The sequence below is a fragment of the Sodalis sp. RH24 genome (assembly GCF_047324145.1).
Classification (GTDB): domain Bacteria; phylum Pseudomonadota; class Gammaproteobacteria; order Enterobacterales; family Enterobacteriaceae; genus Acerihabitans.
Genome location: NZ_CP178729.1, coordinates 1,723,965 through 1,838,058, shown reverse-complemented (window position 1 = coordinate 1,838,058; position 114,094 = coordinate 1,723,965). Strand labels below are relative to the sequence as shown.

Sequence of the window (114,094 nt, the reverse complement as noted above, 5' to 3'; positions counted from 1 at the left end):
TCGCCATATATTGCCGCGTCATCCAGCGCCGCCAATACATTTGCAGGCCCTGGGTGAGGTAAATTTTATAGATGGAGATCAGGATAAATAACAATGCCAGCCAGGTGAACCTGATCAGCTGGCTTTTGAACACCGCAAAATTTTTATTTTGCAACGCGTCATAAAATACCCGGTTCCATTCATTGAACAGTACGCTGATATACACCGTGGACAATGAGAGGATAATAATCACCGCCAGCATACCCCAGGCGCGCCATTTTTCCTCGGAACGCCAAAACGGCTTAATCAACTGCCAGATTTCCCGCCAGCCCGCAGCTTTAATGGGTGAAGCTTTCATAGTTAACGTATCGTTTTCAATTGTTCAAAAAGGCAATAATACGGCATAGGCTCCCAGTTCTCTAAAAATAATGAGCCTGTTTAGCACCTAAAGGTGTAACAACTCCTGTCGTGAAAAAAGAAGACCTTACACAGCCCGGTTATACCAGGCGTCTTATGCGGGATATCACCGGCGCCGCGAAACGGCGTGGCCCGGAGCGATACCGGAGCAAGAGGGGCGGGGGCGGGATTTGGGATGAATGACCGGGTATCATCCCGGCCGGCCGTGAATGCGTGGTCGATCATATCCCCCGGGGGCAATGGGGGACATCATGATCAGTACATCACTTTATGGCCATAGCCGGCCAGGATATTCTTCACGCGTTCCATGATTTCCGTAGAGGGCGGCTTAACGCCGTCGAGCTTGTACTCTTCACCCATGGCAATCCATTTATGCTTACCCAGCTCATGGTAGGGCAGCAGCTCGATTTTTTCGATATTGGCCATGTCCTTGGTGAACTCGCCCAGCATATGCACGGATTTATCGTCGTCCGACCATCCCGGCACCACCACATAACGGAGCCAGGTACGCTTGTTGATTTTTTGCAGGTAGCGCGCAAAATCCAGCGTGCGGTGGTTGGACACGCCCACCAGGTTTTGATGGATATCGTCGTTCATTTCCTTGATATCCAGCATGACCAGGTCGGTGACGTCCAGCAGTTCGTCAATGACCGGATCGTAGCGCCGGACATAGCCATTGGTATCCAGGCAGGTGGTAATGCCCTCGGCATGGCAGGCGCGAAACCAGTCGCGCACAAATTCCGCCTGCAGTATGGCTTCACCGCCGGACGCGGTAACGCCGCCGCCGGACGCGTTCATGAAATGACGGTAGGTCACCGTTTCCTTCATGATTTCTTCAACCGTGATTTCCTTGCCGGCATGGGTATCCCAGGTGTCGCGGTTATGACAGTAAAGACAGCGCATCAGGCAGCCCTGGAAAAAAATGATGAAACGGATGCCGGGGCCGTCGACGGTACCACAGGATTCAAACGAATGGATGCGACCAAGTACTGACATTGCGGGGTTTTCTCCATTTGATTAAAAAAGGCCCCACTTTCGTGGAGCCTTTATTTTACGCCTTTTCAGACGGTGAGGGAAATTACATTGACGCGGTGAAGGTACGGGTAATGACGTCCTTCTGCTGTTCTTTGGTCAATGAATTGAAGCGTACCGCATAGCCGGACACACGGATGGTCAGGTTAGGGTAGTCTTCCGGATGTTCCATGGCTTGCACCAGCATTTCACGGTTCATCACGTTCACGTTCAGATGCTGACCGCCTTCAACGCCGGCTTCATGATGGAAATAACCGTCCATCAGGCCCGCCAGGTTGGCCCTGCGCACATCTTCATCTTTACCCAATGCTTTAGGCACGATGGAGAAGGTGTAGGAAATACCGTCTTTCGCATAGGCAAACGGCAGTTTGGCAACCGAGGTCAACGAGGCGACGGCGCCTTTCTGGTCACGGCCGTGCATCGGGTTGGCGCCCGGTCCGAACGGCGCGCCTGAACGACGTCCATCAGGGGTATTACCGGTCTTCTTACCATAAACCACGTTCGAGGTGATGGTCAGGATGGACTGGGTCGGTACCGCGTTACGGTAGGTCGGCAGTTTCTGAATTTTCTTCATGAAACGTTCCACCAGGTCGCAGGCGATATCATCGACGCGTGAGTCATTGTTACCGAACTGCGGATATTCGCCTTCGATATCAAAGTCAACGGCCATGCCTTCGGCATCACGGATAGGCTTAACCTTGGCGTACTTGATGGCGGACAGTGAGTCGGCGGCAACGGACAAGCCGGCGATACCACAGGCCATGGTACGGTATACGTCGCGGTCATGCAGCGCCATCAGCGCGGCTTCGTAGCTGTACTTGTCATGCATATAGTGAATGACGTTCAGCGCGGTGACGTACTGTTTAGCCAGCCAGTCCATGAAGTGGTCCATGCTGCTCAGCACGGTATCATAGTCCAGTACGGCATCCATGATTGGCGCGGTTTTAGGGCCAACCTGGATTTTGGCTTTTTCGTCCATGCCGCCGTTGATTGCGTACAGCACCATTTTGGCCAGGTTGGCGCGGGCGCCGAAGAACTGCATTTGTTTACCGACAACCATCGGGCTGACGCAACAGGCGATAGCGTAATCGTCGTTGTTGAAATCGGGACGCATCAGGTCATCGTTTTCATACTGTACGGAAGACGTATCGATAGACACCTTGGCGGTGAATTTCTTCCAGCTGATCGGCAGTTTTTCCGACCACAGGATGGTCATGTTCGGTTCAGGAGCCGGTCCCATGGTGTACAGGGTATTCAAGAAACGGAAGCTGGTCTTGGAAACCAGGGTACGGCCGTCAACGCCCATGCCGCCCAGGGATTCGGTGGCCCAAATCGGGTCGCCGGAGAACAGTTCGTCATATTCCGGGGTACGCAGGAAACGGACCATACGCAGTTTCATGACCAGGTGGTCAATCAGTTCCTGTGCTTGTTCTTCAGTGATTTTGCCGGCTTTCAGGTCGCGTTCGATAAAGATATCAAGGAACGTCGAGGTACGGCCGAAGGACATGGCGGCGCCGTTCTGGGATTTCACCGCGGCCAGATAGCCGAAGTAGGTCCACTGCACGGCTTCCTGCGCGGTGGTTGCCGGAACGGAGATGTCGCAACCGTATTTGGCGGCCATTTCCTTGATTTGCGCCAGGGCGCGATGTTGTTCGGCGATTTCTTCACGCAGACGGATAGTCGCTTCCAGATCTTCGCCGTTTTCCATTTTGCTTTGCAAAGAGGTGAACTGGGCGAATTTATCTTTCATCAGGAAGTCGATGCCGTACAGGGCGATACGACGGTAGTCGCCGATGATGCGGCCACGGCCGTAGGCATCGGGCAGACCTGTCAGGGCCCCGGTTTTACGGCATTTCAGGATGTCCGGAGTATAGACATCGAACACACCCTGGTTATGGGTCTTGCGGTATTCGGTAAAGATTTTCTTGATTTCCGGATCCAGCTCGCGGTCATACGCTTTGCAGGAGCTTTCAACCATCTTGATGCCGCCGAACGGAATCAGGCCGCGTTTCAACGGCGCGTCGGTTTGCAGGCCGACGATTTTTTCCAGGCCCTTGGCGATATAACCGGCGTCATGGGAGGTAATGGTAGAGGCAACATCCGTATCAAAATCAACCGGCGCATGGGTGCGGTTTTCGGTTTTGATGCCTTCCATAACCTTGCCCCACAGTTCCGTGGTGGCGGGAGTAGCACCTGCCAGGAAGGCTTCGTTGCCTTCATAGGGGGTATAGTTTTTCTGGATAAAGTCACGAACATTGACTTCATTCTGCCAGTCGCCTTTGCTAAAACCTTCCCAAGCAGTGGCTAGTTTTGTGTTCAGATCGGTCATTGTATACCTACCTTCTAATGTGGATTTCTTGAAACCCGGCTTTACGATGCGAGACAAACAGGTTAATGCTTGTTCCCACCGCGCAGATAAATCATCCAGTACGTCAACCCTACCAGTAACCCCCCGCCGATAATGTTGCCGATGGTAACCGGTATCAGATTATCGATGATAAAGTTGCTAATGGTCAGGTGTGAAAACTGTTCTGGTGCCATCCCAACGGCCTGCCAGAATTCCGGCGCTGCGAAATTCTTGATAACGATGCCCAGCGGGATCATAAACATATTGGCGATGCTATGCTCAAAACCGCTGGCAACGAACATCGCGACCGGGAAAATCATGGCGAACATTTTATCCGTCAGGCTGCGGCCGGAATAACTCATCCACACCGCCAGGCAGACCATCAGATTAGCCAGGATCCCCAGACATACCGCTTCGATAAAAGTATGGTGCATTTTATGATCGGCGGTTTGCAAAACGTTAAGGCCCCACGCGCCGTTTGCCACCATATGCTCACCGGAGAACCAAATCAGGGCGACGAAAAACAACGCGCCGAACAGGTTGCCGATGTAGACGTTGATCCAGTTGCGAACCAGCTGTCCCCAGGTGATGCGTCCGCTGGCTTTCGCCACCATGATGAGCACCGTGGAGGTGAACAGGTCGGCGCCGCAAACCACCACCAACATTAATCCCAACGAAAAGCATATACCGCCGATAAGCTTGGAGATGCCGTAAGGCATGGTGCCGGCACCGGTGGTAGCTGTAATATAGAACGCGAAGGCTATGGAAATAAAAACGCCGGCGGTAATGGCCAGAAAAAACGTTTTTGACGGTTGCTTGGTTGCTTTATAGACGCCCGCCTCTTCAGCAACTTTCGCCATGGCATCGGGTAATTTCAGGTCAAAAGGGTTGTCAGACTTCACACAAACTCTCTCGTTGGATTAATTAACGACCTAATTCTAACAAACGAGTATAGAGCAAAAATTGATATAGATCATAATGGCCCAAACTTAATCCCCCTTGACAGGCAAGATAAGACGTCTCATTTATTTCAAATATTTGATAAATATAGAAAAAATAAATTTTAATTATTACATAAAGATTTGAAGACCACATTTTTTGTACATTTTGACGCGTTATGAAATAGCCATTAATGTGGGTAATTTGTTTCATCCGGACCTATTATTTTGCCGGATTTTACTTTCCTGAAACAATGACGCTAAAAAGGAAACGTCAATAATCGCGCGGTTATCTTCATCGCGGCTTCCTATTTATGGCTCTACTATACGCGCAAGGCACAAAAAATGCAGGGTTATCTTGTGGCCCACGGGCACGGCGGGCCGTCGTCATGGCCGCCGGGCGCGGTGCCCGACGGTCGTGCATGTGATGCCGGGATGTTCACCGTCCCGGCGCGGCGGATCGGCGGTTTGCAGCGGCGCGCCGGCGTAACCTTATGCCGGGCGCCAATAGCGGCGTTTGGCCGCCTGCAGCTTTTCATAGGCGGCAAGCAGGGCGCGGTGGGTGGGCAGGGCGTGCAGGTCGCTGTCGATATCGAATAAGCCGTAAAAACAGTTTTCGCCCTTAAGCGCCGCCTGCGCGCGCTCAAGCGTGGCCTGGCCGTACATGCGCGCAAAGGCAGCAACATACTGCTCCAGCTCGCGGTCCGGTTCCTGGGTCAGCAACAGCAGGCTATGCAGGCAGCGGTAAAAATTTTCGCGTTCCGGCGTAAAAACCGATGCATTGAAGTCCCTGGTCCATTCGGTCCACATCAGCGCCTGCTCCAGGTCGCCGCCCGCCAGCGCCAGCATCACCTTCAGCTCGCCCACGCGCAGGGTAAACCAGCCGTTATCCCTGCCGGTCGCCAGCCCCAGCAGTTCCCGGACGCGGGTGAAGTCGTCCAGCCCTTCGTCGTCCAGTTGCTCTATCAGCGCCAGGTAGCGCTGCTTCGGCCAGCGGCTGCCGGGCAGGCTGGTCAGGGTGGCGCGCAGATGGGCGGCCATGGTGTTATTGGCCAACAGCAAGTCTTCAACCGGATAGATATCCGACATCCCGGGCACCAGGATGCGGCAGGCATACACATCCAGATGCTCGTAATCGGCGATATAGACTTCGGCGTGCAGGCGCTGGAAAATGGCCATCAGAGTGGTGAATTCGTCGCCGGTGCTGCCGCTGAAGTCCCAGTCGGCAAAGTCGTAATCAGCATCCTGCTTAAACAGATCCCAAGAAATCAGGCCGCTGGAGTCGATAAAATGGGTTTCCAGATTGGTCTGCTCCGCCACTTCCTCGTCGTCAAAGGTCGGCGGCGTGAACACATCCAGGTCTTTCAGGCTGCGGCCCTGCAACAATTCGGTTACCGTGCGCTCCAGCGCCACGCCGAAGTCCGGATGCGCGCCAAACGAGGCGAAGCAGGTGCCGTTGGCGGGATTAAACAATACCACGCACATCACCGGATACAGCCCGCCCAGCGACGCGTCATAGGCGAAAATCGGGAAGCCCTCCTCTTCCAGGCGGGCGATGGCCTCGATCACGCCGGGATAGCGGGCCATTACCGCCGGCGGGATAGCCGGCAGGCTTATGGACTCGGCGATAATCCGGTTCTTTATATGGCGCTCGAACACTTCCGACAATGCCTGCACCCGAGCTTCATTGGCGGTATTGCCCGCCGACATGCCGTTGGAGACATACAGGTTGCCGATGATGTTCACCGGGATATACACCGTCTGCCGGTCAGACTGACGCTCAAACGGCAGGGCGCAGATGCCGCGCGCGGCATTGCCTGATTGCAGGTCGACCAGCGCGGGCGCGGTCAGTTCCTGCTGCGGATCGTAAAATGCCCGCAGGCCATCGTCGAGGATACCCGACGGCAAACGGCCATCGGCGGGCAGCGCGAACCATTTCTCGTTGGGATAATGCACGAACCCGTCATTGGCGATACTGGCGCCAAGATAAAAATCGGCAAAAAAATAGTTGGTGGACAACCGCTCGAAATACTCGCCCAGCGCCGACGCCAGGGCGGCTTTTTTACTGGCGCCCTTACCGTTGGTAAAACACAGCGGACAGTCGCGATCGCGGATATGCACCGACCACACGTGCGGCACGGGATTGAGCCAGGAAGCCTCTTCGATATTAAATCCCAGCGCGCCGAGCTGCTGGTAAAAGCGGGCGATGGAGTCTTCTAGGGCGGCGTCTTTACCGGGAATAAATGTTTGTGACATGCAGGTTCTCTTTTTATTGTCTTGAAAGGCGCATAATACGGTGTTTTCTGCCGTGCCTCCATGTATTCCCCCGATCGTGAGCGCGGCAGCGGCCGGTTTTATCCGCCCTGGCGCCGTTAAGACCGGGTGCGGGTGGCGGCGCTGAAATTACGCCCGATAAGCAATAACCGTTGCGACGCCCCGATGCGAGTGATAAAAACGATAGAATGAGTATTAACGAATTTTTTGGCCAACGTGGTGGATGGAAATGAATCAGGTGTTCAATTTTAGCGCCGGTCCGGCAATGATACCGGTGGAAGTCTTGCGGCGCGCGGAGCAGGAACTGTGCAACTGGCACGGTCTGGGTACGTCGGTGATGGAGATCAGCCATCGCAGTAAGGAATTTATCGAGGTGGCCCGGGAGTCCGAACAGGATCTACGCGAGCTGCTGAGTATTCCGGACCATTATAAGGTGCTGTTCTGCCACGGCGGCGCGCGGGCGCAGTTTGCCGCGGTGCCGCTCAATCTGTTGGGCGACAGCGCCAGCGCCGACTATATCGACGGCGGCTACTGGGCGCACAGCGCCATAAGCGAAGCGCAAAAATATTGTGACCCGAAGGTTATCGACGTCAAAACACGGATTGACGGCCTGCGCGCGATTAAGCCCATGCGCGAATGGAACTTATCCGCCGACGGCGCCTACGTGCATTACTGTCCGAACGAAACCATCGACGGCCTGGCGATTGATGAATTGCCTGATTTCGGCGATAAAGTGGTCGTCGCCGATTATTCCTCCACTATTTTGTCCCGTCCCCTGGATGTCAGCCGTTTTGGCGTGATCTATGCCGGCGCGCAGAAGAATATCGGCCCGGCGGGCCTGACGCTGGTGATTGTGCGTGACGACCTGCTGGGCAAGGCGCGGCGCGAGCTGCCGTCGGTGCTGGATTATAAGGTGCTGGCGGAGAATGACTCCATGTTCAATACGCCGCCCACCTTTGCCTGGTACCTGTCCGGCCTGGTATTTAAATGGCTGAAGGCGCAGGGCGGACTGGTGGAAATGGACAAACGCAACCAGGCCAAGGCGGATACATTGTATCATTACATCGACCAAAGCGATTTCTACCGCAACGATGTCGCCCCGGCCAACCGTTCGCGCATGAACGTGCCCTTTTTACTGGCGGATGCGGCGCTGGATAAACTGTTCCTGGATGAATCCTTCGCGGCGGGGCTGCACGCGCTGAAAGGCCATCGCGTCGTGGGCGGGATGCGCGCTTCCCTGTATAATGCCATGCCCCTGGCGGGCGTCGAGGCGCTGGTGTCCTTTATGGATGGATTCGCCCGGCGCCATGGCTAACTCCGTACTGACGGGCAGGATGGGCCGGGTCGTTAAGCCGCGGTAAATACCGCCTTGGAAACTCCGGCGCGCCGTTGCGGCTCTCATCCGTGAGAGCCGCCCTGCGGGTCAACGCCTGTGCGTTATTTTAAGGCGTTCCCGGCGCGCCGCGCTTTGCCCTCCTTGCCTATTACCCCCGCTTCACGCTGTTGTGCGGGTTTATAATCGCCTGAGTTTTTGTTTTTGCTGGAGAACGCGCTTCACATGCTGGAATCCCTGACCCTACAACCGGTGGCACTTGTCGATGGCACCATTAATCTTCCCGGCTCGAAAAGCGTTTCGAACCGGGCGCTGTTGCTGGCGGCGCTGGCCGACGGCACCACCCGCCTGACCAATCTGCTCGACAGCGACGATGTGCGCCATATGCTCGATGCCCTGGCCGCGCTCGGGGTCGTCTGCCGGTTAAGCGACGATCGCAGGACATGCGAGATCGATGGCCGGGGGCAGGCCCTGACCGCGCCGGCGCCGCTGTCGCTGTTTCTCGGCAACGCCGGCACCGCCATGCGGCCCCTGGCAGCCGTGCTGTGCCTGGGCCGGCATGACATTACCCTGACCGGCGAGCCGCGCATGAAAGAGCGTCCCATCGGCCATCTGGTGGATGCCCTGCGCCAGGGCGGCGCGGAGGTGGATTACCTGGAGCAGGAAAATTACCCGCCGTTGCGTTTGCGCGGCGGTTTTCGCGGCGGCGATATTACCGTCGACGGCAGCGTGTCCAGCCAGTTTCTCACCGCCCTGCTGATGACGGCGCCGCTGGCCGCCGGGGATACCACCATCCGCATCAAAGGCGAGCTGGTTTCCAAGCCGTATATTGATATCACCCTGGCGTTGATGAAAACCTTTGGCATACAGGCGCGCCATGACGACTACCGGGTGTTTTACCTGCAAGGCGGCCAGAAGTATCGCTCGCCGGGCGAGTATCTGGTGGAGGGCGATGCCTCGTCCGCGTCTTATTTCCTGGCGGCGGCGGCCATCCGCGGCGGCACGGTGCGGGTTACCGGTATCGGCAAAAACAGCGTGCAGGGCGATATCCGCTTCGCCGATGTGCTGGAGCGCATGGGCGCCACCATCCGCTGGGGCGATGATTTTATCGAATGCCGCCGGGGCGGGCTGCACGCCATCGATATGGACATGAACCATATTCCCGACGCCGCCATGACCATCGCCACCACCGCCCTGTTCGCCGACGGCGGCACCACCACCCTGCGCAATATCTACAACTGGCGCGTCAAGGAAACCGACCGGCTGGCGGCCATGGCCACCGAGCTGCGCAAAGTGGGCGCCGGCGTGGTGGAGGGCGAGGACTATATCGCCATCACGCCGCCGGCCAGGCTGATATCCGCCGCGATCGACACCTATAACGATCACCGTATGGCGATGTGCTTCTCCCTGGTGGCGTTGTCCGATACCCCGGTGACTATCCGCGATCCGAAGTGCACCAATAAAACCTTCCCCGATTATTTCCGCCAACTGGCCGCCATCAGCACCCTGGCGTAACCCGCTTTTCCCGTTTATTCACCGGCCGTGCGGCGCGCCGGTGAATGAAAACGCGCGCGCGGTGTCTTAATTTCACGATCCTGACGCCGAAGGGTAACCGTTATTCCTTATGATGCGTATAATGCATCATAGTAAATTCATTATTTATGGAACCAGAATCAAACCGCTGAGAGGAGAAAACAATGACAGCAGTAGTCCCGGTGATCACCATCGACGGACCGAGCGGTGCAGGGAAAGGCACGCTGTGTAAAGCATTGGCGGAAGCATTAGGGTGGCATCTGCTGGATTCGGGGGCCATTTACCGCGTCCTGGCCCTGGCGGCGTTGCACCACCAGGTCGATATCAACGCGGAGGAAGCGCTGGTGCCGCTGGCGGCGCATCTCGACGTACGCTTCAAGGTACAGGCGGGCGAGCTGGAAATCATCCTCGAGGGCGAGGATGTCAGCGGTGAAATCCGTAACGAGGAGGTGGGCAATACCGCCTCCAAGATTGCCGCGTTTCCCCGGGTGCGCGAGGCCCTGCTGCGTCGGCAGCGGGCATTCCGCGAGGCGCCGGGCCTGATTGCCGACGGCCGGGATATGGGCACCGTGGTGTTTGCCGAGGCGCCGGTGAAGATTTTTCTCGACGCGTCCTCGGAAGAAAGAGCGCACCGCCGCATGCGGCAGTTGCAGGAAAAGGGCTTTAGTGTTAACTTTGAACGCCTTTTATCCGAGATAAAGGAAAGGGACGAACGCGACAGGAACCGCCCGGTGGCGCCGCTGGTTCCGGCATCAGATGCTCTGGTACTGGATTCCACCCGCATGACTATCGATGAAGTGATAGCTCAGGCATTGGCGCATTCACGGCGTATACTGGCGTTGTCGTAGCCTTGGAAACAACTACCCCGTTGCAGGGACTGGCAATAGGGCGTGTAAAACAACCCCATCGAGCAGGATGCCGGATGGACGTTAATCAAAAACACCTGAAGATTATCAAATATGACAGAATCTTTTGCTCAACTCTTTGAAGAATCCCTGAAAGAAATCGAAACCCGTCCCGGTTCCATCGTGCGCGGTACCGTTGTTTCCATCGATAAAGATGTCGTACTGGTTGACGCCGGTCTGAAATCCGAATCCGCTATTCCTATTGAGCAGTTTAAAAATGCTCAGGGCGAGCTGGAAATCAAGGTTGGCGATCAGGTCGACGTCGCGCTTGACGCGGTGGAAGACGGTTTCGGTGAGACCCTGCTGTCTCGCGAAAAAGCCAAGCGCCATGAAGCCTGGCTGATGCTGGAAAAAGCCTACGAAGAAGCCGCGACCGTTACCGGCATCATCAACGGCAAAGTGAAGGGCGGTTTCACCGTCGAACTGAACGGCATCCGTGCGTTCCTGCCGGGTTCGTTGGTTGACGTGCGTCCGGTACGCGATACCCTGCATCTGGAAGGCAAAGAGCTTGAGTTTAAAGTTATCAAGCTGGACCAGAAACGTAACAACGTGGTGGTTTCCCGTCGCGCGGTGATCGAGTCCGAAAACAGTGCGGAACGCGATCAGCTGCTGGAAAACCTGCAGGAAGGCATGGAAGTTAAGGGTATCGTCAAGAACCTTACCGACTATGGCGCGTTTGTCGATCTGGGCGGCGTCGATGGCTTGCTGCATATTACCGATATGGCCTGGAAGCGTGTTAAGCATCCGAGCGAAATCGTCAATGTCGGCGATGAAATCACCGTTAAGGTCCTGAAATTCGACCGTGAACGTACCCGTGTTTCCCTGGGCCTGAAACAGCTCGGCGAAGATCCGTGGGTGGCTATCGCCAAACGTTACCCGGAAGGCACCCGCCTCACCGGCCGCGTGACCAACCTGACCGATTACGGCTGCTTCGTTGAAATCGAAGAAGGCGTCGAAGGCCTGGTTCACGTTTCCGAAATGGATTGGACCAACAAAAACATCCATCCGTCCAAGGTTGTTAACGTGGGCGACGTGGTTGAAGTCATGGTTCTGGATATCGACGAAGAACGTCGCCGTATCTCCCTGGGCCTCAAGCAGTGCAAAGCCAACCCATGGCAGCAGTTCGCCGAAACCCATAATAAGGGTGACCGCGTCGAAGGCAAGATCAAGTCAATCACTGACTTTGGTATCTTCATCGGCCTGGACGGCGGCATCGACGGCCTGGTTCATCTGTCCGACATCTCCTGGAATGTTGCCGGCGAAGAAGCCGTGCGCGAATACAAGAAAGGCGACGAAATCGCGGCCGTGGTCCTGCAGGTTGACGCAGAACGCGAACGTATTTCACTGGGCGTGAAGCAACTGGCTGAAGATCCGTTTAATAACTACCTGTCTTTGAACAAGAAAGGTACCATTGTTACCGGTAAAGTCACTGCAGTTGACGCTAAAGGTGCTACAGTTGAATTAGCTGGCGGCGTTGAAGGTTACCTGCGTGCTTCCGAAGCATCGCGTGACCGCATTGAAGACGCTACCCTGGTCCTGAACGTGGGCGACGACGTTGAAGCTAAATTCACCGGCGTTGATCGTAAAAACCGCGTTGTCAGCCTGTCCGTTCGTGCTAAGGATGAAGCTGATGAGAAAGATGCTATCGCCACTGTGAACAGCACCAACAAGCAGGAAGATACCAGCAATTTCTCCAGTGCAATGGCTGAAGCGTTCAAGGCAGCTAAAGGCGAATAATAATGGGGGAGCGGCGAGACGGCCGCTCCTGGACGGTAGCTAAGTTGGGTCGTGTTCCTGCTTTATCCGCTGGAATGCGCACTTGGAGGAACTATGACCAAGTCTGAACTTATTGAAAGACTTGCTGGACAGCACGCTCATATCCCGGCAAAAATCGTCGAGGATGCTGTGAAAGAGATGCTCGAACATATGGCGACCACCCTCGCCGGCGGTGAGCGCATTGAAATCCGTGGTTTCGGCAGTTTTTCACTTCACTACCGTGCACCGCGTGTCGGACGCAACCCTAAAACCGGGGATAAGGTTGAACTGGAAGGCAAATATGTCCCCCATTTCAAGCCCGGCAAAGAGCTGCGCGACCGCGCCAATATTTATGGCTCATAATGCCTGCGGGCGTTGACCCACCGGCGTTGTAAGCCAGCCGCAAACAAGACACCTTCGGGTGTCTTTTTTTATGCCTGGACGTCAGCGGCGGTGAAAAAAGCGCCGCCGGTTGCGCCAGGGCAAATGCGCGCTTGCGCGCAGCCTGGCGCGCCCGGCTGTTAAGGCTATCTTATTGTCCTGAAGCGGCATCGCCTTATCACATACCCCTGATGGCGGCGACCGATGGCATGGACAATACTCGGCGTCACTGTCATGTCGCCAGGATGGCACGCCGATGATTGCCGGACCCTATTACTGATGCCGTTATCCGTTAACCATATGGCGTTTTGCGCCATAGCCGGCATAGTGCCCTTGGGCTTTTTACCCGTATTGCCGGCCCCCACCGCGCTGCATGGCGTTGCGCTGGCCGCCTGGGCCTTGCTCTTATTTCCCGCTCCAGGGTGCCGTTTAGCGGCGGTATTTCTGGCCGCGTTCGCCTGGAGCGGTTTTTGCGCCATACAATTACTGGAGCAGACGGCGCTATTATCCCAACCCAGGGCTATCGTGCGCGCCCATATCGTCAGTATCCATCATGGGCATAACCCGCGCGCGGGCGCGGTGATTAAAATAACCCAGGCCGGGGGCAAACGGGTGTTTCCTCCGGTCCATGCCGCCATCAGCTGGGCGTCGCTGCCGGAGCGCTGGTGCGCCGGGCAGCAGTGGAAAATGATGCTGAAGCTGCGCCCCCAGCATAGCCGGCTCAATCAGGGCGGTTTTGACAGCCAGCGCTGGGCCGTCGCCAATCATCAACCGCTGGTGGGCCGGGTCGTCAAAGCCAAAGTGGAAGACGCCCGCTGCGGCTTGCGGCAAAGGCTTATCGACAACGCCGCCGCCCGGTTCGCCGATCTGCGCTGGCCGTCCATTTTACTGGCGCTGGGGTTTGGCGAAAGCTGGGGCATGCCGGAGGATCTACGCCTGCTGTTACAGCAAACCGGCACCGCACATCTGATGGCCATATCCGGCCTGCATATTTCACTGGCGGCCCTGTTTGGCTGGCTGCTGGCGCGCGGCGGCCAGTTTGTCCTGCCCGGGCGCTGGGTCGGCCCGGTGATGCCGCTGGCGATCGGCTGGCTGGCCGCGGCGGGGTATGTATGGATTTCTGGCGTGAATTTTCCGGCCATCCGCGCGCTGCTGGCGCTGACGCTATGGCTCCTGCTGCGTATGCGCGGCGTGTGCTGCGGGGCCTGGCAGGTTTGGCTGTGGTGCGTGGCGCTGATAGTGGTTACCGACCCGCTTAGCGTGCTGTCAAGCAGCCTGTGGCTGTCATGCCTGGCGGTGGCGGCGCTGATTTTCTGGTTTCAGTGGGCGCCGCTGCCGGCGCGTTTCCAGTCCGGGCTGCGCTGGGCCTGGCTGCGCTGGATACATTTGCAGGCCGGCATGACCCTGTTGCTGCTGCCGCTGCAATGGGGATTATTCCACGGCGTTAATCCGCTGTCGCTGCCTGCCAACCTGTGGGCGGTGCCGCTGGTGTCGTTTATCACCACGCCCCTGATCCTGGCGGCAATCTGCCTGGGCATGCTGCCGCCGCTGAGCCGTCTGCTGTGGTATCTGGCCGACCAATCGCTGACGCTGGTCTTTATGCCGCTGGCGCCGCTACAGCGTGGGTGGCGGGATTTGCCGGAAACCGGCATCCTGTGGAGCATCGGCGGCTGGCTGGCGGTGATTATCTGGCGTTTCGGCTGGTGGCGCACCTATCGACTCAATATGCTGGTGCTCGGCGCGCTGCTGCTGGCACCGCGCGACAGGGCGGATCGGCCTCGCTGGCGGTTGGATATGCTGGACGTCGGCCACGGGCTGGCGGTGGTGGTGGAGCGCCATGGTAAAGCGCTGATATATGATACCGGCGCCGGCTGGCGCGGCGGCGATATCGGCAAAGCGGAAATCCTGCCTTATCTGGCCTGGCGCGGTCTGTCGCCGGAAGGTATTTACCTCAGCCACAGCCATCAGGATCATATCGGCGGGCTCGGCACCCTCAAACGGGCGTTCCCGGGGGTGCCGGTCGCCAGCTCTTACCGCGGCAATGGCCATCTTCCCTGCGTCGTGGGACAGCGCTGGCAATGGCAGGGACTGACGTTCAGCGTCCTGTGGCCGCCGGCGCAGGTTAAAAAAGCCGGCAATGATGATTCCTGCGTGATCAAAATAGAGGACGGCGCGTTCAGCGTGCTGTTAACCGGCGATATCGAGGCGCCGGCCGAGCGGGCCTTGCTCAGGACCGCCCGCGGCCGGCTGCGCGCCGATATTCTCCAGATCCCCCACCACGGCAGCAAAACCTCGTCCACCCGGGCCTTTTTACGCGCGGTGCGTCCAGCGGCGGCGCTGGCGTCGGCGGCGCGCTTTAATCCCTGGCGCCTGCCCGCGCCGCTCATCAGGGAGCGTTACCGGCAGGAAGGCATCGCCTGGCATGATACCGCCCGCTCAGGTCAGGTCAGTATTCATTTTTATGACAATAATTGGGTGATAAAAGGATATCGGGAGCAAATTATGCCACGTTGGTATCACCAGTGGTTTGGCGTCCACGCCGATAATGAGTAGAATGGTCGGCTATTTAGACTCAGCGCTGGTTAAATGCATGCTTAATGATAAAGATCTCTCCACCTGGCAGACGTTCCGTCGCCTATGGCCGATGATCTCCCCTTTTAAGGCGGGCCTGATAGTCTCTGCCATCGCCCTGATACTGAATGCCGCCAGCGATACCCTGATGCTGTCATTACTCAAGCCGTTGCTGGACGACGGGTTCGGCAAAAGCGACAACAGCATCCTGGTGTGGATGCCGCTGGCCGTTATCGGCCTGATGGTGGTGCGCGGTTCAACCGGTTTTGTTTCCAGTTATTGTGTATCCTGGGTATCCGGCAAAGTCGTGATGCAAATGCGCCGCCGGCTGTTCAGCCATATGATGGGCATGCCCGTGTCCTTTTTCGATCAGCAATCCACCGGTACCCTGCTGTCGCGCATTACCTATGATTCGGAACAGGTGGCCTCCTCGTCATCCAGCGCGCTGATTACCGTTATCCGCGAAACCGCCTCGATTATCGGCCTGTTTATCATGATGTTCTATTACAGCTGGCAACTGTCGCTGATCCTGGTGGTTATCGCCCCCATTGTTTCCATTGCCATCCGCCAGGTGTCGAAACGCTTTCGCAATATCAGCAAAAATATGCAGAACACCATGGGGCAGGTCACCACCAGCGCCGAGCAGATGCTGAAAGGCCATAAGGAAGTATTGATTTTCGGCGGCCAAAAGGTCGAGAACGAACGTTTCAACCATGTCAGCAACCGCATGCGCCAGCAGGGCATGAAAATGGTTTCCGCCTCGTCGGTCTCCGACCCGGTGATCCAGTTTATCGCCTCACTGGCACTGGCGTTTGTCCTGTATGCCGCCAGTTTCCCGAGCGTGATGCAAAACCTGACCGCCGGCACCATTACCGTGGTGTTCTCATCCATGATTGCACTGATGCGCCCGCTGAAATCGCTCACTAACGTTAATTCCCAGTTCCAACGGGGCATGGCCGCCTGCCAGACCCTGTTTGCCATCCTGGATATGGAGCAGGAGAAGGATGAGGGTACGCTGGAAATCGAACGCGCCGAAGGCCATGTTGAATTCCGCGACGTCACTTTTTATTACCCCGGCAAAGAAACACCCTCCCTTGAACATATCAGCCTGACCATCCCCGCGGGCAAAACGGTGGCGCTGGTCGGGCGTTCCGGATCCGGCAAATCCACCATCGCCAACCTCCTGACGCGGTTTTACGATGTCCAGGAGGGCGCGGTGTTGCTGGACGGACATGACCTGCGGGAATACAAGCTGTCATCGCTGCGCGATCAGGTGGCGCTGGTCTCGCAAAATGTGCATTTATTTAACGATACCATCGCCAACAATATTGCCTATGCCCGCAAGGACCGGTTTTCGCGCGAGGAAATCGAGAATGCGGCCCGCATGGCGTACGCCATGGATTTTATCGCCAAAATGGATAAGGGCCTGGATACGGTCATCGGTGAAAACGGCGTGCTGCTGTCCGGCGGACAGCGGCAGCGCATCGCCATTGCCCGCGCGTTGCTGCGTGATTGCCCGATCCTGATCCTTGACGAGGCCACCTCGGCGCTGGACACCGAATCGGAGCGCGCCATCCAGAAGGCGCTGGACGCGCTGCAAAAAAACCGCACCTCGCTGGTGATTGCCCATCGTCTGTCGACCATCGAAAAAGCCGATGAGATCCTGGTGGTGGAAAACGGCCGTATCGTGGAGCGCGGTTCGCATCAGGACCTGCTGGCGCAGAAGGGCGCGTATGCCCAACTGCACCGGATGCAGTTCGGCAATGATTGATCGCATCTGGTTCGGCGGGTCGAAACTGTATTGGCTGCTGCTGCCGTTATCCTGGCTATACGGCCTGGTCAGCGCGCTGATAAAGCTGGGCTATCGCCTGGGATGGCGTAAAACCTACCGCTTCCCGGTGCCGGTGGTGGTGGTGGGCAACCTGACCGCCGGCGGCAACGGCAAAACACCCGTGGTGTTGTGGCTGGTGGAGCATTTGCAGCGGCGCGGCTGGCGGGTCGGCGTGGTATCCCGCGGCTACGGCGGGCGGGCCGACGGCTACCCGCTGCTGCTGGACGACAATACCACCAGCCGACAGGCGGGGGATGAGCCGGTGTTGATTTTCCAGCGCACCGGCGCCGCGGTGGCGGTGGCGCCTAAGCGCGCGGACGCGGTGGCGGCCTTGTTGGCCGGACGGCCGCTGGATGTGATTATCACCGATGACGGCCTGCAGCATTATGCGCTGGCGCGGGACATCGAATGGGTCGTGGTGGATGGCGTCAGGCGTTTTGGCAACGGCTGGTGGCTGCCGGCGGGCCCCATGCGCGAGCGGGCCGGCCGGTTGAAACGCGTCGACGCCGTGATTGTCAACGGGGGCGAGGCATTACCGGGTGAGATTCCCATGCGCCTGGTGCCGGGCGACGCGGTCAATTTGGCCAGCGGTGAAACCCGGCCTGCCGGGCAACTGCGCTCGGTCGTGGCGATGGCGGGCATCGGGCATCCGCCGCGGTTTTTCGCCACCCTGCGCGCCCTTGGCGTGGTCACCGAAGGTGAAATTGCCTTCGGCGATCATCAGGCTTATCGCCTGGAGCAATTGGCGCCGCTGGCCTTGCCGCACCAGACGCTGTTGATGACGGAAAAAGACGCGGTGAAATGCCGCGCTTTCGCCCAGGCCAACTGGTGGTATCTGCCGGTAAGCGCCCAGTTGCCGGAGCGGGACGCGCAGGCGCTGCTGGCGCCTATCGAGCGGGCGATTATCGCCTCGCGGCAAAAGCGCTAGCGTCAATCACGCCGGAACCGGGCGGGCTGATAAGGGGGCGTTTTTTTTGCGGCGAAAAAACAATCGGCCCGGTCATCAGGGATGATCGGGCCGAGAGAGCGATGTTATTTTTTGCTTAGCGGCTAAAATTAGCAAACAAAGCAATTATTTTATTTAATTTTTTCATGGCAGGTTTGTCTCTTAAATGTCTAAAGTGTGATGTAGCTCACAAAAAATATTACGCCGTTCCTGTGCATGGATCAACCCTATTTTGCAAAAATGTTAATAGCCTGCGTCAATCGTTGTGACGTCAATTGCAGCTAATCGCCGTAAGCATTCCCGCCCGCCGCCGCATTATGCTATTCTCTGGGCCATCGACGCATCGCAGGGTGTGTATGCTGGAGGAAACATGGATCACCGTTTATTGGAAATCGTGGCGTGCCCGGTATGTAACGGCAAGCTGTATTTTAATAAAGAAAAACAGGAACTCATCTGTAAATCGGATGCCCTGGCCTATCCGGTCCGGGACGGTATACCGGTATTATTGGAGAGCGAGGCCCGCGCCCTGACATTGGACGAGACAAATCAATGAGTTTCGTGGCTATCATTCCCGCGCGGTTCGCCTCCAGCCGCCTGCCGGGCAAACCCCTGGCGGATATTAACGGCAAGCCGATGGTGGTGCATGTCATGGAGCGCGCGCAGGAATCCGGCGCGGACCGGGTTATCGTGGCGACCGATCACGCCGGCGTGGTGGATGCCGTCCGCCAGGCGGGCGGCGAGGTTTGCATGACCCGCCCCGATCATCACTCCGGTACCGAACGCCTGGCGGAAGTGATCGACCGCTATCAATTTCCCGATGACCAGATCGTCGTCAATGTGCAAGGCGACGAGCCGCTCATCCCGCCGGTCATTATCCGCCAGGTGGCTGATAATCTGGCCCATTGCCAGGCGGGCATGGCCACGCTTGCGGTGCCCATCACCACCGCCGAGGAAGCCTTTAATCCGAACGCGGTCAAAGTGGTGATGGATGCCCAGGGTTTCGCGCTGTATTTTTCCCGCGCCGCCATCCCCTGGGAACGTGAACGTTTCACCGTTTCCCGGGCGACCATCGGCGACACCTTTTTGCGCCATATCGGCATCTATGGCTATCGCGCCGGTTTTATCCGCCGTTATGTGGGCTGGCAACCAAGCCAGCTGGAGCAGATTGAGATGCTCGAGCAACTGCGGGTACTGTGGTATGGCGAAAAGATTCATGTCGCGGTGGCGAAAGAGGTGCCGGGCATCGGCGTCGATACGCCGGAAGAGCTGCTGCGCGTGCGCGAACTGATGCGCCATAACCGCTGATATTCCGCTAAATCTTGATCTGAAACGAAGAAGTTTGCCGGTGAAGCCAGCATGATGGCCCGTGTTTGTTATTCACACGTTTGTCCATTATATAAAGGTTGAGTCTGTCATGGAACAGTTGAAAGCTGAGTTAAGCGCAGTATTGGGGGAATCCCTGAGCCGTCTGGAGCGGATCAGCGAACAACCTTATGCGCATCTTTATGCTATGTATGATAAGGAAGGACATCCGCTTTCATTGCTGGCAAAAAGCTATATCTGCCAAGGCATCGCACAGCAGGAGGCGTACAAGCTTTCCATGCTGGCCCGCGAGGGCGAAGTGCGGTTGCCCACGGTCTACGGGCTGGTGGTAACCCAGCAGGCGCCGTATAAGGAACTGCTGCTGATGGAACGCCTGCGCGGGGTCTCGGTGGAAGCCCCAACCCGTACGCCGCAGCGCTGGGAGCTGCTGAAAGATCAGATTGTCGAAAGCATGCTGGCCTGGCACCGTATCGACAGCCATGGCTACGTCGGCACGGTGGACAGCACGCAGGAAAATACCTGGCCCAACTGGTATGCGCAACGCATCGAAGTGATTTGGTCGACGCTGCTGAAAGTCTCCGCGCCGCTGCTGACCTATGAAGACCGCAACCTGTTGTTCCGCACCCGCCAGAGCCGTGAAAAACTGTTTGCCGATTATCAGGAAAACAGCGTGCTGGTGCACGGCAACCTCACGCTGCGCAGCATGCTCAAGGACCAGCGCACCGATCAACTGCTCGCCATGCTCAATCCCGGCACCATGCTGTGGGCGCCGCGCGAGTACGATTTGTTCCGCCTGTGCGAGGACGGCATGGCGAACGAGCTGCTCTACCATTACCTGAGCAAGGCGCCGGTGTCGGAGGCGTTCCTCTACCGGCGCTGGCTATACGGTATCTGGGAAGCGGCGGCGCGCTATATCCACACCGGGTTGCTCGACCGCGCGGTATTCGACCTGGCCGGTCGCGAACTCGTCCCCTGGCTTGATTAAACGGACGTGCGCCGGCGATAGCGCCCGCCTTGCGCGGCGCTATCGCCCCGGTACGGCGGCATCAATCAGGATGCCGGCGCGTCGCTGTCGCCGGTTATTTTTTGCCAGGCGCGTCCCAGGGTTTCATACCAGGCGCGGTCGGCATGCCCCAGCCATAGGGGCGACGGCAGCACCTTTTCCCACGGGTTTAACGGACTGTCGATCGCCAACTGGTTGGCCGGGGCAGGGATGGGGGTCAGCCCCCGGGCCCGGAAAAACCCCATGGCGCGTGGCATATGGTTGGCAGACGTGACCAGCAAAAACGGCGCCTTGCCCACCAGGGCGGCTACGCTTGCCGCTTCCTGGCGGGTGTCGCGCGGCGCCTCCAGCACGATAATATCTCCCGCCGGCACCCCAAGGCTTTGCGCCACCCTTGACGCCGTTTCGGCGCTGCTGACGGGATTGCCCGGCGCCGCCGCGCCGGTAAATACCATTTTGGCGCCGGGATGGTCATGATAAAGACGAATTCCTTCGGCCACCCGCGGCAGGCTGTTGTTAATCAGGTTGGAACTGGGCGCCCATAAGGGATTAAAGGTGTATCCGCCGCCCAGCACCACCACGTAGGCGATACCCGGCTGGCGCCCGTGATAGGTGGGGTATGCCGCCTCCAGCGGCGCCAGCATGCTGTCGGCCACCGGTTGCAGGCTCAGCAGCAATAAAACCGACCAGCCCAGGGTCACCAGACCCTTACCGGTCCGCTGCCAGCGCGTGAACCACAGCAGTAATAGCCCGGCGCCCATGAGCAAAATCAGCAGCGGCAGCGGCAACAATAACCCGCCGACGATTTTTTTAAGGTCAAAAAGCATCGGAAAACGCTCCAATTGGATGAAATGTAGTCAACCAGGCGCAATCCGGCGCCATAAAGATTCATTCTAAGTCAGCCTGTGACAAAATAGTCAATTCACGGCGGGTTTATGGTAAAAACGCCTTTCCCGTCCGTCGTGCCCGGAGCATTGATTATGCAGGACCGCAATTTTGACGATATTGCTGAAAAATTTGCGCGCAATATTTACGGCACCACCAAAGGGCATATCCGCCAGGCGGTGGTCTGGCAGGATTTAGAAGGATTGCTGACGCGGCTGCCCGCCCGCCCGCTGTATATCCTCGATGCCGGCGGCGGCGAGGGCCGTATGGCCTGCCAGCTGGCGGCCCTGGGGCACCGGGTGCTGCTGTGCGATCTGTCGTCCGGCATGATTGAGCGGGCGCGGCAAGCGGCGCAGGAGCGGTCTGTGATGGATCACATGCAATTTGTGCAAAGCGCCGCGCAGGATATCGCGCCCCATTTGGAAAGGCCGGCCGATCTGATATTGTTGCATGCGGTATTGGAATGGGTAAGCGAGCCGCGCGCGTTATTGCAAGGGCTGTATGATTGCCTGGCGCCAGGTGGCGCTCTGTCATTAATGTTTTACAATAAGCACGGTCTGGTCATGCGTAATATGATCCTGGGCAATATTGAATTTGTCGCCGCCGGGATGCCGAAACGAAAAAAACGCTCCCTGATGCCGGACCATCCCTGCGATCCTGAACAGGTGTTCGGCTGGCTGACCGCCATGGGCATGACGCTCAGCGGCAAAAGCGGTGTGCGGGTGTTTCATGACTATCTGCAAAACAAGCAGCAGCAACAAGATGATTTTCCGGCCTTATTGGCGATGGAACAACGGTATTGCCGGCAGGAACCCTTTATCAGCATGGGGCGCTACATCCACGTCATGGCGCATAAACCCTCCCTGAAGGATGAATTATGAGTGAATTTTCCCAGACTGTACCGGAACTGGTCGCCTGGGCCCGGAAAAATGACTTCTCGCTCTCGCTGCCCATTGAGCGGCTGGCGTTTGTGCTGGCCATCGCTACGCTTAACAGCGAACGCATGGACGGTGAAATGAGCGAAGTCGATCTGGTGGACGCCTTTCGTCACGTCAGCCAGGGGTTTGCGCAGACCAACGAAACGGTGGCGGTGCGCGCCAACAACGCCATCAACGATTTGGTGCGCCAACGCCTGCTCAACCGCTTTGTCAGCGAGCTGGCGGACGGCAACGCCATCTATCGCCTCACGCCGCTGGGTATCGGCATCAGCGACTACTATATTCGCCAGCGTGAATTTTCCACGCTGCGGTTATCGGTGCAGCTCTCCATTGTCGCCCAGGAATTGCAGCGTGCGGCCGAGGCGGCGGAAGAGGACGGTGATGAGTTCCACTGGCACCGCAACGTATTTGCCCCGCTGAAGTATTCGGTGGCGGAAATTTTCGACAGCATCGACATGACCCAGCGCATCATGGACGAACAGCAGCAGTCGGTGAAGGACGACATCGCGGCGCTGCTCAACCAGGACTGGCGCGCCGCCATCGCCAGCTGCGAGCAGCTGCTGTCGGAAACCTCCGGTACCCTGCGGGAACTCCAGGATACCCTTGAGGCGGCGGGGGATAAGCTACAGGCCAACCTGCTGCGTATCCAGGACTCGATCCTCGGCCATCAGCATCTGGCCTTTCTCGACAAGCTGGTCTTTGATCTGCAAAACAAGCTGGACCGGATTACCAGTTGGGGACAGCAGGCGATAGATCTGTGGATCGGCTACGATCGCCACGTGCACCGTTTTATCCGCACCGCCATCGATATGGATAAAAACCGGGTCTTCGCCCAGCGGCTGCGCCAGTCGGTACAGAACTATTTCGACCATCCCTGGGCGCTGACCTATGCCAACGCCGACCGTCTGCTGGACATGCGCGACGAGGAACTGGCGCTGCGCAGCGAAGAGGTGACCGGCGAACTGCCGCCGGACATGGAATATGAAGAATTCAACGAGATCCGCGAGCAGCTGACCGCCATGATCGACCAGGCGCTGGCGCAGTACCCGCAGCAGCATCTGCCGCTGGATCTCGGCCAGGTTATGCGTGATTACCTGGCCCGTTTCCCGCGCGCGCGCCATTTCGACGTCGCGCGTATTTTAGTTGATCAGGCAGTACGTCTGGGTGTCGCCGGATCAGACTTTTCCGGATTACCGCCGCAGTGGCAGGCAATCAACGATTACGGTGCTAAGGTACAGGCCCATGTCATCGATAAGTATTGAAGAAACCATGCCGGTCAAGCTGGCAAAAGCCCTGTCGAATCCCCTGTTTCCGGCTCTCGACAGTCTGTTGCGCTCCGGCCGCCATATCGGCGTCGAGGAGTTGGACAACCACGCGTTCCTGATGGATTTCCAGGAGGAGCTCGAGAGCTTTTACCGCCGCTACAATGTGGAACTGGTGCGCGCGCCGGAAGGCTTTTTTTACCTGCGCCCGCGGTCCACCACGCTGATTCCGCGCTCGGTTCTGTCCGAGCTGGATATGATGGTGGGTAAAATCCTGTGTTATCTCTATCTCAGCCCCGAGCGCCTGGCCCATGAAGGGATTTTTACCCAGCAGGAGCTTTACGACGAACTGCTTGGTCTGGCGGACGAAAACAAACTGCTTAAGCTTGTTAACCAGCGTTCCACCGGCTCCGATCTCGACCGGCAGAAGCTGCAGGAAAAGGTGCGCACGTCGCTTAACCGCCTGCGCCGTCTGGGCATGGTGTGGTTTATGGGCAACGACGCCTCGAAATTTCGCATTACCGAGTCGGTGTTTCGCTTCGGCGCCGATGTACGCAGCGGCGATGACGCGCGCGAGGCGCAGCTGCGCATGATCCGCGACGGGGAGGCGATGCCCATTGAACAGGCCTTATCGCTAAATGACGAGCAGGACGACGACAATGGCAATCTTAATGACGGATCGTCGGAAAGCGCCGAGGATGAACTGGCATGATTGAACGTGGTAAATTTCGCTCATTGACATTGGTTAACTGGAACGGTTTTTTCGCCCGTACCTTTGATTTGGACGGGTTGGTGACCACCCTGTCCGGCGGCAACGGCGCGGGCAAGTCCACCACCATGGCGGCTTTTATCACCGCCCTGATCCCGGACCTGACGCTGCTCCATTTCCGTAATACCACCGAAGCCGGCGCCACCAGCGGTTCCCGCGACAAGGGGCTGCACGGCAAGCTGCGCGCCGGCGTCTGCTACGCCGCGCTGGATGTGATCAACTCCCGCCATCAGCGGGTGCTGGTGGGCGTACGGTTGCAGCAAATCGCCGGGCGCGATCGCAAAGTCGATATCAAACCCTTTATGATCCAGGGGCTGCCGGTCGCGGTTATGCCTACGGAAATCCTGACCCAGGCGGTAGGGGATCGCCAGGCGCGGGTCTTGAGCCTGCAGGAACTCAAGGAGCGGGTGGAGGAAACCGAAGGCGTACAGTTCAAGGTGTTCAATTCCATTACCGACTATCACGCCCAAATGTTTGATTTAGGCGTTATTCCGCGCCGTCTGCGCTCGGCCGCCGATCGCAGCAAATATTACCGCCTGATTGAAGCCTCGCTGTACGGCGGTATCTCCAGCGCCATCACCCGCTCGCTGCGCGACTATCTGTTGCCGGAGAACGGCGGGGTGCGCAAAGCGTTCCAGGATATGGAAGCGGCGCTGCGCGAAAACCGCATGACGCTTGAAGCGATACGCGTTACCCAGTCCGATCGCGACCTGTTTAAGCACCTGATTTCGCAAGCCACATCCTACGTGGCGGCCGACTACATGCGTCATGCCAACGAGCGGCGCATCCATCTTGACCAGGCGCTGAGCCTGCGGCGCGATCTGCTCGGCAGCCGCAAATCGCTGGCAGTGGAACAATACCGCCATGTGGACATGGCGCGCGAACTGGAAGAAACCACCGGCAGCGAATCGGATCTGGAAACCGACTACCAGGCGGCCAGCGACCATTTAAACCTGGTGCAGACCGCCATGCGCCAGCAGGATAAAATCAGCCGCTATCGTGATGATATCGACGAGCTGACCTTCCGGCTGGAAGAGCAAAACGAGGTGGTGGCCGAGGCCCAGGACCTGCATCAGGACCATGAGGCGCGCGCTGAGGCCGCCGAACTGGAAGTCGATGAGCTGAAAAGCCAGCTGGCGGATTACCAGCAGGCGCTGGACGTGCAGCAAACGCGCGCCATCCAGTATCAACAGGCGTTGCAGGCGCTGGACCGCGCCCGCGAACTTTGCGGCCTGCCCGGACTTGGCGCCGTGGACGCCGAGCGGGAGCTTGACGTCTTCCAGGCGCGGGAGCAGGAAGCCACCGACGTTCTGCTCGGGCTGGAACAAAAACTGAGCGTGGCCCAGGCGGCGCACGGCCAGTTCGAACATGCCTTTAAACTGGTGACACAAATCGCCGGGCAGGTGGCGAGGAGCGAAGCCTGGCAAACCGCCCGCGAGCTGCTGCGCGATGCGGCGTCGCTCACGCATCAGGCCGAGCGGCTGCAGCCGTTGCGCAGCCAGCTTGATGAACTGGAGCAGCGTCTGCGCGAGCAGCAGGAAGCCCAGCGCCTGCTGACGGAATTCGGTAAACGTATCGGCGCCGATTACCAGCCGGACGAGCTGGAAGCTGCGCAGCAGGAGCTGGAAGCGCGGGTGGAAACCCTGTCGCTCAGCGTATCCGAGGCGGGGGAGCGGCGTATGGCATTACGCCAGGAGCTCGATCAGATCCTGCAGCGGCTGCAGTTGCTGACGCAACGCGCGCCGGCCTGGCTGGCGGCGCAGGATGCGTTGACCGCGCTTGAGGAACAAAGCGGCGAGCGGCTTGAGAACGGCTCGCACGTCACCGAATATATGCAGCAACTGCTGGAGCGCGAGCGCGAAACCACCGTGGAGCGCGACGAGGTGGCGGGGCGCAAACGCGCGCTTGAAGACCAGATCGAGCGGCTAAGCCATCCGGGGGGCGGCGAGGATCCGCGTCTGGCCACCCTGGCGGAACGTTTTGGCGGCGTGCTGTTATCGGAAATCTATGATGATGTCACCTTTGACGACGCGCCTTATTTCTCCGCGCTGTATGGACCCTCGCGCCACGCTATCGTGGTTCCCGACCTGTCGCGCATCCGCGATCAGCTTGACGGCCTGGACGAATGTCCCGACGATCTCTACCTGATCGAGGGTGACCCGCAGTCGTTCGACGATAGCGTATTCGGTATCGAGGAGCTGGAAAGGGCGGTCCTGGTGAAGGTGGCCGATCGCCAGTGGCGGTATTCCCGTTTTCCGGCGGTGCCGCTGTTCGGCCGGGCGGCGCGCGAGAAACGCCTGGAAATCCTTAACGAAGAGCGCGACGCGCTGGCGGAACGGTACGCCACCCTGTCGTTTGACGTGCAGAAAATCCAGCGTTTGCACCAGGCGTTCGGTCGTTTTGTCGGCACCCATCTGGCGGTGGCGTTTGAAGACGATCCCGAGGCCGAGATCCGCCGCCTGGGTGGCCGGCGCGGCGAGCTGGAACGCCTGCTCAGCGATCATGAGGGCCAGAACCAGCAGCAGCGCCAGCAATATGAACAGGCGCGCGAGGGGCTTGGCCTGTTGAACCGACTGATCCCGCGCATCAGCCTGCTGGGCGACGAGACGCTGGCCGATCGTCTCGACACCGTGCGCGAAGAGTGGGAAGACGCCCAGGACGCGGTGCGTTATTTGCAGCGCCACCGCGATGCGCTGGATCAGCTGGAGCCGCTGCTTGCGGTATTGCAAAGCGACCCCGAGCAGCACGAGCAGCTGCAGGCGGATTACCAGCAGGCGCAGCAGGCGCAGCGCCAGGCTAAGCAGCAGGCGTTCGCCCTGACCGAGGTGGTGCAGCGCCGCGCCCATTTCAGCTATTCCGATTCCGCCGGCATGCTGACGGAAAACTCGGATCTGAACGACAAGCTGCGCCAGCGCCTGGAGCAGGCGGAGGCCGAGCGCAGCCGGGCGCGCGACGCCTTGCGCCAGCATCAGGCGCAGTTGACCCAGCTAAACCAGGTGCTGGCCTCGCTGAAAAGCGCCTACGACGCCAAACGGGATATGTTTGCCGAGCTGACGCAGGAACTGCAGGATATCGGCGTACAGGCCGATGCCAGCGCCGAAGCCCGCGCCAAGGAGCGCCGCGATCAATTGCACGCCGCCCTGAGCCAGAACCGCAGCCGGCGCAACCAGTTGGAGAAACAGCTGACCTTCTGCGAAACGGAGATGGACGCCCTGCGCAAAAAACTGACCAAGCTGGAGCGCGATTATCATCAGATGCGCGAACAGGTGGTGACCGCCAAGGCCGGTTGGTGCGCGGTTATGCGCCTGGTGCGGGATAACGGCGTCGAACGCCGGCTGCACCGGCGCGAACTGGCCTACCTGGAGGCGGAAGAACTGCGCTCCATGTCCGACAAGGCGTTGGGCGCCCTGCGCCTGGCGGTGGCGGATAACGAGCATCTGCGCGATGTGCTGCGGCTGTCGGAAGATCCCAAACGGCCGGAGCGGAAAATCCAGTTCTTTATCGCGGTTTACCAGCATCTGCGCGAACGTATCCGCCAGGATATCATCCGTACCGACGATCCGGTCGACGCCATTGAACAAATGGAAATTGAACTGAGCCGGTTGACCGAGGAATTGACGGCCCGCGAACAGAAACTGGCCATCAGTTCCAAGAGCGTATCGAACATTATTCGCAAAACCATCCAGCGCGAGCAGAACCGCATCCGCATGCTCAACCAGGGATTGCAGGCGGTCAGCTTCGGCCAGGTGAAGAGCGTGCGGCTGAATGTGAACGTGCGCGAAGCCCACGCCACGCTGCTTGATGTGCTGAGCGAGCAGCAGGAGCAGCATCAGGATTTGTTCAGCAGCAACCGGCTGACTTTCTCCGAGGCGCTGGCGAAGTTGTATCAGCGTTTGAATCCGCATATCGATATGGGGCAGCGCACGCCGCAGACCATCGGCGAGGAATTGCTGGACTACCGCAACTATCTGGAAATGGAAGTGGAGGTCAACCGCGGCGCCGACGGCTGGCTGCGCGCGGAGAGCGGGGCGCTGTCCACCGGCGAGGCCATCGGTACCGGTATGTCGATCCTGGTGATGGTGGTGCAGAGTTGGGAAGAAGAGTCCAGCCGCCTGCGCGGTAAGGATATTTCCCCCTGCCGCCTGTTATTCCTTGATGAGGCGGCGCGTCTTGACGCCAAATCCATCGCCACGCTGTTTGAGCTGTGCGACCGGTTGCAGATGCAGCTGATTATCGCCGCGCCGGAAAATATCAGCCCGGAAAAAGGCACCACGTATAAACTGGTACGTAAGGTATTCAATAATCAGGAACATGTGCATGTGGTGGGCTTGCGTGGGTTTGGCGGGGATATTCCGCCGGTGCCGGCGGTCGTTGCGGCGCAGGAAACCTCCTGAGGTGCTGGCCAGCTCTCCCTGTAACACGCCTGCTTTAAGTTCAGCGTTAGCGGGCCTACCGTGCCATGGGGCGCTCGGTCGGGCGGGAAAAGCACGCCCGATTCGACCCCATTGGCACGCTCTCCCTGTAACACGCCTGCTTTAAGTTCAGCGTTAGCGGGCCTACCGTGCCATGGGGCGCTCGGTCGGGCGGGAAAAGCACGCCCGATTCGACCCCAACGGCATGCCCTCCCGTGACCATGCCGGGTTTAGGGCGGTTTTTTTATGCCGCGCCGGGGTAAACAGGCGCACCGGAGAAACGATTACACATTAAGCCGCATACAGACAGCGCAGAGTTGGCTTTCTGCTTATATACTAAGGTAAAGTTGAGTGTAAATAATAAGACGATAATAATTAACAATTCTGCATACAGGGGACATGGGATGTTACTCACCAATTATGTGTTATGGCGACGTGGGCTTCTCGCTTGCCTGCTGGCATCAAGCCTGATCCCGCTGGCCGTCCGCGCTCAGGTGGCCACCGCCCCCATCATGCCGGATACCAAGACGCTGGGCCACAGTCCGTCCGCATTGGCGGCGGTGCTGCCCGCCGGCGTCAAGCCCTATTATTCCGCTGAGCTTAACGCGCTTTATGCCGCCCGGCATAACCAGCCCATGTGGCAGGATCGCGATGCCATCCAGCAATTCCAGCAGCAACTGGCCGAACTGGCGCTATCCGGCGTCCAGCCGCAATTTATCTCCTGGGCGCAATGGCTGACCAATCCCGATATCAGTCCTATGGCGCGCGACGTCATCTTGTCCGACGCCATGCTCGGCTACCTGCAATTTGTCACCGGGGTGGAGCAAAACGGCGAGGTCTGGCTTTACAACAACAAGCCGTATCGCCTGGCGCCGCCGCCGGTACTGGCGGTCGAGCACTGGCAGCACGCGATTAAAGACGGCGGCATCACGCGCTTTATAGCCGGCCTGGCGCCGCAGCACCCGCAATATCCCAAGATGCACCAGGCGTTGAAAACCATGCTGACGGATAATCATCCCTGGCCCCAGCTCAATGGCAATGAAAGCCTGCGCCCCGGGCAGCTAAGCGATGATATCCCGGCGCTGCGCGAAATCCTGCACCGTAGCGGCATGATATTGCCGGCGTCGGCCACCCCGCTGCCCACCGCCGATAATATGCCGGCGGATGTGCGCACCACCCCTCCGGTGACGGATGGGCAGCAGTCGGTGGTGGTCAGCCCGGCGGCCGATTCCCTGGCGCCGTCCGCTTCGACGTCCGATCCGGCCGTGGTGGCGACGGTCGACCCGCAGGATAAGGCCTATACTTCCGATCTGGTGGAGGCGGTAAAACGCTTCCAGAGCTGGCAAGGGCTGACGGCCGACGGCGTTATCGGCCGCCAGACACGGGATTGGCTGAACGTGTCGCCGCAAACGCGGGTGACGCTGCTGGCATTGAACATACAGCGCCTGCGGCTGTTGAATAACCGTATCAATACCGGTATCCAGGTTAATATCCCCAATTTTTCGCTGGTGTATTATCAGCAGGGCGCCCAGGTGCTTTCATCGCGGGTGATTGTCGGCCGGCCAAGCCGCAAAACCCCGCTGATGCGCAGCGCGCTCAGCAGCGTGGTGCTGAACCCGCCCTGGAATGTCCCCACCTCGCTGGTGCGGCAGGATATCGTCCCCAAGGCGATGCGCGATCCCGGTTACCTGCAGCGCAACGGTTTTACCGTTCTGTCGGGCTGGAGCAGCGACGCCGAGGCCATCGATCCCGGCACCCTGGACTGGGGCATGATTTCCCCTGCCCATTTCCCGTTCCGGCTGCGCCAGAATCCGGGCGCCAACAACGCGCTGGGGCGGTATAAGTTTAATATGCCCAGTTCGGACGCCATCTATCTGCACGATACGCCCAACCATAATCTGTTCCTTAGCGATATGCGCGCGCTCAGCTCGGGCTGCGTGCGGGTCAACAAGGCGTCCGACCTGGCCAATATGCTGCTGCAGGACGCCGGCTGGGGCGATACGCGGGTTAGCGCCACGCTCAAGGAAGGCAATACCACCTATGTGCCGATACGCCACCAAATTCCGGTGAATCTGTTTTATCTTACCGCCTGGGTGGCTGATGACGGCAAACCACAATTTCGTACAGATATTTACAATTATGATTCCGCGATAAAAGTAGGGGCCAAAAGCCTGGCCAATGCGCAGCGGCTGCTGCAATAACCTGCTGAACGAATGAGAATTATTTACGGCCGGAGCGATAACGCGCCGGCCGCCTATTCTGTGAACCTTTGCAAACCTTGACAAAGCGTTGGTTGACTGCACCAATAACTGCGGTTATGGTTCCCGACGGTGCGCTTATGTGCAATACGTTCGTTTCCTTATGCCGATTGGTTATTTCGCTCATGGATCATATAAATCATCACCGCCGCAAACTCTTGACGTTAAGCTGTGCCGCAATGGGTGTCGCCTTGCTGCCCAGTACCTCCTTTGCCATGCTTTCTACGCCCAGGCCCCGTATTCTCTCGCTGAATAACCTGAACACCGGAGAAACATTAAAAACCGAATTCTTTAACGGTAAAGGGTATAATGCCTCGGAATTGTCGCGCCTTAATCATTTTTTCCGTGATTACCGCGCCAATAAAGTGACGAGTATCGATCCGCGCTTGTTTGATCATATCTACCGCCTGCAAATGATGCTCGATACCAACAAACCGGTACAATTGATTTCAGGTTACCGTTCGGTGGACACCAACAACGAACTGCGCGCGCACAGTTCCGGGGTGGCCAAGCACAGCTACCATACGCTGGGTAAAGCGATGGATTTCCATATCCAGGGCGTGCAGCTGAGCAACATCCGCAAGGCGGCCATGAAAATGCGCATGGGCGGGGTAGGCTATTATCCCAGCAGTAACTTCGTCCATATCGATACCGGTCCGGTTAGAGCCTGGTGAGCCTGTTATCGCCGGGCCCCGGGTAGCGGCGGCAGGCGAAAACAGAGAGTAATGAAGTATGATGAAATACCATATTGTCCCGGTTACCGCCTTCAGCCAGAATTGTTCGCTGATATGGTGTGACAAAACCGGCGAAGCGGCGCTGGTCGATCCCGGCGGCGACGCGGCCAGGCTTATCGCGGCGGTGGCGGAAAAACCGGTTGCGATAAAACAAATTCTGCTGACCCATGGCCATCTGGACCATGTCGGCGCCGCCGCCGGGCTTGCGGCCCATTATGGCGTGCCCATTGTCGGCCCGCAGCGCGAAGATCTTTTTTTACTGGCGGGGCTGCCGGAGCAAAGCCGCATGTTCGGCCTGGATGACTGCCGGCCCCTGACGCCGGATCGCTGGCTGGAAGAGGGCGACGAGGTCCTGGTCGGCGAAGAGCGTTTCGCCATCCTGCACTGCCCGGGCCACACTCCCGGACATATCGTATTTTATAACGCCGCCGCGCATTTTATCCTGATGGGCGATGTGCTGTTTTACGGCGGGGTTGGCCGCAGCGATTTTCCGCGCGGCAATCATCAGGATTTAATCAATTCTATTCGCACCAAACTCCTGCCCCTGGGCGACGATATCGATTTTCTGCCCGGCCATGGACCTATGTCCACCCTTGGCCATGAACGCCTGACCAATCCTTTCCTGCGATAAAAAAACCGCCGGTTAAGGCGGTTCTGACTGTTGACGGACCCGCCTCCTGCTTATTCTTAATCAATGAGCAGGAGGCCGGTGCTTTCGCTGCCACCGGGACAATCCGGCGCCCAGGCGACGCGACATCCGCCACCCCGGTCGCCAAAACCGCGCCCGGTCAACAGACATCACCCCGCCGGCAAACCTTGCCGATGCCCGTAAACGCGCACGTTATGCGGTTACACGCCGTTAAAGCACCGCCACGATGGCTTCGCATAATTGCGCCATATTCCCGGTGGTCATGCCCGCCACATTCACCCGGCCAGAGTTCACCGCATACACGCCGAACTCGCTGCGCAGCCGCAATACCTGATCTTTGGTCAGGCCGCTGAACGAGAACATGCCGTTTTGCGCATTGATAAACTCGAAATCCTGCTGCGCGCCTTTCTCCCGCAGGGTATTGACGAACAGCTGGCGCATGCGCCGTATACGCTGGCGCATTTCGGTCAGTTCCTGCTCCCACAGCGCCTTCAGCGCCTCGTTGCCTAAAATGGTGGCGACAATCGCGGCGCCGTGGGCCGGCGGATTGGAATAATTGGCGCGAATACAGGATTTTAGCTGGCTGAAGATCTTATCGGCGGTGTTGGCATCGGCGCCGACCAGGGTGCAGGCGCCAACGCGCTCATTATACAGACCGAAATTTTTGGAATACGAACTGGCGATAATCATTTCCGCATGGTTCTCGGCAAAGATACGCAGGCCCTGCGCATCTTCTTCCAGCCCATGGGCAAACCCCTGGTAGGCGAAATCAAATAACGGCAGCCAGCCTTTGCTCCGCGACAGCTCGGCCAGTGTCCGCCATTGCGCCTCTGTCGGGTCGATACCGGTGGGGTTATGGCAGCAGCCGTGGAATAACACGACGTCGCCGGCCTGGGCCTGCTCAAGGCTTGCCAGCATGCCGGCGAAGTTAAGCTGGTGGCTGACGGCGTCGTAATAATCGTAGTCGGCGGTTTCAATACCGGCGGCGGCGAAGATATTTTTATGGTTCGGCCAGGTGGGGGTGCTGATCCAGACGCGCCGGGTCGTGGTGTTGCTGGCCAGGAAATCCGCGGCGACGCGAAGCCCGCCGGTGCCGCCGGGCGTTTGCGCCGTGCGGGCGCGGTTGGCGCTGATAATCGCGCTGCCGGTGCCGAACAGCAGCGTTTGGGTACAGCGGGCGAACGCCGGCAAGCCGTCGATGCCGAGATAATTTTTGGTGACTTCGTTTTCCAGCAGCAATTGTTCGGCTTTTTTGACGCTGGTGAGCACCGGTGTCTGGCCGGTTTCATCTTTATACACGCCGATGCCCAGGTTGATTTTATTGGGCCGATCGTCGGCACGGAAAACGTCCAGCAAACCAAGGATAGGATCGGCGGCGGCCAGGGGGATAGTTTCAAACATTATGAAGGGTTCCAGAAGGTAACTAAAGGTGAGCGTAGAGTGTTATCAGGTTACCGCCAGAAACGTGCTTTGCCAACAGGCTGGGGAAAAAAACGCTGTGACGGCGCAAGGGAATTTACCGGAAAAGGGCAAATGGACGGCATTGGCGGAAAAAAGCAAAAAAAAAGCGGGGCAGCCACCCCGCTTCTTTATCTTGACCTGCAGTTATGATGCGCTGCAAGGACGTCCGTGTCGGCTTAGAACTGGTAAACCAAGCCCAGTGCCACGGTGTCGTCGGTACCCATGCCCAGCTTGTTGTTGTCATCAACTTTATTGATGATGTAGTCAACATAGGTGGACATGTTTTTGTTGAAGTAGTAGGTAGCGCCAACTTCGTAGTATTTCAGGATATCAGTGTCGCCGATGCCTTCAACATCTTTCGCTTTGGACTGGCCGTAAGCGATGGACGGACGCAGACCGAAGTCAAACTGATACTGGGCAACCAGCAGGATGTCCTGGGTTTTATTGGCAAAGCCATCAACACCGGTAGTCACGCCGCCAGTGGTAACCGGCGCGGTGATACGGGTTGCGTTACGGGTTTCGCCGTAGGTGGCAGCCAGGTAAATATTGTTAGCGTCATATTTAACCGACGTTGCCCATTGTTCGGCACGGTCGCCCTGGCCAATCGGCGAGGCGTTCTGCGTTTCGGTACGATCGGAGGAAGCATAAGCGCCTACGATGCCTAAGCCGATAGGAGAAACGTATGATACGGAACCGCCGTAGCCGTCGCCGTTAGCGCGGCCGAAATCAGAGCCGGTACGGTCGTTTTTGCCCTGGTACTGCAAGGCAAAATCCAGGCCGTCGGCCAGGCCGAAGAAATTGGTGTTGCGGTAAGTGGCAACGCCGGTGGTACGGCCAACAAAGAAGTTATCGGAGTAGGCGGTATCACCGCCGAACTCCGGCAGCATATCGGTCCAGCCCAGGGCGTCGTACACTACGCCGTAGTTACGGCCGTAATCGAATGAACCGTAGTCACCGAATTTCAAGCCGGCAAAGCCCAGACGGGTTTTATTGCCGTCTTGCGCGTCGGAGCCGCCTTCAGTGTGGTTGGCGTTAAACTGGTATTCCCACTGGCCGTAACCGGTCAGTTGGTCGTTAATCTGGGTTTCGCCTTTAAAGCCGAGACGCGCATAGGTCTGATCGCCGTCGCCCGCAAAGCTATTGTCGTTGGAATTAGAGAAGTAATGCAGGCCGACAGCTTTACCGTACAAATCCAGTTTGTTACCGTCTTTATTATAAACTTCGGCCGCATTAGCCGCGCCAGCAGCCAACAAGGCCGGAATTACCACTGCAAGAAGATTGCGCTTCATCATTATTACTACCCTCATTGGTGTTATTCGGACACCTGCCACTGCCGCTAACATTTCTAGATGAAACATTATTGAGAGTTTGGTGTCTTCCTGTGTCTGCACGCAGTGTTCCATTCGTGGACCTGTTAATCCACATGGAAAATGCTACAAAGGTCGCAATGATGTTTCAGCGGGAAACCGTGTGTTACAAGATGTAAATTTCACGGAACTTTGTGAGAGAACTCAAACTTTGAAAAGATAAAGGCCAGCATCGCTGGCCTCCAGAAGTTATATATATGTTTTTCTTATATTTTAAGAAGAAAATTAGAAGTTCGCATTGCGCGGGCTGCGTGGGAAGGGGATTACGTCACGAATATTTTGCATTCCTGTGACATAAACGATCAAACGTTCAAACCCGAGTCCGAAACCCGAATGCGGCACGGTGCCGTAACGACGCAGATCGCGGTACCACCAATAATCTTCTTTATTCAGCCCCATTTCCGCCAAACGATCGTCAAGCCGGTCCAGACGTTCTTCACGCTGTGAACCGCCGATGATTTCGCCGATTCCCGGCGCCAGCACATCCATGGCGGCCACCGTTTTGCCGTCGTCGTTCTGACGCATATAAAACGCCTTGATGTCTTTGGGGTAATTTTTTACCACCACCGGCGCTTTAAAATGTTTCTCCGCCAGGTAGCGTTCATGCTCGGAGGACAAATCGACGCCCCAGGAGACCGGGTTTTCGAAGGGCTGGCCGGAGGCGATTAAAATCTCCACCGCCTCGGTATAATCAACCTGGGCAAAATCGGATGCCACAAAATGTTCCAGGCGGGTAATGGCGTCCTTATCCACGCGTTCGGCAAAAAATTTCATATCGTCGGCGCGCTCGGTGAGCACCGCCTGGAAGACATATTTCAGCAGCGCTTCCGCCAGGCCGGCGATATCATCCAGATTGGCGAAAGCGACTTCCGGCTCCATCATCCAGAACTCGGCCAGATGGCGGGTGGTATTGGAGTTCTCGGCGCGGAACGTCGGGCCGAAGGTATAGACCTTGGATAGCGCGCAGGCATAGGTTTCGGCATTCAGCTGGCCGGAGACGGTCAGAAACGCTTCCTTGCCGAAAAAGTCTTCATCAAAGTTAACCTTGCCCTGGGCGGTGCGCGGCAGGTTTTCAAAATCCAGCGTGGAGACGCGGAACATCTCACCGGCGCCCTCGGCGTCGGATGCGGTGATAAGCGGCGTGGAGACCCAGAAGAAGCCGCGCTCATCCATAAAGCGGTGGATGGCCTGCGCCAGGGTATGGCGCACCCGGGCGACGGCGCCGATCATATTCGTGCGCGGGCGCAGGTGCGCCACCTCGCGCAGATATTCCACGCTGTGCCGTTTCGCCGCCATCGGATACGTGTCGGGATCGTCCACCCAGCCCAGCACGTCCACTTTGTCCGCCTGGATCTCGAAGCGCTGGCCGCCGCCCAGCGATTCGGTCACCCGGCCGGTGATCGCCACCGAACAGCCGGTGGTCAGGCGCAGGATGTCCGACTTGTAATTCGGCAGATTATTATTTATGACGGCCTGTAAAGGATCAAAGCAGGAACCGTCATAGACGGCGAGAAAGGAGATACCGGCTTTAGAATCTCTCCGGGTACGCACCCAACCATATACAGTGACTTCACTGTCAGCAGGTATGCGCCCTTGCAGTACATCGACTACAGGCACTACGCTCATAAATGACTCTCTTAACTCATTGTGATGGGGGATTAAACATTATCGCCGCGGCGAAAGCTGTAATATGTTACTTGGCGGGCAGAAGGACACAAGCGAAAATCATCATTTAATGACAGATTTTGCCTGCGGGCGCAAACAATCGCCGGGTAAGGGGAACAATGAGGCGCGATGCGCGCGCCGGAAGAGGAGCCGGCGCGGGGTAGGGCAAGCATCAGCTGGCTTTTTTCACCAGCGGTAAATCAAAGGCCTTGCGCAGCGCGCGGACGAACTCTTTATCCTGGCACATGCTTTTACCGGGGCTGTCGGACAGTTTCGCCACCGGTTTGCCGTTGCACTCCACAAGCTTTATCACGATATTCAGCGGCTTAACCGCCGGGATATCGCACGTTAGCCGGGTGCCGATACCGAACACCAGGTTAATCCGCTGCCAGAAGTGGCGATACAGCGCCAGCGCCTTGTCGAAGTCAAGGCTGTCGGAAAAGACCAGGGTCTTGGTCAGCGGGTCGATCCCCAGCTTCTGGTAATGGGCAATCGCCTTCTCTCCCCATTCCACCGGGTCGCCGGAATCATGGCGCAATCCCTGGTAGCGCGTGGCAAAACCGGCGCCGAAATCACGCAGGAACGCATCCATGGTAATGCAATCGGTCAGGGCGATGCCCAACTGATCGGGGTATTCGTCCAACCAGGCCTGAAGCGCGGCGCGCTGGCTATTGGCCAGTACCGGACTTATCTGCTGGTGGGCCTGAAACCATTCATGGGCCTGGGTGCCCACCGGCGTTAACGACAGCCGCCGGGCCAGATCGTAGTTGCTGGTGCCGATGAGATAAGGGAAGTCCCGCTGCAGCTCGCGGACCACATCGAATTGGACCTGGCGCGAAAACCGCCTGCGGGTGCCGAAATCCATCAGTTTGAAACGGGAGATGTCGATATCGCGGCTGCGGTCGCGGAAATGCTGCAGTTTTTGCCGCAGCTGCGTCAGCGCCATGTCGCGCACATCGAAAGGCGTGCGCCGGCGATGGACCACTTCGCTGATGACCGCCAGCAATGGCACTTCCCACAGGATCACCTCACGCCACGGGCCGGTAATGCGGATATCGAGCTTGCCGTTATGATCGCGCACCCGCACCTGGCGCGGGTCGAACCGGAACGCGCGCAGCCACGCCAGATAATCCTGGTGGAAAAAAGGCAGCGCCGAGAGAAAGGCGAATTCCTCGTCGCTCAGCGCCAGGTTACGCATCAGCTCGATTTGCGCGCCGATCTCGGCGGCGTATTCGCCCAGCATATCGTCGCCGCGGCAGCGGAACTCGGCGGTACCCGTAACATCATGGTAACGATGATAAACCGCCTGCTGCATATGCAACTTGTAGGCATCAGTGTCAAGTATCGACGTTAAAATCGGCTCAATGGCTAAAGTCATGGCGCGCTACAGCATCCTCTTGCGACACATAAATACAGTCGGATAAATGGCAAATCGACTGAAGTGTACCCGGCTTGTTCTGTAAGTGTAGTCACATCAAATCATAAATGGCGCTGCAACGTCGAGGCTTAAACGTGCCGTCCGGGCTGAAACGACATGATAAAACCCGTGGTGCAGCGTCACGATCTTTTTCAACCCCCTGCGCGGGCATTTTAACGGGCCATGCCGCTTAACAATGGCAACATGGTCTTAACAGGAATAGACTTATCACAGAGAAATCAATGACGATGCCAAAAGGTTAATTATGACTCAACAGCCGCTAGCAAAATACCGCCATGATTATCGTGCGCCGGATTATACCATCACCGATATCAGCCTGGAGTTTGATCTTAACGCCGAAACCACTACGGTAACGGCGGTCAGTAACGTTGTCAGGAAAGGACCGGCGGGAGCGCCGCTGGTATTAAACGGCGAGGACCTGCAGCTGCTTAACGTCAGCATCGATGGGCAGCCTTGGGCGCACTACCGTCAGGAAGGGCCGCTGCTGGTGATTGAACAGCTGCCCGGGGCGTTTACCCTTACCATCGTGAATGTGATTCATCCGGCGCAGAACTCGGCGCTGGAAGGGCTGTACCTGTCCGGCGACGCCCTGTGCACGCAATGCGAGGCGGAGGGTTTCCGCCATATTACTTATTATCTGGACCGCCCGGACGTGCTGGCGCGCTTTACCACCCGCATTATCGCCGACAAAACACGCTATCCCTTCCTGCTGTCCAACGGCAACCGCATTGACGGCGGCGAAATGGCCGACGGCCGCCATTGGGTGGTCTGGCAGGACCCGTTCCCTAAACCCTGCTATCTCTTTGCCCTGGTGGCCGGTGATTTCGACGTGCTGCGCGATAGTTTCACCACCCGTTCCGGACGCGAGGTGGCGCTGGAGCTGTTTGTCGATCGCGGCAACCTGGATCGCGCCGATTGGGCGATGACCTCGCTTAAGCAGGCGATGCGCTGGGATGAAGCCCGCTTCGGCCTGGAATACGATCTCGACATCTTTATGATTGTCGCCGTGGATTTCTTTAATATGGGCGCCATGGAAAACAAGGGATTGAATGTGTTCAATTCCAAATATGTGCTGGCGCGCGCTGAGACCGCCACCGATAGTGATTATCTGAATATCGAGCGGGTTATCGGCCATGAGTATTTCCATAACTGGACCGGCAACCGTATCACCTGCCGGGACTGGTTCCAACTGAGCCTGAAGGAAGGGTTGACGGTCTTTCGCGATCAGGAATTCAGCGCCGATCTCGGCTCGCGCCCGGTGAACCGCATCGGCAACGTGCGCGTGATGCGCGGCTCGCAGTTTGCCGAGGACGCCAGCCCGATGGCCCACCCGATTCGTCCCGAGAAGGTTATCGAGATGAATAACTTCTATACCCTGACGGTCTATGAAAAGGGCGCGGAAGTGATCCGCATGCTGCATACGCTTTTGGGCGAAGAAAAGTTCCAGGCCGGGATGCGGCTGTATGTTGAGCGCCACGACGGATCCGCCGCCACCTGCGATGATTTTGTCAACGCCATGGAACAGGCTTCCGGTATCGACCTGACCCAGTTCCGCCGGTGGTATAGCCAGTCCGGTACGCCGGTATTGTCGGTGCGCGATGACTATAACCCCGAGTTGCGGCAATATCAGCTGCACGTCAGCCAGATGACCCCGCCGACCGCCGATCAGGCAGAGAAACTGCCGTTGCATATTCCGCTGGATATCGAGCTTTATGATATCCAGGGCCAGGTGATTCCTTTGCGGCGCGACGGCCGGCCGGTGAACAATGTGCTGAATATCACCGACGCGGTGCAGACGTTTATTTTTGACGATGTGCCGTCGTTGCCGGTGCCGTCGCTGCTGCGCGGATTCTCCGCGCCGGTGAAGCTCGATTACCCCTATAGCGATCAGCAGCTTACCTTGCTGATGCGTTTTGCCACCGACGAGTTTTCCCGTTGGGACGCCGCGCAGAGCCTGCTGTCGATTTATATTCGCCTGAGCGTGGCGCGCGTGAGCCAGGGCCTGCCGCTGAGCCTGCCGCTGCATGTGGCCGATGCCTTCCGGGGCGTGTTGCTCGACCCCTCCCTCGACCCGGCGCTGGCGGCGCAGATCCTGACGCTGCCCAGCGAAAACGAGATGGCGGAATTATTCAGCGTTATCGATCCGGCGGCAATCCATGAAGTGCATGAGGCGCTGATCCGCTGTCTGGCGACGGAGCTGGCCGATGAGCTGCTGGCGGTTTACCAGGCCAACAAGACGCCGGTATACCGGGTCGTGCACGCGGATATCGGCAAGCGCGCTTTGCGCAATATTTGCCTGTATTACCTGGCGTTCGGCGAACACGATCGGGCGGTCAGGCTCACCACCGCGCAGTATCACGCGGCGGACAATATGACCGATGCGCTGGCGGCGATGTCCGCCGCCGTGGCGGCGCAGCTGCCGTGCCAGGCGACGCTGCTGGCCGAGTTCGACGAGCGCTGGCATCATGACGGCCTGGTGATGGATAAATGGTTTACCCTGCAGGCCACCAGCCCGGCCGACGATGTGCTCGCCCAGGTTAAATCCCTGCTGACCCATCGCTCCTTCAGCCTGAACAACCCTAATCGTATCCGGTCGCTCATCGGCGCGTTCAGCGCGGGCAATCCCTCGGCGTTCCATGCCGCCGACGGCAGCGGCTACCGCTTCCTGGCCGAAATCCTGGTCGAGCTGAATACGCGTAATCCGCAGGTGGCCTCAAGGCTTATCGAGCCGCTGATCCGGCTGCGGCGTTACGATGAGTCGCGTCAGGCATTGATGCGCGAGGCGCTGGCGACGTTGCAGGCGCTGCCGAATCTGTCCGGGGATTTGTATGAAAAAATTACCAAGGCGTTAGGTTAGCCCGGCGGCGGCGGGGTTATGGCGCCCCGCCGACGCGCCATAACCCCGCCGCAAGGGGGCTTTTTTGATCTGGCGCGAGCGATCGCGCTTTTTTTACGCCGTTTGATTTCTTTTCCGCGCCCGATACTTGATAATACCGCCCCGGTTGCCACCGGGATATCAGGAGACGATATGTTTTATCCCCTCATCAGACAGGCTTTATTCCAGCTCGATCCAGAACGTGCCCATGAATTAACCTTCCAGCAGTTGCGCCGAATTAGCGGCACGCCATTCGAGTTTCTGGTGCGCCAGTCGGTGCCGACCAAGACGGTCAATTGCATGGGGATAGCGTTTAAGAATCCGCTGGGACTCGCCGCCGGCCTGGATAAAGATGGTGATTGCATCGACGCGCTCGGCGCCATGGGTTTTGGCTTTATCGAGGTCGGCACGGTAACGCCGCGTCCGCAGCCCGGTAATGATAAACCACGCCTGTTCCGGCTTGTCGAGGCGGAAGGGCTGATCAACCGGATGGGATTTAACAATAAAGGCGTGGATTATCTGGTTGAAAACGTTAAAAAATCCCATTTTGGCGGCGTGTTGGGAATCAATATCGGCAAAAACAAGGCGACGCCGGTGGAGCAGGGCAAGGAGGATTATCTGCTGTGCATGGATAAGATATATCCTTACGCCGGCTATATAGCGATAAACATTTCCTCCCCCAATACCCCGGGACTGCGCACGCTGCAATTCGGCGAAGCGCTGGACGATTTATTGTTGGCGATTAAGAATAAGCAGTCCGAACTGCAAAAGTATCACCACAAATATGTTCCGGTTGCGGTCAAAATAGCCCCCGACCTGACGGACGAAGAGCTGGTCCAGGTTGCCGACAGCCTGGTCCGTCATAATATCGACGGCGTCATCGCCACCAACACCACCACCGACCGGCACCTGGTGCAGGGCCTGAACCATTGCAACCAGACCGGCGGGTTAAGCGGCCGTCCCTTACAAGCGCGCAGTACGGAAGTGATTCGCCGACTGTTCCGTGAATTAAACGGCAAATTGCCCATCATCGGGGTAGGGGGAATTGATTCCTTGATCGCCGCGAGGGAAAAAATGGACGCCGGCGCCGCGCTTATTCAAATATATTCCGGCTTTATTTTTCACGGTCCCCGTCTGATTAAAGACATTGTTACCCATATTTGATCATTTTTTTCTCATTAAACGGCTTGGGGGGTTTATTTATTCCCCAGGCTCGTTTATCTTTTATCCGTTTGCTGTTAATTTATCCGTAGAATTATTTTCTAAACGCTAAAATTCTTTGCAGGATATTTCATAATCGATTGCGACGTGATGAAAGGATTTAAAGATGAAATTCACTCCCGGCGATAATTGGCGTTGGTTTTATGATGCCGAGCATGATCGGATGATGCTGGATCTCGCTGACGGTATGATATTCCGTTCACGCTTTTGTGCTAAGACACTGACGCCCGATGCGTTTAGCGAAACGGTATTCTGCGTAGACGACGCCGCGCTCTATTTTACCTTAGCCGAAAAGTGTCGGGCGCTGCCGTTAAAGGAAGAACAGCAGGCGGAGCTTATCCTCAATGCCCTGGTGGCAGTGCGCTTCCTCAAACCACTGATGCCGAAGAGCTGGCATTTCCGGCCGCAGCCCACGCCGTTGAACTGGCATCCCGTGATGGGCGACGACGTGCTGGTGCGCCTGAATGACAATGGCGAATATGCGCGGCTGCTGGTGGCGGAAGCGGGCGATAACGCCAGCCTGTGCGTGCTGGCGCAGGCGCAGCTTACCCTGGCCGCGCGTAAAATCGTGCTGGGCGACGCCATCAAAATTATGCACGACCGGTTATTACCTTACCCGCGCCAGGACGATATCCAGTACGCCGCCGCGGTGTAGCCGCCTTTCGGCGTATGCGGGGCGCGTATGCCGCCCGGAAGTTAGCCAAGACGCAAATCGCTTTTGGGTATGCAACTGCAGGACAGCACCTGGCCGGGTTCTTCGACCGCGCTGGCTTTCAGCGGCGCGACCTCGCCTTCAAGCAACCTTACCTTGCAGGTGCCGCAGATGCCTGCCCGGCATGAATAAGGAATGTGAATCCCCTGTTGCTCAAGCTGCTCCAGCAATACCTGCTGGTTATTGCCGCGAAAGCGCCGTCCCTGGTAATCAATCATCACCTGCCGCTCGCCGTCCACCGGCGCCGCCAGGGTTGCGCTTACCGCGCCGCCTCCGTAACGCCTGGGCTCCTGTTCCGCCAGTATTTCAATCATGTCGCCGGCGCGGATGATGCCGCTGGAGCGCGCGATCAGATTTTGGCCGAAATCCACATCGCCGTTATCGGCGGTGCGGTAGCCCTGCAAGGTGCGTAAAGGCTCCGTCGCCGGGTGTTTACGGCCCAGTTCCACGCTCACGGTGGTGAGCACGCAGCGGCTGCAGGGCTTGACCGCCTCGAACTCGACGTCGCCGATGCGAATGCGCCGCCAGCCGTCCTCGGCAAAAGGCGCCGCGCCCGCCGCCACCATATTCGGCCGGAACTGGGTAATATTGATGCCGGCGGGACAGCGCCCCTGCAAATCCCTGAACGAGGCCTCGCCGATCAGCAAAAAGGGATAACCGTCGGCAAACGACAGCGGTATGCCGGGATAGCGTTTGACCCGCCGGTGGCTTTGCTCCCCGGTCCAGCGTAGCTGCACCGCGCGACCTAAATAGCCGCTTAACCAGTTATTGATGGCCTCGGGTGCCACATACGCGGTAAAATGGCTGCCCCAGACTTCGGTGGGGCGGCCGTCAGGCGTGAAATCGGCAAAGCGCGCCAACATGCTTTGTCCGTCCGGCGCGCCAAGGTGCAGGCCGTTTTGTACCATCACCGGCGTAAACAGCACCATTTGCGGATATTGGCGGGCGGTAATAAAAGTACCGTCCGGGTCGGTAACCATGAATATCCGGTCAAAGGCCAGACCTTCGGCGCCCGCCAGCGCATGGGATACCTGCAAACCGCGCATTGATTTCACCGGATGAATATATAACCGCGATAAACTGACCACTTTGCCTCCCTGCCGGAACACTCTGTTGGGCCAACTTTATGACAATGGGTCGGGATTAGCTATAATGCCCAACGATTTTTCTTTTTGATGATAAGTGACATGATGAACGCACTCTTTGCCAGTACGGCACAAGGTTTAGAAGAACTGTTAAAAAGCGAGCTGGAAGCACTGGGTGCGCTCGACTGTAAAATAGCCCTGGGCGGGGTGCACTTTCACGGCGACGATCGGCTGCTGTACCAAAGCCTGCTCTGGAGCCGCCTGGCTTCGCGCATCCTGCTGCCGCTGACCGATTTTGACGTTTTCAGCGATGATGACCTCTATCAAGGGGTGCGGGGTATCGACTGGCCGGCGATTTTTTCGGTGGATAAGTCCTTTGTCGTGCATTTCAGCGGCACCAATGAGGCTATCCGCAACAGCCAGTACGGCACCCTGCGGGTAAAAGACGCCATCGTCGACAGTTTCGCCGATGCCCTGGACCAGCGTCCGGACGTGGCCAAACAGCAGCCGGATATCCGCGTGCAGGTGTTTTTGCACCGCGACCATGCCATGGTATCGCTGGACCTGAGCGGCGGCGGGCTGCACCAGCGCGGCTACCGCGACGGCGCGGGCCAGGCGCCGCTCAAGGAAAACCTGGCGGCCGCCATCGTGCTGCGCTCCGGCTGGCACGCGGGCACGCCGCTGCTGGACCCGATGTGCGGCTCCGGCACCCTGCTGATCGAAGCGGCGCTGATGGCGGCGGATCGTGCGCCCGGCCTGCTGCGTCAGCAATGGGGCTTTTACGGCTGGCGCGGCCATAACGAATCCCTGTGGCAGGATGTGCTGGCCGCGGCGCGCGCGCGCGCCGCGGCGGGGGCCGGCGCCGCTTCACGCTTTTTTGGCTCCGACAACGATGCGCGCGTGCTGGAAAAAGCGCGCGCCAATGCCCGTCACGCAGGCATCGCCGATCTGATCACCTTCTCGGTTAATGATGTGGCTAATCTGGCCAACCCGCAGCCTGACGGCCCGACCGGCACGGTGATCAGCAATCCGCCCTATGGCGAGCGGCTGGAAAGCGAGCCGGCGCTGATCGCGTTGTATAATCTGCTCGGGCGCATCATGAAAAGCCGGTTCGGCGGCTGGCGGCTGTCGCTGTTCAGCGCGTCGCCGGTATTGTTAAGCGCGCTGCAATTACGCGCGGAGCGTTCGTTTAAAGCAAAAAACGGCCCGCTGGACTGCGAGCAGAAAAACTACCTGCTGGCCGAGACGCCGAACGTGGCGGTCGCCCGCGACATCGCGCCCGATTTCGCCAACCGGCTGCGTAAAAATATCCGCGGCCTGGAAAAATGGGCCGCCAAGCAGCATCTGGATTGTTATCGTCTTTATGACGCCGATTTGCCCGAATATAACGTCGCCATCGATCGCTACAGTTCATGGGTGGTGATCCAGGAGTATGTGGCGCCAAAAACCATTGAGCCGGAAAAAGCGCGCCAGCGACTCTACGACGCCATCTCGGCGACCCTTTCGGTGCTGGATATCCCCGCCAGCCAACTGGTGGTGAAGGCCCGCGAGCGGCAGAAAGGCAAAAGCCAGTACGAGAAGCTGGCGCAGAAGGGCGAATTTCTGCTGGTGGACGAATATGACGCCAAACTCTGGGTCAACCTGACCGATTATCTGGATACCGGTCTGTTCCTCGATCATCGCATCGCGCGTAAAATGCTGGGCGAGATGAGCCGCGGCAAGGATTTCCTCAACTTGTTCGCTTATACCGGCAGCGCCAGCGTGCATGCGGGCATCGGCGGCGCGCGCAGCACCACCTCGGTGGATATGTCGCGCACTTATCTGGAATGGGCGGAAAAAAACCTGCGCAGCAATGGGCTGGTCGGCAAGCAGCATCGCCTGATCCAGGCTGATTGCCTGTCCTGGCTTGAACTGTCGCAGGAAACCTTCGATCTGATTTTTATCGATCCCCCCACGTTCTCCAATTCAAAACGCATGTCTGAAAGCTTCGACGTGCAACGGGATCACCTGGTGCTGATGAAAGATCTGAAAAGATTGTTACGCCCGGGCGGCACCATGATGTTCTCCAATAATAAACGCGGTTTCCAATTGGATGCCGAAGGATTACAGGCCCTCGGCCTGAAGGCGCGGTCCATCACCGAGCAAACACGCTCCCAGGACTTCGCCCGTAATCGCCATATTCACAACAGCTGGCTGATAAGCCATGCCGATCAGGATCAATAAACGCCATGTCATTAATCAGCCTTTCCGGCGCCTGGCTATCGTTCAGCGATGCGCCGTTGCTGGATAATACCGAGCTTCATATAGAACGTAACGAACGCGTCTGCCTGGTCGGGCGCAACGGGGCGGGCAAATCTACCCTGATGAAAATCCTCAGCAAAGAAGTGCCGCTGGACGACGGGCAACTGATTTTCGAGCAGGATACCATCGTTGCCCGCCTGCAGCAGGATCCCCCGCGCAACGTGAGCGGCAGCGTGTATGATTTCGTCGCCGAGGGCGTGCAGGAACAGGCGCAAACGCTGAAGGCCTACCATGCCGTTTCCCATCTGGTGGAACAGGATCCCAGCGATAAAAACCTGATGGAAATGGGCCGTCTGCAGGAGATCCTTGACCACCAGAATTTATGGCATCTGGAAAAACGCATCAACGAAGTGCTGGAACAGCTGGGCCTGACCGCCGATACCGAGCTGTCGGCCCTCTCGGGCGGCTGGCTGCGTAAAGCGGCGCTCGGCCGCGCCCTGGTCTGCGAGCCCCAGGTCTTGCTGCTGGATGAACCGACCAACCATCTGGATATTGAAACCATCGACTGGCTGGAAACCTTCCTGAAAAGTTTCCCCGGCAGCATTATTTTCATTTCCCATGACCGTTCGTTTATCCGCAATATGGCGACGCGCATTGTCGATCTGGATCGCGGCAAGCTGGTGTCCTGGCCAGGCAATTACGACAAATACCTTGAAGGCAAGGAAGAAGAGCTGCGGGTACAGGAACTGCAAAACGCCGAGTTTGACAAGAAACTGGCGCAGGAAGAAGTGTGGATCCGCCAGGGCATCAAGGCCAGGCGCACCCGTAACGAGGGCCGCGTGCGCGCGTTAAAGGCGCTGCGCAATGAAAGAAGCGAACGGCGCGAGGTTATCGGCAGCGCCAAGATGCAGGTGGAGGAAGCCACCCGCTCGGGTAAAATCGTCTTTGAAATGGAAGACGTCAGCTATCGCCTGGCGGATAAAGTCTTGGTCAGCGGCTTCAGCGCCCAGGTACAGCGTGGCGATAAAATCGCCCTGATCGGCCCTAACGGCTGCGGCAAGACCACGCTGTTAAAACTGATGCTCGGCCAACTGCAGCCGGACAGCGGACGCATCCACTGCGGCACCAAGCTGGAAGTGGCTTATTTTGACCAGCATCGCGCCGAACTGGATCCCGAACGTACGGTCATGGACAACCTGGCCGAAGGTAAACAGGAAGTGATGGTCAACGGCCGTTCGCGCCATGTGCTGGGTTACCTGCAGGATTTCCTGTTTCACCCCAAGCGCGCCATGACGCCGGTAAAAGCCTTGTCCGGCGGCGAGCGCAACCGGCTGCTGCTGGCCAAATTGTTCCTCAATCCCAGTAACCTGCTGATTCTGGATGAACCGACCAATGACCTGGACGTCGAGACGCTGGAACTGCTGGAAGAGATGATCGACGGCTACCAGGGCACGGTGCTGCTGGTCAGCCATGACCGTCAGTTCGTGGACAACTCGGTGACCGAATGCTGGATTTTTGAAGGGGAAGGTCAAATCAGCAGCTTTGTCGGCGGCTATTTCGACGCCCAGAACCAGCGCCGAAATATGCGCTCGCTGCGCGCCGCGCCCGCCCATGCCGAAAAAAATCGCGTCGCCGAGGCGCCAAAGCCGCTTAATGCGAAGCGCGTCCCCGCCAAATTGAGTTATAACCTACAGCGTGAGCTGGACATGTTGCCGCAGGAGATTGAACGCCTGGAGCAGGAAATCAATGCCCTCCAGGCCGAAATGGCGGACGCGGATTTTTTCAGCCAGCCGCACGAAAAAACCCAGGCGGTGATTGCGCGCATGGCCGGCGCCGAACAGGCGCTGGAAACGGCCTTTGCCCGCTGGGAAGAGCTTGAAGCGTTAAAGAACGGACCAAAAGAGTGACATGAACCCGATCGGGAACGGTGGGAATCCCGATCGGGCCGCCAAACGGCATCGGTGCTATGAGGAGAAATGCATGTGTTCTGCCGTCCATCACCCTAAGTACGTGCTTTGTCCGCATTGCGATCTCCTGGTGGCCCTGCCGGAATTGACCGACGGCCAGAAAGGCGTCTGTCCCCGCTGCGGCAATACCCTGATAAGCCGCTGGTCCAACCCGCGCCTCCAGCCGGTGATGTTTGCCATCAGCGCGCTGATAATGCTGGTGCTGGCCAATTTATTTCCTTTCGTCAATATGAAGGTGTCGGGCATCGGACGTCAGATTACCCTGCCGCAAATTCCCGGGATCATGGTGGCGGATCATTTCGCCAGCCTGGCCAGCCTGTTCCTGTTGTTTGTCCAGCTCATCCCCGCGGTATGCATGGTCGCCATCATCCTCCTGTGCCTTGGGTTTCCCCTGTCGTTTCGTCTGAAGGCTTTCCTGGCCAAGTCGCTGTTCGCCCTGCGCGCCTGGGGCATGGCGGAAATTTTTCTGGCGGGCGTGCTGGTCAGTTTTGTCAAGCTGATGGCCTACGGCGATATCGGCGTAGGCATCAGCTTTCTGCCGTTTTGCCTGTTCTGCCTGCTGCAGCAGCGGGCATTCCAATGCATCGATCAGCGTTGGCTATGGGATAACATCATGCCGGCGGTGTCGCCGGTGACCAGGGTGCGCCCGGGGGTCGGCGGCCTGGCGCAGGGGATCCGCGCGTGCAGCTGCTGCACCCTGATCCTGCCCGCCGGACAGCGTACCTGCCCGCGCTGCCGTACCCGTGAGCACGCCAGGCGGCATAACAGCCTGCAGTGGACCATGGCGCTGCTGGTGACCTCCATCATGCTGTATATCCCGGCTAATATCCTGCCGATCATGATAACCGAAGGCTTGGGCAGCAAACTTAACTCGACGATTATCGCCGGGGTGATCATCTTGTGGGATGACGGTTCCTATCCGGTGGCGATGGTGATTTTTATCGCCAGTATCATGGTGCCGACCCTGAAAATGATCGCCCTGGCCTGGCTGTGCTGGGATGCGCGCGCGGACAGAGGCCGGCGCGACAGCGAGCGGATGCATTTTCTCTATGAAATCGTCGAATTTGTCGGCCGCTGGTCGATGATTGATGTCTTTGTGATCGCGGTGCTGTCCGGGCTGGTGAGGATGGGGCAGTTAATGAGTATTACACCGGGCATCGGCGCGGTGTTATTTGCCATGGTGGTGATGATAACCATGTTTGCCGCGCAGATGTTCGACCCGCGTCTTATCTGGGATCGGACCGAAAGTAAAAACCAAAAGGAGTCTTCCGTTGACGGACAATAAGTACGACGTCGCCCAGGTGGAGAAAATCAAGCGCTGGTCGCCGGTATGGATCATTCCGATCGTGACGGTGTTGATAGGCGCGTGGATCCTCTATTACCACTTCAGTCACCAGGGTAAGGTCATTACCCTGACCACCACCAGCGCGGAAGGTATCGAGGCCGGCAAAACCGCCATCAAAAGCCGCAGCGTCGACGTCGGCATGGTGGAAAGCGTGGTGCTAAGCGATAACCTGCAGCAGGTGGAAATCAAAGCCCGCATCAATAACGGCATGGAAAAGCTGTTGCGCCGCGATTCCGCGTTCTGGGTCGTCAAGCCACAGATTGGCCGCGAGGGAATCTCCGGCCTGGGAACCCTGTTGTCCGGGGCCTATATCCAGCTGCAGCCCGGCGCCAACGCCGAGGACGCCGACACCTTTAATCTGCTTGACTCGCCGCCGCTGGCCTCGCCGGATGCCAAGGGTATTCGCGTCGAGCTCGACAGCGACCAGTCCGGGCAGCTCAATGCCGGCGATCCGGTGCTGTTCCGCGGCTTCAGGGTCGGCACGGTACAAACCAGCTACTTCGATCCGCAACAGCGCAAAATGCGCTACCAGCTGTTTATCAGCGCGCCCTACGACAGCCTGGTAACCACCAATGTGCGTTTTTGGAAAGACAGCGGCGTGGCTTTTGATATGTCCGCCCAGGGAATGCGGGTGGAGATGGGGTCGCTGACCACCCTGTTCAGCGGCGGCGTGAGTTTTGACGTACCCACCGGCTGGGATCTGGGCGATCGCGCGACTGAACACCAGTCCTTCCAGCTGTTTGATAATAAGAACAGCATCTCTGATTCGCTGTATACGGTGCATAAGGATTATCTGCTGTTCTTCAATGATTCCGTCCGCGGCCTGCAGCCTGGCGCGCCGGTCGAGTTTCGCGGCATCCGCCTGGGCACCGTCGCCCAGGTGCCGTTCCTTGAGACGGCGATCAAGCAGGCTATCGATGATAATTACCAGATACCGGTGCTGATCCGCATTGAACCAGACCGCCTGGCCGGCAAACTGGGCGACAAATTTGATATTAATTCCCGCATCAAGGAAGCCGGCGAGCACGGGCTGCGCGCCTCGTTAAAAAGCGCCAGCCTGCTGACCGGCTCGCTGTTCGTCGATCTTGATTTTTATCCGCAGGCCAAGCCCTGGGACGGCGAGAAAGTCGTTAACGGTTATCCGGTGCTGCCGACCACCAGCGGCGGCCTGGCGCAAATCCAGCAGAAGCTGATGCTGACTCTTGATAAGATCAATAGCCTGCCGCTCAACCCGATGATTAGTGAAGCCACCAGTACCCTGGCGCAAAGCCAGAGTACCCTGCGCGAGCTGCAAAAGACGCTGAAATCGGTGAACCAGATTACCGGTAGCCAGTCGATGCAGCAATTGCCGCAGGATATGCAGCGTACCTTGCGCGAACTGAACAGCAGCATGAGAGGGTTCCAGCCCGGTTCCCCGGCCTACAATAAAATGGTGGATAATATGCAACGACTCGATCAGGTTCTGCGGGAACTGCAGCCGGTATTGCGCACGCTGAACAACAAGAGCAACGCGCTGGTGTTCGAGGCCGATAGCGGCAAAGATCCGAAGCCGAAGAGGGCGAAATGATGAGAAAAGGGATTCTGCTGGCGCTGGCGTTATTGCTGGCCGCCTGCGGCGGCAACAGCGACAAGCATTATTACCAACTGCCGGTCGCGGCCCAGGACAACGCCGGGCAGGGACTGCCGTCCACCGGCGTCACGCGGCATATATGGCTCTCCCGGGTTAACGTGTCGGATTATCTGGCCGGCAGCGGCGTAGTCTACCAGCAAAGCGACGTGCGCTACGTCACCGCCAGCAATAACCTGTGGGCCAGTCCGCTGGAGCAGCAATTGCAGCAAACCATGATCGCCCATTTAAGCAATCGGCTTCCCGGCGTGCTGGTGTCCGCAAGCCAGGGGCAGGGAGATCAGGATACGCTGGAATTCAATGTCACCGGTTTTCACGGCCGTTACGACGGGCGGGCGGTTATTCAGGGCGAGTGGGTATTGACGCATAATAGCCAGGTGACCCGCCACCCGTTCATCCTGACGCTGAAACAGGACCAGGACGGCTATGACGCCCTGGTCAGGACCTTGGCGCAGGGCTGGCAGCAAATCGGCCAGGAAGCGGCCGCACAAATTTCCCGGCTGCCTTAATAACAAAACGTTCTAAAACCAAAACGCGCCTCGGCAGGTTAAGATTCCTTAACTCTCCAGGCGCGCAGTTCAGCCGATTTTCAGTAGCTTAAGCTGCCTGTAACCGCCAACCTTTTAGGCAAAATGTGCCCATTATGCATTTTTGGTATGACGCTTTTGTGAAATGCTGCGTTGATTTCTTACTCTTTTATCGCTAAAGATAAAGGGTAATTGCAGAAATGTGATTACCGTTTTCTTTCCACCAAACAAGATGAGGGAAACACGGCATGAAGAGACAAAAACGAGATCGCCTTGAACGCGCACATTCACGTGGTTATCAAGCGGGATTATCCGGACGCTCAAGTGAGATATGTCCTTTTCAGTCCCTGGATGCACGGTCTCACTGGTTGGGAGGTTGGCGAAAAGCCATGGAGGACAGGTCGGTGACGTTGTAAGCCACTTGTCAGCAAAGGAATTGACCTCCGCTTTCGCGGAGGTTTCATATCCAGGCGCTTAGAATGCGCCGGTATCTTTAAACAGACCGACTTTCAAATCGCTTGCGGTGTATATAACCTGACCATCGCACAGCAGCTCGCCATCCGCAAGACCCATCACCAGGCGACGGTTCACTACCCGACGGAAATGAATACGATAAGTGACCCGCTTAGCGCTGGGCAGCACCTGGCCGGTAAATTTCACTTCGCCCACGCCTAAGGCGCGGCCTTTGCCTTCACCGCCCAGCCAGCCGAGGTAAAATCCCACCAACTGCCACATGGCGTCGAGCCCCAGGCAGCCGGGCATCACCGGGTCGCCGATAAAATGGCAACCGAAGAACCACATATCGGGATGGATATCCAATTCTGCTTCGACGTAACCTTTATTATGGCTGCCGCCGTCTTCGGTCATTTTAACCACGCGGTCCATCATCAGCATGTTTCCCGCGGGAAGCGGCGGGCCTTCTTTACCGAATAATTCCCCGCGGCTACAGGCAAGCAGGTCTTCTTTTGTATATGAGTCGCGTTTATCTACCATGTTATCCAAACCTTTATTAATGAATCACGCACATTAACCAACATCCTTACCCGGGACAAGTCCATCAGCTCTGATTGAACCAGTTAAGCCAGCGGAATCCCCAGGGTAAACGCAGGCGTTCGTGCTGATTAATATAAGCGATGCGCTCGCGTATTGAAGCAATCAGATTGGGCTTCTGCTCGTGATCGTAGGGGATCCCGGTCAGCAACTCCAACGCCTCATCAATGGTCTCCACCGGCCAGATATGGAATTGCTCATTCCGCACCGCTTCGACCAATTCTTCATGCAGACACAGATGGCGCACATTGGCGGCGGGAATAATCACGCCGTGCGAACCATCAAGCCCGCGGCTCTCGCACAGGGCAAAGAAACCTTCGATTTTTTCATTCACGCCGCCGATGGGCTGGACGCGGCCAAACTGATCCACGGATCCGGTAACGGCAATCTGCTGCACTATCGGTTTGCCGGACAGGGCGCTTATCAGGGCGCTCAATTCCGCCAGCGACGCGCTGTCGCCGTCCACTTCACCGTAGGATTGCTCAAACACCAGCGACGCGGAGAAGGGCAACTGCTGGTCCAGTTCCAGGGACGCCATCAGGAAGGCCTGCATGATCATCATGCCTTTGGCATGAAGATTGCCGCCGAGCTCGGCCTTACGTTCAACATCGTTAATTTCGCCGTCGCCGAGATGGACTACGCAGCTGATGCGCGAGGGCTCGCCAAACGGCAGGGGATGGCCCGGGAAATCCAGCACCGACAGCGCATTGACCTGGCCGACCATGGCGCCCTCGGTTTCAACCATGATCTGTCCTTCCGATATCTCATCCTGCATGCGCTCGGTAAGATAACTTTCACGCCAGATCCGGGTCCGGTTGCTGTTATACAGGGCCTCGGCGGTGATGGCTCCCTGCTCGCTATACAGCACCGCTTCCCTGAAACGCCGGGTCAGCCAATGCGGGCAAAGCGGCAGTTGGTACTGATCGCCGCTGTAGCGCACCGCCTGCCTGACCATTTCCGGCCAGGCGTCAGGGGTCAGCTGCGGCAGCGCCAGGGTGCGCAGCAGGCTGTTGACGTAGGCGCACCAGTTCTGCATATCCTCGGCCGCCAGGATCTTTACGTCGGACTCAAATTCGGCATACAACGCCAGTTTGGTCAGATCGGGTTCCAGATCGTTCAGGTCGGCCAGCGACTCGCGATCGCCAATGATCACCAGGCGCAGATCGAGCGGCATCGACGGTATGGACACCGGCAGCGGACGGGTTTCGTCCAATGCCAGCCAGTCGAAACGCTGCTGCAATATCATCTGCTTGAGACGCAGCCACATTAACGGCTGGCTGGCCAGGGCCTTGGCGCCCAGCACCAGCACCCCGCCATTGGCTTCATGCATCTTGCCCGGCTGCAGATCAAGTACGTCGCGGTAGCACCTGACGCAGCCGAATAACTGCTCATGTTCAATCCAGGGCTGGTACAGCCCCCTGGCGCGCCCGGCAAAATTATCGTCGCGCCGGGTGGCGGGCTGCACTGTCACGCCATTACCCGTAATGACATACCGGCTGCCGATAACGCTTTCGCCCTGGGGCAGCAGCTGTTTAACCGTCTCGGTGATTAACTGGAAATATTCCTCATCTTCCTGCGCGGTAAGCAGCAGAAAACGGCTCGGCGAGCGGGAGTGGCAAAATTGCGTCAGGCCGTCCATCAAACGAGGCTGCAGCACATCCATGGGTGCTGGCAGTGGCTGGGAGGGTTGGGCAAACACCGCTTCGAAAGGCGAAAGCTCGGGAATTAAATATTTCCATTCTAATTGTTTAATGGTCAAGGTAATCGGTAACGTCGCTAAACAGGGAAACGGGGATTATACAAGAATTCCCCTCTCCGAGTCTCACGCATCTTGCATTCATCGGCGATTCAGGGAAACTTGTCGCCGTGTATGATTAAAAAATAGGCGGAATGAAACGAATGTTAGAAATTTTACGCGCGGAACTGCTATTATTGGTCTAACGTTACACGGTCACGGGTGGGCGATATATGAAATACCAGCAGCTTGAAAATCTGGAAACCGGATGGAAATGGACCTATCTGGTAAAAAAACATCGTGAAGGTGAACGAATCACCCGGCATGAAGAAAATAGCGCGGCGGAGGAAGCGGTCGCCACCTTGATGCTTTATGAGCATCAACCGGACAACATCGTTCTCTGGATCCGGGAGAATATGAATCCTGCGCTCGACAACCGGATGAAGCAGACGATACGGGCAAGACGCAAACGTCATTTCAACGCCGAGCATCAGCATACGCGCAAAAAATCCATCGACCTGGAATACCTGGTATGGCAACGGTTGGCGGCCCTGGCGCAGCGGCGGGGTAAAACCCTCTCGGAAACCATTGTTAACCTGCTGGAAGATGCCGAGCGTAAAGAGAAATACGCCACGCAGATGTCTTCCCTGAAAGAAGATTTGAAAGCCATCCTGGGTGAAGAGGGCTAGCGGGGAAATAGGGTGGGACGGACAATAAAAAACCCCGCCAGGCGGGGTTTTTTTATGAAGCTGACAACACTTAAGCCTGCGGCTGTGTTACCACTTCTTTGATACCTTTCACTTCGATTTCTACGCGACGATCCGGTGCCAGGCAGTTGATCAACGCTGCACGCGGTTTCACGTTATCGCAAGTATTGCCGGTGACGGGGTTAGATTCGCCCATGCCACGTGCGGAAATCTTGTCGGAAGGGATACCCTTGGATACCAGGTAGGTCACTACGCTTTGCGCACGAGCCTGAGACAGTTTCTGGTTGTATTGTTCAGAACCGATACGGTCGGTATAGCCCAGAACGACAACAGAACCGTCTTTAGGATCCATCGAGCTCAGCTGGGAATACAGCTGATCCAGAGCCTGCTGGCCTTCAGGTTTCAACTGAGATTTGTTGAAGCCGAACAGCACGTCGGAACGCAGGGTAAAGTGTTTGGTCTGGACAACAGGAGCCGGTGCAGCGGCAGGAGCCGGTGCAGGAGCGGCAACTTCATCTTGACCGAAACGGTAGGAAACACCTACGCTCACGAGAGCATTGTCAGGACGGGCGCCAACGGTACCGGCATCACCGATATTGTTGGTCCACTGGTATTCCAGACGGGTTGCCCAGTTTTTGGTTACTGCGTATTCAAGACCTGCAGCCGCCAACGGAGAAACGCCAGTGTCGTTGTCGCTCAGACGACCACCGGCTCCATTAGCATAGTTAGCTTTGGAGTCAGCACGCCATACCATACCACCCAGACGGGTATAGATATCCAGGTCATCGTTAAGCGGGTAGCTCAGTTTAGTGGTCAACTGAATGCCCTGGGCTTTAAATGCACCGTTATCAACGCTGCCTTTATAGGCCATACGACCCAGCCAGTCATAACCCAGTTCAAACCCTAAGTAAGGGTTAGCCTGGTAACCAACAAAAGCACCTGCGCCGATTTGATCGTTGCGGGTTGGGCCATTGCCGATGCGGCTGTCATAACCGTTACCGTAGAACCCGGTATCGTGATACTGGGACCAGCCCAGTTTACCACCGGTGTACCAGGTGTTGTCTTTCGGAGCGGCTTGCGCTACGGTCGCGAAACCCGCCAGTGCCACTGCAAGTGCGATAGCTGTCTTTTTCATTTTTTGCGCCTCGTTATCATCCAAATAGGCAATGAGCTCTTAAAGCTAATTTAAATATTCCATTGCCAGTGTCCATGCTCTGGGTTTGTACATCGCCCTTAAAAGGCGTTATAGAGCAGCCCTGGCGAATTAAAGTCTACAACGAAGTAGGAAACTTACAAGTAAGATGTAGTAAGCCGCTAATAAAAAACAGCGTTTCATATAGGCTTTATTGATGATAGGGACGAAAAAAGTGATATCGCTTTAGGCGCCGTTGCGGGCGGGGAACCGCGTATATACTGGATTGTTCTGAGTTACAGGGGCGGAAATCACAAGATGCGACGCCCCTAATGAGATTAATCTTAAATTTACTTAATGATACAAAGTAGAATGAATCTTTAAGCCTGAAAACTGTCCAGATTTCCGGCAAACCTCATTTTGCGGGTACATGATGAACCCATAAGTGCCGCCATGCTGCGCTGCGTCACGCAGGCGAATTTTCTCATCCGCCGTCAATTCCGTCGGAAACCAGCCCAAAATGACGCTGTAATTCCCCGTCCAGAGTGCTTTCTCCATGGCGGCGACGGTATCGAACGCGGTGCGATGGCGCAACTGCACCATTTTTTCCAGGGGCAGGCCCGACTGTTCAAGCCAGGGGCGGCTCAATCTGCGAGACGACGTAAGCCAGAGCAGCCAGCGCGACTGCGTGCCCAGCAGACGCAGCAACGGCAACAGAATATTCCCCACAACCGGCTGATCCTCGAAATAAACCACTTCGCTGATAAAACCCTGCTCCGGACGGGCCGTCGTGCTGTCGATCGGCTGTTCACCCTGGCTTGGCTGCGTCCGAGAAGAATTGGCATGGTATTGAGTCTGCATTTTGTGTCCGCCCCTGTGTCACTGTATAAAAACACAGTATAGAGGTTTGGCGCGAAAATCAATCAAAAATTTAATGACCTTCGCAGAATTGCCACTTAATGATCGTCGCGCCGAGATTAAGTTGAAAACCGCTGGGAAAATACCGTATTTTTATGGGCTGTTGCGAATTTTGAGTAAGGAATCTCGCGGTCCACAACAAGGAGAAGTTCATGGAAGTACTACATAAATGCCGCATTGCACAGGCTAAAAACTGCTTTTCTCCCTTGGGTGATATTTCCACCCGTTCACAGTTCGGCGGGTACAGCATCGCCGCCGATAAAATCATGTTCGGCCTGATTCTGGACGGCGAACTGTACCTGCGCGGCACCCGGCAAAGCGAGCATATCTACCTCGGGCAGGGAATGAGCCGGCTGATTTATACCAAACGGGGCCTGCCGGTGGCGCTTAACTATTATCACGTCGATGAACGCCTGTGGGAAGACGTACACACGCTGCTGGACCTGGCGCGCCGCGCCATCGACGAGGCCAGGCAGGAAACGCGCATCAAGGCGGCCAGCTTGCGGTTAAAGGATTTGCCCAATATCGGGCAGGGTATCGAGCGCCTGTTATGGAAGGCCGGTATCAGGGATATCGATGCCTTGCGCTATTACGGCGCCAAAAGCAGCTATTTGAAACTGCGTAAAATCAAGCGGAACCTGGGCGTCACCGTGCTGCTCGCGCTGGAAGGGGCATTGTCAGGGCGCCACTATGCCGCGTTGCCCCAGGTGCAGCGCAGCGAGCTTCTGGACTGGTTTTCGCGGCTCCCCTGCCGCTAGCCGCCGGTTAATGCATGCCGCCCGGCGGCGGCATGCGGCGCCGTCACTGTTTTTCTATGTGCTGTTTACGCTCAATCAGTTCCGGCAGCAAATCAAGCAACAGGCTGATTTGCTGCAAAACCAGCTGTTCCCTGGCTTCCGGGTCCGGCAACAGCCGCTGGATGCGCGCGATAAGCCGTTCCCGTTCCTGTTCCACCCGCTGCGCGAAATGCTCCTGGCATTGCAGCGCGTCGTCCACATAACAGACGGCATCGTCCAGCACCGCCATCAGCGCCGGGTCAACAATGCGCTCCCGGTGCGCGCCAAGCGTCGAGATGTAGCTCAGCAGGGTGTGATTCAGGCACAACAGGCGAAACGCCGACTCCAGCAGCTCGCTGCGGGTTCTCGGCTCCGCCGCCATATTGGATACCACCGAGGCCAGCTCCGCGTCGCGGTTATGGGCATCCCGCCGCGCTACGCGGTATTCCAGGCGGTTATCCCTGCCCTGATGATACTGCACCAGAATGGCGTCAAGGTAGCGGCAGTTGGCCGCGAGGCTGTTGTTCACCACCACCGGCAGGCGGCGAAAACGCCAGTCCGGCCAGATAAAGCTGACCGCGGCCCAGGCGATGGCGCAGCCGACAAAGGTGTCGAACACCCGCGGCACCGCCACATCGAATCCCTCGCCCAGCAGGTTAAAACACAGCATCACCAGCAGGGTGATAAACATGGTCGCCTGGGCATATTGCACGTTGCGAAAGGCAAAAAACAGCGTACCGCTGACCACGATCAGGATCAGTTGACCTTCGATGGACGGGACAAAATAGAGGATCGGCAGGCCGATAAGGATACCCGCCAGCGTGCCGATTATCCTTAACGCCAGCCGGCGACGCGTCGCCTGGTAGTTGGGTTGGCAGACGAACAGGCTGGTCAGCAGGATCCAATAGCCGTAACGCATCCCGCTGAGCTGGATAAAGGCATAACCGACGCACAGCACCAGCGACATGCGCACGGCATGGCGAAACAGCGCCGAGTCCGGGCTCAGGTTGCGGCTGATGCGCATGCGGATATCGCTCCAGCCGGTCAGCTTATCGTCGGCCAGATTGTTCTCTTCCGGGCTGTTGCGGGCAACCGCCTGTTCCGACTCAATGGTGGACAACTGCGCGTCGATAGCGCGCAGGTTGTTCAGCAGATGTTTCAGCGCTTTTATCTGGCTGGGCGCCACGACACGGCCGATGGCGGCATCCAGATGACTGAAGGCGCGTTCGAAACGGCTGTCGTGCTGGTAAGTCTGGTGCAGCAGGATCGATTGTGATAGGGCTTCGCAGGCGCGGGCCTGCATCGCCAGCAGCCGCTGGAAGCGGAATAGCACGTCGCTGTAACGCAGCTGTTCGCGCAATTGCCGGTATTGCACATGGGACGAACTGGCCCGTTCATGAATATCCTGGGCCACAAAATAATAATGCAGCGTACGGCGGGTGCCGCGCTGGCCGCGATCGCCGCGCAGCCGGGTCAGCAGCGACGCTTTGGTTTGATTCAGCGCCTGCACCAGATTGCCGTTCGCCATCGCCACCTCGATAAGCGCGTCGTCGTCGTCTTCGGTATCCGGGTCGAACAGGTTGGCCTTGGCATCAAGATAGTGCGCCAGGTGGCTATAACAACGGGCCAGGTTATCCTGCAATGGCCGGATGGGAAACAGCAGATGGCCGAACAAGGTCAGCAGGTTGTACCAGATGGCGCCCGTCAGCAGTAACGCCGGCTGCAGATACCAGGTCTGGTACATGGCGGCCCCCAGCATGGTATACACGGCGATCAAGAGCGCGCCGAACGCGATGGTGGCGTAACGCTGTCCGAGTGCGCCCAAAAGAATAAAACCGCAGGTGGAGCCGGCCAGGCCGATACCGAATAGCCAGGGATAAGGGAACAACAGTTCAATGGATACCGCGGCGATGAAAAAACTCACCAGGGTGATAAGCAGATTGCGCAGCCGGCCGCTTAGGCGATCGTCGAGATCCGCCAGCGCCGCGGCAACCACGCCAAGGGTAAGGGGAATGGTGAGCGTGGCCATATCCAGCCACCACGGCAGCGCCGCCGCGCCGCTCAACGCAATAAAAATCCGCAGGTTGTAGCGCCAGCGGCTGCTGAAGGCAAAACGCCGCAAGCCCGGTGCAAATGTCAGCACACTGTATCCCACACTCTATCCTTATGATGGCTTCAACGGTAGAAACGGCGGTCCGGATGCGCACGCAACTGCTCAGCAAGCTCGACGGGAACCACACGGCGTCCCACCGGCCATAGGGCGATAACGGCCAGCTTAAAATTGGCGATGCCCGGGGGAATGCCGATAATCGTCAGGCATTGCGCAATGCCGGTAAGAATATGCGACAGGCACAACCACCAGCCGAACAGGACAAACCACACCACGTTAAGCAGCGTGCCGCCCGATGACAGTACCGCGCTGCGGTTTTCCGGGTAAAGTTCATCCACATGCACGGCGGTATTGCCGAAAGGCAGCAGGGAGAGTTTGGTTATCTCCCAGCAGGAGCGGGTAAAAGGCAAGCTGAAGATCAGCACCACGCTGAGCACGGTGGCCAGAAGCCACGCCAGCGTGGTAAAAAAACCACCTAAAACAAAGTTCAGAATATTAAGTAAAGTACGCATAGTCCCCAAAGTGTCAATTCACAATTCTGTTATTAAAACCGTTTATCCCGACAGGATAACGGTTATTCTACCCTGATTTCCAGGCTGGAGCAGAACAAGTTAAAATGGGTACACTACGTCCCGACGCATAAACGATACGGAACCCGGGCATACCTTTATGGAACTGAAATCCACCTCGTTCGGCAAGCACCTCGCCCAGCATCCCTACAACCGGGTGCGGCTGCTCCATGCCGGCGTCGAGGTCAGCGGCGATAAGCATCAATACCTGATTCCTTTCAACCAAATCGTCGCCATCCATTGCAAGCGGGGTATCGTCTGGGGAGAACTGGAGTTTGTGCTGCCGCAGGACAAGGTGGTGCGCCTGCATGGCACCGAATGGCAGGAGACGCAGCGCTTTCACCATTATCTGCAGAAGGCCTGGCAGGAATGGAGCCGCGAGATGAGCGGCATCTGCGCCACCGTCCTGCATCAGCAGATCACCGCCATCGAGCAGGCGACCTCCCGGGACAGCTGGTTTGCGCTGCATCAACTGGCGGCTTTGCAGGAAAGTATTCGTGAAGCCTTCGCCGCGTTGCCGCTGCCGGTAACGCGCCTGGATGAGTTTGAACCCTGCCGCGCGTCTTATCACCGCTGTCTGGCGTGGCTGGAGCAGGGGCCGGCAATGGTGGCGCAGCGCAACCAGCAGTGGAGCGAAAAAATGCTGATAGCGCATCAGGATTTTTTCAATACCGTGGAAAGCTCGCCGCTGAACCTTGCCCAAAGCCGCGCCGTCATCAATGGCGAAAACGCGTTATTGGTATTGGCAGGGGCGGGCAGCGGCAAAACCTCGGTGCTGGTGGCGCGCGCCGGTTGGCTGTTGCGGCGTCAAGAAGCGTTGCCGGAACAGATCCTGATGCTGGCATTCGGCCGGCAGGCGGCGCGGGAAATGGACGAGCGCATCCGGTCGCGATTGCAGGTTGACGGGGTCAAGGCCTGGACTTTCCATGCCCTGGCGTTGTTTATCATCCGCCAGGGCAGTAAAAAAGCCCCGGTGGTAAGCGCATTGGAAACCGATACCCTGGCGCGGCGCAAATTACTGGTCGCCCATTGGCGTGAACAGTGCGCGCAGAAAAAGGCGCAGGCGAAAGGATGGCGGCAATGGATCGCCGATGAACTCGGTTGGGAAATTCCCGCAGACGATTTTTGGCACGATGAGCGCCTGGCGCAGCGCCTGGCGGTGCGGATAGAGCGCTGGATAGGCTTGTTGCGCATGCACGGCGGCAGCCAGGCGCAAATGATTGAACAGGCGCCGGAAGAGATCCGCGATCTGTTTACCAAACGTGTCCGGCTGCTGGCGCCGCTGTTAAAGGCCTGGAAGCAGGCGCTCAAGGACGAGGGCGCGGTTGATTTTTCCGGCCTGATACACCAGGCGGTGGATATTTTGCAAAAAGGCCGCTTTATCAGTCCCTGGAAACATATCCTGGTGGATGAGTACCAGGATATCTCGCCCCAGCGCGCGCGACTGCTGGACGCGCTGTATCAGCAAAACCGCAGGACGTCCCTGTTTGCCGTCGGCGACGACTGGCAGTCCATCTATCGGTTCAGCGGCGCCGAGCTTGCCCTGACCACGTCCTTTGGCGAGCGCTTTGGCGCAGGCGCGCTGTGCGCGCTGGATACGACCTACCGTTTTAACCAACGTATCGGCGAAGTGGCCAATGCGTTTGTGCTGCAAAATCCCCATCAGTTGAAAAAACCGCTTAACAGCCTTGCCAAGGGGACCAAAAAATCGGTGATGATTCTGCCGGGCGACGCCCTGGATGCGCTGCTGGACAAGCTCAGCGGCTACGCGCGCCCCGATGAGCGGATCCTGGTGCTGGCCCGTTACCACTATCTGCGCCCGGCGCAGCTGGATAAAGCCGCCACCCGCTGGCCGACGCTGAATCTTGATTTCATGACCATCCACGGCAGCAAAGGGCAGCAGGCGCAGTATGTGATTATCCTGGGATTGGCGCAAGGTAAGGACGGCTTCCCCGCGCCGGCGCGGGAATCTGTGATTGAACAGGCGCTGTTGCCGCTGCCGGAAGATTTTCCCGACGCCGAGGAACGCCGCCTGTTATATGTCGCCCTGACCCGGGCAAAAGAGCAAGTATGGCTGCTGGCGGATAATGAACATCCGTCGCCCTTTATCGATGAGCTGGCGCGCCTGGGCGTGCCGAAGGCCAAAAAACCCTAACCGTGGGGCCAGGGGCGCCCGGCTGGGGGATGGCCCTGGCCCGTGCCTTATTGTAAACGTTCCGTCAGGTAACGCTGGTAATCCGGGATCTCAATAGTGATTTCCCCGCTGAAGAGTGCCGAGCTGATAAGCAGGTCGGCGGTGGAGCGGTTGGTGGCGACCGGGATATTCCACACCGTGGCCAGGCGCAGCAGCGCTTTAACGTCCGGGTCGTGGGGCACGGCGTTCAGCGGGTCCCAGAAAAAGATCAGCACATCGATTTTCCCTTCCGAAATCAGCGCGCCCACTTGCTGGTCGCCCCCCATTGGGCCGCTGAGCATACTGTGCACCGGCAGGCCGGTGTTGCGCTGCACCAGGTTGCCGGTGGTCCCCGTAGCGTAAAGAATATGCTGCGCCAGCAGATCCTTATTGATTTCCACCCAGTTCAGCAGCGACTGTTTACAGTGATCGTGCGCCACCAACGCAATATGCTTACGTACGGCGATGGTGCGGTTAATTGACTCCATTTCCTGTCCCTTCAATAGAATAGTCTGTCTATAGACTACTGAAACTCCGTTTCACTGCAAAGCGGTAAACCGGCATTACGATAAAATAAACCCCGGCCCGGATATATCGTGCCGGACCGGCCTTGGGCGCGCCCGGGGCCAGGGGAAGGCAACCTTATCCCCGGTTAGCGCCAATGGCGTTACGGGGACGCGTCCGGCTGCGGCTCCCGGTTAAGATTGTAACCACGCAGGGCGTCCAGCAATGCCTCCCGATCGGCGATAAGACGGCTGAACGTGGCATCGATGGCGTCACCGTTCTGATCAATCAGCCGCATTAGCGGCTGGCGGCTGAAACGGTCGCATTGCTCGGGTGTGGCCAGGGGCGGCAGTTGGAAGGTTAATTGCCGGGCATTGCGGGTGTGGAACTGGACAACAATATAAGGTGAGGTATAGGCATGCCGGCTTGCCGTGGCCGCAGACCCCCGGTCGCTGACGGTGAGCACCAGTTGATGGCGGCCCCGCGCCAGCTCCAGGCTGTCGGCGCCCCGCAGCAGCGTGCTGCCAATGGGCGAGCCGTCGACAATCAATAACTCAATCTCCGCGGGCAAACGCAGCGTCGTCGCCAGGACCGGGAAAACGGCAAACAGGCCGATCCCGAGAACGAGGGCGATCAGGAAACGCATTCTCTCTCCTTACTACAGCGCTGGCTTCATGAAGCGGAACTGATTAGCGGATAATAATGTTTTTGTATCATTTAGTCACAAATAATTTTATTTTGAAATCATTATACCGGTTCGTTTTATCAAAATTTTTGTGCCTTGGTATACACTTAACTCAATAAATGCAACCGGAGAAGCCTCATGACCGATAGTGATATTGCCGATATTCTGACTTCTGTAAAGACTATTGCCTTGGTGGGCGCCAGTGATAATCCCGCCCGGGCCAGCCACGGCGTCATGGCGTATTTACTCCAGCAGGGATATCAGGTGTTCCCGGTTAACCCGGCGCTTGCCGGCGGGGAAATCCTGGGTCAAAAGGTCTTCGGCAGCCTGGCGGAGATTCCGGTCAAGGTGGATATGGTGGATGTGTTCCGGCGTTCGGAAGCGGTCTATGATCTGACCCAGGAAGCCATCGCCATTGACGCCAAGGTACTCTGGATGCAATTGGGCGTGATTAACGAGCAGGCGGCGGTGCTGGCGAAGAATGTCGGCATGAAGGTGGTGATGGATCGCTGCCCGAAAATTGAAATCCCGCGCCTGGGATTGGCAAAATAGACACCGGTTTTTTCAGCGCCATGGATTGTGCGGCTGCTTGCAGCGCAGCACCGCCTGTAAGCGGCTGACTGCGGCAACGGCGGGCGGGGCCCGCCGCAAGCCGCTGGGTCAGTTTCTCAGCCGGGGCGCCTGGAGCTGTTGGCGGATAGATTCCGCCAGATCGTCCAGGGTGGGCTGTTCGGGATGTACCGGCGTCGCCTCGTACCCCAACTGGATTTCAGCCAGGTAGGTATGGACCGGCTTTCCTTCCTCGTCCTCCATAACCACATGGTACCAGGGCGCGGAACGCAGCTTATCGTCAGCCGCAATTTCATCCAGAGAAGGTTTTTCCAATGAGTATTCAGGATCGACATCGATGACAACGCCTAAATATCCCAATAACTTATGACGAACCTGTTGTCCGATTCCAAATTTGCTGGCTATCATATCAATCCCCCGCGATGTAGTACCTGCGCGGCATAGTGTAGCGTTCTCAACAATGCCGCGAAATGCGCCCGGTATGGCGTCATGGTAAGTGCCTAAATACCGCCTTATCTTAAATATGGGGGATAAGTGGGCGATTTCAAGGGGGGACGCGCTAACGCCATCAAATGACGCGACAGGCAAATCCTTTCAAATAGAGTCCTTCAGGGTAGGGCGCCATGACCGGATGGTCGGCCGCCTGGCGAAACTGCTCGATAAACTGCATATCCCGGTGGGCATCCAGCGCGGCGTCGGCGATGATTTTCTGGAACAGATCGGTGGTCATCAGGCCGGAACAGGAAAAGGTTAATAAAATGCCTTCCGGCGCCAGTAATTGCATAGCCAGCATATTAATATCTTTATAACCGCGACAGGCGCTGGCCAGCTGGTTTTTATTTTCAACGAATTTGGGCGGGTCCATGATGATCATATCGAATTGCCGTCCCTCCTCGCGATATTTACGCAGCAGCTGAAACACATCTTCACGGACAAATTCGGCTTTATCCACATCAAGATGGTTGAGTTCAATATTGCTTTTAGCGATATCCAGCACGTGTTGGGACGTATCGACGCTGGTGACCTGCAGGCAGTCCCCCAGCAGTACCGACACCGAAAAGGCCCCGGTATAGGAAAAACAATTTAATACCCGCCGGCCGGCGGCATATTTACGTGCGGCCAGGCGGCTATCACGCTGATCAAGATAAAAACCGGTTTTATGTCCCTGGGTGATATCCACCAGGATCGCCATATCATGCTCGCGAATGGCCAGCAGTTCCGGCGGCGTTTCGCCGACAATCACCCCGCTGGCTAATTCGAGGCCCTCTTTTTTTCGTACCGAGACATCGGAACGATCGTAAATAGCGCAATCGGGGTAACAACGTTGCAGCGCCAGCGTTAGCGTCGGCCGGTGATACTCCGCGCCGGCCGACAGCAGCTGCAATACAAAAAAACGGCCGTAGCGATCGATGGTAATGCCCGGCAGGCCGTCGGATTCGCCGGCTATCAGCCGATAAGCATCCAGCCCATCCCTGGCGGCCAGCCTGGTGCGAAAATCCTGGGCGACGTTCAGGCGGCGGACAAAAAACTCGACATCGATTTCTTCGTCGGCGACAAACGTCCAGACGCGGGCGCGGATTTGCGAGGATGGCGAGTACGCCGCCCGGGCCAGCCAGTTACCCTTATCATCACAGATATCGATGGTTTCGCCAGACTGGGGTTTCCCTTCCAGGCGGTGAACGGCGCCGGAGAAAATCCAGGGGTGGCGGCGGAGCAGTGATTTTTCACGGCCTTTGGCCAGGAAAAGACGTTTTGTCATCATAAGGTATACTAAACCTGAGAAATGGAGCGCCATTTTGCGAATAAGCGCAGTCAATTGCAAACATTAGCCGACGCGAGGGGGAAATGATGGACAAGGTATGTACCGCCGTTTACGTCTATGGTGTAGTGCAGGGCGTAGGATTTCGCTACTCAACCCAGCATCAGGCAAGACAACTGGGTCTCTCGGGTTATGCCCGCAATCAGGACGACGGCGGCGTCGAAGTCATGGTCTGCGGTGAACCGGCGCAGGTGGAAAAACTGCTGGCGTGGTTAAAACAGGGAGGGCCGCGCGGCGCGCAGATCGAGCGTATCCTGACCGAACCGAAAAACGCCGTCGATTTTAACGGATTCCAAATCCGTCATTGATTCAGATGCAGTTGACCGGTTTAGGCAATCCGGCGATTTTGGTTGCCTGCTTGGCCGGCCCCTGCGGAAATAACCGGTACAGGTAGCGGCTATTGCCTTTCTCTTCACCGTATTTCTGCCCCATGGCTTTGACCAGCATCCGGATGGCGGGGGAGGTATTATATTGCAAGTAGAAGTCGCGCACGAAATGAATCACCTGCCAATGGGCTTCCGTCATCTCGATGTGTTCCCGCAAGGCAATCTCCCTCGCCAGCGCCTCATGCCAATCCGCGCTGTTTTTCAAATAACCCTGCGTATCGGTCGCTATTTCCACGCCATTAAACTGCATCACATCTTCCCGTTATCAATAAACGATTGCGCATCCATAATAACAAATTTTGTTCTGTTGAAAAACAAAACCCCGCCGAAGCGGGGTATCGGGAAGGGGCCGTGCCAGCGGTCAATTATTGCGCATAATGCCAAGAATGCTCAGCAGGCTGACGAAAATATTGTACAGCGAGACATACAGGCCCACCGTCGCACGGATATAGTTGGTTTCGCCGCCGTGGATGATATTGCTGGTTTCCCATAAAATGGCACCCGACGAAAACAGGATAAACAGCACGCTTATCGCCAGGGACAACGCCGGAATTTGCAGGAACAGATTGGCGATTACCGCCACCAATAGCACCACGAATCCCGCCATCATCATGCCCGACAGGAACGACATATCCTTGCGGGTGGTCAGGACATAAGCGGAACAGGCAAAAAAGACCAGCGCGGTGCCGCCCAGCGCCACCATGATCACGTCGCCGGCGCCCGAGCTAAGAAGCATGCTCAGCAAGGGACCCAGCGCATAACCCAGGAAACCGGTAAACGCGAAAGCCGCCACGATTCCCGCCGGGCTGTTAGCCAAGCGGTAGGTCAGGAACATCAGGCCATAAAACCCGACCATCATCAGGATAAGACCCGGCGCGGGTAATTGCAGCAATGTGCTGGCGGTGGCCGTCAATGCCGAAAAGCCCAACGTCAACGACAGCAGGAAATAAGTATTACGCAGCACTTTGTGTGTGCTTAATAGCGAATGCTCACGCGAGTTTGTCGCGACCAAACGATCCATGGGATAGCCTCTTAGGGTGTATTGACAGGTATTCGATTGTTAGATTAATAGGTTGCCGGCGCCCGGCAAAATCGTTTTACCCTTCTTTACGCTGCGGACGCGGGCGGCGGCGGCTTACCGCCCGGCGATGAGTCAACAGACTATAAAATACTCTCCCGCATCATTATGGATGAAATTTCAAGCGATTGGATCAAAACGCGCTTTACAACAGAAACGACTCTGTTTATAGTTCGCCTCGTTGCGGAGGAGTGGCCGAGTGGTTGAAGGCACCGGTCTTGAAAACCGGCGACGCGCAAGCGTTCTAGAGTTCGAATCTCTACTCCTCCGCCATCTTTCCCTGTATTTCCCGCCCCATCCCAAACACTATCCCAATACAATACCAGGCAGTCCAGCCTCCTGCGGCGCAATACTTATTTTCCGGACTTACCATGCGTCTTTGTCCGGCGCTAGGCGTTGTTATGGTAATCAAGGGGGATGGCATGCGTCTTTATGGTGCACAGGCACGATGCAAACGGGCTGCAACCCTGCCGTCCCGTCCGGAGAAGCGCGCTAAAAGAAGACAGTGTTCGCCATAACTTATTCTTATTTAACTGTAAACTTTGCTTAATGGTTAAATTTAAGTAAAACGATATTTTTTGGTCTGCTTCTTGCATTAATTCTCTTCGTTAGTTATGGCAAAGCTGCGACGGAGGCAGAAATGAATTTAAGACGACTAAAATACTTTGTGAAAATCGTCGATATCGGTAGCCTGACACAGGCGGCGGAAGTCCTGCATATTGCACAACCCGCGCTAAGTCAGCAAGTTGCCACGCTGGAAAGTGAACTCGACCAGAAATTGCTGGTGAGGACCAAACGGGGGGTAACGCCCACCGAAGCCGGCAAAATTCTTTATTCGCATGCCCGGGCTATTTTACAACAATGCGAGCTTGCGCAAAAAGCCGTCTGCAACGTTGACCAAACCTTGAATGGGCAAGTTTCCATCGGCCTGGCGCCGGGTACGTCATCTTGTCCGCTTATCATGCCTTTGTTGCAATCCGTCAGAGACCAATATCCGCAGTTAACGGTCTATCTGCATGAAAATAGCTCTACGGTGCTGAATGAAAAGGTGAGTAGCGGGCATCTGGATTTAGCTGTTCATTATGACCCGGCCATTTATTCAGGCATTAATAGCCTGCCGTTGCTAAAGGAAGATCTGTATTTGGTGGGCACCCAGGACAATCCTGGCAAAAGTATCGAACTGCACGATGTCGCCAGCCGGCAATTGTTCCTGCCATGTGATTTTTCGGCTATCCGCAAACGCGTGGATGAGGCTTTCTCCTTAAGGCGCCTGAGTGCGAAAATCATCGGTGAAATAGATTCCATCGCCACATTGACCGCCGCGGTGGCCAGCGGCATGGGCGCGGCGGTACTGCCAGAATCCACCGCCTCGGCCGTAGTGCGTTCGGCGAACGCCTGGATGTCGCGGATCGTCAGCCCTGGTTTGCCTTTACCCCTCACCTTGAACATGTCGTCGCGCTTGCCCCTTTCCCCTTCGGCTACTGTGGTCAAGAATCTGCTGACGTCCCTGGCGACTTCCGCAAAACCCGCCCAGGAAAAACAGGCATTGCTGCTGGCCAGCTAGCCTGAGTGGACCTAGGCAGCCACGATGAAACGGTCACCCGGGTATCAACGGGTGCCGTTTTTTTTTACCTGTTATCCACATCACGCGTGTCCTGGACGCTATGCTGTCCACTATCAATATTTGCTTGATATAAATTAATCTAATCAATTAATATGCTAAAAAATGCGAGCCGCTTTAAACGTTATTAAAGCGCGCTCGCACCCGATTTCATTAAAGGAACCCTAATGAACAGCTTATTGTCCCAATTGCTGATCACGCTTGCCCAAAAAGAAGCGGCGGAAAAAGAACTGCACGCCACGGTTGAATCGCTGGAAATATTAGTCGCCGCGCTGATTTCAGCCCTGGCGCCGGCTCAAAAAAAGGATGTTATCACCACGGTGGAAACAGCCCTTGACGAGATGCGGCAACGAACGGATATTGCCTACAAATCCGATCTTGATCTGCTCGGCAGCAATATCGAGCGCATCACGGCCGTGGCAAAACGTCGTTGACAGCGCACGGTTTTCAGAACCAACCGGCATTCACTTTGTGTCTGGCGTTATATTTTTTTATATATAGCGCTATGGGGGCCCTCGCCCATCAGCCCGCTTGTGTTGCCGCCAGAAGCCGATAAAACGAGGGTTTTCTTCAGGGAAGAAATATTTTTCACTATTTAAAGTACTATTTTTAGAGAGATATTATAAATTGTTTTTTTGAGCGAGCATTCCTGGCCCTGACGAATATACTATTTTTAAGATTGAGATAATTATTGGGTCTTGCGAATAGGCCGCTCAGCTGTAGTTTTTCATTAGTAGGTTGATAATTATGAAGACACTAGGGTTAATCCTCGAAAATGCACTGGAAGAAATCTGCGCGGGTAAAAAATTGTTTCTCCCCGAAGCCGGTACTCAGGAAGCAATGGACGCCTTTCAGTCGATAGCCAAAGCTATCAGTTATGCGGACAGTGAAGGATTGGTGGAACATTGCCAGTTTGGCATTGCCGATTTTACGGAGCGATTAACCTTTTCCAAGGTGCTGGTAGCAGGCGGTATAACAGAGCTGGGCTATGAGTTTTTGCGCAAGCGTTACGACAGCGACCGCCAGCAGAAAGTGAGTTAATGCCGTTGCTGGTTAGGTTACCCGTTTGCAAAACCACCAGGGCCAGCTGGTGCTTGGCAGCAAAGCCAGTTGCGTAAATTGTCATGTCTGATCGTGGGCAGCTCAGCGAGAGGTGACTCTCAGGGCGCCACTGATATCGGGATGGCGGCGTTGTTGGCACCGCTACAATGAACCCTATAGCACCTGACGTATTAAAACGGCACTGTTAAGCGGGTGTTCTGACGCTTATCTCACGTATTGCCATACGGTTGGGGGGACCTTGTCATACAGTTTTCCCATCGTCAGCTCCGCAAGGCGGTGATCCGCCGCACCGTAGAATTCGACCAGTTCCGCTTCCGGCAGTCTATCCTTCATATGTTCGACGACTTTTTCCAGCGTTTCAACCGTATTGCAGCGCCTCAGCCTCATTAAAAAATCAACTTTACCCATAAAATTGCATTTATCCGTTAAAAAGAGATGATAATCTCAGAAAATGAATTGGTTATGATTGCCGGGATATTATCAGCATCAAAATACCCGCGCGGCGAATCGGAATAAAATACGCAGCCCGTTTACCTTCTTCCGGGCGTTAATCATCAGCGTCTGGTAAACATGCATCTTGGATCTATGTAATATAGAAACTAACCATTCATTACCGGCATAGCCGTCCCAAAGAGGGCTAGCATAACAGCTTCTTGGCAGCTTGGATAATGATCGCTATAAAAATATCCATTTTGCGAGGAATATTAAGTTTTTAAGCGGGCATCTATTATAAGTTACATTAGATGATGCAACGGAAAAACGATATAAACCCTATAGTTAGCATGGGGATAGGGTTGAAATGTTATAAAAACCTTTCGCGGTTAATTTATTTTAATAACAGCGAGCCCACGGCTCGAGGTAAAAATAAAATAAGGTTTTAATATTTAATGTCACTTTTTTTGATTTTCTTTCAATGGCCTTTTACTAAATTAATTACTCTGTTTACCGGCGACTAACACCGGGCCAGCGTTTTCGTTATGAAGGCTAATGATGCCAAGGCCATCTGCACTCTATCGCGCCGGCATGGCAGTGCCCGGTGTGGCATCGTCTGTTTGCTCCTGTCACCGGGCAGATGTTTGGGAGGGTTATAGACCTCTAAACGTTTTTACGTTCAACCCTTTCCTCACCCCAAAAAAGCGTGTCTTTCGAGGTTTTGGCGAAAGCGATTTCCAGCGCTTCATCACTGCCATCTTCCCAGATTTTCTGCGCCAGGGCCTCATCGTTATCAGCGACCTGGAAGATAGCTTCGGCAATTTCAAGGGACGTTTCCCGAATCTCAGCCCATGCTTGTATGTTATCCGCCATGGTTTCTCCTTAATGAATTTTATAAGGTGGGTGGGTGCGAGGCATATACCTATTAATGATACAACCTGAACTATAGTGCAATTACGGGCAGACCGCCTTCCTGCCCGCATGGCCTGACAAGCGGCGCCGTGTTGGGGAACGGCGCTCGCGGCTGGCGCAACAAGGCGGGTCAGGGATCAGCTTTTCATTTTTAACGTAATACCGGCGACATATTCGCCCTGGTAACGGGCAATATCCAATTCCGGGGCCGAAGGCTGGCGCGATCCGTCTCCTCCCGCAAGCGTCGACGCGCCATAGGGCGTCCCTCCCCGCACCTGCGAGATATCAAACAGCTGTTTAGCGCCGTAGCCGATAGGCACCAGAATAAAGCCGTGATGGGCAAGCGTCGTCCAGGTAGAGGTAATGGTATGTTCTTGTCCGCCGCCGGTGCCGGTGGAGGTAAATACGCTGCCTATCTTGCCGTAAAGCGCTCCGGCGGCCCATAAAGCGCCGGTTTGGTCGAGAAAAGTACGCATTTGTCCGCTCATATTGCCAAAGCGGGTAGGAGTGCCAAAAATGATGGCGTCATAATCGGCCAGCTCCTGCGGCCTGGCTTCAGGGACATCTGGGCTGGATTTTCCTCCCGCCTGCGCAAACAGGTCCGGCGGCATGGTTTCAGGCACCCGTTTTACGGTGACCTCGGCGCCGCTTACCTTGCGCGCACCTTCGGCAACCGCCTGGGCCATGGTGGCGATGTGACCGTACATAGAATAATAAAGTACCAGAATCTTAGCCATATAAGTGCTTCCTTATCGGTGAGAAGATAGGGCATCAGCCTGCTGATGCCTTGATCGCTGGGATGATAGGGTATCGCCTGATCCTGCCTGGTGAATCCGCCTGATTGTCTTTAACCATAATAGTTTAGCCACACTATGCAAATGAATTATAATGGATTGGTTTTGCGGTGGCTGGCCTTACGATGAACAGGGTATTCATAAAGCCGATAAATGATAATAAATATTTCTGATTCCCAGGGGCAATAGTAATACCTTTCGACAAAATTTATTTAGGTTCAATGCATTACATTAGCCCGTTGAAATAATAAAGTTTTTTCATCGGTGTTTTGTTTCATATTATTAATATTTTGCCTGTCGGCTGCAGGATTAGCTATACTGTTTATCAAGGCGTTGGTAATACGCTGTTTGATTTTGTGAACCAGCGTCTTAATGAAGATAATGCTTCAAGATGATTATCTTCATTATGCCCTATGATTCTCTTAACTTAACTCGGAGGTTAACAATGACCGAACATCGTGGCGGTTCAGGTAACTTTGCGGAAGATCGTGAAAGAGCATCAGAAGCAGGCAGGAAAGGAGGTCAGCACAGCGGGGGAAATTTCAAAAATGACCCGCAGCGTGCGTCCAGAGCCGGTGAAAAAGGCGGCCGCAGCAGTAATAGCGGACGCCAGTCTTAAACCGCAATGGACATGACCACCGGCCGCCGGGGAAACCCGGCGGTTTTTTTATGCGTCAAAATTTTTTTGCGAGCAGCGGGTGCTGGTTATTATTGGGAAGCAGGCCAATTCAGGTTCGACCCCACGGTTTTTCACAGGCGAACCGGTCGCGCGTATTATGCCGGCAGATAACTGACGGAATGCTCCGGGCTTTCGCTTTTCGCATCAATCACTACACTCCATAACCCGCTGTATGGCACGCCCAGATAGGCTGTCGCCCGGTTGCTGACCCCGGGGATATCGCTGAATCCCAGGGCGGATGGCTCGGTAGGCTGCTGATTTTCACAGAGCAAATGAATATTGCATTTCTGGGAACAATGGACAACAACCGTGTCGCCACCAAATAGTTTCAGCCGCGTGCGAATAATGGACATGGAAAAACTCCCGATCTCAATGATGAATTTTAGATAATGCAGCATTTGCGTGAAGCGCATCACTGACATAACCAACAAACCACTGACCTTATAAAATCATTGAGTGGGCATAAATTTAATGACTTTAATCAAATTTTGTTGAGTTTAAAAAAAATAGTTGAATAAAAGCGCCCGCACTTGCGACAAGAGCGCGTCGTGACGTACAAAACCTGTCAATGGAGTCGCATATGGCCTGGCACGATCCTGTCCTTTGCCCATCATAAGGCCTTATGTACCCTGAAAGGTAACTGTCATCATGTCCTGAATTTTTCTCTGGTGCCAACGCCCGGCACCGGGCCGGCCCTTTCCGCCAACCCGGGATGTTGACCGGCGCTTATTGCCTGGCGCCGGCGTTGTGTGCAGGAACATCTATGCCTGCATCTTATGCCGGCGGGCAGATCCCGTCGTTTATGTTTACCTGCGCTTTGCACATTACCCTCTTTGTCGTAAGCAAAAAACGGTGGGGCGTCAGGCCAGCTAACCGGTGTGTGCCAGCGTAATGGCCAGTCATCGCGTAACAGGTCAGAACTCACCGACCAATAACGGCTTTATTATGCTTAGGTTGAACTCTGGTCAGGTAGATATAGACGTCAAAAATAGCACGCTGCGAGATAGTGAGGACTTAAAAATTTAATGGACGTTATGCATTTTATTCTTTTCAAAAAAAACGGTTCGTTACGTGTTGAAGGGGAATGCCATATTATTAAAAAAAATTATATTGTCGTGGCGGACCAGAGAATTATCACCGGTAAACAAGATAATGACGATGCAGTCTTTATCCGCTGTTACCCGGCAGACTTATTACACTTACGTCAGGACATTATTTTCGAGGAAAATTCTCTAACAGATTCTAGGTATGCAAATAAAATCTTGTATCGGTCATTCCCTATTGATAGTTTGATTATCGAAAGTACAGAAAAACTCATGCGTATGGCAAACAGTTTACCGAGCTGCTTTTTGTACCTCTATTGCCTTGGCATTGACAAATGTTATTTTTCGCACCTGTTGCGTCAATTTGTCGGCGTCAATATGAATAATACGTTACTGGACTTTTTTGAACAAAATTACCTGAAACAGTGGGCCGTGGCCAGATATGCCAGGGAGCTGGGCATTTCCCCCCCCAAATTGAACGTTGTCTTTTATCAACAATACGGGATGCCGATCAAACAGTGGTTAATGGAAAAACGGCTCAAGAAAAGCGGTGAGCTGCTTCTCACCACCACGCTGCGCGTGGCGGATATTGCTCTGGAGTGTGGTTTTAGCAGCCATGCACATTTTTCCGCCTTATTCCGCAGGCGTTTCCAGATTTGTCCGTCGCTATTTCGTACCATGGCAAAAAAAACCGCAAAATGATCTGTCATCAACATGGCTAATATGTAATCGCCTTTGTTAACAAGTGGTTAAGTGTGGCCATAATTCCACCAAATATAAGCTGCCAAACGCGTGTTTGCGCATTTTTGTTATAAAACACCACGAAGCGTTTGACAGGAGGGCTCAACTAGAGAATAATGCACGGCGTTGGGTCGTTAGCTCAGTTGGTAGAGCAGTTGACTCTTAATCAATTGGTCGCAGGTTCGAACCCTGCACGACCCACCAACAACCCCCTCCCTGTTGTGATCTGTATTACAATTTTAGACTCACCAAAACCCCAATATCGCCTCACGGCAATCCTGTATCCGCGAATAAAAATACCGCGCATTATTAGTTCGGCTTATTATTTAAGCAGGCATAACATAATGTATGCGAATATCCTAAAAGTGTCGATATCGCTATCACGCCAACTTTTTTAAATCCATTATGGGTTTCTGGGAGAAGTTTTTTGTCGATTTCCCAGGCTGTCGTCGTGTGAATGAATGCATGCTGATTAAAAACTAATCAAAAAGTCAATGTTTACCTGATGACTGCTTCAGCTGATGGCGAGTTTCAGCATGCGGTGTGAATAAGTGAGTATGGCCATATCACAAAGGCGTTGAATCCGGCGCTATACATGATCTGAAGGTAAAGTTTTCGTGGGTGCCAAGCTGTTAAAGGCGTGGGAGTTGCAAAATTTAATGCCCTTTCGCAGAGCGAAAGGGCATCAGTGATTGCTCTATTTTAATTTTACAGGCATGGATAAGTCCTTAAACATTTATTAAAATAGAGAATAAATCCGGGTTATAAGAATCTTGGGCAGGAGATTGCCATAACCCGCGGTGGGCAGAGATGAGCGGCCATTATTTATGGCTGCTGGAACCGCCTTTTTTACCAGCTTCAGATGCCTTTTCAGGATTGTTTTTGAAGCCACCGCCGCCGCTGCCGCTCTTCTGGCCGCCTTTTTTACCCGCTTCCGACGCTTTTTGTTTATCATCAGAGAAGTTACCGTTACTACCACGATGTTCTGCCATAATACTCACCTAAATTTATTAAAAACGATTAATAAGATTCATCTGAAGAATGGCAATAAAAATAGCGCCAAACCGAGATGATGAGTTGGTGGTATAAGTAATCCTTATCACCAGTAAATAAAGGTTAGAAGAGCTGGCGGAAAAGCGCAAATTTACATTTTGTTTGCGAATAATCTTACCATTTTTATATGGTATTGATTCCTTGTAGAAAATTTAAGTTTTGATCAATACCGCTAATAACGTTACTCCGTTGAATTTACATAGCAATATGAATTATTTTTATTGGCAAGTATTTGGCATTATGTTTTAATTCAATAATATCAATGCGTTAACTTTAATATAATTTTAAGTAATTATCTAAATGGAAAATTGTTATTTATAATAAGTACTAGGTTTAATGACATTTTCACTTAGGAAAAATACTGTCAAGCGCACGCAGGGCTGGCGCAGCGCCGGGTCAGGAATGTGCTGGATAGCATCAGAAAACTGGCAACGAGGAAAAATATCAAATTGCGGCCAATGGGCCACTAGCTGGACATAAAACCGGATGGCGGAAATAAGCGGCATCCGGTATAACGTTTAACACATACCTACAAAAAATGAATTATTTATGTTTATTTTCGTGGGATTTTTTGTTTTGTTCTCTGTCATGACCCTGCTTGGTTTGTGCGGGTTGCGCGTTGCCTGCTTCGTTGCCGGCAGACCGGTTTTCGTTCTTGCCGTTCTTTAGCTCAGCAGTGGACGCATTGTTTTTTTTGCTTGAATTTTCAACAGGTTTCTTGGACATGCTTATTCCTTAACCATAGATAACGACATTTGCCACTCTAAATGGGTTGGCCTACGAATACTGCGCCCTTCAGCGGCCGTTATTATGGATGTAGATCAATTTTTTTGTTATTGACGGGATTTCTTAGCAATGCCGACGATGTGTTTTATGCTGTGACTCTCTGGTTCTCGTGGCGGTGGGAAGCAAACCCCAGGCAATTACAGGCTTATGTTATGAATAGTGATGCGATACCGGTCGTTACTGTCAGGCGTTCACGCTGGCCCATCCTAAAAAAGATCTCTTGCAAAATAAAAAGCTAAAGATTATAGTGTATAATAATTATACTTGTTATTATTTTATGGTTGATTTCGCAACATGTCATGCCTGTTTATGATATTAGACATATAGTATGGTTGCGTCGTAGTTTATTTTCCGGCGCAGGGTCTTTTACTCGACATAAGCATTCAGATGACTAACCACAGCAGTCGTATTATCCTCGATAAATCCCTTGCGACAGAAGGCATTACATCTAAAATCGATCGTTGGCGCTCGGGTGTTAACGCCGCCTTGCTTGAATCCAATTTTTCGCATAGCCAGGCTGAACAGCTTACCTGGAGTGTCGAGGCTCATCATTTTGATGTGTTTATTTGCGGGCGACTGCGGTCTACTGGCCAAAGTCTCATTAATTTACCGCACAAATATGATAATTTAAATGACCATTTTATTTTGATGGTCGTGGTAGAGGGGGGTATTGAAGGCAAAGCGGGGTATGTTGATATTGAGCTTTCCCCTGGGGATATTATTTTACTCGACGTATTGCAGCCGATTAAAATGCAGATGAAAGAAGGGCGCAAGTCGAATTATGTCGATGTCCTTTACGTGGCTATCCCGCGCGCGCTGCTCTCGGAAATTGATGATTGCTGTCAACTACACGGAAAAATAATTCCCCAAAAAGATTTCCTGAGCCGCCTTATCGCCACTAATATTGCCGCCTTGATGAGCCACAGTGCTAATTTCAGCGACAGTGAGGTAAACCAGGTTGCAAGGCCTGTGATCGACTTTGTTATTTCAGCCATACGCTCTACTCACGCAATCATTCAGCCCATCATGATGGACACGAAAATACATATCATCACGCGGATTTGCGACTTTATTCAAGAGCATCTCCGTTTGCCGGCGCTCGGCGCGGAATTGATCTGTCAAAAATTCGGTTTGTCGCGCTCCTCGCTTTACCGGTTGTTTGAACCTTTTGGCGGCATTGTCGCCCATATCCGCAAAAAGAGAATCGTCGCCGCAACGCGAATGTTACTTAAACCGCAATATCGACAGTGGAAGGTGGCCGAAATCGCCTATTACTGGCAGTTTGAACCGGCCGCGTTTAACCGTCTGTTTTTCTCCGCTTATGGCCTGACGCCCAACCAGGCGCGCAAAGAGCATCACGAATTGTGGGCGCTGGAAAATATGAACGAATCGCAAGTAGTCTGGCTACGCTCACTTTGAAGGCCAAGGTTCGGCTCACTATCATCCAAGCCCTGGCGTTCGCGTTATCGCAGATTCATATCAGGGTTTGGTACTCGAACCGCAAGAACAGGTTACCAGGCTGCTGCAAGTACAATTTCCGACATTTTGCGGGCTGCCTTGTGGCACCGGATCGGAAGAGGCCCGGGGTTCAACGCAGCCAGTAAGAATCGATCCCGCCAGCGCAATCATCGCTAAAAACAATGCCTTTTTCATCGTTTACTCCTGCCATTTTTTTTGATTATAGCCTGCTTTTAATTAAATCCAGTATGGATTTCGCCATGAAATCAATACGAAAATAAGATTGATAGCGGTAAGGCGGTCAACCCGCGGCATAATAGCGTTGCCAAACGATGATCACCAGCAAGGCGGCGGCCGTCCAGCATAAGACCGCACCAAATAAGGCATAGGGCAGCCGCCAGGAACCGATAAGAAAATACAGGGAGATAAGATAGATCAGGTAGGGGATCACCGCCCAAATGCCGAACAGGATGGTGGTGCGCAGCGCATCGATGCCGCGCTCGCCGCCGACAATATAATGCGCGATAAGCGCAAAGGTGGGAAAGAGGGGAAGCAGTCCGGCAAGATAATAGTTGCGCGTTTTTGACAGCACCCCGATTAATACGACAATTGCGGCGCCCAACAAGGCTTTCAGTAATAAATTCATGGAATCACTAACGTACTTGAAGTCAGGATTGGCATTTTAGCATGGTTTACTTCAGGTCCGCTGTGGCCTATGGCGCTTACCCTGGCATCGGTTAAGAGGCACCCTGCCAGGGTATGCGCCTGAACGACTACTGCTTATAGGCGTACTTGATCTGTTTTATCGTATTGCTGAAGACATCCGCCTGCGCCGGGTCTTCCAGCTCGGTGATATATTTTTCCATCTTGATAATGACTTTGCCCGCGTCGGCTTGTCCCATGGCTTTGAGTATCAATGTCACCATGGCCTTCATGCAATTGAGCTCCTGCGCCAGAACGGCGTTATCATTGTCGGTGGAAAATTCAACATTGCCCATTGGGTCTCCTGGAATTTAATGTGGTCTCGGTCGATCCGGTTGCAGTGGCAAGGCCGTATCAACACCATTTCAGTGCCAATTATAACAGATTTGTTTTGGATATTTAACGAAACACCGGAGTATCTTCAGTGAAGAGGTTAAAAAATTTGCTCCCGCCAGGGATATAATTTACCGCGGGCAAAGCGGCATGGGCCGGCGAGGCATTCATCCGCAAGCGGCAATATGCGCTCGATAGCGTAAAATGTAAGTTCGAAAGTAATAACTAATTAATATTTTAATGAATATCTTTTCAAAAAGTATGATTTATTGATATGTAATTTTATAATTATTTTTTTTAATTCATTGTTTTTAATGTCTTTTCACTATTTTGTGCGACGGTCAACTTTTAAGCGATATAAACTGTGGACTGAATACCAATACGGAAGGCGAGGGTAGCGCCATCAAAGGATTGTGAAACAGTCAAGCGAATGTTGTTAAATTCTCTTGCCGTAGCTTAACCGATCTGTCTAAAATGAGTATCAACAGGTGGCACTGCTGAATTTTTATAGTATAAGCGGATATCTATATTCATTATTTACTTAAAAAGCAGTAATATTAAGTCATAAATATTTGATTCGCTTTACATCACTCCCTTTTTTTGGAGATTTTATCTTTGATAAGCGTTTTTCTTGTTGATGACCACGAATTGGTGCGTGCAGGGATACGCCGTATTCTTGATGATATCAAAGGTTTTAAAGTGGTTGGCGAGGCGCAGTGCGGTGAAGATGCGGTAAAATGGTGTCGCAGCAACTGTGTAAATGTCGTGCTGATGGATATGAACATGCCGGGTATTGGCGGTCTGGAGGCTACCCGTAAGATCATACGCTTCTCACCTGATATTAAAGTTATCATGCTCACCATTCACACTGAGAATCCATTACCTGCTAAAGTAATGCAGGCGGGAGCCGCAGGTTATCTAAGCAAAGCGGCGGCGCCTCAGGAAGTGATTTGTGCCATCCGCTCCGTCAATGCAGGCAAACGCTATATCGCTTCTGATATCGCACAGCAAATGGCCTTGAGCCAGCTCGAGCCACAGACTGAGACCCCGTTTGAATGTTTGTCCCAACGCGAGCTGCAGATCATGCTGATGATCACGAAGGGGCAAAAAGTGAATGAAATTTCAGAACAACTCAACCTGAGTCCTAAAACGGTTAATAGCTATCGTTATAGAATGTTTAGTAAACTTAACATCGGTGGAGACGTTGAGTTAACACATCTGGCCATTCGGCACGGGTTGTTTAATGCGGAGAGTTTATTAAGCAGTGACTGACAGCTTCAATCCTAAAGAATTTCTTAAAACCGTCACCAGTCAGCCCGGCGTCTACAGAATGTACGACGCTACGGACACTGTCATTTATGTCGGCAAGGCAAAGGACCTGAAAAAACGTCTGGCGAGTTACTTCCGTCTGCAGGTTTCCAGTCGCAAAACCGAAGCCTTGGTCAAGCTCATCGCCCAAATCGACGTCACCATCACCCATACCGAGACCGAGGCGCTGTTACTGGAACATAATTATATCAAGTTGTTCCAACCGCGTTATAACGTCTTGCTCAGGGATGATAAATCCTACCCGTTGATTTTCCTTAGCAGCGATACGCATCCGCGCCTGAGCTTTCACCGCGGCGCCAAGCATGCCAAGGGCGAGTATTTCGGTCCTTTTCCCAACGGCTACGCCGTGCGGGAAACGCTTGCGCTGTTGCAAAAACTGTTTCCCATCCGGCAATGCGAGGACAGCGTTTACCGCAACCGTTCCCGCCCCTGCCTGCAATACCAGATCGGGCGCTGTCTGGGGCCGTGCGTTAAAGGACTGGTGAGCGATGAGGAGTACCAACATCAGGTTGATTATGTCCGCTTGTTTTTATCCGGCAAGGATCAGCAGGTCCTGAATCAGCTGGTCGAGCGCATGGAGCTGGCGAGCCGGGCGTTGAATTTTGAAGAGGCCGCCCGGGCGCGCGATCAGATACAGGCGGTAAGACGGGTCACCGAAAAACAGTTTGTTACGGGGGATCATGAGGACCTCGACGTTATCGGCGTGGCGTTCGATGCCGGAATGGCGTGCGTGCACGTGTTATTCATCCGGCAGGGCAAGGTCTTGGGCAGCCGCAGTTATTTTCCTAAAGTGCCGATAGGAACCGACCTTTCCGAAGTGGTGCAGACGTTTGTCGGTCAGTTCTACCTGCAAGGCAGCCAGATGCGGACATTGCCCGGGGAAATTCTGCTTGATTTTTCCCTGCCGGAAAAAGATTTGTTATCGGAATCGTTAAGCGAACTGGCCGGTCGTAAAGTCCACATCCAGTCCCACCCCCGCGGCGATCGCGCGCGTTATCTGAAATTAGCGCGTACCAATGCCGCAACGGCGCTGGTGACAAAGTTAGCGCAGCAGTCCACGATTCATCAGCGTCTGGCGGCGTTGGCGGAATTGCTGGGCCTGGATGCCATCAAGCGGATGGAATGTTTTGACATCAGTCATACCATGGGGGAACAAACCATTGCTTCCTGCGTCGTGTTCGACGCCAATGGACCCGTGCGGGCCGAGTACCGCCGCTTCAATATAGAGGGCATTACCCCTGGGGACGATTACGCGGCCATGACCCAGGTATTGCGCCGCCGCTATGGCAAGGCGCTGGAGGAAAGCAAGATTCCCGATGTGGTGATTATCGACGGCGGCAAGGGACAATTGGGGATGGCGATTGATGTGTTTGCCCAGCTGGATGTGCCCTGGGATAAATCACGTGTTATTTTGTTGGGGGTGGCCAAAGGCACCGACCGTAAGGCCGGGTTGGAAACGCTGTTTTTCAAAGCCCACGGCGAAGGCATATCGCTGCCGCCTGATTCGCCAGCCCTGCACGTCATCCAGCATATCAGGGATGATTCGCATAACCATGCGATTACCGGGCACCGCAACAAACGCGCAAAGGTCAAAAATACCAGCGCGTTGGAATTAATTGAGGGTGTGGGCCCTAAACGTCGACAAACCCTGTTAAAATACATGGGCGGTTTGCAGCCTTTACGGAACGCAAGTCTTGAGGAAATTGCTCAGGTGCCCGGTATTTCGAACGCATTGGCAGAAAAAATTTTTAATGCATTGAAACACTAACGGCGATGTAGCAACATACTCGTTATCTCCGTCCAGCCAGATAGTTAACGTGGCATTATGCAATTGAATATACCGACTTGGCTTACATTGTTGCGTGTCGTAATGATACCTTTTTTCGTCCTGGCTTTTTACCTGCCTTTCTACTGGGCGCCCCTGGCCTGCGCGTTGATCTTTATCCTGGCGGCGGTCACTGACTGGTTTGATGGCTTCCTGGCACGTCGCTGGAAGCAAACGACGCGTTTCGGCGCGTTCCTGGATCCGGTGGCGGATAAAGTCATGGTGGCCATCGCCTTGGTCTTGGTGGCGGAACATTTTCATTCCTGGTGGATAACGCTGCCCGCGGCGACGATGATCGCTCGTGAGATCATTATTTCGGCGCTGCGCGAGTGGATGGCTGAGATTGGCAAACGCAGCAGCGTCGCCGTTTCCTGGATCGGCAAGGTGAAAACCACCGCCCAGATGCTGGCGCTGGTTGCATTGCTCTGGCGCCCCGAGCAGATCGTCACCGGTATCGGCATCGCCGCGCTTTATGTTGCCGCGGTACTGACATTCTGGTCGATGTTTCAGTATTTGAACGCCGCCCGTCATGATTTGTTCGAACACTGATCGAAGCGCCGTAAAAATCAACAAACAGGCGCCTGGGCGCGATAATTCTATTGACTCGCTACGTCAGGTCAGTAGAATGCAACGCATCGAGAGCAACGACCGATTGCCAGACGATAACAGTAAAAATTAGTAAGTTAAAACAAGTAGCTTTCATCGATGCGGGAATAGCTCAGTGGTAGAGCACAACCTTGCCAAGGTTGGGGTCGCGAGTTCGAGCCTCGTTTCCCGCTCCAGATGTACAACGAAGCCTTTTTAAGAGGCAGCAAAGGCGCGTTGGCAGAGTGGCCATGCAGCGGATTGCAAATCCGCCCACCTCGGTTCGACTCCGGGACGCGCCTCCAATATGTTATTCCCCGACGCCCGGGTGGTGGAATCGGTAGACACAAGGGATTTAAAATCCCTCGGCTTTATGGCTGTACGGGTTCAAGTCCCGTCCCGGGTACCACACCAGAATTCGTAATAAAAACAAAGTAGTATGAATAAATTGATACCGCCGATAGGCGGTTTTTTTATGCCTGATTTCCTGCATTGCTAACATCACTTCCTAACATGATTTTTGTGAGTCGCATAACTATTCATTTTTTTTGACCGCCGACGACGGGGACCACTTCGGTTTTGCGATCGTAGCGCGCCGTCTGCGAGGCGTTTTTATGCCCGGAAATCACCTGTTTTGCTGCCAATGTACCCTCCAGATCCGATATGCCTTTAGCCTTCAAATCATGAAACGTAAAGTCAAAGTCTAGATCGGGAAACGTGGCCGCCGCGGTGAGTTTGGTATTACGCCAGCGGCTGTTAAACCCATCGCGGCTGTAACCGTGGCCGGACGGTTGATGAAGGATATACAGGCTGGTCACGCCAGGGGACTGCGGTAATCCTTCAGCTATAGCGATGGCGCGACGTAGGCGATCGCTCCATGCCTTAATCTGTTTCTTGCCGGTTTTACCCTGAGTGATAAAAATCCCCTCGGCTAATAACTGGCTGCGCTTTAGCGACAATATGTCGGCCTGCCGGGCGCAACACAGGTAAGCCAGCTCCATAGCGGCGCGCACAACGTCCGGCGCGATGGAGTATAAAGCCTGATATCCCGCATCGGAAATATAGCGATCGCGGGAAACCTCCTTGAATTGTCTACCCCCTTTGCAGGGGTTCATTTTCACTTTGCCGCGTTCATAGGCCCAGCGGTAAACGCGCAACAGAAAGGCTTTCTCCCGGTTTGCCTGCGTTGGGCTTTTGACCCCACGTTTATCCATATACTTTCTGATATGCTCAGGTTTGATATTATTCGGTTCCATTTCACCAAACACTTTCAGCAACCTTGTGGCGTATTTACGGTAATCCTTCTGCGTTTCGATGGCCAGTTCGCCAAAATCCGCTGAGTGGAAAAACTCTTCGCTTAATCCGGTAAAATCACTGATAACCCGCTTTTTGCTATTCACCCGCTCGAAATGGCTCCACATCTCGGATAGCGGGGCGTCAAGAGAACATAATGATATTGAACCACCCAGCGCCGGGTGGAATTCATATTTGGTTTTTCCCCGATAGACGCGGGATGGTAGCGCGCGGTCGGCCGGATTCTTACGTTTCCCTGACATCAATCCATCGCCTCGAAGTTAGGTTCCTGGCTTTCTATTTTTTCGACGAAGCGTCGCGCGCCGCCGGGGTTCATAAAGTGGCCCCACGTGGTGCAGGGATGCCCATCGGCTTTTTTGATAAAGAAGATGCCGGCATTTTTAAGCAACTCGCATTGCTTGGACTTATAACGGAATCCGGTTATCTCAATCATTTCTTTTAAGGTGATGGTGTCGTGATCGTCTTTCATGGCCTTGCCTCGTTATTTCTCTCAATCGTTCTATCGCCTGGTCTGCCGCTTCGCAGGCGGCGATATCCTGCTGAATCATTTGCTGTTTACGGGCAGTAAAAAATAATCGTCCGATTTTCATATCTAATGCTGAAAGCAGGCAAATGCCCGGTTGCCATGGTTGTATGATGGTCTCCTTGTGGGATTCCACCATGCTAGCCATGCGGTCGCACATCGCCGCGCGCCAAATAGGTTTGCAACATGTTATTTCCCGCCTGTTATGTCTTGTGGAATTGATAATCCGTTGCGCTTAGTGGGCGCCATACATATTTACAAGTATCTTTCATCGAACGCGCAGCGAGCGGGGGCTTGTTTCAATATGCGCGCCAGGCACTATGACGCCAGTATCAATGGCGTCCTTGATGGCTTTTTTATCCGGTGCCGTTATCACGCTGATATCGACAAACTCATCGGGCAATTGGCTTTCATTGTCGATAATCACCCTGGCCGAACCTTTAGCGGCGGTAAATGTATCGGAGGTAGTATTCAAACTGTCCTGAGTCGCGGCAAGTAAGCAGTTTAAAATATAGTTCTTAAGATTTTTCGCCTGCGTTTCGAAGCTTTTTTTGCGGGCAGAAAGCCGCGCCGCCTCTTCATCACAGTTTTTTGCCAGCCCATCAAGATTACGAACCAGGGAATAGGTCGCGTCAAACTTGTCGGCTATCGGCGGGCTGCTGAAAAGCGGCGCCTCACCCGACGCCCTGGATGTTCTGGCCACGTTGCCGGATGAGGCATTTAACATCGGGTTTTACCGCACGGCGTATTGAGAAATCAAAAAACACGCCCTGAGTTTGGGCGTTATCGACGGACTGCTGTTAAGCGAGGCCCTGGGCGGCGACAGCCTTTCCGAGTTCACTGAGGCCATGCGGCAGCCGACGGTGGAATCCAACCTAAAAGGCTATGCCAAGCTGACCGGCAAAAGCTGGTTTACCCGCAAAGCGATTGCCCTGTTTCAGGGAATGGCCGACTCTATCCGAGAGGCGCGTAATCAGCAACAGCGTGACCAGGTGATTGAAGGCGCGTTGGCAAACCTGGTCGAGCTAACCACCGACAGCGGCGATATCATTCCGGTGCATATCCAAGATCTTCTGCCGTCCTACATGGACTTGATTGATAAGCGCATGAGCAGCGATGCCAGCATCACCAACCTGATGACCGGTATTCCCTAGCTGGACGCCATGCTGGGCGGCATCAACCGCCAGGATTTGGTGCTACTGGCCGGACGGCCGGGTATGGGCAAAACCGAGATTTTGTTGTCCATGGTGGAGGGCGCAACGCGCAACGGCGGCGGGATGCTGATATTCAGCATGGAAATGGCCGCCATGCAGCTGGTGGAGCGCTCGATTGCCGGCGCGGGCAACCTACCGTACGTTTGTCGGCGCAATATCAGATGTTGCAACAAACCTACGCCGGCCTTGCCATTGAATATGCATCGTTACGCCGGGAGTACCAGCAGATGCGCCGGCCGTTCGCTGTCACCAAGGATGTGCTTTATACCGACGTTTGGACATTACGCCCGTTCAGTCATACCCAGGCAAGCATCCCTGCGAAAAGCCGGCCGACATGATGCGGCATATCATTCAGGCCAGCAGCCGGCCCGGCGATGTGGTAGCGGATTTTTTTATGGGTTCCGGCGCCACGATAAAAGCGGCGCAGGCGCTCGGTCGCCGCGCTATCGGCGTGGAGTTGGAGGAAGAACGTTTTCTGCAGACCGTCAAAGAGGTCGAGCAAATAGCCCCTACTGGGGCCACGTTTTAAAGCGTTAGCTGTTCCGGTCGGCAGCCATACAGCGCCGCCAACTTTTCACGGGTTTTTTTCTGTGGTTTTGAGTCCACGGATTCCCACTGCGACACGGCGGACTGAGTGGTGCCGAGTTTTTCGGCAACATCGTATTGTGACAATCCTGAATGGATACGCCACGCGGCCGGCAGACTGACATCTTGATCAACCATGATGGCAACCACTTCACCAGGAACGGTTTCATCGTCGTGTTTGTCGGCGTGGTAAGGAATATCTTCCCAGCCGTCATTGATCAGGCTTTCATATTCCGCTATCGGTAACACCACGAACTGCGGCCGACCTGAAACGTCATTGATGTACTGTATTTTAGACATATTCGGGTTTCTCTGTTTTCGCGTTATGTCGTGTGAGGAATAGCGGGTTTCCCCGCCTAATAGGTTGTTGATGTTCTACGCTTCACTGCCTGAATGGTGCAAATTACCGGTTCACCGTCGTCAATCTCGAAAATAATTCTGTAATCGCCCACCCGCAATCGGTACTGGTTATCAACGGCTTTCATCTTCTTGATATCAAGCTGAACGCTGGGGAACGATGCCAAACTATTTACTTTTTCTACGATGGTTTTCCGGTACCTGCTGTCGATTGCGCCCATTTGCTTAAGCGCTTTCCTCGACCATCGGACGTTAACCATATTCCCTCGTTTATAAGAACATATCCGCTTGGGATGATTAGATAATAAGATAAATATCTAATCAAGGCAAGTAAAATCTAATTATTTTTCTAATGACTCTGCGGCTGCTTGCGGGTGGCCTTGTTATACCCTCAATGAGGACAAACAACGAGGGAATCATCATGTCCGAGCCGGTCTCTGCAACTGCCGTCGTGACAACGGGGGCCGGTGTCGCCACCCTGGGTTGGTTTAGTGGTTTGGACCCGGCAGTGGTTATCGGTTCCTTCGCCGGCGCGGTTTTTTTCGTCACATCGGCTGCCGATCTCACCGTCCCTAAGCGGTTGGGATTTTTTATCGTCAGCCTGGTATTCGGCGTACTAGCTTGCCGCCCAGCCTCGGAAATTATCACCACCGTTTTGTTGTTACATACCCGATTGCCTGACTCTATCGGCGCGCTGGTGGCGGGGGCAATGGCCATCAAAATTCTGATGGCGAGCAGTATCGGTGGCGGGACGGCAAAATTGCTGGGCAGCCTCGGGGCGTTTTTATCCTCTTCAGGGAAGGGAGGTAAGGATGGCTGACAAGATAGTACTGATTATCCCAAACGGGGGTGAAACGCTGCTAATCTTGAATACGATCATCTGCGGCATGATTGCGCTGCGCCTGATGTTGTTTAAACGCAACGGGGCCACCCATCGGCCATGGGGACGTTGGCTGGCTTATATCCTGATTGTGTTTTACGGTTCTTATCCGATCCGCACGCTATTGGGTGAATACGTGCTGGTGGACTGGATGCAGATATTTATTAACGCCGTGATCTGCGGGGCCGTTATCAAAACCGGCGGCAATATCGTCCAAATTTTCAAAGTATCGAGATAACCATGAATCTTAACCAATTTCAGCGCACGGCTAACCTCAGCGCGGGGCTTGCTGCGCGTTGGTTTTCGCCTTTCACCGATACCATGGTCGAGTTTGAAATCAATACCCCCAAACGCCAAGCCGCCTTTATTGCACAAATAGGCTGTGAATCGGCGGGCTTCACAACGTTGGCCGAATCGTTTAATTATTCTATCCAGGGCCTAAAAGACACCTGCGCTGGCCGGCTAAGCGCGTATCAATGCGAAATGCTTGGGCGAAGCGGTGACAGGCCGGCACAACAGACCGCCATTGCCAATTTGGTCTACCAGGGCCGCTACGGCAATAAAGCCCCAGGCGATGGCTGGAAATTTCGGGGCGGGGTTAAAGCAGGTGACTTTCCTGGATAACTACCGGCAATGCGGAAACGCTCTCGGCATTGATCTGGTGGCAAATCCTGACCTGCTGCTGGTGTACAAATACGCTGCCCGGTCAGCCGGTTGGTTCTGGCAATGGCATAATCTCAATCAATATGCCGATAACGGTGACTTTAACCAAATGACCAAGGTTATTAACGGCGGCACTAATGGCCTGAGTGACCGACGCAGCAGGTTGAAAATTGCCGAGGGCGCGCTGTTATGAATCTGTTCATCGTAATAAAAGAGTATTGGCGATTGATTACCAGCTTGATTGCCTACCTGAAAACCAGCCGGATAGCGCCCTATGCCAACCCTGAAACCTGCCTAACCCAAAGGGAAGAGCCGAAGCCGGTTCAACCGCTCGTTGTTGCCACTCATACCATCATTGCCAAGGATATCACCATGTCATTCTCTTTAAGCTCCATTGCTACCGCCATTTCATCCAGTTTGTCCGTTGTTGCCGGCGCTGAAAAGCTGTACGCGCTGGCAAGCGATCTGATTGAAAAAGTCGAAGCCGCTTATGCCACTTCCGCCGGGACCGGCCAGACAAAAAAGAATACCGTGCTGGCTGTATTATCCGTTGCCGCTGATGGCGTCAATACGGATTGGGAAACGGTGAAAAATGACCTATCCCTTTTTATCGACTCGGGTGTCGCTACATATAATAGCGTGAAGAAATTGATGCCTGCGGTTGATAGCAGCGTTGTTAATCCATCCTTATCTACCGCACCGGAAATACAGGCAACTGTCGCCGATACCACTTCCCTTGTATCACCGTGATTAGAAAAATCCAGACGTAAACAACGATCATTCCCTGGCCGCCCCGGTAGGCACCGACGGCATTTCCCAGCTTGATGTCTGGGGCGCGGTTAAGGCCGATGGCGACCAAGGGCGAGTGGCCGATCATATTTTTCCGTTACAGCCGACCACGGCGCTGGTGTATGTGTGTTCGCCGATCAAAACGCCGGTGGATTTCACTATCGGCGGGCTGTCGGGCGCATCAAGCGATACCACGACCGCGATAAGCACGGCGATCGATAATGTGTTTTTCGAGTATGGCGCGCCGGGGGGCACCATCTATTTATCGGACCTTCTGGCGGCGATCGGTGACGTGACCGGCACCAAGGGGTTTATCCTCACCGCACCGACCGACAATATCACTATGGACACCGGCGGGTTGCCGGTATTGGGCAAGGTCACTTACTTATGAGCCAGTTTTCAGCCGATGATTATACGGCGGCGTTGCAGGGACTGCTGCCGCCAGGGCAAGCATGGCCGCGTGAAAACGGCACGGTACAAAACGCGGTGCTTCGCGCGCTGGGGAATAGCTATCAACGCAGCGACGATGCCGCCATGGCGCTGCTGGCCGGCGCCTTCCCGCGCACCGCCACGATATTGCTCAAGGAATGGGAAAACACCCTGGGGTTGCCGGATGACTGCGCCATAGGTGAAACCGACAGCATGGTGCTGCGCCAAAAAGCAGTCGTCGCGAAACTGTTTAGTTCCGGCGGCCAGTCGAACGCTTATTTTATTAGCGTTGCCGCAGCGCTGGGCTACTCCATTACCATCACGCAATATCGCCAGGCGCGGGCCGGCATGTCGCGCTGCGGTGATGCGTTAAACGGAGAAAACTGGCCTTTCGTCTGGCTGGTGACCGCACCGCTTACCACCGTCATTTATGCTCAGGCGGGATTAAGCTATTGCGGCGACCCGCTTCGGTCGTGGGGAAACAAACGGCTTGAATGTCGGTTATCAGCCCTGGCTCCATCCCATACCATCGTTAAATTCGGTTACGCCAACTAACCCTCTTAATTATCCTTTTTAAACCGCTTTATCTAGCGAGAGATCTGCTATGCAAAAAATAGGCAATATTACTAACACCGCTGATATCAACGGAGAATGGACCAATGGCAACGTTGCCGGTGGCGTTTCTCCTACTATTTTGGATGCGGCCTGGCTTAATACCATACAGCGTGAGCTGGCAAATGTTGTACAGGGGGGAGGGTTGGCTCTCGATCCTACCAACGACGCTCAATTACTGGCGGCACTGCGATCGATTGTTAATGGGCGCCTGCAAAAGTTTACCAGCAGCGGAACGTTTACGGTACCACAGGGGGTTTATACCATTTACCTTTCTGGATGTGCGGCTGGTGGAGGCGGTGGCGGCGGCGCCGGCCGTGCTTCTGCTTCCTATGCAGCATCAGGCGGTGGGGGCGGTGGTGCCGGCCAATGCGTGGTGAAATATTCTATTCCAGTGCTGCCCGGTGATGTTATCAGCATTACGATCGGATCGGCTGGTTCCTCTGGTGCTGCCGGTTCTGGTGGCGCGGCGTCCGCCGGAGGAAATGGCGGTAATTCTTCGTTTGGTGCGTTACTTACCTTGGCCGGAGGTAAGGGGGGTGGCGCAGGGCAATATTCAGCAAGTATCGCTAATGGAGGAATCGGCGGAGACGGTTACCCACAAGGCGGCAACTCGGTTTCGTGTTCTGCAACGACATACGGAATTGCCGGTCAAGGGGGAAGTACGCAATATGGCGGAGGGGGGGCTGGCGGTGCCAGCGCAGGAGCGAGTACCAGCGCGGGTAAAAGTGGTTATGGATATGGTTGTGGCGGCGGTGGCGGCGGTGCAAACAATATAGATACACCGACTTCATCCGGTAAACCCGGTGGCGAAGGCATGCCTGGTATAATCATTGTGGAGTGGTAAGCGATGTCAGTAGAAAATTATGCACAGATTAAAAGTGGTAGCAACTTGATTATCAATATCATCGTGGCGGAAACATCATTTACTTTGTCGGGTTTTTCGTTAGTGAAAATTAAAGAGGGCATTTTCTGTCAACCTGCGATGTATTATAATGAGTCAGATGGCGGGTTTTATGATGATGATAAATTCACGACAATTAACGGTAAGCTGGTAAATGCGTAAATGATTAGCCCCCAATTGGGGGCTTAATTTACGGTCTTATTTTATCTCTTATTTTAGAAATTGGCCTGTCTATCAGTAATATCGATATGTATCCAAATAGCAAAGAAAAGGAGTATCCAATAAAAAATATATACCAACCTCTTGTGTTTTCGGGTTCGCCAAGAATACTCCAAGCAACAAGGCCGAAGAAAAACTGACATAAAAATATGGGATATGACATGTCACCAAAAAACTTGCCGGAATTCTTAAAACGATCAGGAAGCTTAGTTGCATGTAAGGAAATAACTGCAAATAAAGCAATGACATTATTGAAGTAATAATAGAACGACGCTAAGGTTTTCCCTTCGAGCCATCCGATAAGCCAGTTTATAAGAAAAGCAGCAATAAATATTAATAAATAAGCAATTTGATGTCTAAATTCTTTACCTATGTTTGGTCTTATTTTTTCGATAAAAGCTGAAATAAAATACCCTAAGGAACCAATGCTAAAGGGTAACATAGCAGCAAGAAAAGGGGAGTAAGTAGCGATAGTACTTTCATTATGATGAAGTGAATACCAATGATACATAGAACTCACTATTATTATTAAACAGGCTCTTTTAGGTCCTTTTGCCACAAATAGCCAAAGGAAAAAATAACACACAATCTCTACGGCAACCGACCAAGAGGAAGTTACGGCTCTAAACATATAACCGTTAAAGTTTAAAAATTCTGGAGTTGTAAATGTTTGGAATGGAGATATAATAATATCATCTGAAACAAAGGCCCACGGTATCATAAAAATATTACTGATGATTTCTTTAAATGAAAAATGAAGCCCATACGAAGGATGAAAGGTGGTAGGGTTATTCGCGAAATAAATAATAACAATGCTGGTGATAGACGCAAACCAGTATGTAGGAAATAAACGAAGGAATCTATTTAACGCAAATGGAGCAAATTCAAATTTATAGGTTCTATTAAGAATTAACGTGATTAAATAGCCACTAATGACATAAAAACAGTTTACGGCATACAAACCCAGATCTGGAAATTTTGCACTTAAGTGAAATAGGATGACGGAACTCGCGAGAAAAAATCTGATTATCCCTAACATTATGTCAGGACTCCACTAATGATCATGCTAATTATTTAGTTATACTACCACTAGCATCTCATTGCTGCCATACGTTATCTAAGTCTTCTTTAATGGATTACATTTAATAAACTATATAGTAACAGGCTGGTAACTATCTTAATGTACGCCCGGTAATGAAGTGTTCACTAATTAATCAAATTAAATTTCATTTCACCAAAATAGGGTATTTATGCGCCTAAGATAATGCGCACGGTGTGGTTAACCCCTTGATTTGAATTGATCGTTAAAACCGGCATGTTAGGAAAAAATGCATTAACTCCTTGTTTACTCACTTAAAGATGCAGAATTTAAAATCCCTTGGCTTTATGGCTGTACGGGTTCAAGTCCCGTCCCGGGTACCACACCAGAATTCGTAATAAAAACAAAGTAGTATGAACAAGTTGATACCGCCGATAGGCGGTTTTTTTATGGCTGTGGTTTGACTGTCGTAATAGCATTTCAAAATAAAAATACTAAAGCTCCTCTCTTTTTCCCAATGATCTGCGACCTGCAATAATAGCTGTCGAGTTGATAAATAAGCGCGGTTTAACCGGGCTACTCAAGCATCTTTACCCCAAGCTATGGGCGAGTAGCGCAGTCATCAGGCTGCAACCAACCGGTGTAGCTGTGAGGTATCAACTTCTTTCTGGGCTACCCAAAGGCTGTAATTGTCTTGGAGATTGAGCCAGAATTTCGCCGAACTGCCAAGTACCGCTGAAAGTTTCAGGGCCATTTCTGGAGAAACCGCAGAATGACCGCTCACCAGCCGTTGTGCGGTGGAAGGGGCGACATGCAGTGCGCGGGATAACTCACGAATGCCGATATTAAGATCGTCCAGGGTTTCTGCAATGATTTCACCTGGGTGCGGCGGATTAAACATAGTCATCAGTGATAATCCTCATAATTAATGACATAGGCGTTGCCATCCATAAATTCAAATGTAATGCGCCAGTTGCCCGTAACGGTTATAGACCATTGGCCTTTCCTGTCCCCAGTAAGCGCGTGAAGGCAATATCCCGGCCGGTCAATATCTTTGATATCTTCCGCCGCATCGATAACCGCTAGACGTAGGCGGAGTTTACCAGACTGCTGCGCGTTGATACCTGCGGTTGACCCTTTCTCAAAAAACAGGCGCAATCCTTTGTGCAAAAAGCTTTTAATCATGAAGTGGCTCTGGGTGTTGCGTACTAAGGAACAATATAACACTGTTCCTCAGCACGCAACACTTTTTTGATTGTATGCTAGCGGGGGAGTGGCGGGAATGAGTATCTTCATTCAAATAGTGACTACACAATCCGCATCAGCCCAAATTAACCCGCCATCATGATTTGCAACCGGCTGATTATACGTAACTCTATGATTTCAATATCATACTGAGGGTTTTTAAATCCCTCGGCTTTATGGCTGTACGGGTTCAAATCCCGTCCCGGGTACCACGCCTGAATTCGTAATAAAAACAAAGTAGTATGAACAAATTGATACCGCGGATAGGCGGTTTTTTTATGCCTGGGATTTGCCGCCAAAACCAGAATATGACTACATCCTGACAATGCTGATTTATTGTGACGATGATATCGCCTGAAATATTAGATGAATACACTGATTTTGCAAAGATTGAACGCCACGGAGGCCATGCGGTGACGCCATGATCCGCTGGTATTCAAGCCACGTTTACTTTTTTTGGCCGACCGCCAAGCTTGCCATTCGCCTTTGAGGCAGCGCGTTTCTTCTCGGAGGTCGCGGAACCTCCTTTGCGGCCAAGTTCGCGTGCCATCCATTTGCTGGTTCCTGTATAGCCATCCATTATCGCCGGGATAAACACATCGGCGTCAATAGCCGGGAAGTAAAGTCCGTTCCCCAGAGGCGTAATCTCTATGTCTGTCAGTTCCGCAGCGCTAGCAGTGCTTAATCCCTGAACAATCGCCGGCGGTATGGCCAATTCGATACCAGATACTAATGTTACGATGACGCGTTGCGATTTGGCATCATAGCGGGCCGCAATGGCACGTAACGGGCTATTCATCGTTTCCTGGCCGCGCTGCACGGCTGCATCGATTTGTGTTTTAGTTGCCATGGATTTGCTCCCATGCTGACTGTAGTTGTGGCAGTTGTTTAAGAAGCTCCTTCTCGATCTCCGCGAGTTCCTTAGGTTTTACGCCAATCATTTCTCTCAGCTCAATGTTGTCTTTTAGCAAAACAAAAACAACCTGGCCATTGGTTCCTATAACATGTACATGCGGAGGTAAATGATCCATGGTGTAAATCATCACCCGCCATCCTTTAAACCTGAAAATTGTTGGCATGGGCAACCTAAACCTAAAGGTTTGGGTTATTTTAGATGGCATTTTGTAAGAATGCAATATGCGGGATGCGCTAGTGAGAATGGCAGTTTAGCGCTGAATAATGACTACCGCCGCCGCAATCACCCAGATAAACCCATATGATGGTTTATAAGGTGCTGTATTTATTCAACGCCTTGATTTATATAAAGCTATGAAGGTTTTTAAAATCCATCGGCTTTATGGCTGTACGGGTTCAAGTCCCGTCCCGGGTACTACCCGGAATTCGTAATAAAAACAAAGTAGAAAAGCAGGTTGATACCGCCGATAGGCGGTTTTTTATGCCTGGGGTTTGGCTTTCATAATATCATTTCAAAATAAAAATACTAAGGCTACTCACTTTGTCCCAATGATCTGCGACCTGCAAAAATAGCTGTCGAGTTGATAAATAAGCGCGGTTTAACCGGGTTACTCATGCATCTTTACTCGCGAGACACACAAGTGCAGGGAAGCTATGGGAGAGTACCGCAGTCATCAGGCTGCAACCAACCGGTGTAGCTGTGAGATATCAACTTCTTTCTGGGCTACCCAAAGGCTGTAATTGATTTGGAGATTGAGCCAAAACTTCGCCGAGCTGCCAAGCACCGCCGAAAGTTTCAGGGTCATTTCCGGCGATACCGCGGAATGTCCGCTGTCCAACCGTTGCGCGGTGGCGGGGCGGCATGCAGTGCCCGCGAGAACTGATATCAAGAGCAATGGACGCTGGTGATGATGCCTTCCTTGTTGGACATAAAGTTCAGCCGTTTCGGATCAAAGTCCATAGTGACGGCTTGGCCGGGCTTGATAAGGCGCATGGGCATTGAAAAACGCATACCGTCCAGGACGCTTTCGGGTTTGCCGATCAGGTTCCTGAAATTGTTAGCCATGCAGGTGTCATCAGCGGTAAGCGGTTTGACCGCGCTTTGCGTGGCGGCTGATTTTTCTGCACCGCTGCAGGCGGCAAGCGAAAAGGCGGTAAGCAACGCGGCAAAAATTGTGGTGTGCATGCAAAGTCCGGTACGCCGTTTCATGTTTAATCACTCCTTATTGGTTTTTTTCATCGTGGCGCAAGTTTGCAAGCCCGCGTGCGGCACGATGATGCTATTTTCGGTTAATCAGTGCCATGATTAGCACCAGGGCGGGCATCAATACTGCGTCAGGTTTTCTATGCTAACTCAATAATTAAACAAATAAAGAAGCGTATTATGTATAAGGCTTTATTTATTTTATTCAGCATGGTGCTCGCAACCATGCTGGGGGCAGTTCAAGTAGCTACGCACGCAGCACTAACGACGGGCATATGATGGTAACCGAGTGTAAACCCGACATTGATAATGATACGGGCATGATCCGTTATACCGATGCCCATGGTAATGAACAGCAGAGCAATAAAAATGATGTTAAGCAGATGCTGAAGATTAATTGACCCTCCAGCCCCGGGGGAGTAGCGGACATGGACGCCGTCCCGTGGGCGCGGATGTTGTCAGAGGATAAGTGGCCGTCGTCTCCAGTATTGCCCGCACACCGCCGGACATCGTGTCCTTCTGACGGCGGTGGATACATTCTCCCGCCGCCGGCTCGATGTGCAGGCTGCGGCAGCCGCCGTCATCTCAGCCTACCGCCAGGGCGATAAGAACACATAGCGTGAATAAGCCGAGCAAAAACATATGCCAATCGAATTTGACTTGCATAGTCGTTACCTCCCTTCGCGTCAGTCGCTTTATCATGGCTGATTAACGCGCTACGTGCTGTGACTTATTTACCAGAATCAAGGCGGCGTCATGGCAGGCTATAACCAGGGGTGCGCCGTCGGCATGCCGTCAGCGGGTCGGGAGAGGCGACCTGGAGGCTAAAGCAGGACAGAGTGCTGTTTTAACTCGGGCCAGCGGATGGCGCTTCGGGCGATGCGATTGCCGGACGACGGTGAAAATGGGTGTTATTTGCCGCCGCTATTTCAGCCTGATGGTCATATCCCATGACATGTCGGCTACCTTTATCCTTTTCCAGCTGTATAACAATGTCGTCCAGAAGGTGATGCGGCGATGCCGTACTGAGGTTTTAAGGCAAAACGTATGGCTGATAAAATACCCATGCTTGCTTAAGATCCGGCTCAGGCTTTTAACCCGCCTTTCGTTAAGCAAATGCGTACAAAAACTGACCTGCGTGTAATTGTTGGTATGCAAATAATCTAATGTCCTGATAAATGATCTTATCAGCCTTATGGCGTGCTTCGGATCGGTCGGGATAGACGACGGCTTCATATGCAGAGTGACATGATTGGTCCGTTTGTCGATAAACTCATAGGATTCAAAGTGACCAGTCATGGATTCTATTCTGTAAATCAAAAAGATGATGACTGTTAGACCGATTCCTGACCCAATAAGCACAAACGCCGCATATGCCATCTTGATGACCTTGAGTGAATGAATTCTCTGTTATATCGGCACCGTATTGTGAAGATTGAAAACATACATAAAAAAATAGCAAGAAACCGGATCATATCGCCAATGCATGGCAATGGTTCGGTGGATCCATCACGCCCGAACGGATGCTACCCCGCGCGAGCCTTCCCCTGCAGCTGCCGCTTCCCTCGGAATACAGCGCAAACAGGATCATGCCTTACATAATAATGACGGGCACGCTTGATCATGGTTAATGCTAAGGATTACATTGATTGGTAAAGACGTTGTGGCCATGAGGACAAACGTCGGTATCCGCAGGAATGATTCTGAACAAGGAGCCCGCAGCCCCACTACAGCCCGTTAACAGTAGCAGGCTTAATGCAATGGGGAGGATGAGTAATTTCATCGTAAATCCTGGCAAGTGGCAATGATCAAATCATAGCACTTATACCGAACAGATTGCGGGTCGTTTGTCAGTGTCACCTTATCCGGTGCGCAAAGGCCGGGCAAGGCGGGTATTGCTTTCAACGCTACGGCCGCACGATTTGTCCTGAGAGAATGCAATCGTGACGATATATCAACAAAACACCCCAGAGGCTGAAAAGGGACGGCATAATAGATCACTAAAAATTCTTTTTATTAACAAACTACCAAAACATTTTAAACAAGATGCCGCCAAAGATAATACCGCCAAGTACAAACAGCCAGCAGATGCGTAATAATACGTCATCGGTTTTTTGGGTTATGTCCATCATTTTTCCTTAGCTCAATTGTGATATCTGTCACTATTTTATGAGTAACTTTTGCTAAAAATAGTGACGTGCATCACATATACTTAATTTGTCATACAATTCTTGAGGAGAGTTATCCCGTTTGAAGCTGCTGAATCCTGTGCTTGGGTTTCGGGGCGGACAGGATGACCCAGCAACAGCCGGTGACAGGATAAAAAAAACGGGCATAAATGCCCGTACGCCAAAGGAATCAGTAGGAAACCAAAATAAAACAAAGGAATGCGGTAAGACAATCGCATAAAATGATTAAATATTTATTAAACATAATTAAATTGACTATATTTTAATGATTATTGAATAAAAGTAGCGCCGGGATGGCAACCAGACCGTCAATAGAAACATGAGAATAATATTAACGATGTATATGCTCTTGCAATTAGCGTATTAATTATGAGTAATTGTAATTAGGGGCCGCTTACGCGCTGATGAATGAGCGTATTCTTTTACCGCGCGAATAACGAAAAATGCTAACAGCCCGGCGCTGGCTGGGCTGTAGCGACAGGTTAGGCGAAAAACTCTACCTTTCCGCCGTTCAGGTGATACATGGAACCAATGATTTTTATAGTGCCCTCGGACTCAAGTTTATGAAGAATATCGCTTTTCCTGATTTCCTCAATAGTGAGTTTTACGTTGGTCGCCGCTACCGCATCGACAAATTCATCATTACTGCTCACCCTCTCCTTGGTATATTCTGTTTTATCAATGGCTGGTTTGATTTTATCCAGCAGACCCGTCAGGTTACCCAACTCAACATTATCGATAGCCCCTTTCACCGCGCCGCAGGCAGTATGCCCCATGACCACAATAACTTTGGCCCCGGCCGCAGCACAGGCAAACTCGAGGCTGCCGAGAATATCGGCATTGGAAATATTGCCCGCGATCCTACTGTTAAACGCTTCTCCAATGCCCGTATCCAGGATGATTTCCGCTGGCGCGCGGGAGTCGATACAGCTGAGAATCACCGCCGACGGATACTGTCCAGCCGCGCTGGCGCGTTTTTGCGCCAGGTAGTCATGTTGATGCGCTTTCCCCGTTTGAAAGCGGATATTGCCTTGCTTGAGACCCTCGATGATTTGATCCGGGGTCATCTTATCGCGCTCTGCTTTACTCAATGCGGCTGCATAGGATAGTGAGGGCAAGCCCATGCCTACAACGCCCGCTATCCCTAAAACGGAAAGACCCGCGGCGCGTTTTAATACGGTGCGCCGAGCTGGTTCGGCTGAATGCGGTATATCGGTTTGCATTATAAACTCCTGTAGCCAGGATAATCCCAACGGCTGAGTGAAGTGAAATGAAAGTGGTTTTACCCGGGCAGGGTGACACTGCGTTTTGAATACGGACGCAAATGAACCTTACCGAATAAGTTATTATCATAACGTCATAACCGCATTTATTTCATGAAGATTTCATTTTTAAACAACGCATTGTGTTGTTTTTTTATTAATTGGAATGTATGTCACGAATATTGTCTATATAAGGTAATTTATTTAAATGCTACATTTATATTATTGTTGGATTTTATTTTCTAATGTTTAATTTTTTTTATTCTGAATTTCAATGAATGAAATCAATATATTTATACCCTAAGTAATAATAACGTTCACCTTTAGCCATTGGTAAAGGATGCTATCGGCGAGCCGCCGTGCCGATACAGGCATGAAGGGGCAATTCACCGCGGGGTTGTGCGCCGGCGTGGCTATGGGCCGCGCGCCTGGCTTGCGGTTAATCTCTCTCCCACTAATCCATAAATTAAATTTACCGGCAATGTTCACCCGCAGTGATGACATCGCGATTATCCAGCGCAGGTTTTATTAACATCGGCAAAGCGACGTGGTTAACGAGGGGTTTTCGGGGGGCAAGCAAAAGCGCGCAACCCGGCGTCCATGCCAGGGTTGCCGCGGGGCGGTTTAGTTAATCGTACCGGTCTGCTGGGTTTGGCCTGCTGGCGCGGTCGTGGCCGCAGAGGCTGAGTCGGGCGCGACGGCCTGGGTGTTGGTGTCAGGCGCGGTGATGGGCGCCGGCGCCGCCTCCGGGGCTGGCGTCGTGGCGCCGGACGCCGATGCGCCGGAGCCTTGGGCGGAATCCGGTGCCGCCGCCGGGGTATTTTCCGCCGGTGCGGCAACTGGCATCACCACCGGCGGGGTGGCTGTGGCGGCAGATACGTTTACCGGGATGCCGGCGCGATTTTGCAGGGCGGCATTAACCAAATCCTGATTGACGACCTGGTCGACCAGCACTTTGCTCACGCTTACCGGCAGGGTAATGGGCACCGGCTCGTTAGAATTGAACTGCTCTTCTGTGGAAGACAGGGGATTATGCACTTCGAGATAACGGGTGCCGTCAGGTTCAACGGTCGCTTTAACCGGTTCGTCGATAAATTGCACCCGGGTGCCGACCGGGACATGATCGAAGAGATATTTGATATCGTCGGCACGCAAACGTACGCAGCCGTGGCTCACGCGCAGGCCGATGCCGAAATTGGCATTGGTGCCGTGGATGGCATACAGGCGGCCGACATAAAGCGCATACAAACCCATCGGATTATCCGGGCCGGCCGGGAAGACTTCGGGCAACGTTTCGCCGCGCGCCGCGTATTCCGCATGCATCGCCTTGGTCGGCGTCCAGGTTGGGCCATTTTTCTTGCGCTGTACGCTGGTCACCCAGTTAACCGGCGTATCTTTGCCCAGTTCGCCGATGCCGATGGGCAATACAACTACCGTATTGGTGCCTTTGGGGTAGTAATAAAGACGCATTTCCGCGCTGTTTACCACGATGCCCTCATGCGGCGTATCGGGCAAAATCAATTGATGGGGAATAATCAGCTTGCTGCCCGGCAACGGCAGGAAGGGGTCGACTCCCGGATTGGCCTCGATCATATTGCTCAGGCCCATCTGGAACTGCGCGGCAAAATGCTCCAGCGGTAACTTGCTGTCCTGGGGGATGGCTATTTCCAGATTTTCCCCTACCAGGCGGCTGGTGCCGGCCGGAAGAGGGTATACCACGGCAAAGGCTGAGTGACTGAAGGCAGCCATTGCCAGAATTACCGTAAAGATTGCACGCATATTCATTTTCATAGTTAGTCAGATGTTATCGCCACACTGGCAGTAATTGGAAAGTTTATTCCGGCTCGCGGATGACCGGATGGGCATTATATGTTCACAACGGCCAAAGAGGGAAATAATATGTGTAACCTTGGGTACAGCAGTCTGCTGGCGGCAAGCGGCGCGGCGCTGGGACATGGCCCCGCGCGCCTTGGATATTGTTATTTTCTTACAGCGGGTTACAGAGAAAATAAGAGCATTATCCATGAGCCAACATGTGGTGATCATGCTGCACGGCATGGGAAGTCAAGGCGACGGTATGGCGCCGTTGGGCGGCATCTGGCGGCCAAATCTGCCGGAAACGGCGTTTGCGGCGCCGGACGCGCCTTTTTCTTTTGAACAGGGACCGGGCCGCCAATGGTTCAGCATTACCGGCGTCACGGAACAAAATCGCCCGGAACGGGTAGCGGCGGCCAGGCCCGCATTCGATGCCACCCTGAGCCGGCTGATGACGGAACATGGCCTGGCGGGACGGGCGGACTGGGCGTGGACGTCACCTCCCATATTCCGCCCGGGCTGGGCCATAGCCTGAACGCGGACAGCGTGGCGATGGCGGGACGTTTTATCGCCCGGATACTGGCGGTTGGGCAATGACATCCGGTTATTGCGCGCCGGCGCTCCTTCAGTTTAATGCTTGAAGCGCGGCGCCGGATGTGGCTTATTACTATTAACCCCCCGATTAAACAGGATGTGGGTCGACGGCTCAGGGCCTCCCGGCAGCGGGCGGGCCTGGAGCGGGAAATCATCGGGAGAGGCATCAGCACGGGATATAATAAGCTTCTAATAGCTGGCAGGAGGAAATATGGCACTGCACGAATGGGAACGCCGGTTTAAAGAGTATTTGGAGAAACACTTTCCGCAAGACGATAAAGCGCACGATCTCGCTCATTTCAGCCGCGTATGGCATACCGCCCAGAAGATAATGCATCTCTCGGCCGCCGATGAATTAACCGTTCTAACGGCGTGTTATTTTCATGATGTGGTCAACCTGCCGAAAAACCATCCGGATCGTCATCTGGCGTCCAGGCGAGCCGCCCGGGAAACAATAAGGATCCTGGCTCAGCATTTTCCGGATTTTCCGGCCGGCGCTTATCCGGGCGTAGCCCATGCCATCGAGGCCCATAGCTTCAGCGCGGGCATCACGCCCGAGACCCTGGAGGCGAAAATCGTCCAGGACGCCGACCGGCTTGAATCGTTGGGCGCCATCGGCCTGGCGCGGGTATTTCATGTGGCGGGGCAATTGGGCCGCGGCCTGTTCCATGCGGAGGACCCGCTGGCCCTGCATCGCCCGCTTGACGATACCAGTTATACCTTTGATCATTTCCAAACCAAATTGCTGACCCTGGCCGATAGCATGCAAACGGAGATGGGGCGCAGAATGGCGGCCTACAACATTGATTATCTGGTCACGTTTATGAGTAAGCTGTGCGCGGAGCTGAAAGGGGAGTACTACCAGTTGGATGAAGAGACCCTGGCGCGTTTTCGTGTGCGGTCATAGCCCCCGGGGCCGCCGGTTCTCCGGCGCGGTTCGCCATGAGCCGGACGCCGGGGGAAACGCTATTTCAGCAGTAACGGAGGACGACTGACGATCTTGGGCAGGTGCGGCATTAGCAGGCTGGAATCGATCCATTTATCGCCATCCCAGCGATCGGTGCTATTTAACGGCGCCAGCAGCGTCATTGACGGCGGCAGCGCGGTCAGGAAATCAATGCGGATCGTCACTCCGTCGCTAATGCGATAAGCGGTCTGGCCGCGTAAATCGGCCACCGCCTCCCAACGCTTACCGTCCAGCGATCTGACCAGCGCCATATTGGCTGCGGGCAATACCGGTTTGTCCTGATAGCTAAAGGCGGGCAGTCGCGCCCCGGCGCAGAGATGTTCCACGGTGGCGCAAAGATATTCCCGCGTCACCGGATGGGCGCAGTACGCGACAATCCAGCCGGAATGCAGCGCCATGCCCTGTTTATCAAGCTTGGCATTGGCAAAATCGGTTGAGTATTTATTTTTCTGGATCATGGCGTCGTCAGGGTCAGTTATCGCTGCGTTATGCGGTAGGCTACTGGCCCGCCGCATCACCGGATAATAGTGAATAGGCGTTAAGTATCGGGCTAATTTATCAACTTGTCATCAAAAATTCACGGCAAAAAAAATTCATTTTAAAAAGTACTATAGCGTGCCATTCCCAATATAAGGCATGTGTAAGGCGCAACAGCGGTTTTAACCCATATGGGCAAGGCGTTCGCGTTGAGCTTGTGTCTCTTCAATTTCTTTTACCCTTTGGGCCTTTGACGTATGCCATCATGGCTTGTACGCTGGAAGGACAGGCAGCCGGCCTGGCCCATCCCCGGCCCGGCCGATAACCGCCCACGGGCGAGGAGGAGTGATATGGCTTTTGAAACCGGCGATGTGGTCCAGCCGATTAAAGGCGGACCGGCAATGAGCGTGGTTAAGGTAGAAAACGGCATCGTATTCTGCGGCATGATGGATTCCGGCGTGGAGAACGCGAAACAGTTCAAACCGGAAGAGCTATCGTTGTATAAGGAAGACGGCGACTTCGGGGTTTGCTGACATCAGCCTGTCCGCGGCGCCGCAACCCGGCGCGGCCCCGCGGATAATTCACGCGGCGCTGCGGACGTTGTCCCTTGCATCGCATCAATGATTCGCTTATTTTATAAGCGGTTTGCCGCCAGGTTACCCCGGCAGGTCTTCTTGTTAATATTCTGTAGAATAAAAAACCCGTGTGAAAAAGAGCCGTTTTGTTCAGCGCGACAGGGCGTATCGGGAAACGCTGGGTGACGCTCAGTTCGCGATTGCGGTACTGGCCATAGCAGCGGGTACGCTTATCAGCTTTGTCATGGTAGTGACGCTGTGGATTATTTAAGTCCGCAGCGGCAAATGGAGGGAACAGACATGGAAAACAGCAGTCTGGATGATACCAAACTGATCGCCATTATCGGGTTGTTAATATCGGTCTTAATCGTGGTGTCGGTATTATTCGGCATCGCCTATTTTTATGACGTAAGGCATAACCCCCCCGCGGTGGATGCCGGCGCCTGTTATAACGCTAACGCACGGGCGGAATCTTCGCTCTAATCCGCCCCTTGCCGGCGGGAAGGGGCGGCCGGCAAGGGCGCCCAGCCGGTTATCCGGCCACGCGCCGTGCCGGCATGCGTGTTCGCCCCTGCATCAGGCCGGCATGGCCCGCTCATCAGGCAGGCTATCTTCAAGCAGGCCTTTCAGGCGTATCTGCTGGCTGCGAATTTCCAGCGCCAGGGGTTCATAGAGCGAACGGCAGCCGTTGACATCCTGCATGCCCAGCAACCCGAACGGCTGATGCTTCTCGCCGCTCCAGCTACGGTAGTCCGCCACCGGATAAATACAAATCCCTTCCACCGCCACGTCGTTTTTCATGGCCAGGACGGTTTGCTCGAAGATATAGCGCATCCAGGGTACGCGCATATCGCTTTGCGCGCCTGTTTCGGCGATAAGCAGCGGCCGCTGATAGCGCTGGGAGATTTCCCGCAGGATGGTGGCGAAAGGCCGGTAGTGGCTGTCTTCGAAATCGATGGCCCCGCCCTGGTGGAACCATTGGTTACCGGGGCGGTAATTAACGCCCAGAATATCCAGGTAGCCAGGGCCGCCGCCAAGCTCCGGCCGCAGTTTGCCGCTGAGCATATCCCAGACGTCAAACTGGGCCAGCCGCAGCGTTTCCGCATCCAATTCCTGCTCGGGCATGCCCTCGGGCGCGTTGATATGCACCACAGGCTCAGGCTGGAGGAAGCGCGCCGATGGGTCCACCGCGCGAATGGCGTCAATGGCGGCCAGGGTCGCCTTGACCAACTGTATTTTCAACGCCTTGCCTTTATTGGCGGCCATGGGCTGAATATGCGCCATGTCGCCGCCGGCCCAGGCGAGGAAAGAAATGGCGTTTATCGGCGTATAACAGGGCGCCGCGATACCTTCGTCGCGCACCCGCGCGGCCACCGCGCCGGCAAAACGCGCGAAGCGCTCGACAAAGTCGGGTTGCCATACATCGACATGGTCCGGCCAGCCGAAATGGCACAGATCCCATATCACCTGGACATGGTTCACCTGCGCGGCATGCAGCATCGGCAAAAAGCTCGACCAGTCGTATTGGCCGGGAACCGCTTCGATCAAATGCCAGCGCAGGCCGTCGCGCACGGTGGTGAGGTTCTGTTCCGCCAGCTGCGCGTAGTCCTTCGCGGCCAGCATCTCATGGCCACTGGAGAGAATCAGGTCCAGGCGGCGCCCGTCACCGCGCACCTCGGTCGAGCAGTCAAAGCCCCCCTGCAAAAAGCTTTGGAACAGCGACGGTTTATACATGGGTGGTATTTCATGCGTGATTTGATCTTGCATCGGACTTCCCCCCTTTCCATGACAGCCTTTACCTACCGAGGCCGTACGACATATCATTTAAAGTAGACAGGTTACGATCAATAAGGTTCTGGCTATCGCCTACTTTGCGATCCTCATTACAAACTTAGCGGGCGCACAACCACCATCATTATCATCCGGGCGGGCAATTGTCCGGGGCGCGGCTATGATGAAATGTCTTCCTTTATACCTACATGGAGTATTATGGCCTCTTCTTTTTCTTCGGGCTTTTTTTATGCAGCGACTTAACGCGCGTATCGGCCAAGCCATTTCGCGTCTGACGCACGTCCACCCCGAACAATCCGGCATCTATCCGCTGTCGGACGGCCTGGATGCTTTTGCCGCGCGCATGAAGCTTGCCGATTTGGCCGAGCAGACCCTGGATCTGCAATATTATATCTGGAACAAGGACATGTCCGGCATGCTGATGTATAGCGTGGTGCAGCGCGCGGCGGATCGCGGCGTCAAGGTACGGTTGCTGCTTGACGATAACAATACCCGCGGCCTGGACCAGATTTTGCTGGCCCTCGACCAGCATCCGAATATCGAGGTCCGTCTGTTCAACGCCTTCCAGACCCGCACGGTGCGGGCGTTTTCCTACCTGACCGATTTTTCGCGCCTGAACCGGCGCATGCATAATAAAAGTTTTACCGTTGATAACCAGGCCACGATCATCGGCGGCCGCAACGTGGGCGATGCCTATTTCAGCGCCGGCGGCGAACAGTTGTTTACCGATCTCGACGTGCTTGCGATAGGGCCGGTGGTGGAGCAGGTGGGACGCGATTTCCAGCGCTATTGGGATTGCCCTTCGGTTTGCCCTGTGGCGCGCGCGGTACGCTCTTCCCGCCTGGGCGGCAAGAACAGCATCAGCAGCATGATGGGACAGATCAGTTTAAATCCCCACGCCGAACGTTATGTCAAACGACTGGAGAGGGCGGATTTTTTTGTCCAGCTGCAGGCCGGCAGCCTGCCTTTTATCTGGGCCAGGACGCGGCTGCTCAGCGACGACCCGGCCAAAGCCCTGGGGCAGGTTGCCGATCATGGCCTGCTCACCAGCCGGATAAAAAGCGTTATTGATGAACCGGAACAACGCCTGGATATTATTTCACCCTATTTTGTGCCCACCAGGGCCGGGGTGGAGCAGTTGGCCGCCCTCGCCGCCAAAGGGGTGAAAATTGCGGTTCTGACCAATTCCCTTAACGCCAACGACGTGGCGATTGTGCATGCCGGTTATGCCAAATGGCGCAGGGCGTTGCTGACCCATGGCATCGAGCTGTATGAACTGAAACGCAACAGTTCGGAACAGCACCAGCCGCGGGACCGCGGCCTGACCGGTAAATCCGGCTCCAGCCTGCATGCCAAGACGTTTAGCGTCGACAGCCGGGAGGTTTTTGTCGGTTCATTTAATTTTGATCCCCGCTCCGCCATGCTCAATACCGAAATGGGCTTTGTTATCGGCAGCGAAGAGCTGGCCGAAACCATACACCGCTTGTTTATCGGCACCCTGCGCCAGAATGCGTACCAGGTTTGCCTGGATGAACAGGGAAAAATGTATTGGCGCGAATATCAAGAGGAGCGCGAGGTGATTCACCGGCGGGAACCGGCCACCAATATAGTGGAGCGCTGGCTTATTCGCGCGCTTTATCATTTGCCGGTCGATTGGCTATTATAATCGGCAGCCGGAAAGCGGCCAATATGGCTAATACAATGTAATAAGATTTTTCCTATAAAACCGGTGAAATAAAATAATTTGCCGCCAGGGCGCGGTCGGTGGGAAAGGCCGCCCGCGCCTTTTCCCCGGTTAAGGGGCATTCAGCGGCTTTAAGGTCCTCTTTTTTTAATAACTTTGCGTTTATGTCAAAAATGATTAACCCCCCGCTGGTGGGTCAGGTAAAATCAGCGGGCGGTACCGATTGTTGGAATGTGCTGTTTTAGACTATCTTTTACCGGTAGATGAGCTTGCTTTATAGCCTATTGATCAAACGCTGACCCGGTAAGGGAAAGGTGAGGAACGATCGCTGTACCGTGCTGTCCGAGAAGTGATTTATCAATTAAAATTGCTTTGAATGATTAAGAGCACACGCATAGGGGGGGATGTGCCAAATAATAAATTTTTCGTCAAGTTACCCAAAGCGAGTCTCCGTTTGCTGGGAGCAACGGTGTTGTTGTCGTTATACGCTTTGCCTTCATGGGCATTTACTATTGACGATGTGGCTAAACAAGCGCAGGAACTGGCTGGTAAAGGTTATGAGGCGCCTAAAAGCAATTTGCCTTCTCAATTCCGTGAAATGAAATTTGCTGATTACCAGCAGATTCAATTCAATCATGAAAAGTCATACTGGCACGATCAGCAGACCCCGTTCAAACTGGAGTTTTACCATCAGGGGATGTATTTCGACACGCCGGTAAAAATCAACGAAGTGACGTCCTCCGCAGTCACCGAGATTAAATATACTCCGGACCTGTTTACCTTTGGTTCGGTGAATCATGATCCCGAACTGGTGAAGAACCTGGGTTTCGCCGGGTTTAAGATCCTCTACCCGGTCAATAAGGCCGACAAGAGCGATGAAATCGCCAGCATGCTGGGCGCCAGCTATTTCCGCGTTATCGGCAAAGGGCAGGTCTATGGGTTATCCGCCCGCGGCCTGGCCATTGATACCGCGTTGCCTTCGGGCGAGGAGTTCCCGCGTTTCCGTGAGTTCTGGATTGAACGGCCGCAGGCGAACGATAAACACCTGGTGCTTTACGCCCTGCTGGATTCACCGCGCGCCACCGGCGCTTACCGGTTTGTCATCTATCCGGGACGCGATACCAGCGTCGATGTGCAGGCCAGGGTTTTCCTGCGTGATAAAGTGGGCAAGCTGGGCCTGGCGCCGCTGACCAGCATGTTTTTATTTGGACCTAACCAGCCTTCGCCGACCATGAACTATCGTCCGGCGCTGCACGATTCCAACGGGTTGTCCATCCATGCCGGTAACGGCGAATGGATCTGGCGCCCGCTGAATAATCCCAAGCATTTGTCCGTCAGCACTTTCCAGGTGGAAAACCCGCGCGGATTCGGTTTATTGCAGCGCGGCCGTTCTTTCTCAGAATATGAGGATCTGGACGATCGGTATGATCTGCGTCCCAGCGGCTGGATTGAACCGCACGGTGACTGGGGCAAAGGGCACGTTGAACTGGTGGAGATTCCCACCGCCGATGAAACCAACGACAATATCGTGGCATTCTGGACCCCGGAAAAATTGCCGGAAGTCGGCAAACCCTTTGATATCGCCTACCGGATGCACTTTTCCCGCGATGAGGATAAAATCCACACTCCCGAGTTCGCCTATGTGAAACAAACCCTGCGTTCCGCCGGGGATGTCAAGCAGTCCAACCTGATTCGCCAGCCGGACGGCACCACCGCGTTCCAGGTGGATTTTGTCGGGCAGCCATTGCGGGATCTGCCAGACAATACCCCGGTGGCCTCGCAAATCAGCGTGGGCGATAATGCCGAAGTGGTCGAAAACAATGTCCGCTATAATTCAGTGACGCACGGCTGGCGTCTGACACTGCGCCTGCGCGTGAAAGATGAAAAACAACCCACCGAGATGCGCGCCGCATTGGTGAACGGCGATAAGACATTGACCGAAACCTGGAGCTACTTGCTACCTGCCAATGAATAATTTAACTGAACCCGGCCTCGATTATATCGAGGCTTTGCCCCTTTCTGCCGAGCAAAAAGGCACTTTGCGCGCACAGGTGCCGCCGGATGGCAGTCATTCCCTCGCATCCCTGCATGTTGATCTCGGGGGTTCCGCCCCCGGTATCGACCTTCCCGCAGATGAAGACAACGCGGCGCTGTACTCGGTAAAGTCCAGGCTGAAAATGGCCTGGCCGGACGCCGCCAGCCGCGACGATGTAGTGGTGGAGGATAGCCAGGGGCGCACCGCCATCAAGGCCATGCCCACCATTACCCGCACGCCGATGTTTCCCGAACCCTGGCTGACCAACCCCATCGTGCGCTATTGGGACGCGATGCGCGGCCACACACGTGCGCCGCGCCACAAGCAGGAAGCGGCCCGCGAAGAAGGCAACTGGCGCCGGGTAGGGACGATACGCCGTTATATCCTGCTGGCGCTGACGCTGTTCCAGACCGCCATCGCCACATGGTATATGAAGACTATTCTTCCTTATCAGGGCTGGGCGCTGATCGATCCGATGGATATGCTGAACCAGGACTGGCTGCGATCGCTGTTGCAACTGCTGCCGTATATCCTGCAAAGCGGCATCCTGATCTTGTTCGCGATATTATTCTGCTGGGTTTCGGCCGGTTTCTGGACCGCCCTTATGGGGTTTCTGCAGTTGCTGATCGGCCATGACAAATACAGTATTTCCGCCAGCACCACCGGCGACGAACCGCTCAATCCCAAGCACCGTACCGCGCTTATCATGCCCATCTGTAACGAGGACGTGGAGCGTGTGTTCGCCGGTCTGCGCGCCACCTACGAATCCGTAGAAGCGACCGGACAGATTGAGCATTTCGACGTTTATATCCTGAGCGATAGCTATAACGCCGACATTTGCATCGCCGAGCAAAAAGCATGGATGGAACTCTGCCAGGAAACCGGCGGATTCGGCCGCATATTCTACCGCCGCCGCCGCCGCCGGGTAAAACGTAAAAGCGGCAACATTGACGACTTCTGCCGCCGCTGGGGCAAGCAATACAGCTATATGGTGATCCTGGATGCCGATAGCGTTATGAGCGGCGGTTGCCTGACCAACCTGGTGCGGCTGATGGAAGCCAATCCGAACGCCGGCATTATCCAAAGCGCGCCGAAGGCGTCCGGCATGGACACGCTGTACGCGCGCTGCCAGCAGTTCGCCACCCGGGTCTACGGTCCGCTGTTTACCGCCGGGCTGCATTACTGGCAATTGGGCGAGTCCCATTATTGGGGGCATAACGCCATTATCCGCGTCGAGCCTTTTATCAAGCATTGCGCCCTGGCGCCGCTGCCGGGTGAAGGCTCCTTTGCCGGCTCGATACTGTCGCACGACTTTGTCGAGGCAGCGCTGATGCGGCGTGCCGGCTGGGGGGTCTGGATAGCTTATGATCTGCCCGGCAGCTACGAGGAACTGCCGCCCAATCTGCTGGATGAACTTAAGCGGGATCGGCGCTGGTGCCAGGGGAACCTGATGAATTTCCGGTTGTTCCTGGTGAAGGGCATGCATCCGGTTCACCGGGCTGTATTCCTGACCGGCGTCATGTCCTATTTATCGGCGCCGCTGTGGTTTATGTTCCTGGCGCTGTCCACCGCGCTGCAGGTGGTGCATACCCTGATGGAGCCGCAGTATTTTCTCCAGCCGCGCCAGCTGTTCCCGGTGTGGCCGCAATGGCGGCCTGAACTGGCGGTGGCGTTGTTCTCCACCACCATGGTGCTGTTGTTTTTGCCCAAGCTGCTCAGCGTTATTTTAATCATCGCCAAGGGCGCCAAGGAGTATGGCGGGGCGGCTATCCTGTTTTGCTCGATGCTGCTGGAAATGCTGTTCTCCGTGCTGCTGGCCCCGGTGCGCATGCTGTTCCATACCGTATTCGTGGTCAGCGCCTTCCTGGGCTGGTCGGTACAGTGGAACTCCCCGCAGCGTGACGATGACGCCACGCCCTGGAGCGAATCCTTTGTACGCCACGGTCCTCAGATGTTGTTAGGGCTGGTATGGGCCAGCGGCATGGCCTGGCTGGATTTGCGTTTTCTCTGGTGGCTGTCGCCCATCGTGTTTTCGCTGATCCTGTCGCCTTGGGTGTCGGTATTCTCCAGCCGGGCCAATCTCGGCCTGGCCTCACAGCGCGTCAGCCTGTTCCTGATCCCCGAGGAATACTCGCCGCCGAAGGAACTGGTCGATACCGAAACCTATTTGCGGCGCAACCAGGCGCGGGCGCTGGCCGACGGTTTCCGCCATGCGGTGGTCGATCCGGCTTACAATGCCCTGGCGGTGGGAATGGCCACTGCGCGGCACGGTATCAGCCAGGCTATCGAGCGCGTGCGTGACGAGCATGTGCAACTGGCCCTGCAAAGCGGTCCCGACGCCATGAGTGGTCCGCAGCGCCTGGCCGTGATAAGCGATCCGGTGGTCCTGTCGCGTCTGCATTTGCGCGTATGGTCGCGGCCGGAAACCTGGCTGGCCTGGAAGAAAAGTTAACGTCTTCCCGTCCTATACTTAAGCCGCCCTGATGGGCGGTTTTTTTTTGTCCTGATAACGGCGATGACGCCTGTTACGGTAACCGGCGGTTTCATCGGGCAAAAATAAGACGGCGTTAGCATTATTTGCTACTCGGAAGGCGCCGCTCGCCGCTAAAATTTTGGCCTTTGCGGAATAACGGGGCGCCTGATGCAATACGACATGTTGTTTATACTCAAAAAAATGGGCTCCTTTGTCTTATATGCGGCGGTGGTAGCGGCGTTTACGTCATTTTTGTTTATCGATCTCCACTTCCTGCATGATATCGTCAAGGAGTCCTCCCTGACCGAAGTCGCCCAGGAATTGGTGCTGGCGGCCATCGTCGCCCTGCACCTGTGGCTGATGCGCAATCCGGCGTTACGCGCCAGCAGCCTGCTGGTGGCGGGGTTCTTTGCCTGTATGCTGGTGCGTGAAATGGATTTCGCCTTTGATGCCATCCGCCACGGTTCGTGGTTTTGGGTGGCCACGGCGATTGCGCTGGTTTGCCTGGCCTTTGCCGCCGCGGATGCTAAACGCGCGCTGCGCGGACTGGCGGGATATTTCGGACATCCCAGTTATGGCCTGGTTTGCGCCGGCCTGCTGAATGTGCTGGTATTCTCGCGCCTGATGGGCATCGGCGAGCTTTGGCGCTCGTTGCTGGATGAGAATTACCTGCGTGCGATAAAAAATGCCGTGGAGGAGGGTAGCGAACTGTTCGGCTACTGCCTGTGCCTGCTGGCGACCCTATCCTATACGGTGGATAAACAGCGATCCGGCCGTGCCGAGCCTCACCGGCCGGTATAACACCCGCCGCCCGCTAACGGCTCTACAGGGATGACACTTCGCTATGGGTAGGATTTTGCTGTTAACGCTAGTCCTGTTCCTGCTGACCGGTTGCGGCAGCATCATCAGCCGCACGTTTCCGGGGCAAGGCCACGGCCATCAATATTACCCCGGCGTGCAGTGGGATTTGCGCGATACGCCCTGGAAATATATCACCATCATCGATTTGCCGCTGTCGATGGTGGTGGACACGATATTGCTGCCGGTGGATATGCGGCACGGCCCCTATCGCTAGACGCCGCGCCGCCGATGGATTTTCCCCGCGGGCTTGGCCGTGGGTTTAACGTTCCTCCCACTCGTCCGCGGCGGTTTGTCCCTCCTCGGTGTCCAATGACGGCTCATACTGATACTCACCTTCGTCCCATTCGTGCAGCGTGTTTTCTTCCTGCCATTCGGCGCGCAGCTCCGCTTCGTCGAAATCACCGTCGAAAATCGCCTGGGCGGCTTCACCGATGCGAAACGGCAGGGCCTCGGCGGCCTCGTTTTCATCGGCCATAAATTCAGCTTCCCACATAATCTCGCCGTCCCGCATGATATATTTTTGCAGGCTGAACTGATGTACCGCAGGGTCTTCATCGTCATTGCTGTTTTCACGGGAAGATTCGATAAACTCTTCCCGCGCCATATCGATGGCTTCTTCCAGAGTTGCGTACATGCTCATTATGGCTCTCCTGTGATCGTCGGTGTGGTCTGACTGTCGCCTCGCCCTGTTCGGGCCTAACAGTAATTGTTGTCGCAGTCTGGAAACTTTCAAGTCGGAATGGATATCAATCTTTGCTAGCGGGTCAACGACGGGGAAAACGCTACGGCGACACGCAACGGTTCGCGTAATGGAGGCATTACGGGGTGTAAGACACTGCATGAAATGTGAAGGTTAGGTAAAGGTTTGGCAAAAACGGGCGGGAAAGGCTTTGCGGCGGACCGGCA

109 protein-coding genes, 5 tRNA genes and 4 pseudogenes (1 of these 118 running past the window's edge) are annotated in these 114,094 nt (G+C 54.8%); 70 read left to right on the top strand and 48 right to left on the bottom strand.

Annotated elements, in window-relative coordinates; translation table 11 throughout:
* The 5 genes from ACL2XG_RS08465 to ycaO form a co-directional block, all read right to left on the bottom strand.
* On the bottom strand, positions 1-337 hold the start of the coding sequence (locus ACL2XG_RS08465; RefSeq protein WP_413722382.1) for an ABC transporter ATP-binding protein/permease. 1,409 nt of this gene lie to the left of the window's left edge; 337 of the gene's 1,746 nt are visible here — the first part of the coding sequence; the start codon lies at positions 335-337; the stop codon falls past the left edge of the window.
* Between the two features lie 314 nt (positions 338-651).
* A complete protein-coding gene (gene pflA / locus ACL2XG_RS08460) occupies positions 652-1,392 on the bottom strand; it encodes a pyruvate formate lyase 1-activating protein (RefSeq protein WP_410015908.1) in 741 nt (246 codons plus the stop codon).
* Between the two features lie 82 nt (positions 1,393-1,474).
* Positions 1,475-3,757 carry a formate C-acetyltransferase gene (pflB, locus tag ACL2XG_RS08455; protein ID WP_413722383.1) on the bottom strand — a complete coding sequence of 761 codons (2,283 nt, stop codon included), beginning with the start codon at positions 3,755-3,757 and terminating at the stop codon, positions 1,475-1,477.
* Between the two features lie 62 nt (positions 3,758-3,819).
* Positions 3,820-4,677 (bottom strand): formate transporter FocA, encoded by an 858-nt coding sequence (gene focA / locus ACL2XG_RS08450; protein ID WP_410015906.1) that lies wholly within the window; start codon positions 4,675-4,677, stop codon positions 3,820-3,822.
* 528 nt (positions 4,678-5,205) lie between these two features.
* Positions 5,206-6,969, bottom strand: coding sequence for a 30S ribosomal protein S12 methylthiotransferase accessory factor YcaO (gene ycaO, locus ACL2XG_RS08445; protein ID WP_413722384.1), 1,764 nt, complete (start codon positions 6,967-6,969; stop codon positions 5,206-5,208).
* Between the two features lie 247 nt (positions 6,970-7,216).
* On the opposite strand from ycaO, the gene serC reads away from it, so the two are divergent.
* The 11 genes from serC (at position 7,217) to ACL2XG_RS08390 (ending at position 20,550) form a co-directional block, all read left to right on the top strand.
* Positions 7,217-8,302 carry a 3-phosphoserine/phosphohydroxythreonine transaminase gene (gene serC / locus ACL2XG_RS08440; protein ID WP_413722385.1) on the top strand — a complete coding sequence of 362 codons (1,086 nt, stop codon included), beginning with the start codon at positions 7,217-7,219 and terminating at the stop codon, positions 8,300-8,302.
* A gap of 243 nt (positions 8,303-8,545) precedes the next feature.
* Positions 8,546-9,835 carry a 3-phosphoshikimate 1-carboxyvinyltransferase gene (aroA, locus tag ACL2XG_RS08435; protein ID WP_413722386.1) on the top strand — a complete coding sequence of 430 codons (1,290 nt, stop codon included), beginning with the start codon at positions 8,546-8,548 and terminating at the stop codon, positions 9,833-9,835.
* 182 nt (positions 9,836-10,017) lie between these two features.
* Positions 10,018-10,701 carry a (d)CMP kinase gene (gene cmk, locus ACL2XG_RS08430; RefSeq protein WP_410015902.1) on the top strand — a complete coding sequence of 228 codons (684 nt, stop codon included), beginning with the start codon at positions 10,018-10,020 and terminating at the stop codon, positions 10,699-10,701.
* Between the two features lie 111 nt (positions 10,702-10,812).
* On the top strand, positions 10,813-12,495 hold the full coding sequence (gene rpsA / locus ACL2XG_RS08425) for a 30S ribosomal protein S1 (protein WP_410015901.1): 1,683 nt from the start codon (positions 10,813-10,815) through the stop codon (positions 12,493-12,495).
* Positions 12,496-12,588: 93 nt separating this feature from the next.
* A complete protein-coding gene (ihfB, locus tag ACL2XG_RS08420; protein WP_331120830.1) occupies positions 12,589-12,876 on the top strand; it encodes an integration host factor subunit beta in 288 nt (95 codons plus the stop codon).
* A gap of 252 nt (positions 12,877-13,128) precedes the next feature.
* The gene (locus ACL2XG_RS08415; protein ID WP_413723596.1) at positions 13,129-15,447 is read left to right on the top strand and encodes a ComEC family protein; all 2,319 of its coding nucleotides are present in this window, start codon (positions 13,129-13,131) and stop codon (positions 15,445-15,447) included.
* A gap of 37 nt (positions 15,448-15,484) precedes the next feature.
* Positions 15,485-17,236 carry a lipid A ABC transporter ATP-binding protein/permease MsbA gene (gene msbA, locus ACL2XG_RS08410; protein WP_410015900.1) on the top strand — a complete coding sequence of 584 codons (1,752 nt, stop codon included), beginning with the start codon at positions 15,485-15,487 and terminating at the stop codon, positions 17,234-17,236.
* Complete coding sequence (gene lpxK, locus ACL2XG_RS08405; RefSeq protein WP_413722387.1) at positions 17,229-18,224, top strand: tetraacyldisaccharide 4'-kinase; 996 nt, start codon at positions 17,229-17,231, stop codon at positions 18,222-18,224. Before msbA ends, lpxK begins: the two co-directional genes overlap by 8 nt.
* A 388-nt stretch (positions 18,225-18,612) precedes the next feature.
* Positions 18,613-18,795 carry a Trm112 family protein gene (locus ACL2XG_RS08400; RefSeq protein WP_162365646.1) on the top strand — a complete coding sequence of 61 codons (183 nt, stop codon included), beginning with the start codon at positions 18,613-18,615 and terminating at the stop codon, positions 18,793-18,795.
* Positions 18,792-19,547 (top strand): 3-deoxy-manno-octulosonate cytidylyltransferase, encoded by a 756-nt coding sequence (kdsB, locus tag ACL2XG_RS08395; protein ID WP_410015898.1) that lies wholly within the window; start codon positions 18,792-18,794, stop codon positions 19,545-19,547. The genes ACL2XG_RS08400 and kdsB overlap by 4 nt, the downstream gene beginning before the upstream one ends.
* A 109-nt stretch (positions 19,548-19,656) precedes the next feature.
* Positions 19,657-20,550 carry a YcbJ family phosphotransferase gene (locus tag ACL2XG_RS08390; protein WP_413722388.1) on the top strand — a complete coding sequence of 298 codons (894 nt, stop codon included), beginning with the start codon at positions 19,657-19,659 and terminating at the stop codon, positions 20,548-20,550.
* A 65-nt stretch (positions 20,551-20,615) separates the two neighbouring features.
* On the opposite strand, the gene elyC is transcribed toward ACL2XG_RS08390, so the two are convergent.
* Complete coding sequence (gene elyC / locus ACL2XG_RS08385) at positions 20,616-21,395, bottom strand: envelope biogenesis factor ElyC (RefSeq protein WP_413722389.1); 780 nt, start codon at positions 21,393-21,395, stop codon at positions 20,616-20,618.
* Between the two features lie 153 nt (positions 21,396-21,548).
* On the opposite strand from elyC, the gene cmoM reads away from it, so the two are divergent.
* From cmoM to ACL2XG_RS08350, 7 genes are all read left to right on the top strand, one after another.
* Positions 21,549-22,334, top strand: a complete 786-nt coding sequence (gene cmoM, locus ACL2XG_RS08380; RefSeq protein WP_410015895.1) for a tRNA uridine 5-oxyacetic acid(34) methyltransferase CmoM — start codon at positions 21,549-21,551, stop codon at positions 22,332-22,334.
* Positions 22,331-23,653: a chromosome partition protein MukF gene (gene mukF / locus ACL2XG_RS08375; protein ID WP_413722390.1), complete on the top strand. Its 1,323-nt coding sequence runs from the start codon at positions 22,331-22,333 to the stop codon at positions 23,651-23,653. The genes cmoM and mukF overlap by 4 nt, the downstream gene beginning before the upstream one ends.
* Positions 23,634-24,365: a chromosome partition protein MukE gene (gene mukE / locus ACL2XG_RS08370; protein ID WP_410015893.1), complete on the top strand. Its 732-nt coding sequence runs from the start codon at positions 23,634-23,636 to the stop codon at positions 24,363-24,365. The genes mukF and mukE overlap by 20 nt, the downstream gene beginning before the upstream one ends.
* Complete coding sequence (gene mukB, locus ACL2XG_RS08365) at positions 24,362-28,816, top strand: chromosome partition protein MukB (RefSeq protein WP_413722391.1); 4,455 nt, start codon at positions 24,362-24,364, stop codon at positions 28,814-28,816. Before mukE ends, mukB begins: the two co-directional genes overlap by 4 nt.
* A 422-nt stretch (positions 28,817-29,238) precedes the next feature.
* A complete protein-coding gene (ldtD, locus tag ACL2XG_RS08360) occupies positions 29,239-31,035 on the top strand; it encodes a L,D-transpeptidase (RefSeq protein WP_413722392.1) in 1,797 nt (598 codons plus the stop codon).
* Between the two features lie 182 nt (positions 31,036-31,217).
* Entirely contained in the window at positions 31,218-31,766 is a 549-nt protein-coding gene (locus ACL2XG_RS08355) for a DUF882 domain-containing protein (protein WP_410015890.1), read from the top strand.
* Between the two features lie 61 nt (positions 31,767-31,827).
* A complete protein-coding gene (locus tag ACL2XG_RS08350; RefSeq protein ID WP_413723414.1) occupies positions 31,828-32,457 on the top strand; it encodes an MBL fold metallo-hydrolase in 630 nt (209 codons plus the stop codon).
* A gap of 228 nt (positions 32,458-32,685) precedes the next feature.
* Here the strand turns inward: ACL2XG_RS08350 and ACL2XG_RS08345 are convergent, their stop codons facing one another.
* Positions 32,686-33,876 carry an amino acid aminotransferase gene (locus ACL2XG_RS08345; RefSeq protein WP_413722393.1) on the bottom strand — a complete coding sequence of 397 codons (1,191 nt, stop codon included), beginning with the start codon at positions 33,874-33,876 and terminating at the stop codon, positions 32,686-32,688.
* A 39-nt stretch (positions 33,877-33,915) separates the two neighbouring features.
* Here ACL2XG_RS08345 and ACL2XG_RS08340 point away from each other — a divergent pair, with 39 nt between their 5' ends.
* On the top strand, positions 33,916-34,086 hold the full coding sequence (locus ACL2XG_RS08340) for a hypothetical protein (RefSeq protein ID WP_410015888.1): 171 nt from the start codon (positions 33,916-33,918) through the stop codon (positions 34,084-34,086).
* Positions 34,087-34,112: 26 nt separating this feature from the next.
* Here the strand turns inward: ACL2XG_RS08340 and ompF are convergent, their stop codons facing one another.
* The 3 genes from ompF to pncB all read right to left on the bottom strand — a co-directional run bounded on the left by ompF (position 34,113) and on the right by pncB (position 38,346).
* A complete protein-coding gene (ompF, locus tag ACL2XG_RS08335; RefSeq protein WP_413722395.1) occupies positions 34,113-35,228 on the bottom strand; it encodes a porin OmpF in 1,116 nt (371 codons plus the stop codon).
* 300 nt (positions 35,229-35,528) lie between these two features.
* The gene (gene asnS, locus ACL2XG_RS08330) at positions 35,529-36,929 is read right to left on the bottom strand and encodes an asparagine--tRNA ligase (RefSeq protein ID WP_413722396.1); all 1,401 of its coding nucleotides are present in this window, start codon (positions 36,927-36,929) and stop codon (positions 35,529-35,531) included.
* Positions 36,930-37,140: 211 nt separating this feature from the next.
* Positions 37,141-38,346, bottom strand: a complete 1,206-nt coding sequence (gene pncB / locus ACL2XG_RS08325) for a nicotinate phosphoribosyltransferase (protein WP_413722397.1) — start codon at positions 38,344-38,346, stop codon at positions 37,141-37,143.
* A 304-nt stretch (positions 38,347-38,650) separates the two neighbouring features.
* On the opposite strand from pncB, the gene pepN reads away from it, so the two are divergent.
* The 3 genes from pepN (at position 38,651) to ACL2XG_RS08310 (ending at position 43,157) form a co-directional block, all read left to right on the top strand.
* On the top strand, positions 38,651-41,263 hold the full coding sequence (gene pepN, locus ACL2XG_RS08320; protein WP_413722398.1) for an aminopeptidase N: 2,613 nt from the start codon (positions 38,651-38,653) through the stop codon (positions 41,261-41,263).
* 171 nt (positions 41,264-41,434) lie between these two features.
* On the top strand, positions 41,435-42,445 hold the full coding sequence (gene pyrD, locus ACL2XG_RS08315) for a quinone-dependent dihydroorotate dehydrogenase (protein WP_410015883.1): 1,011 nt from the start codon (positions 41,435-41,437) through the stop codon (positions 42,443-42,445).
* Positions 42,446-42,608: 163 nt separating this feature from the next.
* Complete coding sequence (locus ACL2XG_RS08310; RefSeq protein WP_413722399.1) at positions 42,609-43,157, top strand: cell division protein ZapC; 549 nt, start codon at positions 42,609-42,611, stop codon at positions 43,155-43,157.
* A gap of 41 nt (positions 43,158-43,198) precedes the next feature.
* Here the strand turns inward: ACL2XG_RS08310 and ACL2XG_RS08305 are convergent, their stop codons facing one another.
* Positions 43,199-44,302 carry a YcbX family protein gene (locus ACL2XG_RS08305; protein WP_413722400.1) on the bottom strand — a complete coding sequence of 368 codons (1,104 nt, stop codon included), beginning with the start codon at positions 44,300-44,302 and terminating at the stop codon, positions 43,199-43,201.
* 102 nt (positions 44,303-44,404) lie between these two features.
* Between ACL2XG_RS08305 and rlmKL the strand changes: the two genes are divergently transcribed.
* The 6 genes from rlmKL (at position 44,405) to rmf (ending at position 52,422) form a co-directional block, all read left to right on the top strand.
* Positions 44,405-46,522 carry a bifunctional 23S rRNA (guanine(2069)-N(7))-methyltransferase RlmK/23S rRNA (guanine(2445)-N(2))-methyltransferase RlmL gene (gene rlmKL / locus ACL2XG_RS08300; RefSeq protein ID WP_413723415.1) on the top strand — a complete coding sequence of 706 codons (2,118 nt, stop codon included), beginning with the start codon at positions 44,405-44,407 and terminating at the stop codon, positions 46,520-46,522.
* A 5-nt stretch (positions 46,523-46,527) separates the two neighbouring features.
* Positions 46,528-48,447, top strand: coding sequence for an ABC transporter ATP-binding protein (locus tag ACL2XG_RS08295; RefSeq protein WP_413722401.1), 1,920 nt, complete (start codon positions 46,528-46,530; stop codon positions 48,445-48,447).
* A 73-nt stretch (positions 48,448-48,520) separates the two neighbouring features.
* Complete coding sequence (gene pqiA / locus ACL2XG_RS08290; RefSeq protein WP_410015879.1) at positions 48,521-49,792, top strand: membrane integrity-associated transporter subunit PqiA; 1,272 nt, start codon at positions 48,521-48,523, stop codon at positions 49,790-49,792.
* A complete protein-coding gene (pqiB, locus tag ACL2XG_RS08285; RefSeq protein ID WP_410015878.1) occupies positions 49,779-51,419 on the top strand; it encodes an intermembrane transport protein PqiB in 1,641 nt (546 codons plus the stop codon). The genes pqiA and pqiB overlap by 14 nt, the downstream gene beginning before the upstream one ends.
* Positions 51,419-51,988: a membrane integrity-associated transporter subunit PqiC gene (pqiC, locus tag ACL2XG_RS08280; protein ID WP_413723416.1), complete on the top strand. Its 570-nt coding sequence runs from the start codon at positions 51,419-51,421 to the stop codon at positions 51,986-51,988. The genes pqiB and pqiC overlap by 1 nt, the downstream gene beginning before the upstream one ends.
* Before the next feature lie 266 nt (positions 51,989-52,254).
* The gene (rmf, locus tag ACL2XG_RS08275; RefSeq protein ID WP_162364658.1) at positions 52,255-52,422 is read left to right on the top strand and encodes a ribosome modulation factor; all 168 of its coding nucleotides are present in this window, start codon (positions 52,255-52,257) and stop codon (positions 52,420-52,422) included.
* 58 nt (positions 52,423-52,480) lie between these two features.
* Here the strand turns inward: rmf and fabA are convergent, their stop codons facing one another.
* Both fabA and ACL2XG_RS08265 read right to left on the bottom strand, forming a co-directional pair.
* On the bottom strand, positions 52,481-52,999 hold the full coding sequence (gene fabA, locus ACL2XG_RS08270) for a bifunctional 3-hydroxydecanoyl-ACP dehydratase/trans-2-decenoyl-ACP isomerase (RefSeq protein ID WP_410015877.1): 519 nt from the start codon (positions 52,997-52,999) through the stop codon (positions 52,481-52,483).
* A gap of 64 nt (positions 53,000-53,063) precedes the next feature.
* Positions 53,064-54,815 (bottom strand): AAA family ATPase, encoded by a 1,752-nt coding sequence (locus ACL2XG_RS08265; protein ID WP_413722402.1) that lies wholly within the window; start codon positions 54,813-54,815, stop codon positions 53,064-53,066.
* A gap of 209 nt (positions 54,816-55,024) precedes the next feature.
* On the opposite strand from ACL2XG_RS08265, the gene matP reads away from it, so the two are divergent.
* Entirely contained in the window at positions 55,025-55,480 is a 456-nt protein-coding gene (gene matP, locus ACL2XG_RS08260) for a macrodomain Ter protein MatP (RefSeq protein ID WP_410015875.1), read from the top strand.
* A 70-nt stretch (positions 55,481-55,550) separates the two neighbouring features.
* Here matP and ompA read toward each other — a convergent pair whose 3' ends face one another.
* Together ompA and sulA are read right to left on the bottom strand one after the other, a co-directional pair.
* Positions 55,551-56,633 (bottom strand): porin OmpA, encoded by a 1,083-nt coding sequence (gene ompA, locus ACL2XG_RS08255; protein ID WP_410016588.1) that lies wholly within the window; start codon positions 56,631-56,633, stop codon positions 55,551-55,553.
* Positions 56,634-56,984: 351 nt separating this feature from the next.
* On the bottom strand, positions 56,985-57,491 hold the full coding sequence (sulA, locus tag ACL2XG_RS08250; RefSeq protein WP_410015874.1) for an SOS-induced cell division inhibitor SulA: 507 nt from the start codon (positions 57,489-57,491) through the stop codon (positions 56,985-56,987).
* Positions 57,492-57,700: 209 nt separating this feature from the next.
* Between sulA and ACL2XG_RS08245 the strand changes: the two genes are divergently transcribed.
* A complete protein-coding gene (locus ACL2XG_RS08245; protein WP_410015873.1) occupies positions 57,701-58,306 on the top strand; it encodes a TfoX/Sxy family DNA transformation protein in 606 nt (201 codons plus the stop codon).
* A gap of 43 nt (positions 58,307-58,349) precedes the next feature.
* Here ACL2XG_RS08245 and yccS read toward each other — a convergent pair whose 3' ends face one another.
* Complete coding sequence (gene yccS, locus ACL2XG_RS08240) at positions 58,350-60,467, bottom strand: YccS family putative transporter (protein ID WP_410015872.1); 2,118 nt, start codon at positions 60,465-60,467, stop codon at positions 58,350-58,352.
* A gap of 32 nt (positions 60,468-60,499) precedes the next feature.
* Positions 60,500-60,946, bottom strand: coding sequence for a YccF domain-containing protein (locus ACL2XG_RS08235; RefSeq protein ID WP_410015871.1), 447 nt, complete (start codon positions 60,944-60,946; stop codon positions 60,500-60,502).
* A gap of 157 nt (positions 60,947-61,103) precedes the next feature.
* Here ACL2XG_RS08235 and helD point away from each other — a divergent pair, with 157 nt between their 5' ends.
* On the top strand, positions 61,104-63,158 hold the full coding sequence (helD, locus tag ACL2XG_RS08230; RefSeq protein WP_413722403.1) for a DNA helicase IV: 2,055 nt from the start codon (positions 61,104-61,106) through the stop codon (positions 63,156-63,158).
* Positions 63,159-63,205: 47 nt separating this feature from the next.
* Here helD and ACL2XG_RS08225 read toward each other — a convergent pair whose 3' ends face one another.
* Positions 63,206-63,664, bottom strand: a complete 459-nt coding sequence (locus ACL2XG_RS08225) for a methylglyoxal synthase (RefSeq protein WP_410015869.1) — start codon at positions 63,662-63,664, stop codon at positions 63,206-63,208.
* Between the two features lie 179 nt (positions 63,665-63,843).
* Complete coding sequence (locus ACL2XG_RS08220; RefSeq protein WP_413722404.1) at positions 63,844-64,326, bottom strand: DUF2057 family protein; 483 nt, start codon at positions 64,324-64,326, stop codon at positions 63,844-63,846.
* A gap of 177 nt (positions 64,327-64,503) precedes the next feature.
* Between ACL2XG_RS08220 and ACL2XG_RS08215 the strand changes: the two genes are divergently transcribed.
* Positions 64,504-64,917: a CoA-binding protein gene (locus ACL2XG_RS08215; protein WP_410015867.1), complete on the top strand. Its 414-nt coding sequence runs from the start codon at positions 64,504-64,506 to the stop codon at positions 64,915-64,917.
* 108 nt (positions 64,918-65,025) lie between these two features.
* Here ACL2XG_RS08215 and hspQ read toward each other — a convergent pair whose 3' ends face one another.
* Together hspQ and rlmI are read right to left on the bottom strand one after the other, a co-directional pair.
* Entirely contained in the window at positions 65,026-65,343 is a 318-nt protein-coding gene (gene hspQ, locus ACL2XG_RS08210) for a heat shock protein HspQ (protein ID WP_162364646.1), read from the bottom strand.
* A 160-nt stretch (positions 65,344-65,503) separates the two neighbouring features.
* Positions 65,504-66,694 carry a 23S rRNA (cytosine(1962)-C(5))-methyltransferase RlmI gene (gene rlmI / locus ACL2XG_RS08205; protein WP_413723417.1) on the bottom strand — a complete coding sequence of 397 codons (1,191 nt, stop codon included), beginning with the start codon at positions 66,692-66,694 and terminating at the stop codon, positions 65,504-65,506.
* Positions 66,695-66,783: 89 nt separating this feature from the next.
* On the opposite strand from rlmI, the gene yccX reads away from it, so the two are divergent.
* Positions 66,784-67,062, top strand: a complete 279-nt coding sequence (yccX, locus tag ACL2XG_RS08200; RefSeq protein WP_410016586.1) for an acylphosphatase — start codon at positions 66,784-66,786, stop codon at positions 67,060-67,062.
* A gap of 1 nt (position 67,063) precedes the next feature.
* Here yccX and ACL2XG_RS08195 read toward each other — a convergent pair whose 3' ends face one another.
* Positions 67,064-67,390, bottom strand: a complete 327-nt coding sequence (locus tag ACL2XG_RS08195; RefSeq protein ID WP_410015866.1) for a TusE/DsrC/DsvC family sulfur relay protein — start codon at positions 67,388-67,390, stop codon at positions 67,064-67,066.
* A 111-nt stretch (positions 67,391-67,501) separates the two neighbouring features.
* Entirely contained in the window at positions 67,502-68,161 is a 660-nt protein-coding gene (gene yccA / locus ACL2XG_RS08190) for an FtsH protease modulator YccA (protein WP_413722405.1), read from the bottom strand.
* 242 nt (positions 68,162-68,403) lie between these two features.
* On the opposite strand from yccA, the gene ACL2XG_RS08185 reads away from it, so the two are divergent.
* From ACL2XG_RS08185 to ACL2XG_RS08170, 4 genes are all read left to right on the top strand, one after another.
* Positions 68,404-68,491 (top strand) — tRNA-Ser (locus tag ACL2XG_RS08185).
* A gap of 367 nt (positions 68,492-68,858) precedes the next feature.
* Positions 68,859-69,782 carry a nitrogen assimilation transcriptional regulator NAC gene (nac, locus tag ACL2XG_RS08180; protein ID WP_410015864.1) on the top strand — a complete coding sequence of 308 codons (924 nt, stop codon included), beginning with the start codon at positions 68,859-68,861 and terminating at the stop codon, positions 69,780-69,782.
* A gap of 224 nt (positions 69,783-70,006) precedes the next feature.
* Entirely contained in the window at positions 70,007-70,273 is a 267-nt protein-coding gene (locus ACL2XG_RS08175) for a sigma-S stabilization anti-adapter protein IraP (RefSeq protein WP_410015863.1), read from the top strand.
* A 313-nt stretch (positions 70,274-70,586) separates the two neighbouring features.
* Positions 70,587-70,880 carry a hypothetical protein gene (locus tag ACL2XG_RS08170; RefSeq protein WP_410015862.1) on the top strand — a complete coding sequence of 98 codons (294 nt, stop codon included), beginning with the start codon at positions 70,587-70,589 and terminating at the stop codon, positions 70,878-70,880.
* 225 nt (positions 70,881-71,105) lie between these two features.
* Here the strand turns inward: ACL2XG_RS08170 and ACL2XG_RS08165 are convergent, their stop codons facing one another.
* The 3 genes from ACL2XG_RS08165 to wrbA all read right to left on the bottom strand — a co-directional run bounded on the left by ACL2XG_RS08165 (position 71,106) and on the right by wrbA (position 72,982).
* On the bottom strand, positions 71,106-71,309 hold the full coding sequence (locus ACL2XG_RS08165) for an HHA domain-containing protein (protein ID WP_410015861.1): 204 nt from the start codon (positions 71,307-71,309) through the stop codon (positions 71,106-71,108).
* Between the two features lie 687 nt (positions 71,310-71,996).
* Positions 71,997-72,206 carry a YccJ family protein gene (locus ACL2XG_RS08160; protein WP_410015860.1) on the bottom strand — a complete coding sequence of 70 codons (210 nt, stop codon included), beginning with the start codon at positions 72,204-72,206 and terminating at the stop codon, positions 71,997-71,999.
* Positions 72,207-72,382: 176 nt separating this feature from the next.
* Positions 72,383-72,982, bottom strand: coding sequence for an NAD(P)H:quinone oxidoreductase (wrbA, locus tag ACL2XG_RS08155; protein WP_410015859.1), 600 nt, complete (start codon positions 72,980-72,982; stop codon positions 72,383-72,385).
* A 502-nt stretch (positions 72,983-73,484) separates the two neighbouring features.
* On the opposite strand from wrbA, the gene ACL2XG_RS08150 reads away from it, so the two are divergent.
* On the top strand, positions 73,485-73,658 hold the full coding sequence (locus ACL2XG_RS08150) for a general stress protein (RefSeq protein ID WP_410015858.1): 174 nt from the start codon (positions 73,485-73,487) through the stop codon (positions 73,656-73,658).
* A gap of 155 nt (positions 73,659-73,813) precedes the next feature.
* Here ACL2XG_RS08150 and ACL2XG_RS08145 read toward each other — a convergent pair whose 3' ends face one another.
* The gene (locus tag ACL2XG_RS08145; RefSeq protein WP_410016585.1) at positions 73,814-74,071 is read right to left on the bottom strand and encodes a DUF1883 domain-containing protein; all 258 of its coding nucleotides are present in this window, start codon (positions 74,069-74,071) and stop codon (positions 73,814-73,816) included.
* Between the two features lie 672 nt (positions 74,072-74,743).
* Between ACL2XG_RS08145 and ACL2XG_RS08140 the strand changes: the two genes are divergently transcribed.
* Both ACL2XG_RS08140 and ACL2XG_RS08135 read left to right on the top strand, forming a co-directional pair.
* Positions 74,744-75,463, top strand: a complete 720-nt coding sequence (locus ACL2XG_RS08140) for a helix-turn-helix transcriptional regulator (RefSeq protein ID WP_410015857.1) — start codon at positions 74,744-74,746, stop codon at positions 75,461-75,463.
* A 167-nt stretch (positions 75,464-75,630) separates the two neighbouring features.
* A tRNA-Lys gene (locus ACL2XG_RS08135) sits at positions 75,631-75,706 on the top strand.
* Positions 75,707-76,323: 617 nt separating this feature from the next.
* Here ACL2XG_RS08135 and ACL2XG_RS08130 read toward each other — a convergent pair.
* Complete coding sequence (locus ACL2XG_RS08130) at positions 76,324-76,494, bottom strand: KGG domain-containing protein (RefSeq protein ID WP_410015856.1); 171 nt, start codon at positions 76,492-76,494, stop codon at positions 76,324-76,326.
* Positions 76,495-77,098: 604 nt separating this feature from the next.
* Positions 77,099-77,281, bottom strand: a complete 183-nt coding sequence (locus ACL2XG_RS08125) for a hypothetical protein (protein ID WP_410015855.1) — start codon at positions 77,279-77,281, stop codon at positions 77,099-77,101.
* 447 nt (positions 77,282-77,728) lie between these two features.
* On the opposite strand from ACL2XG_RS08125, the gene ACL2XG_RS08120 reads away from it, so the two are divergent.
* On the top strand, positions 77,729-78,760 hold the full coding sequence (locus ACL2XG_RS08120; RefSeq protein WP_413722406.1) for a helix-turn-helix domain-containing protein: 1,032 nt from the start codon (positions 77,729-77,731) through the stop codon (positions 78,758-78,760).
* Positions 78,761-79,100: 340 nt separating this feature from the next.
* On the opposite strand, the gene ACL2XG_RS08115 is transcribed toward ACL2XG_RS08120, so the two are convergent.
* Positions 79,101-79,445 (bottom strand): GlpM family protein, encoded by a 345-nt coding sequence (locus tag ACL2XG_RS08115; RefSeq protein WP_410015853.1) that lies wholly within the window; start codon positions 79,443-79,445, stop codon positions 79,101-79,103.
* A 127-nt stretch (positions 79,446-79,572) separates the two neighbouring features.
* Positions 79,573-79,797 (bottom strand): DUF2594 family protein, encoded by a 225-nt coding sequence (locus tag ACL2XG_RS08110; RefSeq protein WP_410015852.1) that lies wholly within the window; start codon positions 79,795-79,797, stop codon positions 79,573-79,575.
* 652 nt (positions 79,798-80,449) lie between these two features.
* On the opposite strand from ACL2XG_RS08110, the gene uvrY reads away from it, so the two are divergent.
* From uvrY to ACL2XG_RS08080, 6 genes are all read left to right on the top strand, one after another.
* On the top strand, positions 80,450-81,106 hold the full coding sequence (gene uvrY / locus ACL2XG_RS08105; protein WP_410015851.1) for a UvrY/SirA/GacA family response regulator transcription factor: 657 nt from the start codon (positions 80,450-80,452) through the stop codon (positions 81,104-81,106).
* Complete coding sequence (gene uvrC, locus ACL2XG_RS08100) at positions 81,099-82,931, top strand: excinuclease ABC subunit UvrC (protein WP_410015850.1); 1,833 nt, start codon at positions 81,099-81,101, stop codon at positions 82,929-82,931. Before uvrY ends, uvrC begins: the two co-directional genes overlap by 8 nt.
* Before the next feature lie 57 nt (positions 82,932-82,988).
* Positions 82,989-83,537 carry a CDP-diacylglycerol--glycerol-3-phosphate 3-phosphatidyltransferase gene (gene pgsA, locus ACL2XG_RS08095; RefSeq protein ID WP_410015849.1) on the top strand — a complete coding sequence of 183 codons (549 nt, stop codon included), beginning with the start codon at positions 82,989-82,991 and terminating at the stop codon, positions 83,535-83,537.
* A 158-nt stretch (positions 83,538-83,695) separates the two neighbouring features.
* Positions 83,696-83,770, top strand: a tRNA-Gly gene (locus ACL2XG_RS08090).
* 34 nt (positions 83,771-83,804) lie between these two features.
* Positions 83,805-83,878 (top strand) — tRNA-Cys (locus ACL2XG_RS08085).
* Positions 83,879-83,895: 17 nt separating this feature from the next.
* A tRNA-Leu gene (locus ACL2XG_RS08080) sits at positions 83,896-83,982 on the top strand.
* Between the two features lie 130 nt (positions 83,983-84,112).
* Here the strand turns inward: ACL2XG_RS08080 and ACL2XG_RS08075 are convergent.
* The 3 genes from ACL2XG_RS08075 to ACL2XG_RS08065 form a co-directional block, all read right to left on the bottom strand.
* A complete protein-coding gene (locus tag ACL2XG_RS08075; protein WP_413722407.1) occupies positions 84,113-85,129 on the bottom strand; it encodes a tyrosine-type recombinase/integrase in 1,017 nt (338 codons plus the stop codon).
* A complete protein-coding gene (locus tag ACL2XG_RS08070) occupies positions 85,129-85,356 on the bottom strand; it encodes a DUF4224 domain-containing protein (RefSeq protein ID WP_413722408.1) in 228 nt (75 codons plus the stop codon). The genes ACL2XG_RS08075 and ACL2XG_RS08070 overlap by 1 nt, the downstream gene beginning before the upstream one ends.
* 322 nt (positions 85,357-85,678) lie before the next feature.
* On the bottom strand, positions 85,679-86,137 hold the full coding sequence (locus tag ACL2XG_RS08065) for a siphovirus Gp157 family protein (protein WP_413722409.1): 459 nt from the start codon (positions 86,135-86,137) through the stop codon (positions 85,679-85,681).
* Positions 86,138-86,186: 49 nt separating this feature from the next.
* On the opposite strand from ACL2XG_RS08065, the gene ACL2XG_RS08060 reads away from it, so the two are divergent.
* The 3 genes and pseudogenes from ACL2XG_RS08060 to ACL2XG_RS08050 form a co-directional block, all read left to right on the top strand.
* Positions 86,187-86,564, top strand: coding sequence for a hypothetical protein (locus tag ACL2XG_RS08060; RefSeq protein WP_413722410.1), 378 nt, complete (start codon positions 86,187-86,189; stop codon positions 86,562-86,564).
* A gap of 9 nt (positions 86,565-86,573) precedes the next feature.
* Positions 86,574-86,699 (top strand): annotated as a pseudogene (locus ACL2XG_RS08055) (DnaB-like helicase C-terminal domain-containing protein); the annotation flags it as partial.
* A 65-nt stretch (positions 86,700-86,764) separates the two neighbouring features.
* Positions 86,765-87,153: pseudogene (locus ACL2XG_RS08050) on the top strand (site-specific DNA-methyltransferase); the annotation flags it as partial.
* On the opposite strand, the gene ACL2XG_RS08045 reads toward ACL2XG_RS08050, so the two are convergent.
* On the bottom strand, positions 87,150-87,509 hold the full coding sequence (locus ACL2XG_RS08045; RefSeq protein WP_413722411.1) for a helix-turn-helix domain-containing protein: 360 nt from the start codon (positions 87,507-87,509) through the stop codon (positions 87,150-87,152). The pseudogene ACL2XG_RS08050 and the gene ACL2XG_RS08045 overlap by 4 nt on opposite strands.
* 56 nt (positions 87,510-87,565) lie before the next feature.
* Positions 87,566-87,826: a type II toxin-antitoxin system RelE family toxin gene (locus ACL2XG_RS08040; RefSeq protein ID WP_410015826.1), complete on the bottom strand. Its 261-nt coding sequence runs from the start codon at positions 87,824-87,826 to the stop codon at positions 87,566-87,568.
* Between the two features lie 161 nt (positions 87,827-87,987).
* Here ACL2XG_RS08040 and ACL2XG_RS08035 point away from each other — a divergent pair, with 161 nt between their 5' ends.
* The 8 genes and pseudogenes from ACL2XG_RS08035 (at position 87,988) to ACL2XG_RS08000 (ending at position 92,005) form a co-directional block, all read left to right on the top strand.
* Positions 87,988-88,386 carry a putative holin gene (locus ACL2XG_RS08035; RefSeq protein WP_413722412.1) on the top strand — a complete coding sequence of 133 codons (399 nt, stop codon included), beginning with the start codon at positions 87,988-87,990 and terminating at the stop codon, positions 88,384-88,386.
* Positions 88,379-88,684, top strand: a complete 306-nt coding sequence (locus tag ACL2XG_RS08030) for a phage holin family protein (protein ID WP_413722413.1) — start codon at positions 88,379-88,381, stop codon at positions 88,682-88,684. The genes ACL2XG_RS08035 and ACL2XG_RS08030 overlap by 8 nt, the downstream gene beginning before the upstream one ends.
* Positions 88,685-88,686: 2 nt before the next feature.
* Positions 88,687-89,302: pseudogene (locus ACL2XG_RS08025) on the top strand (glycoside hydrolase family 19 protein).
* On the top strand, positions 89,299-89,859 hold the full coding sequence (locus tag ACL2XG_RS08020) for a hypothetical protein (protein ID WP_413722414.1): 561 nt from the start codon (positions 89,299-89,301) through the stop codon (positions 89,857-89,859). The pseudogene ACL2XG_RS08025 and the gene ACL2XG_RS08020 overlap by 4 nt, the downstream one beginning before the upstream one ends.
* A gap of 115 nt (positions 89,860-89,974) precedes the next feature.
* Positions 89,975-90,289, top strand: a complete 315-nt coding sequence (locus ACL2XG_RS08015) for a baseplate J/gp47 family protein (RefSeq protein WP_413722415.1) — start codon at positions 89,975-89,977, stop codon at positions 90,287-90,289.
* Positions 90,286-90,882: a YmfQ family protein gene (locus tag ACL2XG_RS08010; protein WP_413722416.1), complete on the top strand. Its 597-nt coding sequence runs from the start codon at positions 90,286-90,288 to the stop codon at positions 90,880-90,882. The genes ACL2XG_RS08015 and ACL2XG_RS08010 overlap by 4 nt, the downstream gene beginning before the upstream one ends.
* A gap of 49 nt (positions 90,883-90,931) precedes the next feature.
* Positions 90,932-91,138 (top strand): annotated as a pseudogene (locus ACL2XG_RS08005) (hypothetical protein); the annotation flags it as partial.
* A 651-nt stretch (positions 91,139-91,789) separates the two neighbouring features.
* A complete protein-coding gene (locus ACL2XG_RS08000; protein WP_413722417.1) occupies positions 91,790-92,005 on the top strand; it encodes a hypothetical protein in 216 nt (71 codons plus the stop codon).
* A 28-nt stretch (positions 92,006-92,033) separates the two neighbouring features.
* Here the strand turns inward: ACL2XG_RS08000 and ACL2XG_RS07995 are convergent, their stop codons facing one another.
* The 7 genes from ACL2XG_RS07995 to ACL2XG_RS07965 form a co-directional block, all read right to left on the bottom strand.
* Positions 92,034-93,101, bottom strand: coding sequence for an acyltransferase family protein (locus ACL2XG_RS07995; protein WP_413722418.1), 1,068 nt, complete (start codon positions 93,099-93,101; stop codon positions 92,034-92,036).
* A gap of 622 nt (positions 93,102-93,723) precedes the next feature.
* Complete coding sequence (locus tag ACL2XG_RS07990; RefSeq protein WP_162364622.1) at positions 93,724-94,008, bottom strand: HigA family addiction module antitoxin; 285 nt, start codon at positions 94,006-94,008, stop codon at positions 93,724-93,726.
* The gene (locus ACL2XG_RS07985; protein ID WP_413722419.1) at positions 94,008-94,286 is read right to left on the bottom strand and encodes a type II toxin-antitoxin system RelE/ParE family toxin; all 279 of its coding nucleotides are present in this window, start codon (positions 94,284-94,286) and stop codon (positions 94,008-94,010) included. Before ACL2XG_RS07985 ends, ACL2XG_RS07990 begins: the two co-directional genes overlap by 1 nt.
* 496 nt (positions 94,287-94,782) lie before the next feature.
* Positions 94,783-95,196: a DUF2442 domain-containing protein gene (locus ACL2XG_RS07980; RefSeq protein ID WP_410015795.1), complete on the bottom strand. Its 414-nt coding sequence runs from the start codon at positions 95,194-95,196 to the stop codon at positions 94,783-94,785.
* Positions 95,186-95,389, bottom strand: coding sequence for a DUF4160 domain-containing protein (locus ACL2XG_RS07975; protein WP_410015794.1), 204 nt, complete (start codon positions 95,387-95,389; stop codon positions 95,186-95,188). The genes ACL2XG_RS07980 and ACL2XG_RS07975 overlap by 11 nt, the downstream gene beginning before the upstream one ends.
* A 546-nt stretch (positions 95,390-95,935) precedes the next feature.
* Entirely contained in the window at positions 95,936-96,151 is a 216-nt protein-coding gene (locus ACL2XG_RS07970; protein WP_413723595.1) for a HigA family addiction module antitoxin, read from the bottom strand.
* A complete protein-coding gene (locus tag ACL2XG_RS07965; RefSeq protein WP_410015785.1) occupies positions 96,148-96,471 on the bottom strand; it encodes an I78 family peptidase inhibitor in 324 nt (107 codons plus the stop codon). The genes ACL2XG_RS07970 and ACL2XG_RS07965 overlap by 4 nt, the downstream gene beginning before the upstream one ends.
* A 188-nt stretch (positions 96,472-96,659) precedes the next feature.
* Between ACL2XG_RS07965 and ACL2XG_RS07960 the strand changes: the two genes are divergently transcribed.
* A complete protein-coding gene (locus tag ACL2XG_RS07960; protein WP_410016583.1) occupies positions 96,660-96,866 on the top strand; it encodes a YgdI/YgdR family lipoprotein in 207 nt (68 codons plus the stop codon).
* A gap of 1,542 nt (positions 96,867-98,408) precedes the next feature.
* Positions 98,409-98,561 (top strand): hypothetical protein, encoded by a 153-nt coding sequence (locus ACL2XG_RS07955; RefSeq protein ID WP_410015784.1) that lies wholly within the window; start codon positions 98,409-98,411, stop codon positions 98,559-98,561.
* Between the two features lie 575 nt (positions 98,562-99,136).
* On the opposite strand, the gene ACL2XG_RS07950 is transcribed toward ACL2XG_RS07955, so the two are convergent.
* Both ACL2XG_RS07950 and ACL2XG_RS07945 read right to left on the bottom strand, forming a co-directional pair.
* Positions 99,137-99,877, bottom strand: coding sequence for a carbonic anhydrase (locus tag ACL2XG_RS07950; protein WP_410015783.1), 741 nt, complete (start codon positions 99,875-99,877; stop codon positions 99,137-99,139).
* Between the two features lie 663 nt (positions 99,878-100,540).
* Positions 100,541-101,707, bottom strand: a complete 1,167-nt coding sequence (locus ACL2XG_RS07945; protein WP_410015782.1) for a L,D-transpeptidase family protein — start codon at positions 101,705-101,707, stop codon at positions 100,541-100,543.
* 232 nt (positions 101,708-101,939) lie between these two features.
* Here ACL2XG_RS07945 and ACL2XG_RS07940 point away from each other — a divergent pair, with 232 nt between their 5' ends.
* Positions 101,940-102,266 carry a hypothetical protein gene (locus ACL2XG_RS07940; RefSeq protein WP_410015781.1) on the top strand — a complete coding sequence of 109 codons (327 nt, stop codon included), beginning with the start codon at positions 101,940-101,942 and terminating at the stop codon, positions 102,264-102,266.
* A gap of 270 nt (positions 102,267-102,536) precedes the next feature.
* Positions 102,537-103,232 (top strand): phosphohydrolase, encoded by a 696-nt coding sequence (locus ACL2XG_RS07935; protein WP_413722421.1) that lies wholly within the window; start codon positions 102,537-102,539, stop codon positions 103,230-103,232.
* 59 nt (positions 103,233-103,291) lie between these two features.
* Here the strand turns inward: ACL2XG_RS07935 and ACL2XG_RS07930 are convergent, their stop codons facing one another.
* Positions 103,292-103,750, bottom strand: coding sequence for a tail fiber assembly protein (locus ACL2XG_RS07930; RefSeq protein ID WP_410015779.1), 459 nt, complete (start codon positions 103,748-103,750; stop codon positions 103,292-103,294).
* Between the two features lie 369 nt (positions 103,751-104,119).
* Here ACL2XG_RS07930 and ACL2XG_RS07925 point away from each other — a divergent pair, with 369 nt between their 5' ends.
* The 3 genes from ACL2XG_RS07925 (at position 104,120) to ACL2XG_RS07915 (ending at position 104,827) form a co-directional block, all read left to right on the top strand.
* Positions 104,120-104,302 carry a DUF2158 domain-containing protein gene (locus ACL2XG_RS07925; RefSeq protein ID WP_410015778.1) on the top strand — a complete coding sequence of 61 codons (183 nt, stop codon included), beginning with the start codon at positions 104,120-104,122 and terminating at the stop codon, positions 104,300-104,302.
* Positions 104,303-104,474: 172 nt separating this feature from the next.
* Positions 104,475-104,615, top strand: coding sequence for a hypothetical protein (locus tag ACL2XG_RS07920; RefSeq protein WP_410015777.1), 141 nt, complete (start codon positions 104,475-104,477; stop codon positions 104,613-104,615).
* 29 nt (positions 104,616-104,644) lie between these two features.
* Positions 104,645-104,827 (top strand): hypothetical protein, encoded by a 183-nt coding sequence (locus ACL2XG_RS07915; protein ID WP_410015776.1) that lies wholly within the window; start codon positions 104,645-104,647, stop codon positions 104,825-104,827.
* Positions 104,828-104,920: 93 nt separating this feature from the next.
* On the opposite strand, the gene ACL2XG_RS07910 is transcribed toward ACL2XG_RS07915, so the two are convergent.
* Entirely contained in the window at positions 104,921-106,111 is a 1,191-nt protein-coding gene (locus tag ACL2XG_RS07910) for a beta-glucosidase (protein WP_413722422.1), read from the bottom strand.
* A gap of 253 nt (positions 106,112-106,364) precedes the next feature.
* Between ACL2XG_RS07910 and ACL2XG_RS07905 the strand changes: the two genes are divergently transcribed.
* From ACL2XG_RS07905 to ACL2XG_RS07885, 5 genes are all read left to right on the top strand, one after another.
* A complete protein-coding gene (locus ACL2XG_RS07905; RefSeq protein WP_413722423.1) occupies positions 106,365-107,801 on the top strand; it encodes a phospholipase D family protein in 1,437 nt (478 codons plus the stop codon).
* Between the two features lie 424 nt (positions 107,802-108,225).
* Positions 108,226-109,794, top strand: coding sequence for a glucan biosynthesis protein G (locus ACL2XG_RS07900; protein WP_410015773.1), 1,569 nt, complete (start codon positions 108,226-108,228; stop codon positions 109,792-109,794).
* Positions 109,787-112,306, top strand: coding sequence for a glucans biosynthesis glucosyltransferase MdoH (gene mdoH / locus ACL2XG_RS07895; RefSeq protein WP_410015772.1), 2,520 nt, complete (start codon positions 109,787-109,789; stop codon positions 112,304-112,306). Before ACL2XG_RS07900 ends, mdoH begins: the two co-directional genes overlap by 8 nt.
* 189 nt (positions 112,307-112,495) lie before the next feature.
* Positions 112,496-113,128: a hypothetical protein gene (locus ACL2XG_RS07890; protein ID WP_410015771.1), complete on the top strand. Its 633-nt coding sequence runs from the start codon at positions 112,496-112,498 to the stop codon at positions 113,126-113,128.
* Positions 113,129-113,171: 43 nt separating this feature from the next.
* Positions 113,172-113,402 carry a YceK/YidQ family lipoprotein gene (locus ACL2XG_RS07885; protein ID WP_410015770.1) on the top strand — a complete coding sequence of 77 codons (231 nt, stop codon included), beginning with the start codon at positions 113,172-113,174 and terminating at the stop codon, positions 113,400-113,402.
* A gap of 45 nt (positions 113,403-113,447) precedes the next feature.
* Here the strand turns inward: ACL2XG_RS07885 and ACL2XG_RS07880 are convergent, their stop codons facing one another.
* Positions 113,448-113,828 (bottom strand): MysB family protein, encoded by a 381-nt coding sequence (locus ACL2XG_RS07880; protein ID WP_410015769.1) that lies wholly within the window; start codon positions 113,826-113,828, stop codon positions 113,448-113,450.
* Positions 113,829-114,094: the final 266 nt, after the last annotated feature.

Coding starts and splice junctions, on each gene's coding strand:
- pflA (WP_410015908.1), bottom strand. CDS start 1,392: ATGTCAGTACTTGGTCGCATCCATTCGTTTGAATCCTGTGGTACCGTC.
- pflB (WP_413722383.1), bottom strand. CDS start 3,757: ATGACCGATCTGAACACAAAACTAGCCACTGCTTGGGAAGGTTTTAGC.
- ycaO (WP_413722384.1), bottom strand. CDS start 6,969: ATGTCACAAACATTTATTCCCGGTAAAGACGCCGCCCTAGAAGACTCC.
- serC (WP_413722385.1), top strand. CDS start 7,217: ATGAATCAGGTGTTCAATTTTAGCGCCGGTCCGGCAATGATACCGGTG.
- aroA (WP_413722386.1), top strand. CDS start 8,546: ATGCTGGAATCCCTGACCCTACAACCGGTGGCACTTGTCGATGGCACC.
- cmk (WP_410015902.1), top strand. CDS start 10,018: ATGACAGCAGTAGTCCCGGTGATCACCATCGACGGACCGAGCGGTGCA.
- rpsA (WP_410015901.1), top strand. CDS start 10,813: ATGACAGAATCTTTTGCTCAACTCTTTGAAGAATCCCTGAAAGAAATC.
- ihfB (WP_331120830.1), top strand. CDS start 12,589: ATGACCAAGTCTGAACTTATTGAAAGACTTGCTGGACAGCACGCTCAT.
- ACL2XG_RS08415 (WP_413723596.1), top strand. CDS start 13,129: ATGTCGCCAGGATGGCACGCCGATGATTGCCGGACCCTATTACTGATG.
- msbA (WP_410015900.1), top strand. CDS start 15,485: ATGCTTAATGATAAAGATCTCTCCACCTGGCAGACGTTCCGTCGCCTA.
- lpxK (WP_413722387.1), top strand. CDS start 17,229: ATGATTGATCGCATCTGGTTCGGCGGGTCGAAACTGTATTGGCTGCTG.
- ACL2XG_RS08400 (WP_162365646.1), top strand. CDS start 18,613: ATGGATCACCGTTTATTGGAAATCGTGGCGTGCCCGGTATGTAACGGC.
- kdsB (WP_410015898.1), top strand. CDS start 18,792: ATGAGTTTCGTGGCTATCATTCCCGCGCGGTTCGCCTCCAGCCGCCTG.
- ACL2XG_RS08390 (WP_413722388.1), top strand. CDS start 19,657: ATGGAACAGTTGAAAGCTGAGTTAAGCGCAGTATTGGGGGAATCCCTG.
- elyC (WP_413722389.1), bottom strand. CDS start 21,395: ATGCTTTTTGACCTTAAAAAAATCGTCGGCGGGTTATTGTTGCCGCTG.
- cmoM (WP_410015895.1), top strand. CDS start 21,549: ATGCAGGACCGCAATTTTGACGATATTGCTGAAAAATTTGCGCGCAAT.
- mukF (WP_413722390.1), top strand. CDS start 22,331: ATGAGTGAATTTTCCCAGACTGTACCGGAACTGGTCGCCTGGGCCCGG.
- mukE (WP_410015893.1), top strand. CDS start 23,634: ATGTCATCGATAAGTATTGAAGAAACCATGCCGGTCAAGCTGGCAAAA.
- mukB (WP_413722391.1), top strand. CDS start 24,362: ATGATTGAACGTGGTAAATTTCGCTCATTGACATTGGTTAACTGGAAC.
- ldtD (WP_413722392.1), top strand. CDS start 29,239: ATGTTACTCACCAATTATGTGTTATGGCGACGTGGGCTTCTCGCTTGC.
- ACL2XG_RS08355 (WP_410015890.1), top strand. CDS start 31,218: ATGGATCATATAAATCATCACCGCCGCAAACTCTTGACGTTAAGCTGT.
- ACL2XG_RS08350 (WP_413723414.1), top strand. CDS start 31,828: ATGAAATACCATATTGTCCCGGTTACCGCCTTCAGCCAGAATTGTTCG.
- ACL2XG_RS08345 (WP_413722393.1), bottom strand. CDS start 33,876: ATGTTTGAAACTATCCCCCTGGCCGCCGCCGATCCTATCCTTGGTTTG.
- ompF (WP_413722395.1), bottom strand. CDS start 35,228: ATGATGAAGCGCAATCTTCTTGCAGTGGTAATTCCGGCCTTGTTGGCT.
- asnS (WP_413722396.1), bottom strand. CDS start 36,929: ATGAGCGTAGTGCCTGTAGTCGATGTACTGCAAGGGCGCATACCTGCT.
- pncB (WP_413722397.1), bottom strand. CDS start 38,346: ATGACTTTAGCCATTGAGCCGATTTTAACGTCGATACTTGACACTGAT.
- pepN (WP_413722398.1), top strand. CDS start 38,651: ATGACTCAACAGCCGCTAGCAAAATACCGCCATGATTATCGTGCGCCG.
- pyrD (WP_410015883.1), top strand. CDS start 41,435: ATGTTTTATCCCCTCATCAGACAGGCTTTATTCCAGCTCGATCCAGAA.
- ACL2XG_RS08310 (WP_413722399.1), top strand. CDS start 42,609: ATGAAATTCACTCCCGGCGATAATTGGCGTTGGTTTTATGATGCCGAG.
- rlmKL (WP_413723415.1), top strand. CDS start 44,405: ATGAACGCACTCTTTGCCAGTACGGCACAAGGTTTAGAAGAACTGTTA.
- ACL2XG_RS08295 (WP_413722401.1), top strand. CDS start 46,528: ATGTCATTAATCAGCCTTTCCGGCGCCTGGCTATCGTTCAGCGATGCG.
- pqiA (WP_410015879.1), top strand. CDS start 48,521: ATGTGTTCTGCCGTCCATCACCCTAAGTACGTGCTTTGTCCGCATTGC.
- pqiC (WP_413723416.1), top strand. CDS start 51,419: ATGAGAAAAGGGATTCTGCTGGCGCTGGCGTTATTGCTGGCCGCCTGC.
- rmf (WP_162364658.1), top strand. CDS start 52,255: ATGAAGAGACAAAAACGAGATCGCCTTGAACGCGCACATTCACGTGGT.
- fabA (WP_410015877.1), bottom strand. CDS start 52,999: ATGGTAGATAAACGCGACTCATATACAAAAGAAGACCTGCTTGCCTGT.
- matP (WP_410015875.1), top strand. CDS start 55,025: ATGAAATACCAGCAGCTTGAAAATCTGGAAACCGGATGGAAATGGACC.
- ompA (WP_410016588.1), bottom strand. CDS start 56,633: ATGAAAAAGACAGCTATCGCACTTGCAGTGGCACTGGCGGGTTTCGCG.
- sulA (WP_410015874.1), bottom strand. CDS start 57,491: ATGCAGACTCAATACCATGCCAATTCTTCTCGGACGCAGCCAAGCCAG.
- ACL2XG_RS08245 (WP_410015873.1), top strand. CDS start 57,701: ATGGAAGTACTACATAAATGCCGCATTGCACAGGCTAAAAACTGCTTT.
- ACL2XG_RS08235 (WP_410015871.1), bottom strand. CDS start 60,946: ATGCGTACTTTACTTAATATTCTGAACTTTGTTTTAGGTGGTTTTTTT.
- helD (WP_413722403.1), top strand. CDS start 61,104: ATGGAACTGAAATCCACCTCGTTCGGCAAGCACCTCGCCCAGCATCCC.
- ACL2XG_RS08225 (WP_410015869.1), bottom strand. CDS start 63,664: ATGGAGTCAATTAACCGCACCATCGCCGTACGTAAGCATATTGCGTTG.
- ACL2XG_RS08220 (WP_413722404.1), bottom strand. CDS start 64,326: ATGCGTTTCCTGATCGCCCTCGTTCTCGGGATCGGCCTGTTTGCCGTT.
- ACL2XG_RS08215 (WP_410015867.1), top strand. CDS start 64,504: ATGACCGATAGTGATATTGCCGATATTCTGACTTCTGTAAAGACTATT.
- hspQ (WP_162364646.1), bottom strand. CDS start 65,343: ATGATAGCCAGCAAATTTGGAATCGGACAACAGGTTCGTCATAAGTTA.
- rlmI (WP_413723417.1), bottom strand. CDS start 66,694: ATGACAAAACGTCTTTTCCTGGCCAAAGGCCGTGAAAAATCACTGCTC.
- yccX (WP_410016586.1), top strand. CDS start 66,784: ATGGACAAGGTATGTACCGCCGTTTACGTCTATGGTGTAGTGCAGGGC.
- ACL2XG_RS08195 (WP_410015866.1), bottom strand. CDS start 67,390: ATGCAGTTTAATGGCGTGGAAATAGCGACCGATACGCAGGGTTATTTG.
- yccA (WP_413722405.1), bottom strand. CDS start 68,161: ATGGATCGTTTGGTCGCGACAAACTCGCGTGAGCATTCGCTATTAAGC.
- nac (WP_410015864.1), top strand. CDS start 68,859: ATGAATTTAAGACGACTAAAATACTTTGTGAAAATCGTCGATATCGGT.
- ACL2XG_RS08175 (WP_410015863.1), top strand. CDS start 70,007: ATGAACAGCTTATTGTCCCAATTGCTGATCACGCTTGCCCAAAAAGAA.
- ACL2XG_RS08170 (WP_410015862.1), top strand. CDS start 70,587: ATGAAGACACTAGGGTTAATCCTCGAAAATGCACTGGAAGAAATCTGC.
- ACL2XG_RS08165 (WP_410015861.1), bottom strand. CDS start 71,309: ATGGGTAAAGTTGATTTTTTAATGAGGCTGAGGCGCTGCAATACGGTT.
- ACL2XG_RS08160 (WP_410015860.1), bottom strand. CDS start 72,206: ATGGCGGATAACATACAAGCATGGGCTGAGATTCGGGAAACGTCCCTT.
- wrbA (WP_410015859.1), bottom strand. CDS start 72,982: ATGGCTAAGATTCTGGTACTTTATTATTCTATGTACGGTCACATCGCC.
- ACL2XG_RS08150 (WP_410015858.1), top strand. CDS start 73,485: ATGACCGAACATCGTGGCGGTTCAGGTAACTTTGCGGAAGATCGTGAA.
- ACL2XG_RS08145 (WP_410016585.1), bottom strand. CDS start 74,071: ATGTCCATTATTCGCACGCGGCTGAAACTATTTGGTGGCGACACGGTT.
- ACL2XG_RS08140 (WP_410015857.1), top strand. CDS start 74,744: ATGGACGTTATGCATTTTATTCTTTTCAAAAAAAACGGTTCGTTACGT.
- ACL2XG_RS08130 (WP_410015856.1), bottom strand. CDS start 76,494: ATGGCAGAACATCGTGGTAGTAACGGTAACTTCTCTGATGATAAACAA.
- ACL2XG_RS08125 (WP_410015855.1), bottom strand. CDS start 77,281: ATGTCCAAGAAACCTGTTGAAAATTCAAGCAAAAAAAACAATGCGTCC.
- ACL2XG_RS08120 (WP_413722406.1), top strand. CDS start 77,729: ATGACTAACCACAGCAGTCGTATTATCCTCGATAAATCCCTTGCGACA.
- ACL2XG_RS08115 (WP_410015853.1), bottom strand. CDS start 79,445: ATGAATTTATTACTGAAAGCCTTGTTGGGCGCCGCAATTGTCGTATTA.
- ACL2XG_RS08110 (WP_410015852.1), bottom strand. CDS start 79,797: ATGGGCAATGTTGAATTTTCCACCGACAATGATAACGCCGTTCTGGCG.
- pgsA (WP_410015849.1), top strand. CDS start 82,989: ATGCAATTGAATATACCGACTTGGCTTACATTGTTGCGTGTCGTAATG.
- ACL2XG_RS08075 (WP_413722407.1), bottom strand. CDS start 85,129: ATGTCAGGGAAACGTAAGAATCCGGCCGACCGCGCGCTACCATCCCGC.
- ACL2XG_RS08070 (WP_413722408.1), bottom strand. CDS start 85,356: ATGAAAGACGATCACGACACCATCACCTTAAAAGAAATGATTGAGATA.
- ACL2XG_RS08065 (WP_413722409.1), bottom strand. CDS start 86,137: ATGTTAAATGCCTCATCCGGCAACGTGGCCAGAACATCCAGGGCGTCG.
- ACL2XG_RS08045 (WP_413722411.1), bottom strand. CDS start 87,509: ATGTCTAAAATACAGTACATCAATGACGTTTCAGGTCGGCCGCAGTTC.
- ACL2XG_RS08040 (WP_410015826.1), bottom strand. CDS start 87,826: ATGGTTAACGTCCGATGGTCGAGGAAAGCGCTTAAGCAAATGGGCGCA.
- ACL2XG_RS08035 (WP_413722412.1), top strand. CDS start 87,988: ATGTCCGAGCCGGTCTCTGCAACTGCCGTCGTGACAACGGGGGCCGGT.
- ACL2XG_RS08030 (WP_413722413.1), top strand. CDS start 88,379: ATGGCTGACAAGATAGTACTGATTATCCCAAACGGGGGTGAAACGCTG.
- ACL2XG_RS08020 (WP_413722414.1), top strand. CDS start 89,299: ATGAATCTGTTCATCGTAATAAAAGAGTATTGGCGATTGATTACCAGC.
- ACL2XG_RS08010 (WP_413722416.1), top strand. CDS start 90,286: ATGAGCCAGTTTTCAGCCGATGATTATACGGCGGCGTTGCAGGGACTG.
- ACL2XG_RS08000 (WP_413722417.1), top strand. CDS start 91,790: ATGTCAGTAGAAAATTATGCACAGATTAAAAGTGGTAGCAACTTGATT.
- ACL2XG_RS07995 (WP_413722418.1), bottom strand. CDS start 93,101: ATGTTAGGGATAATCAGATTTTTTCTCGCGAGTTCCGTCATCCTATTT.
- ACL2XG_RS07990 (WP_162364622.1), bottom strand. CDS start 94,008: ATGACTATGTTTAATCCGCCGCACCCAGGTGAAATCATTGCAGAAACC.
- ACL2XG_RS07985 (WP_413722419.1), bottom strand. CDS start 94,286: ATGATTAAAAGCTTTTTGCACAAAGGATTGCGCCTGTTTTTTGAGAAA.
- ACL2XG_RS07980 (WP_410015795.1), bottom strand. CDS start 95,196: ATGGCAACTAAAACACAAATCGATGCAGCCGTGCAGCGCGGCCAGGAA.
- ACL2XG_RS07975 (WP_410015794.1), bottom strand. CDS start 95,389: ATGATTTACACCATGGATCATTTACCTCCGCATGTACATGTTATAGGA.
- ACL2XG_RS07965 (WP_410015785.1), bottom strand. CDS start 96,471: ATGAAACGGCGTACCGGACTTTGCATGCACACCACAATTTTTGCCGCG.
- ACL2XG_RS07950 (WP_410015783.1), bottom strand. CDS start 99,877: ATGCAAACCGATATACCGCATTCAGCCGAACCAGCTCGGCGCACCGTA.
- ACL2XG_RS07945 (WP_410015782.1), bottom strand. CDS start 101,707: ATGAAAATGAATATGCGTGCAATCTTTACGGTAATTCTGGCAATGGCT.
- ACL2XG_RS07940 (WP_410015781.1), top strand. CDS start 101,940: ATGAGCCAACATGTGGTGATCATGCTGCACGGCATGGGAAGTCAAGGC.
- ACL2XG_RS07935 (WP_413722421.1), top strand. CDS start 102,537: ATGGCACTGCACGAATGGGAACGCCGGTTTAAAGAGTATTTGGAGAAA.
- ACL2XG_RS07930 (WP_410015779.1), bottom strand. CDS start 103,750: ATGATCCAGAAAAATAAATACTCAACCGATTTTGCCAATGCCAAGCTT.
- ACL2XG_RS07925 (WP_410015778.1), top strand. CDS start 104,120: ATGGCTTTTGAAACCGGCGATGTGGTCCAGCCGATTAAAGGCGGACCG.
- ACL2XG_RS07915 (WP_410015776.1), top strand. CDS start 104,645: ATGGAAAACAGCAGTCTGGATGATACCAAACTGATCGCCATTATCGGG.
- ACL2XG_RS07910 (WP_413722422.1), bottom strand. CDS start 106,111: ATGCAAGATCAAATCACGCATGAAATACCACCCATGTATAAACCGTCG.
- ACL2XG_RS07905 (WP_413722423.1), top strand. CDS start 106,365: ATGCAGCGACTTAACGCGCGTATCGGCCAAGCCATTTCGCGTCTGACG.
- mdoH (WP_410015772.1), top strand. CDS start 109,787: ATGAATAATTTAACTGAACCCGGCCTCGATTATATCGAGGCTTTGCCC.
- ACL2XG_RS07890 (WP_410015771.1), top strand. CDS start 112,496: ATGCAATACGACATGTTGTTTATACTCAAAAAAATGGGCTCCTTTGTC.
- ACL2XG_RS07885 (WP_410015770.1), top strand. CDS start 113,172: ATGGGTAGGATTTTGCTGTTAACGCTAGTCCTGTTCCTGCTGACCGGT.
- ACL2XG_RS07880 (WP_410015769.1), bottom strand. CDS start 113,828: ATGAGCATGTACGCAACTCTGGAAGAAGCCATCGATATGGCGCGGGAA.